Raw genomic sequence first — 115343 nt, forward strand, 5'->3', positions numbered from 1 at the left:
CGCAACCTCCAGCGGCACGAAATCCACATTGGCGCGCGCATCTTCGCCGTGGCGGACACGCTGGACGCGATGACGAGCGACCGGCCCTACCGCAAGGGCACGACGTTCACCAACGCCATCCAGGAGATCAAACGCTGCGCCAACACGCAGTTCGATCCGGAGGTCGTGCGGGCGTTCCTCGACATTGGCGAGGAGGGGCTGATCCGCATCAAGCAGGAGATGGCGACGAAGAAACTCCAGCTCCCGCAGGCCGAGCAGGACGCCCATGACGCCGAGGCGGAGCTGGCCCGGCTCACGGATCTGGACGACGACGTGGACGCCGCAGTGCCGGGCCACTCCGCCAGCGACGAGGACGAGCCCAAGTCCGCCGTCGTTCGTTCGGCGGCTGGCAACAAGGGGTGAGCCTGGCTGGAAGAGATGACCGCACGGGGGGCGGCTGTTATGAGGACAGGTCCGCCGTGACGACACCTGCCCTCCAGCCCCCGCCTTCCGCGCTGGCGCCGCCCCTGCTGGACGCGCAGGGGCGGCGGATGACGTACCTGAGGCTGAGCATCACCGACCGGTGCAACTTCCGGTGCAGCTACTGCTCGCCCGCTTCGTGGGGTGGCAAGCGGGACCTGCTGGGCCCCGAGGAGCTGGAGCGAATCACCTCCGTCTTCGCCCGCATGGGGATCCGCCGCGTGCGGCTCACCGGCGGCGAGCCGTTGATCCGCCCGGACATCCTCGACATCGCCCGGCGAATCGCCGCGGTCCCCGGCATCCAGCACCTGGCCATCACCAGCAATGCCAGCCACCTGGAGCGGCTCGCCCGCCCCCTGCGCGAGGCGGGCGTCACCCAGCTCAACCTGAGCCTGGACACCCTCTTGGCGGAGACGTTCCGCCGCATCTCCAAGCAGGGGGACTTCGACGCGGTGCTGCGAGGCGTGGACGCGGCGGCGGGCGCCGGCTACGCGTCTCTCAAGCTCAACGTCGTCGTCATGCGGGGCGTGAACGACGAGGAAGCCTCCGCCCTCGTCGCCTATGCGCACGCGCGCGGCTTCACGCCCCGCTTCATCGAGCTGATGCCCTTCGGTCAGGGCACGCCGGTGCCCACCGCGGAGCTGGTAGAGCGGCTCCAGGCGTCAGGGCTGCCGCTGGAACCCGAGCCTGATGACACGGGCGACGCCGCCGGACCGGCGCGCTACTGGCGTGCGCCCGGAGGCCGCGTGGGCTTCATCTCCCCGCTCACCCAGAACTTCTGCGGCACCTGCAACCGCGTGCGCGTGGCGTCCAATGGCGACTTGCGCAGCTGCCTCGGCGGCCGGGCGCAGGCGCCGCTGCACCAGCTCATCCGCGGCGGCGCCAGCGACGTGGAGCTGGCCGTGGCCATCCGCCGGGCGCTGGGCGACAAGCCAGAAGGGCACCGCTTCACCGAGCCCGGCAACGGCGCCACGTTGCTGTCCATGATGGGCATTGGCGGTTGAAAACACGACGGGCGGGCCCGCGCCTTCGCGCCTGGCCCGCCCGAGTGTTCCTGGACCGTTTCCGCCGGCCCCGCGTGGCGCGCTACTTCACCAGTCGAATGTTGACCGGGTACTTGTAGAGCTGGCCCTCGTTCGCCTTCAGGCCCGCGATGATGGCGAAGACGATGGCGACGATGCCGACGATGGGCAGCAGGACGGCGCCAATGCCGATGCACACGGTGATGGCGCTGACGAAGGCCGCGATGAACATCGTGATCTGGAAGTTCAGCGACTCCACGGCGTGGGCGCGGACGAAGGAGGACTCCTTGCCCTTCGTCAGCATCAGCACCAGCGGCACGGCGAAGCCCAGGCCCACGAAGTTGGCCAGGATGGTGCCCATGTGAGCGAGCAGCCCCATCGTCTTCTCATCCTGGGTCGGCATCGGCGTGCCACTGATGAACGAACCCATTTGCTCCTGCGGCGGAGTCTCCATTGAAAATCCCCTCCAAAGATGTCTCGGGCGCGTGCACCGCACCCAGCGGGGTCCACCATGACACGCACCCGCTCCGATTGTCACGTCCAGGACAGGTGAACTGAAGGGGCACCCGCCTAGCGGTACAACTGGCTCCCCGCCTTCTTGAATTCCTCGCTCTTCTCATCGAGCGCGGACTGAAGCGCGGCGTCGTCGCTCACGCCCTGCTTCGCCGCGAAGTCACGCACCTCTTGCGTGATCTTCATGGAGCAGAACTGCGGACCGCACATGGAGCAGAAGTGCGCCACCTTCGCGCCTTCCGCCGGGAGCGTCTCGTCGTGGAAGGCGCGGGCGCGCTCGGGGTCCAGCGACAGGTTGAACTGGTCCTCCCAGCGGAACTCGAAGCGGGCCTTGGACAGCGCGTTGTCCCGGGCTTGAGCCCCTGGATGCCCCTTGGCCAGGTCCGCGGCGTGGGCGGCAATCTTGTACGTGATGACGCCTTCCTTCACGTCGTCCCGGTCCGGCAGGCCCAGGTGCTCCTTGGGCGTCACGTAGCAGAGCATCGCCGTGCCGAACCAGCCGATCATCGCCGCGCCGATGCCGCTGGTGAAGTGGTCGTAGCCCGGCGCGATGTCCGTGGTGAGGGGCCCCAGCGTGTAGAACGGCGCCTCGCCGCACACGGCCAGCTGCTTCGTCATGTTCTCCTGGATGAGGTGCATGGGCACGTGGCCCGGGCCTTCAATCATCACCTGCACGTCGTGCTTCCAGGCAATCTGGGTCAGCTCGCCCAGCGTCTCCAGCTCACCGAACTGCGCCGCGTCGTTGGCATCCGCGATGGAGCCCGGCCGCAGCCCGTCTCCCAGGCTGAAGCTGACGTCGTACGCCTTCATGATTTCGCAGATTTCCTCGAAGTGCGTGTAGAGGAAGTTCTCCCGGTGGTGGGCAAGGCACCACTTGGCCATGATGGAGCCGCCACGGCTGACGATGCCGGTCAGGCGCTTCGCCGTCCACGGCACGTAGCGCAGCAGCACGCCCGCGTGGATGGTGAAGTAATCCACGCCCTGCTCGCACTGCTCGATGAGCGTGTCGCGGTACAGCTCCCAGGTGAGGTCCTCCGCCTTGCCGCCCACCTTCTCCAGCGCCTGGTAGATGGGCACGGTGCCGATGGGCACCGGCGCGTTGCGGAGGATCCACTCGCGCGTCTCGTGGATGTTGCGGCCGGTGGACAGGTCCATCACCGTGTCCGCGCCCCAGCGGATGGACCACACCATCTTCTCCACCTCTTCCTCGATGGAAGACGTGACGGCCGAGTTGCCGATGTTGGCGTTGATCTTCACCAGGAAGTTGCGACCGATGATCATCGGCTCCAGCTCCGGGTGGTTGATGTTGGCCGGGATGATGGCGCGGCCCCGTGCGATTTCGTCGCGCACGAACTCGGGCGTAATCACCCGCGGAATCGCCGCGCCCCACGACTGGCCCGGGTGCTGGGCCGCGAGCGACGCCTCCACCTGGAGGTTCTCCCGCAGCGCCACGTACTCCATCTCCGGGGTGATGATGCCCTTGCGCGCGTAGTGCAGCTGCGTGACGTTGGCGCCGGACTTCGCCACGCGCGGCGAGCGGCGGTGGGCGAAGCGCAGGCCCGCCAGACGCGGGTCCGCTTCACGGGCGCGGCCGTATTCGGAGCTCACGCCGGACAGCGCTTCGGTGTCATTGCGGCCCAGGATCCAGGACTCGCGCAGCGCGGGCAGCCCCTGCCGCAGGTCGAGCTCCGCGGCCGGATCCGTATACGGCCCACTGGAGTCGTAGACGTGCACGGGCGGGTTGGCCGTCTCCTTCGCGTCCGGGCCGTGGCCGAGGCGCGTGGGCGTCTGGCTGATTTCGCGCAGGGGCACGCGCAGGTCCGGGTGCAGCACGCCGGGCACGTACACCTTGCGCGAGGCTGGCAGCGGGCCCCGGCTGATTCCCTCCAGCACCTTCCCGTCGACCTTCAGGCTTCTGGACGCTCCGCTCATCACGCATCTCCTCTTGAGAGGGCGGACGGGCAGACGGTCGGGGGGCAGCAAGCCTCCCGGGCCGCTTCCCTCCGCCGGTACGAACCGGTTCAGGTTCCAAGGGTTGGCCGGGACCACGGCCGTCTCAGTCCCTTCCGGGACACCCCTAGCGACAGGGCGAGCATGTAGCGCACAGCGCGGCCGGCTTCAACCCGGCCGCGGGCGCAAGCGCTTGTCGACCGCGCAATGTCTGCGGAGCGACGGGCCTCCGCGCAAACCTTGCGCGCCCCAAGGCAGGGAAACACCGTTCCCTGGGGCAGACCTGTTGGCCCCGGAGATGCAACGATGAAGGGACAATCGTCGTCTTCCAACTGCCAGGAGTACCGCCATGCAGATTGTCGGAGAGCTGATGACCCGTGACGTCGTCACGCTCAAGGAAACGCAGAACCTGGCCAAGGCGGATGAGCTGCTCCGGCTGCACCGCATCCGTCACCTGCCGGTGGTGCGGCAAGAGAAGCTGGTGGGCCTCATCACCCACCGCGACCTGCTGCGCGCCGCCGCCACCCACGCCACGGATCCGGCCGCGCAGCCGCTCTGGGCCGCGGACATCATGACGCGCGACGTGCAGACGGTGCGCCCGGACACGCCGCTGCGCCGGGCGGTGACGCTGATGCTCGAGCACAAGTACGGCTGCCTGCCCGTGGTGGATGAGGGCGGCGTCCTCCAGGGCATCCTCACCGAGGCGGACCTGGTCCGCTACGCCCAGCACCTCATCGGCGAGCAGGACCGCCGGGAGCTCGCCGCCGAGTTCAATGCCTGACCCCGCCGCCAGCGCGTGAGGGGCGGGCCCGTGTCCCCTCTCCGCCTGGCGCGTGCTCCCCCGCCCCATGTCCCCCACTCCCCTGGCCGGAGCGGCCTCCCCCGAGGCCCCCCTCTCCGCGACTCCACCCGGCGTCTCCGCGCCCCGGCATGCGTTCGCGCTGGCCGGGCTCACGGGGGTCGCGCTGGTGGCGTTCCTCGGCGTCGAGGGACCGGTGGCCACGCACACGGTGCTCATCGGCGGCGCCTGTCTGGTGCTCTGGCTGACGGAGGTGGTGCCCTCGTTCGTGCCCACGCTGTTGCTGTTGGGCGCCACGCCCGTCCTCCTGGGGCCGCTGGACCGCGCCTATCAGCTGCCGTCGGTGCTCGCGTGGTGCGCGGACCCGGTGCTCATCCTGTTCCTGGGTGGCTTCACGCTGGAAGTGGCCGCCATGCGGCACGGCCTGGATGCCTCGGTGGCGCGGCACGTGATGCGGCTGTCGGGTGGACGGCCGCGGCGGCTGGTGTTGCTGGTGATGGCGGGCGTCGCCTTCCTCTCCATGTGGATGTCCAACGTGGCCGCGGCGGCGATGATGCTGGCCGCGCTGCGTCCCTTGCTCCACGCCATGCCCGCGGGCGCGCCGCTGCGGCCCGCGCTGCTGCTGGGCGTGGCCCTGGGCGCCAACGTCGGCGGCATCGCCACGCCCGTGGGCAGCGGTCCCAATGCGCTCGCCGTATCCGCCGCGTCCGAGCATGCGCAAGTCACCTTCGCGAAGTGGATGTCCTTCGCCCTGCCGCTCACGCTGCTCCTGCTGCTGGCGGGCTTCGGCCTGGTGCTGCTGCGCTTCCGCGTGGGCGGCAGGCTGACGCTGCCCACCGAAGCGCCCGTGTCCCTGGCGCGCTCGGGACGCCGCGTGCTCTGGGTGAGCGCGGCGTGCGTGGTGGCCTGGCTGGCGGAGCCGCTCCACGGTGTGCCCGCGCCCGTGGTGGCGCTGGCCGCCACCGCGCTGCTCTTCGGCAGCGGCCTGCTGAAGCGCGAGGACCTGGGCCGGTTGGACTGGGCCACGCTGCTGCTCATCGCCGGCGGCATCGCCCTGGGCCGGCTGCTGGAGCACTCCGGGCTCATCGCTCGCGCACTTGCCGGCGCGGACCTCGCGGGCTGGCCGGTGCCGGTGCAGATGGGGGTCTTGGTGGCCGTCGCGGCGGTGCTGTCCGCGCTGATGAGCAACACGGGGACGGCGGCGCTCCTCATCCCCCTGGCCACACAGTTGCATCCCGCCGCTTCGACGCCGATCCTCGTGGCCCTGGGATGCTCGCTGGGCATGCCCTTCGTCATCAGCACCCCGCCCAACGCGATGACGGTGGGCGAGGGGCTGGCCTCCTCCGAGCTGATGAAGTTGGGGGTTCCCCTGATGTTGGGCGGTTGTCTGCTGGTGAGCGTCTCGGGACCTGCCGTGCTGCGCCTCTTTGGGCTGCCATGAGTTTCTCTCCCCGCCTGCTCGGCACCACGGTACGAACGTGACGTCCCGGAAGAAGCAGTCGCGCGGCATGCGCGTTGAAGGGGCACTGCCTGCTCAGGCTTCGGCGGAGGTGAGCTCGTGACGAACGTGACCATCACTGAGTATGAAACGCGCCTCTATTGGCAGGGAGAGCGCGGCGCCGTGCTGACGAGCGACCGTGCGCCGCCCGTGCCCATTGGCCAGCCGCTGACCGGGCAGGACACCGTGGCCGTGGGCCCCTGGTCCCCGGAGGCCCTGCTCGTGGGCGCGGTGGAGGGACGCACCCTGCTGGCGTTCCTGGAGCAGGCGCGGGAAGCGGACGTGCGCGTGCTCTTCTACCAAAGCTCCGCGGTGGCCCGCGTGGTGTGTGGCGCGGACCAGCCGCCACACCTCACGGACCTCATCGTGCGCCCACACGTGGCCGTGGCCACCGAGGCCGACGCGGAGGCCGTCCGCCTCATCTTCACCGAGCTCCCCGCGCACTGCTTCCCCAGCTCCGTCGTCAACATCACTCCGCGCATCGAACCGGTGGTCGAGACGTGGCACGCTCGTAGCAGTGGACGAAGCGTACCCGCCGCGACCGCCCCCGTATCCTGACCTGACAGCAAAGGCTCCCCCTCCCCCATGTCCCCACAGCGCATCCTGGTCGTCGACGATGAGGACAATGCCCGCCGGGCGATTGCCACCATCCTGAATGAGGAAGGCTACGAAGTGGCCGAGGCCGCCAACGGCGCCGAGGCCCTGGCTCGCATCGGCGAGTTCTCCCCCGCGGTGGTGCTCACCGACGTGCGCATGCCGCAGATGGACGGCCTCACGCTGCTGAAGACGGCCCGCGAGCAAGGCAGCGACGCCACCTTCGTGATGATGACGGCGTTCGCCAGCGTGGAGACGGCCGTGGAGGCCATGAAGTCGGGCGCGGACAACTTCCTGCTCAAGCCGTTGGACGCGGACCAGGTGCTCGTCACCCTGGGCAAGGTGCTGGAGAAGCGCAGCCTGCGCCAGGAGGCCGAGGCGCTGCGGGACCAGGTGCGCTCGCGCGTCCGCCGCTTCCACGACATCATCGGCGAATCGCCCCAGCTCCAGGGCATCTACGACGTCATTCGGAGGGCGGCGGGCACGCGCGCCACGGTGCTCATCCTGGGTGAATCGGGCACGGGCAAGGAGTTGATTGCCCAGGCCCTGCACCAGGAGTCGCCACGCAAGGACAAGCCCTTCATCCGTGTGCACTGCGCTGCCCTGTCCGAGAACCTGCTGGAGAGCGAGCTGTTCGGCCACGAGAAGGGCTCATTCACGGGAGCGCTGGCCCGGAAGGAAGGCCGCTTCGAGCTGGCGGACGGAGGCACGCTGTTCCTGGACGAGATTGGCGAAATCTCTCCCGCCGTGCAGGTGAAGCTGCTGCGCGTCCTCCAGCAGCGTGAGTTCGAGCGCGTGGGTGGCACCCAGACGCTGAAGGTGGACGTGCGCATCGTCGCGGCCACGCACCGGGACCTGGTGGCCGAGGTGAAGGCGGGGCGGTTCCGCGAGGACCTCTACTACCGGCTCAACGTGGTGAGCGTGACGCTGCCGCCGCTGAGGGACCGCAAGAGCGACGTCCCCGCGCTGGTGAACCACTTCCTGGAGAAGTACAGCGATTCATACGGCAAGCAGGTGCGGGGTCTTGCGCCCGGGACGCTCCAGGCGCTGCTGTCCCATGACTGGCCGGGCAACATCCGCGAGTTGGAGAACGCCATCGAGCGCGCGGTGGTGCTGGCGCAGGGACAGGAGCTGACCACCGATGACCTGCCGCCCGTGCTGCGTGGGCCCCGGCCGCACGGGACATCCACGGGCGCGCTCATCCCGGGCGCCACGCTGGCGGCCATTGAGCGTGAGGCCATCCTGCGCACGCTGGAGATGGTGCAGGGCTCCACGTCCCGGGCCGCCGAGGTGCTGGGCATCAGCGTGCGGAAGATTCAGTACCGGCTCAAGGAGTACAGCACGCCGGATGGCGCGCCGCTGAAGGTCGTGGCCGATGAGGCGGAGGACCTGGCCGCCGAGTCGTAGCGGTTTGATGGGGGGCTGGGGCACTGCTACCGTGCCCTGGATGGGATGGCGTTCGAGGCGAGCCTCGATTCACCGGGGTAACGTGCTGCTGCGGGTCCTGGTATGGGGTGTCAGCGGAATCCTGCTGCTCGCCATGTTGGCCCTCGCGGCCTTCCACGTCTGGTCTCAGCGCCAATATGGCCCCGCCATCGGGCAGTTCCGAGCCGACGTCACGGCGCAGGTGGAGTTCTTCTGCGAACAACAGGCGCTGGTGGGCGCGGAGCCGTGGTTTCACGAACCGCGGGGCGCGGGCGATGCGGGCCCGCTGCTCAACGAATGGCTCCGCGTGGCTTCCGGCCCGCCCGGTCTTGAAGAGTCACCCCTTCGGCTCCCGGCACACCTTCTGTTGCTCCAGAAGGCCGAGCGCATGGAGGACTGGATAACGTCGGACCTGGACCTCTCCAGCCTGGACTTCGGCTGGATGCGCCAGATGCATGCGTTCGACCACTGGAATGCCATTCCCCGTGCGTCCATCGCACCGGGCAAGCCTTTCGACCTGATGTCCGCGTCCTTTCCGGAGTTCTCGCTCCTGGTGCTCTGGTCGAAGTTGCGGCTCCGGCATGCGATTGAACAGGGGACGCCGCTGGAAGCCGTGCGCGACGTGAGGCAGCTCGCGTGGCTGGCTTACCGCACGGACACGCTGGTGGGCGGCATGGTCGCCCTCTCATTGCTCACCGCCGAACACAGGCTCCACGCCACCTTGGAGAATCCCCCGCCTGACTGGCGGCCCATGAGCCTCGAACAACAGAGGCGCTTCAAGGCCGTGCTGTGGTCCGCCTCTGCCTTTTCGAGCATCGCTTCTCCCGTGGAGGTCGGCGAGAAGGCACGCGCGTGTGAGCCGGCGATTGGCCGCTGTATTGGCCTGGTGGAAGCCGCCCTTCGAGGCCGTTACCTGGAACCCTATGCGAAAGGCACGCACCAGCAGGCGTACCTGAAACTCAAGACAGCCAGCGCGGCGGGCCACTGCCACACGCAGCTGCTGGCGCCCATCTGGGAGCAAGGGCTCACGGTGACGGATGACGATACAATGCGGGGTGCAGGGGACGAGCGACCCCTGGCGGCGCGGCTGATTCCCACGAGCGCCCTCAGGGGCCCCTTCGCACTCCAAATCCTGGCATCCTCGCTGACCACCCTCGACCCGCTCCGCGAGCTCAAAGCCCTGGCTCCCCCTAGCAAGGGCAATGCCCCTGGATCGGACATCTACGACGGGCGTCGTTGACTCTTACGACGGCCGTCGTAATACTCCACGAGATGACCACCCACGCCTTCCCGCAGCCGACGCGGGCCGAGCTGGCCATCCTCCGCGTGCTCTGGAAGCAGGGCCCCAGCACCGTCCGACAGGTGCACGAGCTGCTCCGGGGCACCCAGGACAAGGACACCGGCTACACCACCGTCCTCAAGCTCCTGCAGAACATGACGGAGAAGGGCATCGTCCAACGTGACGAGAGCGAACGGACCCATGTCTATGAAGCCGCCATCAGCGAGACGCGCACCCAGCGCGACCTCCTGCGCGACTTGATGGACCGGGCCTTCGGAGGGTCCGCCACGTCGGTCGTGGCCCAGGCGTTGTCCATGAAGCGCGCGTCCGCCGAGGAGCTGGCGGAGATTCGCAGGCTGCTCGACGCACACGAAAAGCGGGGGAAGTGATGGACGCGCGTTATCTCCACGCCCTGGAGCAGGCGCTGCTCGGCTTCCTGTGGCAGGGCGCGGTGGTGGCCCTGGCGGTCGCGGGTATCCTGTCCCTGACGCCGCAGCGCGCCGCGCGGGCGCGTTACGCCGCCGCGTGTCTGGGGATGGTGGCCATGGCCGTGCTGCCCGTGGTGACGTTCCTGACCGCGCTGGCGGAGGCCTCGCGCGCCGTGACGTTCGGCGCCTTCGAGTCCCTGACCCAGTCCCGCATGCTGGCCGTGGTCACGACGGAGACCGCGTCCCTGGCGGCTCCGCACTGGACGGAGGTGCTCCGTCCCTGGCTGCTGCCGGCGTGGTGCTGCGGCGTGCTCCTCCTGTCGGCCCGGACCGTGGCCGCCTGGCTCATCACCCACCGGATGGCCCGGCAGGAGACGCAAGCCCCCTCGGCCCACTGGAGTGAGGCGCTGACCCGTGCGTTGCGCCACGTGCGCCTGTCCCGGCCCGTGCGCCTGCTGGCCTCCGCCCGCGTGGACGTGCCCATGGTCATTGGCCTGTGGCGCCCCCTCATCCTGGTGCCGGCGGGTGCCATCACCGGGCTGTCCGCCGCGCAGCTGGAGGCCATCCTCGCCCACGAGCTGGGCCACATCCGGCGCCACGACTACGTGGTCAACCTCCTCCAGTCCTTCGTGGAGACCCTCCTGTTCTACCACCCGGCCGTCTGGTGGCTGTCCCACCGCATCCGCGAGGAGCGTGAGCACTGCGCGGATGACCTGGCCGTCCAGTGCTGCGGGGATGCGCTGCTCTACGCCCGCGCCCTGGCCCACATCGAGGAGCTGCGCCTGGCTCCATCACCCCACCCCGCCCTGGGCGTCAGCGATGGCTCGCTCCTGATGCGCGTGCGCCGGCTGCTGTCCGCGTCCGAGGACATGACGCCGCGCAGGTCCTGGCGGCTCGCCAGCGGACTGGGCAGCGCCGTGCTCGCCGTGGCCCTGGGGTCGTCGCAGCTGCCGGAGACGGCCCACGCCACGGAGCCGGTGAGTGCGCCGCACCTCCACGTGGAGGCAACCCCCAGCACGGTGCAGCGACTGTCCAGCACCATGCCCATGCACCATCTGCTCGTGGCCCCGGCGACCTTCGCCGCCCAGGCCCCGCGGGCCCCCGCGCCCAGCGAGCGCCCGAAGGCGGCGGCGAAGGCAGAGCGAGCACCCGCGGCGAAGGCCCGTCCCACGCGGCCCGCCCCCCTCCTCATCCCGGACACGGGGACGATTGCCCGCACGGAGCTGTCGCGCGTGCCCTACTCGCTCGACGGTGAGCCCACCGCGCCCGTCCTGCTCGAGGACACCGCCCAGGAGCCGCCCGACGCCACCCTGGCCGAGGCGGCCTCCGCGCACGCCGACGAGCACGCCACCGAGCTGCCCCGGGTGGTCGTCTCCGCGCCGGCGCCCTCGCGCGCCTCCGCGTTCGACGCCGTCTACAAGGCCATGAAGGCGTCGGCCCCCGTCAAGACGCTCCGGCCCGGAATCACCCCGCCCCGGTTCCTCTCGGGCGAGCGCATCCACCTTCCCAGTATCGCCTACGGGATTCAGTCCCACTTCGGAGGCTTCCCCAAGGGCGCGGTGGTGGCCCGCTGCATCATCACCACGCAGGGCTCCGTCACCGACTGCCAGCCCATCCAGGGCCTGCGGGGCCTGGAGGAAGGCGTCATCCGCACGCTCTCCACCTGGCGCTACGAGCCCGCCACGCTCAACGGAAAACCCGTGGCCGTGCGCTACGTCTTCGACATCTGGTTCACGAAGGAGCCGGGTGGTGGAATGCACGAGTCCCGGCACTTCGCGGGCCTCGACCTCTCCGATGTGGTGGGCGCCGCGGCCCCAGGGACGTGCGACGATTGCGACGCCTTCGAGTTCCACAGCCCGACGGCGCAGCGGTAGCGCATCCCGCCCTCCGCTGACGGGCCCTACCCCGCCAGCGGCATCCGGAGGATGAAACGAGCGCCCCCACCGGGCGCCGAGTCCACCTCCAGCGAACCGCCATGCTGCGTGACGATGGCATGGACGATGGACAGCCCCAGCCCGGAGCCCTGAGCCTTCGTGGTGAAGAAGGGCTCGAAGATGCGGTCCCGGACCTCCTGGGGAACACCCGGGCCGCTGTCGTCCACGGTGAGCCACACCCGCCCGCCCTCGTGACCCGCGGACACCGTCACGGTGCCTCCCGCTGGCGTGGCCTCCAGCGCGTTGAGGCACAGGTTGATGAGCACCTGACGCAGCCGCTCCTCCTCGCCCGCCACCGACGGCACCGGCAACTCGCGTGGCGAGACTTCCAGCGACACCTTGCGGGACGCGGCCTGTCCGCTCAGCAGGTCCACCACCCGCCGCAGCAGCTCGTTCACATCCACGGAGGCGGGACGGAACTCGCGAGGCCGCGCGAACTGGAGGAAGTCCTCCAGGATGTGGTCCAGGCGGCGAATCTCATCGCGCACCAACAGCAGCGGCTCCAGCAAGGGCGCCTGCTGCCCATCCGGAAGACGCCGTAGACGCCGCTCGAGGACGGAGAGCTGGAGCGCCGCCGCGTTCAGCGGGTTGCGGATTTCGTGGGACAGGCCCGCCGTCATCGTCCCCACCGCCGCCAGCTTCTCCGTCACCTGGGCGCGCCGTGCCAGCTCGCGCTTCTCCGCGTGCAGGCGCACCTGCCGCATCGCCTGCTCCAGCGTCAGCAGCAGCTCCTGCGGCGCGCAAGGCTTCATCAGGTACGCACACGCGCCCGCCCGCACCGCGGCCACCGCCGTCTCCAACGTGGCGAAGCCCGTGAGCAGCACCACCTCCGAGTCCGGCGACGCGGCCTTCAGCTCGGCGGCCAGCGCCGTCCCATCTCCGTCTGGCAGGCGCAGATCCACCAGCGCCACGTCGAAGCCCTCCCGGACCCGCTCGCGCGCCGCCTTGCAACTGGACGCGCCGCGGACGGCGTAGCCCGCGTCCCCGAGCAACTCCTCCAAGTTGTCCAGGAAGGCCGCGTTGTCATCCACCACCAGGACGGACGGACGGGACGGAGAGGAGGGCTCGCTCATGAGGTGTGGGTGGGGCGTGCCGCGTGCGCCGTTTCCAGCACCTCCATCAGCGCGCCTGGGTCGAAGGGTTTGGAGAAGACGCCCGTGGTCCCGTCAAGCGGGGCCGCGTCGGGATAGGCCGTCATGACGAACGTGGGCAGGTGCGGATAGCGCGCGCGCAGCCGTCGCAGGGCCTCACCATCCGGCCCCCCGGGGACGCGCAGGTCCACCAGCGCGGCGAAGGGCTGCACGCAGAGGATTCGGTCCGCGTCCAGCACCGAGGCCGCCGTCACACAGGAGAAGCCGCGCCCACGCAGCAGCTCCGCGATGTTGTCGCTCAGCGCCGGGTCGTCCTCCACCAGCACCACCAGCCCATCCCGGCGAGCACCGGACAGCAGCTCCACCAACGTGGGGATGGGCACGGGCTTGGGCAGCACCGCGAGCAGACCTTCGCGCCGGGCCGTCTCCAAGTCATTCTGGCGTGGGTGCGCGGTGATGACCACCGCGGCCAGGCCCGGATCCACGCGGCGAAGGTGGTGCACGGCATCCGCGCCGCTCATGCCGGGCATGCGCATGTCGGTCAGCAGGACGTCGAAGCGCGTGGTGCGCGCCAACCGCACGGCCTCGTCACCGCTCGTGACGACAGTGGCCGCGTCCCCGCCGTCGCGCAGAATCTCCGCGAGGTTCTCCGCGAACGCCAGGTTGTCATCCAGCAGGAGGTACTGGCGCATGCGTCTCCTCCGAAGCGACGAGGGAAAGCCGAATCACGAAGCGCGCACCCGCTCCAGGACGGGGGACATACGCGATGCTCCCCCCATGCCGCTCCACGATGCGCTTGACCAGCGCGAGCCCGAGCCCGATGCCGCGCGCCTTCGTCGTCATCAGCGGCTCGAAGAGGCGGCGGCGGATGACGTCGCTGACACCCGGCCCGGAATCCTCCAGCACCAACTCCACCATCCCCGGCTCGGGCGTGGCGGCGGACAGTGACACCGTCCCGCCCGTCTCCTCCAGGGCCTGGACGGCGTTGTCGAGCAGGTTCACGAACACCTGGCGCAGCTGCCCCGCGTCTCCTTGAACCGCGGGCAATGAGGTCAGTCCCTCCGCGCTCACGACGACGGTGTCGGGCCGCTGCACGGCCTTGAGCGCTTCCTGCCAGACCTCGTCCAACCAGACCTCCTGCCGGTGCAGGGGCCGGTCCCGAATCATGTCCAGCAGGTCGGAGACGATGCGGTTGGCGATGCCCACCTGGTCACCAATGCGGTCCAGGTGCTTCATCGTGCGCTCGTCCACGGCCCCCGGGCGCCCCCGGAGGATGTAGAGCGACGTCTCGATGACGCCCAGCGGATTGCGCAGCTCGTGGCCGATGGAACCCACCAGTTGGCCAAAGGTGGACAGCCGCTCGCTGCGCGCCTGCTGCGCCAGCAGATCTTCCCGGTACGTGTGGAGCATGATGGCCAGCTCCAGGTCGAGCATCTTCCCCACCGCGGAGCGGGCCGCGCGGAGCGCCGCGGGCTGCTCCAGGTAGGTGGCGTCGATGTGGCTGTTGAACTCCTGCCGCAGGATGTTCATCGCGCCGAACATGTAGTGCTGCGGCAGTGCGATGCGCACGTGCATGCGGCCAATGCGGCAGCGCAGCGCGTAGTAGGCCTCGTCCCAAGGGCCGCGGAGGAGCTGGTCCATCCACACCTGCAGGGTGCCGCGCAGGTGGCCCACCTGGCTCTCGCCCCCTTCGAGCGCCTGCCGAGCCCCTTCATGCTCCAGGATGCGGTCGTAGAAGACGCGAGCGAAGCGCGCGAAGTGGGGCTTCGCGGTGGCGTGCAAGGTCACGAGAGCCTGCTCGTCCGCCGAGCTGAACCCCACGTACCGCTTCAATTCCTCGAACAAGGTTTCCGCCATGAGTCCTGGGGTAAGAGCCTATCCGCGCTGAACGCCTGAGCGCAGGAACTTCCTCCCCCGCTTCGCGCTGGCTCGGCGCGCCGCCCAGGGGCCACGCCCCCCGAGTCCAAGGACTCCGCCGGGGACATGACATGGACCGCCGGTGGCGCACCGCGAATGGCCATGAAGTCTCCTGGAGCCAGGTCATTCCGGCCCGGCTAGAGCGCTTCAGCAAGGCCCAGGCCAGCGACTGAGCACGGAGGAAGCCCGAGGACACGCGCAAGATGTGCGCACGTCCGACATCGAGACCCGCTGTGCGCAAGGTTTGCGCGCGTGGGCTCGAGGAAAATCCCAACAACCGAGAACGCTTGTCCGCGCCGCTCCGTTCTGCGGGGTTGAGACACGCGACACACTTCCGGAGCGAGACGCCCTGCTCGCGTTCCTCCAGACGCTCTGAACCCCGCTTCGGAGTCCCGCCGTCCCGCCTGCTCAGGGCTGGACGGCGGGATGCTCGCATGCGGAACCTCGGGTGAAGATCCGGCGCCAGACACGGCGCTCCCACAGGCCCCCCGCGAGCAACACCACCACCCCGCTCCACGTCAGCACCGGGTCCTCTTCCAATGCATGCCCCAGCACCAGGAGCGCGCACCCCGCGGCCGTCACCAGCAGTGGGCCCACCCGCCGCAGACGCCGCAACCGCCAGCCACTCACGGCCAATGACACGGTGACGGCTACGGCGAGCAACACCTGGTGCGCGGACTCCGTCAGCGACAGTCCCACGCCCAGGAACGACAGTACCTGTGCATAGGTCGCCAGGCAGGTGGGGCATACCGCGCACGCCAGCAACGGCACCAGCATCGACCAGCGGCCTCCCGGCACCTTCACGGGCTCGTTCGGGTCGGTGGCGGCTTGAGCCCGGTGATGGGCGCAATCGCAGGCTGCATCAGGAACAGAGGAAGAGGAGGAGCGCATCACAGTCATTCCAGGGGGAAGCCGGCCCCGGCAGATTCCGGAGCCGCGTTGTTCGACAATCCAGAGACGCACGTGCCCGTGCGCGGCGTGACGTGACGCGCGCCCACACACGGGAGGTACGAGCCAGCCACGTCACACAGGCGCTACGAGCGCCGCTCCGCGCTGAAGCTCGCGCACCGCGCATGCCAGCACCGTTGAGGCACAGCGCAACGGCCCGCGAGGATTCCCTCCTCGCGGGCCGCGAACCGCGACGACGACGACGGCCACACGCTCAAGCGATGCGGGGCCGTCCCAACCATGCCAGGCCCAGCCCCAACGCCAGCAGCGTCGGCAGTACGAGCGCGAGAAGCCCCAGCGCCACCTGGGGCACGATGTCGGTGCCCGGCTGCTCGACATAGGCGAATCGAGGCAGCCGCGCGTGCTCCGCGGCCCCCAAGGTGGCTCCCGAGAAGACGCGAGGAAGCAGTGCCTCACGCCACGTGGTGTGGAAGTGGTCGACCTGGCGCAAGAAGTGCTCGTGCCGTGAGCCTCCCGTGCCCGCCACGTCCTGGAGCGCCTGCTGGAAAGCCAGCGCGGGAGACAGGAAGCGCAGCACCCCCAGCGCATCCTGCTGCCGCTCCAACTGCGACTGGAAGGCCGCCACCACGGGCGCGGTCGCCCGGGCCGCCTCGTCCTGCACGGCCAGCGCCGTGGGCCAGTACCCCTCCGCCTTGGCCCCCTTGGGCGCCAGCTCCGGATGGTCCTCGAAGTAGGCGGACAGCACCTCGCTGCCGCGCTTCTGCGCCTCCAGCGACGCCTCGCGCGTGGCCCCAACCAGGGCCACGCGGGACGGAACCGGATACAGGCCACTCACGCCCAGCTGCGCCACCGCGGGCACCACGACCACCAACACCAGCCACGCCCCCACGAGCACCAGCGCATTGGTGGCGGAGCTCAGGGACCGCGCATTCACAGCCAGCGCCAGCGCGAACCAGAAGGCACCGTACCCGACCACCAACGTCAGCCAGCCCGCCAACCGCCCCAGCCCCCCTGCCCCGCCCGTCAGCGCGTAGCCTGCGACGCCCGCCAGCACGCACAGGCCCAGCAGGACACCCGCGCGGACCGCGAGCCTTCGCAGCGCCCAGCCGCGAAGGCCCGTGGCCTGCACGAGCACCAGCCGAAGCGTTCCGTCCTCGCGTTCGCGCGACACCAGGTCAAAGGAGAACGCGAGCGCGAACAGGGGCAGCAGGTAGAGCAGCACGAACGACAGGTCCAACGTTCCTGTCGCCAGGTGCACCGGGTGCTCCAGCGTGTCACGCGCGAAGTCCGTGAGGCGCCCCTGGAGCGATACCTGATAGGCGGACGGCAACAGGTCCATCTGCCCCACGGTGAATGCGCCCAGCGGCCCCGGAGGGAGCAGGGCTTCGGGCTGGACGAGCGTGTTGCCCACTGGCACCGGCATCGCCGGGCTCTTCCAGGGCGGCAGCTCCGGCCCTCGCCCCTGGCGCAAGGCTTCCGCCTGCTCCGCCAGACGGGCCCGCCGCTCCGTCTCCTGGGTAACGAGGCGCTGCTGGTAGGTCCGCAGGTCCCGGGTGAAACGCCAACCGTTGTAGAGGCCCAACGCCATCAAGCCGAGCAGAAGCGCGGCTGAGAAGGCGAGCATCCGGTCCTTCCGGAGCAGGAACCACTCGTGTCGAAGCAATGACATGTTCATGGTCTCGTCGTGCCTCAGACGGCGCTCAGGCGTTCGCAAGCGCGCAACGCGAAGAGGGTGGTCCACGCCAGCCAGAGGCCCAGCAGGAGAAGCTCCGGCACCTGCGCGCCCAGCGCATCCGAGAGCCGCTCCTCGTCCACGCTCAGCTCCGGCACCTCACGCCACAGCGACGCGTCTGCCTTGTAGTTCACGTCGCCGTATTTCGAGCGGAACGTGACGGCGTCATTCATCTGCTTCACCAGCCCCTGCCGGTACTGCTCCGCCTGCTTCGTGAAGCGAAGGTGCGCGGACATGTCCGTCCGTGCGAGCGACGCCGACAGGTGCCGCAGCGCCAGCATGGGCGACAGCGGCGCGAAGAAGCGGTGCAGTCGCTCCTGTTCACCGTAGCGGGTCTCCAACTCGCCGAAGCGCTGCGCTCCCACGCGGTTGCTGTACTCCTCCCCTGCTTGGAGCGCGATGCCCCGGAAGTTGACGGGGAGCGCCTCCAGGGACGCCGCGCCGTAGCGCGCCAGCGTCTCGCGCTCGAGCGCCGCCTGTCGCTGGTCCGCAGGGTCATGACCGCTCAGGCCCTTCTCGTAGTCCTCCGCCAGCTGCCGCGCGAAGTCCTGCGCCGTGGGCACCGGCGCCCACGCCCGGGCCGCGTCCACCGCGAGCCGGGGCACCAGCAGCGCGTTGACCATCCACGCGCCCAACAGCACCACCAAGGCCCCCCGCGACGTCCGCGCCCGCGCGCTGACCGCCAGCCCCAGGAACACGAAGCCCGACAGGTACAGCCCATACCCCAGTGCCAGCCCCGACAGACGCCCCAGCAGCTCGCCCGGCGAGACGCCCGCTCCGCCGCCCAGGCCCACCACCAACACCACGGCCACCACGAAGAGGGGCACCAGCAGCGCCGCGAGCGCCAGCCCTACGCCCAGGGCCTTGCCCAGCACGAGCTGATGCCGACGCACGCCGGAGCTCAACAGCAAGCGCAGCGTTCCCTGCTCCCGCTCGGTGGTGAACGCGGAGTAGGTCAGCAGGATGATCAGCAGGGGCAGCAGGAGCTGGAGGACCCCGGCCCCCGTGAGCTCTCCGAAGCGCGCCGCCGCCGTGGCGTCCGCCGCGGGCCGGTACTGGGTGGCATTCCGTTTGTGCGCCTCCAGGTAGACGGCGACGCCCAGATACGGTTCCACGCCGCGGTCAAACGTGGCCAGGACGGACTCCGGCTTGAACGCCCAGACACCGTAGTGCGCGGCCGAATGCGGGTTCTTCTCTCCCTGCTCCAACCAATGCTGGCGCGTCAGGCGAGCACCCGCTTCGCGCTCGGCCCGGGAGTCCCGGACATGGAGCGCGCCGACCGCGATGCCTACGGTGGCCAGCAAGAACACCAGGGCTCCCGCGCCCAGGAAGCGCCCGTCGCGAGACAGCTCCATCCACTCTTTTCGGGCGATGGCTCGAATCATTCGTCGGTCCTCAGCCACGCATGTGCGCCAGGTAGAGCTGCTCCAGCTCCGCGTGCCCCAGGTCCCGCGTGGCGCGCGTCTCCACCAGCCGGCCCGACTTCATGATGCCCACCCGCGTGCCTGACTCCTTCGCGCGGAACAGGTCATGCGTCGCCATGAGCACCGCCATGCCTTCACCACTCAGGCGAAGGAGCAGCTCGGAGAGTTCGTTGGACGCCAGCGGGTCCAACCCCGACGTGGGCTCATCCAACAGCAAGGCCCGCGCGCCTTTCGCCAGCGCGATGGCGATGCCGACCTTCTGCCGCATGCCCTTCGAATAGCGGCCAACGGGGACGTCCATCGCCCCCGGTTGCAGCCCCGCGCGCGCCAACCACCCGCTGGACTCCTGGGTGGACAGCGCCTGCCGGCCCGCAAGGGTGTTGAAGTAGGCCAGGTTCTCCCGGCCCGTCAGCCGAGGGTAGAGCATCACCAGCTCGGGCACGTACGCCAGGAGCCCGCGCACGTGGGCCTCGTGTTGCTGAACCTCCAACCCGGCGACGCGGGCCTCGCCTTGCGTGGGGGTGATGAAGCCCAGGAAGAGGTTCAGCGTGGTGGTCTTCCCCGCCCCGTTCGCCCCCAGCAGACAGAACACCTCACCCGCCCCGATGGACAGGTCCAGGCACTCCAGGGCCAGGTGCTCGCCATAACGTTTGGACAGCTTCTTCGCTTCAAGCATGGGCAATCCCCATAACGGACACCTGAGCACAAACGCAACTTGATTGCATCAACACTCTCGCCCTGGCAGCATTCCTGGCATGCGACAGGGCTCGGGGATTCCCGGGCCCGGGAGGTCGAACGTGCTGACGGTGATGGTGCTCTTGAACCTGGTGTTGGCCGCGCAGGCGGCTCCGGACGCCACTGCGGCGACATGGGGAAGCGCGGTGGCGGCACCAGGCCAGCGTGCCCACGGCTACCTCCCCATTCCAGGTGGCACTGGAGACGTGCCGCCGTTGCCAGTCACGGTGATACGGGGCGCGAAGCCGGGGCACGGTGGTCATCGTCCACATCGCCAACGTGCCGTCCTTCCAGCGACGCACCGTGTATTACGGCCCGGATGACTGAAAGAACCTCAACCGTGTCTTTCCTGGCAACGCCTCTGGCACGCCCACGGAGCGCATCGCGCATGTGCTCACCCACGAGGTGTTCGACCGGGGCGACGCGGTGGTGGACGTCCACTGCGGTGATGGAAACGAGGCGCTTTCACCCTACGTCGCGTTCATCGCCAACGCGCCAGACCCGAGCGTGACCGCGCGCTCGCGCGCCATGGCGATGGCCGCGCTGGGTGCTCGCAAGACCGGGGAGCGCTCCGCAGCAAAACACCGGGCGCCCATGACACGCGCGCGCCGTCATTCTCCCCCACCGAGCAGGTACTCCAGCAACGCACGAACAGGAGATGACAGGCCGTCCCAGTCCTGGAAACAGGCACAGAGCCGGCGCTGGGCCCAGGCCTCCGAAAGGGGCACCTTCCGATAGGTGCCCTCCCGCTGGTGCCGATTGGCAACGCGCTCCGGGACGATGCCCAGGCCCACGCCGTGAGACACCATCTCGCACAGCCCCCGGAAGCCCTTCATCCGGACGCGGAAGGACACCTCGAAGCCCGCGCGACGTGCGTGCCCGTCAATGTGCTCTTGCAAGGCGCTCTCGGCCGCCAGACCGACGAAGGGCTCCCGATACACATCGCGGAGCGCGAGGCTCTTGGATACAGCCAGCGGGTGCCCTGCGGGGATGATGAGCACCAGGGGGGCGGGCTCCAGCGCGCGGACTTGAAGCGTGCCCGTCTCCACGGCGTCCGAAATCAGTCCGGCCTCCGCCAGGCCTGCCTCGATCGCCTTGACGATATCCGCGCTGGTTCGCTCTCTCAGGTCGATGTTCAGCCTCGGGTGCCTGGCAAGCCATGGCGCCAGCTTCTCGGGCAGGTACTCGGTCAGCGCCGCGGTGTTGGCATAGAGGCGAATGGTGCCGCGCCGGCCTGAAACAAACGCATTCAACTCATCCTTCAACAACTCCTGTTGATGCAGGATCAACCGAGCGTGGTGCACGAGTGCATCACCGGCCTCGGTCGTCACCACGCCCCGAGGCCGCCTCTCGAGCAGCTTGACGCCCACCGCATCCTCGATGCTGCGCAGACGCTCGCTCGCGGATGCCAGCGTCAGGTTCGCGCGTTGGGCACCTTGCGTGATGCTCCCCGCATCCACGATGCAGAGGAACAAGCGAAGATCCGCGAGGTCGAGCCGCATCGCGCCCCCTGCGCACGCTGCCTCCGGTGCGTCCGAAGGGAGTCACGAGACATTCCGCATTGTGCCAGAGCACGCCGAGGGGTCCAGTCAGCGCACGTCGCGCGCCTGGACCGCGCCCACTGGAATCGCCAAGCGGCCGGACAGCTGGAACGTGGCAGATGAAGGCCCGCAGCGGGGCTTCAGGTGTCTTGGCCCGCAGAATGGGCGCCTCGAACAGCGCCGCCTGACGAGCCCCAGTCGGGAAACGAAGCCCCAGCGACTCAGCGATGGATTGAAGCGCCGGGGCCGGCACCGCCTAGTGAGTGAGGGGGCCCCGGGGCGCCATACGCCGGGGCGCGACCTGCTCCCGCGTCACCGTCTCACGGCCGGTGGCCCTCCCCCGCTCCAGCAGCGACTTGAAGCGCAGCAGGTCGTCATCCATCTGCTTCTTCGGGTCCGCGCCCAGCAGCTTCGCGAAGGCATGGCCAATGGCCCCCGCTGGCGGGTTGTAGGACAGCCGGATGTCCACCCGAGTGCCGCCGCGCGGCGTGGGCTCGAAGTGGATGACGCCCAGGTTCTCCACCGCCGTGCCCTCCACGCTCTTCCAGGCCAGCACCTTGTTGGGCACGAACTTCGTGACGACGGCGTCCCATTCGAAGTGCAGCCCCGCGGGCCCGCGCACCTTCCAGTGCGAGCGGCCCTCGACGCCCGGAATCACTTCATCCACGTGTGTCATGAACCGCGGGAAGTTCTGCATCTCCCTCCAGAAGGCGAACACCTCCTCCACCGGCGCGTTCACGTTGATGTCCTTGTGAAGGGTGATGGCCCGCCGTCCCGCGCCCATCCCCGTGAGCCGCCGCAGCCCCAGGTTCGTGAAGGCCCGCGTGCCCAGCATCACGCCGCCCAGGGCCGCCAGGGTTCCCGTCACGCCCCGGCGCCCCAGCCCCCAGGCCGTCAGCGTCAGGCCGCCCAGCGCCCCGAAGAGTCGTTCGGACGGCGACCAGTGCTCCTGAAAGAAGGGCCTCGACTCACCCGAGCGCATGCTGCCTCCTTGCAGCGCCGGGTGCGCTGAGCCCTCCGCATACGGAACAAGCTGGTTGTCCAGCCCATGCACCCCCTGCACCTTGCCGATGCGGGGCAGCACGCGCCGGAGTTCCTCGCGAAGGATGGGGCCTTCCAACCGAACCACGCCATCCCGAGCCATCACGCGAATCGCTCCGGGATGCGAGCACACCCGGCCCAGGGCCGAGCGCACCCGTTCCTCCAGGACGAGGTCCTCCACCGGTTCCCGGTGCAGCTTGCGCATCGATTCGAAAAAGACACCGCGCGAGCGCTGCGAGAGGTCCCGAGCGACGACGCCCACCGCGCCTCCCGCCTCATGCGCCGCGTGGACGGCCTTCCCCTGCAGATGGGACCTGCGCCAGCGGCCACTGCGTGGGTCCGTCCAGTACATCAGCCCCAGGCCCAGCCCCGCGCCACCGATTCCCCATAGGGCAGCTTTCATCGTCCGCCTCCTTCTGGCTCGTGTCCTTCGCTCCACGGAACGTGACGGCGGCGATGGCGCGGTGCAGCAGACGGGAAGGGGCTGCCTCGCTCGCGTCCGCGGGGGATGGCTGACCACCAACCGGACGGCCCGGGGCCCGGAGGTCCTCGCGTTGACTGGGCAACGAGGACGGTGCCCGCAGGCTCGGGCGTGCCCACTGTCTTTCGTGCTGGTCAACCCGAGAGGAGCAACACGGCATGCCCGAGGTACCGACGACACCTGACTCGCCCGTGAAGGACCCCGACCCCGACAAGAAGCCCGGGCGTGAGCCTCCCGGGCCACAGGCGCCGCCGAAGAAGGACCCACCTACGCGACAGCCGCCGGAAATCGAGCCGCCGCAGCCGCCCGAAATCAAGCCACCCGGCATTCATGACCCGCCGGTACCCCATCAGCCTGGGCGGCCAGAAATCATCGCGTGAGCAACACCGGGAGCGCGGCGGACGAGCACGCCGCACCGCTCGGTGGGAAGACGGGAGCCCAGGCGAGCGGCGGGTGCCAGCGCGAACGCCCGTCCCGTTCCACGAGGCGACCGGCGTGGCCACTTTTTCCCTGACGAGCGCCCGCTCCATTCCAGGCAGCGGCGAGGAGTGGCGGAATGCGAGAGCCCGAATTCCAGGACCGCTATGAGGGAGGCCGCGTGCTCGCGGACCACCTGCGGCGCCATGCGCGGCAACCCGGCACCCTGGTGCTGGCGCTGCCACGGGGCGGCGTGCCCGTGGGCGCCGAAGTCGCGCGGAAGCTCGGAGTGCCGCTCGATGTCTTCCTGGTCCGCAAGCTGGGCACGCCCGGCCACGAGGAGCTGGCGATGGGCGCCATCGCCTCCGGGGGCGTGCGGGTGCTCAACCGCGAGGTCGTGGACGAGCTGAACATCGGTCGCGAACAGATTGAAGCCGCGGCGCGCCGCGAGGCCGTGGAGCTCCAGCGGCGGGAAGAGCGCTACCGGGAAGGCCGGCCGCTCCCCGACGTGCGTGGGCGCACCGTCCTCCTGGTGGATGACGGGCTGGCCACGGGAACGACGATGCGGGCGGCCGTGGCGGCGCTGCGGCTCCTGGAGCCCGCGGCCATCATCGTGGCCGTGCCCGTGGCCGCCGCCGAGTCCTGCGAAAGCCTGGCCCAGGTGGCGGACGAGGTCGTCTGCGTCCGCATGCCCGAGCCCTTCTACTCCGTGGGCCTGTGGTACCGCGACTTCGCGCAGACGGAGGACGACGAGGTGCGCGCCCTGCTCGCCGAGTCAACCCGGGAAGGGGCTGCCAGCGAAACACAGCCCTCCGCCTGAGCCCGGCGCCTCGCGGACCTCAGCCGCGCGGAGCCGGCCCCCATGCGCGCATGGACGTCCGCCCCACCATGATGTCCACCAACCGCTTCACGCGGCGGAAGACGCCCTCCTGCACGTAAGGCACGCCGTGCTTCTCGCACAGCGCCTTCACCTTCGGCTGCGCCTGCCGGTAGCGCGTCATGGGCAGGCTGGGCCAGAGATGGTGCTCGATCTGGTAGTTCAGCCAGCCGTGGAGGAAGTCCACCACGTCGTTGCCGGTGGCGTAGTTCACCGAGCCCACCACCTGCCGCACGGAGAACTCCGCGCTGCTGCGCGCCCGGCCCTCGAAGCGGTAGAGGTCGTCCCCCGCGTGGTTGGGCGCGATCAGCACGAAGCTCTGGATGTTGGTGAGCACTTCCGCGAAGACGCTGTTGGCGAAGACGCTGAGGACGGCCCACGCGCCCAGTGGCGCGAAGAGCGCGGGCAGCAGCACGAAGCGCAGGCCCGCGTAGGGCAGCAGACACGTCCACCAGAAGGCACGGCCTTCGACGGTGAACGGGTTGAAGGCGGTGATGAGGGGCAACGTGCCTGATTCGTCCGCGCCTCCCGCGCGCTTGCGTTCGAAGCGCCGCCACTCCAGGAACGTGTTGGGCGCGTAGTACGTCACCTTCCACGTGCAGGCGAAGAACGCGACCAGCGCGTACTTGGCCAGCATGGGCATGCGCGACTGGCGCAGCCACTCCGTGTTCATCTCCACCAGATCCGGGTCCGCCGTCTCCCCCGTGTGTCCGTGGTGCAGCACGTTGTGTTCATGCCGCCACGCCTGGGGATGAATCCAATCCGGCCAGTCCAGGAAGCGGCGCCACCCGGTGGCGAAGCGCTTGCCCGTGTAGTGCGCCGGCACGCCCGGCACCTTGTCGTAGCCCCGGTGCGTGATGTGATGGGCCATCATCGTCCAGCGCGCCGTGTTGCCTTGCGCGATGAGCAGCGCCGACACGGGATTGGGCATCAGCCACGCCGTCGCGTAGCCCAGCGCGGAACAGGCCCGGCCCCAGCGTTCAATCTTCCGCGCGTGTGCCAGGTCCGCCTCGCCGAGCGATGACTCCAGCTCCTGCTTGAGCGCCTGAAGGTCCTGGGCGAAGGCTTCCGGCTCGGCGAGTACGTGGGGGTGGGGGGTGGGAAGGGATGTCCGCGGCACTTCGTCGACGAGCAGGGGGACTGCCAGGGTCATGATGGAGTCGGCATCTCGGTGAGGGCATCCAGGTTGGCGGCCACCAATCTAGTCCCAGGCCCGAATATTCCGGATGTAGACATCCATGGGCCCGTTCCCTCGTCGGCGACGCCATCAGGGCGGCACGCCAATGCCCGACGAGCCACCGTCCGACCGGGGATTGCGGTTAAACTCCGGCGCTCGCCGCCCACCGCATGCACGAGTTTCCTTCCCGCCGACAGTTGCTGCTGGCCGTCCTCGTGGCCACGACTCTCTCCGCGGCCGTCGAGGGAGTCTGGAGCTACTCCGGGGCGGTGAGCCCCCCTGCCCGCGTCCTCCTCACCGCCGCCGTGGGGCTGCTCATCAGCGGCACCCTGGCGCTGTTGCTCCTGCGAACCCGGGAGCGCGCGCACCGCGCACGGGACGCTGCCCTGCGCAGCGCGGATGACGCCAGCGCGCTTCGCGCAGCCGTCATGGACGTGACGCCCGTGGGCTTCGCCTTCTTCGACCGCGAGCTGCGTTACGTCCACATCAACACGGCCCTGGCGGCGATGCATGGCCTGCCCGCGGAGCGGCATCTGGGCCGGCACGTCACCGAGGTGATGCCCGACCTGGGCAAGCGCATCGCTCCGCGCCTCCAACTGGCGCTCAGCACGGGGGCCTCCATCCAGGACACCCTGCTCCAGGTGGAGACGCCCGCCGCTCCGGGCGAGAGCCGCTTCTGGTTCGGCAGCTACCTGCGCGTGTGCGGCGCGAACGGCGAGGTGCTGGGTGTCATCGCCGCGATGTCCGAGCTCACCGAGCGCATGCGCGCGGAGAAGAGCCTCCAGGAGCACGAGGGCCGGCTGGACGTGTTGACGCGCTCGCTGCCGGACTACCTGTGGGGCGGCAAGCTGCGCGGCGGGAGGCTGCGCGACTTCTACTGCACGCCCGTCATCGAGCGCACCACCGGCTATGCCGCCTCCGCGTTCGTCCAGCCCGCGCCGGATGGCGGACCGCCGCCGCTGTGGGCGGAGATGATCCACCCCGAGGACCGCGCCCGCTACCGGGCCAGCATCGAGGGCCTGGCCCCCGGCGCCGAGGCGGAGCTGGAGCACCGGATCATCTGCGCCGACGGCCGCGTGCGCTGGGTGCGCAGCCGCGCCGCCGCTTCCGCGTTGGATGCGCAGGCGGAGCTGCATGTCGGCTGCGTCGTCACCGACATCACCGACCGGCGGCTCGCGGATGACCTGCGCCAGCGCCTGCATGACAGCTTCCGCCGCTCCGCCCAGGAATGGCGCCGCACCTTCGACGCGGTGGCCTCGCCGCTGATGGTGTTGGGGTCGGATGGCACCGTCCAGCGTCTCAACGCCGCCGCCATCGCGCTCTTTGGAGGCATGGACCCGTCCGGTCAGCCGCTGTTCACCGCGGCCAGTGCCCCACCCTGGTCACACGCACTGCCGTTGGTGGAGGAGCTGCGCCGCACCCGCGCCAGCGCCACGCGCGAGCTGGGCGACCCGGTGTCGCGCCGCACGTGGGAGGTATCCGCCACGTGGGTGGAGGAAGCGGGCGGCGAGGACTCGCGCGTCATCCTGGTGGCCACGGAGGTGACGCGTCTCCTGGAGCTCCAGGCCAGCCTGCGGCGCAGTGAGACGATGGCCGCCATGGGCGCCATCGTCGCGGGCGTGGCCCACGAGGTCCGCAATCCCCTCTTCTCCATCTCCGCGGTGGTCGACGCGGTGGAGGCGACCTTCGGCGCACGCGCGGAGCTCAAGCCCTACGTCGACGTGCTGCGCGGTGAGGTGAAGCGCCTCAACCACCTCACACAAGAGCTCTTCGAGTACGGCCGCCCCACCCGCGGTGAATGGGTGGAAGGCCCCGTGCTCCCGGTGGTGGTGGATGCGCTCTCCGCGTGCGCGCTGGCCAGTGAGCGCGCCGGTGTGAATGTGAATCGCGAGTTGGCGGCGGAGCTGCCCCGTGTTCGCATGGATGCCCGGCGTTTGTTTCACGTGTTTCGCAACGTGGTGGAGAACGCGGTGCAGCATTCACCGGCGGGCAGCGCGGTGCGGGTGGCGACGGAAGAAGTGGAAGAGGCGGGCCGGGCCTGGGTGCGGTGCACCGTGCGCGACGGTGGGCCGGGCTTCCGCGCGGAGGACCTGTCCCATGTCTTCGAGCCCTTCTTCAGCAAGCGGCGCGGCGGCACGGGGCTGGGCCTGTCCATCGTCCAACGCATCCTGGAGGAGCATCAGGGTATCATCCGCTTGCGCAATCACCCGGAGGGCGGCGCGGAAGTCACACTGCTGCTTCCTGCTGTTTCTTCGCGTGTATCAACCCAGCGCGTAGACTCCCTGACTTCATGACGCGCACCCGAATCCTTCTCGTGGACGACGAGCCCGGCATCCGACTGGGCATGAGAGGCTTTCTCACCGCCCATGGGTTCGATGTGGACGAGGCCACCAGCCTCGCGGAGGCGCAGGAGGCGTTCCGCACCTCGCGTCCGGACGTGGCCGTGGTGGATTACCGGCTCACGGACGGCACCGCGCTGGAGTTGCTGCCGCGCCTCAAGGACATCGACGCCTCGGTGCCCCTGGTGGTGCTCACCGGCCATGGTTCCATCGAGCTGGCCGTCCAGGCCGTGAAGGAAGGCGCCGAGCAGTTCCTCACCAAGCCGGTGGAGCTGGCCGTCCTCAAGGTGGTGCTGGACCGGCTGGTGTCGCAGCGCCGCGAGCGGCAGCGGCTGCTGGCGGAGCGTTCGCGCATCATCCGTGGGACGGTGAACCCCTTCATGGGTGGCAGCGCCGCCATCCGCGCGCTCCAGGCGCAGGCCGAACGCATCATCGAAAGTGACAGTCCGGTGCTCATCACCGGCGAGACGGGCAGCGGCAAGAGCGTGCTCGCGCGGTGGCTGCATGAAGGCGGCCCGCGCAAGGACGCGCCCTTCGTGGACCTCAACTGCGCGGCGCTCTCCAAGGACTTGCTCGACTCGGAGCTGTTCGGCCACGAGAAGGGCGCCTTCACCGGCGCGGTGGCCGCCAAGCAGGGCCTGCTGGAGGTCGCCGACCGAGGCACCCTCTTCCTGGACGAGATTGGCGACATGGACTCGGCCGTCCAGCCCAAGCTCTTGAAGGTGCTGGAGGAGAAGCGCTTCCGGCGGCTGGGCGACGTGAGGGACCGCCGCGTGGATGTGCGCCTCATCGCGGCCACGCACCAAGACCTGGCCGTGGCCGCCCGGGACAAGCGGTTCCGCAGCGACCTCTACTTCCGCGTCAGCACGCTCATCCTCCATGTCCCCCCGCTGCGTGAGCGGCCCGAGGACATCGTCGGGATGGCGCACCACTTCCTGGCGGAGCTGGGCGCGGCGCGAGGCCGCGGCGGCGTGGGGCTGCAACCCGACGCGGAGACGGCCCTCACCCGCTACGCCTGGCCTGGCAACATCCGCGAGCTGCGCAACGTGCTGGAGCGCGCGGTGCTGCTGTCCGGCGGCGGGCCCCTGTCCCGGGGAGACTTGCGCTTCGAGGCCACCGCCGGCGAGCCCGCCTCCGACGCCGACGACCACCTCACCCTCGAGGAGTTGGAGCGCCGCCACATCGAGCGCATCCTCCGGCGCGAGCACGGCCACGTGGAGCGCGCCGCCGCGCGGCTCGGCATTCCTCGGTCGTCCCTCTACGAACGGCTGAAGCGCCTGGGCATCAACCGGTCCGGATTCCAGAAACCGGATCCGTAACCTGGACACAGCAAGCAGTCGCGAGCCGGGGCGCGGGAGCAAGCACCGGAATTTACTTGGAACCGAGACAAGCCCGTCTCTGGCCCTGAGCTTGCTTGAGGGCCCGCTCCGTGGCGCAGAACATCCTGATCGTCGACGACGAGTCCTCCCTCTGCTGGGTGTTGGGCCAGTTCTTCTCCGGGGCCGGCTACCGCGTGGACTCGGCCGGCGCGCTGAATGAGGCCCTGGACCTGATGACGACGGGCCGCTACGACCTGGTCATCAGCGACCTGCGCCTGAGCGGAACGCTCTCCGAAGAAGGGCTGATGCTGGCGGACTTCGTGCGCCGCTACACGCCCCAGACGCGGGTGGTGCTGCTGACGGCGTTCGCCACCCAGGAGCTCACCGACCGCGCGCAGGCGCTGGGCGTGGACCTGGTGCTTTCCAAGCCGCAGCCGCTGCCCGCGCTGGCTGAGCACGTCTCACGCCTGCTCGCCGCCGCCGCCGTGTAGTTCGCGCCCCTGCCGCCGCGTACGCGCCGCCCAGGCTCCGCGCGACGACGCGCCATTGCGTTGCATGTCGCCGGGGCGGCTCCGAACAACTGAGACACCGACGGCTCATCGTTTCTTGAGTCAGTCATCCGCCGGTGACAACCTTCGCGGCTCCTCGGCGGGGCTCGTCCCAGCCTCGACCTTCCATGCGCGTTCCTCACATCACCCCGTCCTCACCGCGCAGCTTCCTTCGCCGCGTGACACGGCTCGCCGCCCCGTTGTTGCTGGTGGCTTCGGCCACCGCCAGCGCCCAACCCGCGGCGTCGCAGGCCATCGACGTGCAGCAGTACAAGCCGGCCCCGGGTGCCCATGACGTGCTCGGCATGCATGGCGCGCGCATCGCGCCGCACCTTTCCTGGAACCTGGGCGCGTCGCTCAACGACGCGAATGATCCGCTCAACCTCGTGGACCCGCGAGCGGACCGGTTCCTCTACCGCATCGTCGACAGCCAGCTCACGCTGGACCTGATGGGCGCCATCTCGCTGTTCGACCGGGTGGAGCTTGGCGTCGCGCTGCCCATCTCCCACACGACGTCGGAGCCCGCCGCCGCGGTGGCGCCGGACCTGTCGAACGGCGTGGGGACCACGGGCGTGGGTGACCTGCGGCTGATGCCGAAGGTCCGCCTGCTCTCCACCGACAGCGGCATCCACCTGGCGGTGACGGCGCCGCTGACGTTGCCCACGGGCGGCGGCTCGAAGTTCCTGGGCTCGGACACGGTGACGTTCCAGCCGCGCTTCGTGGCGGAGTGGGCCACCACCGCCGTCCGCTTGCTGGCCAACGTGGGCTTCAACGTCCGCCGCGAGGAGCGACTGCGCAACCTCCGCGTGGGCAACGAGTTCGCCTACGCGGTGGGCGCCGAGGTGCCCCTCACGCAGGCCCTCACGGCGCAGGCCACCCTGGCGGGCGCGCTGGGCCTGAAGGAGACGAGCGCCGAGGAGCGGCCCATGGAAGCCCTGGCCGCGCTGAAGTACCGCTTCACCCCTGGGTTGGCCGCGCATGTGGGCGCGGGCCCGGGCCTGTCGCGGGGCTATGGCACTCCATCCTTCCGCGTGCTCGCGGGTGTGGCCTGGACGCCGTTCGAATCCAAGGGCGGCCCCGCCTCCGCCGCGCCGGTCTGCGACCTGGGGCCCGAGGACTTCGACGGATTCCAGGACGACGACAACTGCCTGGACCCCGACGATGACGGTGACGGCATCCCCGACGTCACCGACGTGTGCCCCACCGAGCCGGAGAGCTTCAACGGCTTCCAGGACGAGGACGGCTGCCCGGATGACCCGAACGCCCACCAACCTCCCACCGAGGCGGGCCAGCCCGCACCGGCCCCGGCGCCCCTGGCGCTGCCGCCCGCGCCGGTGGATACCGACAAGGATGGCGTCGTCGACGCGGAGGACCTGTGCCCGACCGAGCCGGAGGACCTGGACGGCTTCGAGGACGAGGACGGTTGCCCCGACCCCGACAACGACCAGGATGGCATCCCGGACGCCGTGGACCCGTGCCCGCTGGAGGCGGAGACCATCAACGGCGTGAAGGATGACGACGGCTGCCCGGACCAGGGCAAGGCGCAGGTGCGCGTGGAGGGAGCGCGCATCGTCATCCTGGACAAGGTGTACTTCGGCACGGGCCAGGACGTGATTCTGGCCAGGTCCCACGGCCTGCTGCGGCAGGTGGCCGCCACGCTCAAGGCGAACCCGCAGCTCCTGAGGGTCCGTGTGGAAGGCCACACGGATGACCAGGGCAACGACGCGAAGAACCTGGACCTGTCCCAGCGGCGGGCGAGGAATGTGGTGGCCTTCCTGGTGAAGGAAGGCATCGCGGCGCAGCGGCTGGACGCAGTGGGCTATGGTGAGGCGAAGCCGGTCGACACCAACGAGACGGCCAAGGGGCGCGAGAACAACCGGCGCGTCGAGTTCAACATCATGAAGGTCGCCGAGCCTTCGACGGGAGGAGGCACGCGTTGATGCGGACAGCCCCTTGGATGATGGCGGTGATGCTGGCGGGTCCACCCGCGCTCGCCGCGCAGACGCAGGCGCCGTGCGGCGGGCTGCGCTTCGACAGCGGCCGAATCGTGTTCGGCCGGCCGCTGGCGCCCCAGGGCGCGGAGACGGACGCGTGCCTGGCGCACGTGGCCCAAGCGCTCCTGGCGCGCCCCGCCATCCGTTCCGTGACGGTGGCGGCGAAGCTTCCGAACGCGGACCGGCTGGACGGCCGGGGCCTGGCCGCGGCGAAACGGGCCGCGGATGTGCTGGTGGCGGCGGGCGTGCCCCGCACGCGTGTGTCCGCCATGGCGCCGCCGTCCGTGGAGGGCGAGCCCGCGCAGCTCCAGTTCGCCTACGTGGAGCGGCCCGCCCAGCCCGCGGTGGCCCGGCTGCGCGCGGCCAGCGGCGCGGTGGAGGCCGGCGCGACGGAAGCCCAGCTCCTCGCGCGGACGGTGGGTGACTCGCTCTACCCGGGCGAGCTGCTGCGCACCGGCGCGAACGCCCGGGCAGAGCTGGCCCTGGCGGACGGCAGCATGGTGCGCGTGGTGGAGAACAGTCTCATCAAGGTGGGCGCCATCGAGCTGATGGCGAACCTTCAGCGCAAGGTGCAGTTGGACTTGCTGCGAGGCACCGTGGAGACGGACGTGGCGCCGGGTGGCGCGGGCTCCATCTTCGAGGTCCGCACGCGCGGCGCGGTGGCCGGAGTGCGGGGCACCCGGTTCCGCGTGTCGGCCCAGGACGACGGCACCAGCCGGCTGGAAACACTGGAAGGCAAGGTGGCCCTCAGCACGGAGCAAGCCCAGGTCGAGGTGTCGGGCGGACATGGCTCGCGCGCGAAGCCGGGCTCGCCACCGGAGCCGCCTCGCCCACTGCTGCCGGCGCCCACGCTGGTGGGCCCTCGAGGAGGCGCGTTCGCCACGGCCCCAAAGATGTCCTGGCGAACGCTGGAGGGCGCCGCGACATACCGCGTGGAGGTGGCCCGCACGGCGGACTTCGCCGCGAGCGTCCAGACGTATGACAGCGCCAGCCCGGAGCTGGCGATTCCCGGGCCCCGTCAGGGCAAGTGGTTCTGGCGGGTGATGGCCGTGGACGGAGACGGCTTCGTGGGCTTCCCCTCGAAGATCTACGCCTTCGACGTCCAGCCCTGAGGCTGTTGCGTTGCGTGCACCCACCCGCGCACGCATGATGGCCGGGCCCTGCCTGCCAGCAGGCCCCCGCCCATGGACTCCAGTCCCGCCGAGCCCCACCGCCGCGACGGTTTCCGTCGGCCCTCACCCGCCGTATTGCGGGTGCTGGGTGCGTGCGTGGGCATCGCGCTGGCGGGGGTGACGGCGGCCACCGGTGGCGCACCGGGCTTCCTGGAGCGCTCGCTCTACGATCAGGCGGTGAGCCGGCTCCTGCCCGCCGTGCCGCCGAGCGCGGACCTGGTGCTGGTGGAAGTGGATGACCGCGCCCTCGCGACGCTGAGCGAGCGTTGGCCGCTGTCACGCACCACGTGGGCCCGCGCCTTCCATGCGCTCGCCGCCCAGCGCCCCTCCGCGGTGGCGGTGGACGTCGTCTTCGACCAGCCCGGGCCGCGTGATGCGCTGGAGCTGGGTGAAGACATTCTGGAGGCGCTCCGCCGCTCCGGACTGACGGAGCAGCCCGCGGGTGAAGCCTTGGCGGCGGACCTGGAGGCACGGCTCCTCGCGCGCGACGGCGATGCCCGGCTGGCCGAAGCGATTTCGGAAGGGAACGGTGTCGTCCTGGGAGCCGCGGCACTCACGGACGATGTCCCGGTGATGGCGCCCCTCCAGGATGGCGCCCTGGGCACGCCGCTGGCCCTGCCCGCCCACGCGCTGCGGCTCCAGGCCCGGGAGGTGGCGGGGAGCATCGCGCCCCTGCGCATGGCGGCTCGAGGCAGTGGAACCCTCAACATGCTGGTGGACGGTGACGGCGTCATCCGTCGATATCCTTACGCCGTGGGCGTGCGCGGACAGGCCTGGCCTTCGCTGGCACTGGCCACCGCGCTGCACCTGACGCCCGAACGGGCGGAGCCGCTGCGTGAGCTGGCGACATGGGACCACGGCGCGCCGTTGATGCGGCTGCCCGCGCCCAACTGGCTGCCCCGGGTGAGTCTGGCGGACCTGCTCCACGCGGACCCGCGCTCGGTGGGCTTGGACCTGGCGCTGCGAGGCAAGACAGTGTTCGTGGGTGTCACCGCCACGGGGCTGCATGGCCAGAGCACCCTGCCCGGCCAGGTGGCGGTGCCCGGCGTGGAGATTCACGCCTTCGCCCTGGACAACCTGCGGTCGGGCCGGCTGATGCGCTCGTCGGGGCTGGTGGCGCTGCTGGGCGTTCTGGAGACCGCGGCGGTGCTCGCGGCCTTCGTCTGGCTTTGCCGCCGCGCGCGCACGTCCGGCGCGGTCCTCCGATGGGCGGTGACGCTGGCGGTCCTGCACACGGCGCTGGTGGCGTGGCTGGCGTCGGACCCGGGCTGGGTCATTCCGCTGGTCCCCTCGTGGGTGGGCCTCATGCTGATGCTGGTGGTGGACGCGGCGTCGCGCGCGCAGGAGATGGGCCGGCAGCGAGGCGCCCTCCGCCGGCTCTTCATCCGCTACCCCCAGGCATCCGTGGAGCCGGCGGCGCCGCAGCGAGACGCCTAGCGCGCCCGCGCCGACGCAATGCACCAGGGCTCGCGGATAGCCAAACAGACGCTCCGGGCGAACCCGCGCCACACGAGGCCTTGAGCCAGGCAGCAGCCGTGGCAGCATCCTCGCTCCTGCATGCGCCGCTACGCCCTCATCGCCGAGCCCGATCCACAGCGAGCCGCTGGCCTCTTGTCCCTGATGACGGAGGAAGGCCTGGAAGGCGTCGTCGCCAAGGATGGAGCGGAAGCCCAAGATGTCGTGCGCCAGCGAGGTGCGCCCCTGCTGCTCGTCACGGACCTGGCGCTGCCCCGGCTGGATGGCTTCGCGTTGCTGACGTGGCTTCGGGAACAGGAGGACTCCGCCGCAACGCAGGTCGTGGTGGTCACTGCCTTCGACGAGCTGCGCGTCCGCGCATGGCAGCTCAAGGAGGCGCTGGGCATCCATGCGTTGCTCAGTCGCCGAGCCTCCTCGGAGGTGATGCGGGACACGCTGCGTCGCGTACTCGCAGGGCAGCTCGCGCCACAGCCGCCTCCGGCGGAGGGGGCCGCGGAGCAGGAGCGGCAACGGCTGGCGAGCATCACGGCCATGCACCTGGTCGACAACGGACCGCCCGAGGCGGAGCTCCAGCAACTCGTGAAGGAGGTCGCCCAGGCCTTCGGTGTACCCGTGGCGCTGCTGACGCTGGTGCTGGGCGAGCGCCAGTGGTTCAAGGCCCACGTCGGCCTGCCCCCCACCCTCGCGAAGGACCGGGGCACGCCGCGCGACTGGGCGTTCTGTCACCACGTGGTGCAGGGGCGCGAGCCGCTCGTCGTACCGGACGCCCGGCGCCATCCCTACTTCCGTGACAACCCGCTGGTGCGCAACGGCATCGTGGGCAGCTACGCGGGCGCACCGCTGCTGACGTCCACGGGGGAAGTCCTGGGCTCGCTGTGCGTCATCGACTCGCGCCCGCTCGTCCTGGGAGCCGAGGACCTGGCCGTGCTGCGGGAGCTCGCGAACCGTGTCGCGGAGGACCTGGAACAACGGGCCCGGGTGAAACCGGCCACCGGAAAGGCCCCGGCAGAGCCCGCGCTCACCGAAGCGTCGGCCCTGGGGCTCCTGCGCGATGCCGTGCAGGCCCTGGATGTCGCGGCCCTGCTGGTGGCGCCTGGACGCAAACCCCACGCGTGCAACACCGCGATGACGGACCTGCTGGGCCTGCCGCCGGAGCCCTTCCCGGCCATGACGTTCGATGCCTTCTGCCAGCACGTCGCGGGACTCACCGCGGACCCGGCGAGCACGCTGCGGCAGCTCGACCTGGCCTCCGAATCGTCCCGAGGCCTCCGCCTGACGCTGGTCCTGGAGCGGCCCCAGCCGCACCGGCTTCGCTGGGTGGCCCGGCCCTTCCCCATCCCGGGCGGCATGGCGCAGATGCTGACGCTCGCCGACATCGGACACACCCGGCCAGCCCGTGAGGAGTGGGAGCGGCAGCACCGGGTGGACGCGCTGACGGGACTGGTGTCGCGGCGCGCGGGCGAGGAACGGGTGCTGCGCGAGATTGGCCGCTGCCGCAGGGATGGCATGCCCTTCAGCGTGCTGCTCGCGGACCTGGTGGGACTGGGGCGCATCAACGCGACTCGAGGTTTCGACGCAGGGGACGCCACGCTGCGAGACGGAGCCCGCGTCACCGAAGCCCTGGGAGTCCCTGGAGGCTTCGCGGTGCGCTGGGAAGGCGGAGCGTTCCTCCTGGCCCTTCCTGGCGTGGACGCGGCGCGGGCCGAAGCATTGCGGCAGAAGCTGCGCGACACCCCTGACGCACCCGAGGTGGTGTCCGCCGCCGTCACCGTCGAGGGTGAGGAAGACCCTCAGGGAACGCTGGCCCGAGCCCAGGCAGCGCTCATCCGGGCCAAGACGGAGCACCGACCCTTGCGGCTGGCATGAGCCACGCTGGAACCCTTCACCGCGACGAGGAGCACCGCATGTCGACGCCCGTGCCCGACCGCCTCCGCCTGCCCTTCCACTTCGACGCCGCGCCGCTCCAGCAGGAGCTCGCGGCATTGCCCGCCGAGGCGTGGGTTCCCCACTTCAACAAGCGCGAATACGAAGGCGAGTGGAGCGGCGTTCCCCTGCGCTCCATTGGCGGCATGGAAGGCCGCATCTATCCGGACCCGACAGGGCGCGAGCGCTACGCCGACACGCCCCTGCTGGCGCGTTGCCCCGCGTTCCGCGCCGTGCTCGCCACGTTTCAGTGTCCCATCGGCGCCGCGCGGCTGCTGAAGCTCGCGGCGGGCGCGCGCATCCGAGAGCACACCGATTACAACCTGGGTTACGCGGACGGCGAGGTGCGCCTCCACGTCCCCATCACCACGCACCCCGACGTGGCCTTCTTCCTCGGCGGCGAGCGAGTCGTCCTCCAGCCCGGTGAGTGCTGGTACCTCGACTTCAACCGCCCCCACCGGGTGGACAACCCCAGCGACACCGACCGCGTCCACCTGGTGCTGGACTGCGACGTGAATGACTGGCTGCGAGACGTCTTCACGGGGGCCGTGAATGGGCGCTGAGGCCTTCGAACGCTTCCGTCTCCGCGTCCTGGAGGACGTCACGCTCCAGGATGCACTGCGCGAGACTCCGGACACCCCGGCCTTCGTGGCACGCGCCATCGAACTGGGCGCCGCGCACGACTGTCACTTCAACGCCGAGGACATCCACGAAGCCCTGCGCGCCGCCCGCCGGGTCTGGCGGGAGCGATGGATATGACACCGGACCTCGAGGGCTGGATGCCCGCGCGCATCCACGTGGACGGCGGACAACCGCGGGTGGACTGGTGCCACATGGGTGGCCAGCGATTCACGGACCCATTCTTCGACGAGACGATAGAGCGCAGGCTCCGCCACCCATTCGCCCTGCTCTTCCGGCATCAGACGTCCATGAACGCGCTGGTGGCACGACAGGCCAAGAAGCCCGGTCTCCCGGTGCGCGGGCTCGTCTTCCACATGTCCCGTTGTGGTTCCACGCTGGTGGCGCAGCTGCTGGCCGCGCTGCCGCGCCACATCGTGCTGTCCGAAGCCGGCCCCGTAGACACGGTGCTGCGCGCGCACCAGTACGTGCCAGGGGTCACCGACACGCAGCGCATCGAATGGCTGCGCGCGGTGGTGGGAGCCCTCGGACAGCAGCGGCATCCGGAGGAACACGCGGTGTTCCTCAAGCTGGACGCGTGGCACGTCCTGGAGCTCCCGCTGCTCCAGCGCGCCTTCCCCGGTGTGCCATGGATGTTCCTCTACCGGGACCCCGTCGAGGTCATGGCATCGCATCAAAATCACCGGGGCGCGCACATGCTTCCGGGACTGCTGAACCCCGCGCACCTGGGCCTGGAGCCCGGGCAAATCGAAGGCATGCCCCTGGACGAGTACGGCGCGCGCGTCCTCGCGGCCATTTGCGACGCGGGCCTCCAAGGCTATCGCGCGCGGACAGCCCCGGCGCGGCTGATGGACTACCGGCAGCTCCAGCCGGAAGGACTGCGGGTGCTCACGGAGCTGTTCGCTCTCGAGCTGACGGCCGAGGACACCCCGCGCTTGCGCGACGTCCTGGAGCGGAACGCGAAGAACCCCGTGCTGCCCTTCGAGGATGACACGGAGGAGAAGGCTCGCCGCGTCACATCGCATGGGCGGGCCCTGGCGGAGCAATGGGGCCGTCCCATCCACGATGCGCTGGAAACCGAACGCCTACGCGGGGATGTCGTGCCGTAGCAGGAGGCACCGACGCCTGCGTCACTGGGCCATGGCTGCCTGCTCAGCGCGGCCTGGCGCTGGCGGCACCCTCCTCCGCGCAATGCCACGCCATGCCCAGCTGAAGCCCCGCGTCGCTCCCGCAGCGATGGCTGGCTCGCGCAGTATCGCCGCCGCGCGCGACTACGTCCTGGCGCAGGCCCGCCCTACTCCCGCTGCCAGGCCAGCGCGATTAGTGCCGTCCCCGCGCCGCGACGGCGTCCTGGATGAGCCCGGCGAGCAGCATGAGGGACTTCGGATCCTTGCTCGCGCGCACGCGCCAAGAGCCGGCGCGGGTATGCAGCACCAGCCGGTACGACTCCTCGGCGAGGACGAGTCGCGCGATGCAGCCGAAGATGACCATGACGACGGCAATCAACGCCGCCTCGTAGACGCCCTTCGCCGTGCTGCTGGAGACGGACAGCGCGGACAGGGCCGGCAGCCCCACGCTCATGCACAGGCCCAGCGTGGCCAGCACGGGAACCATGCGAGGCGTGCGCCGCACCGTCTCCACCCGCTGGACGTCCGCGAGCAGCAGCGTCCTGCCGCGGGCGACGATCCGCTCGGTCGTCACCCGCAGGCCGGCGTCCTGGAAGAGCGGCACTTCGGAAGGAGCGGGCGGCGCCACGAGCGGGCGGTCCGGAAACGCGGGAGTGGCGGGCACCGCGGACACGGCGAGAGGCTCAATCATGGGGCGACTCGGTGGACGGCGGCACGGCCCCGCCGGGAGAGATGAATACGGAACTCGGATGACCTGGAACGTGGGCCAGCAAGACACGGCGCAGCTCACCGAGCGGCCCGCCCAGCGCAAAACAGTCGCGGGCGCCCAGCCGCAGGGCGAGTCCCATCAGCCGCTCATCGGCGAAGGGCACCAGCACGATGATGGGCCCCTGGGGCGAAAGCTCCCGGGCGCGCTGAAGCCGACGCTGGAGACTCTCACCGCGCTCGACGTGGACGAGCACGAGGTCCGGACACCCACCAGCCGGCGCGTCCGACTCCAGCGCGATGCCCAGCTCGGCCAGCACGTCCATCAGGAGCGAGCTGAGCGACGCATCCCCTCCGAGCAGGAGGGCACGGGCAATGGACGAGGACTTCACGTTGCAACATCAAGCAATGCCCATGCCCGCTGTCCCCGCCCTGAGAGCCCGGGCAACGTGCGGGCGAACCGTTGCATCACGCCAGACGTCCCTGGCGGATTACCACGGTGTCTCGCGCGCCCCTACCCGCGCTCCCGCTCGCGCCGATGGATGGTGGACACATCGATGCCGAGCACCTCCGCGGCGCGCGTCTTGTTCCCGCCGCAGCGTGTCACCATCCACGCGATGTACTCCGCCTCCAGCCGCCGCAGGGGCCACAGCGCGTGCTGCGCCATCACCAAGGGCTGCACCTCCGGCGCCTCGGGTGGCAGGTGTGGGCGCAACTCCTCCAGCCCCACGACTTCGCTCGCCACCATCACCGCCAGCCGCTCTATCAGGTTCTCCAGCTCACGCACGTTTCCCGGCCAAGGCAAGGTCGCGAGCGCGGCCACCGCCTCCGGAGACAGGGACTGCATGCGGGAGCGAGGGTTGCGCGCGCGGGCGCGAGCCGTGAAGTGCTCCACCAACAAGGGGATGTCCTCACGCCGCTCCGCCAGCGGAGGCAACAGCAGTGTCACGACATTGAGCCGGTAGAACAGGTCCGCGCGGAAGCGGCCCTCGCGCACGCGGGCGTCCAGGTCCTGGTGCGTGGCGGCGACGATGCGCACGTCCACGGTGCGGCTGCCGTCGGCGCCCACCGCGCGCACCTCGCCGTCCTCCAGGACGCGCAGCAGGCGGGCCTGGAGCTCCAATGGCATGTCGCCAATCTCGTCCAGGAACAGCGTGCCCCCATCCGCCTCCACGAAGAGGCCGCGGCGGGCGTGGGTCGCGCCGGTGAAGGCCCCCTTGAGGTGACCGAACAGCTCGCTCTCCAGCAAGTCATGTGGCAGCGCCGTGCAGTTGACCGCCACGAAGGGCCCGGAGGCACGAGGCCCCTGGAAGTGCAGCGCGCGCGCCACCAGCTCCTTGCCCGTGCCGCTCGGGCCTCGCAGCAGCACCGCCGCCTGGGCGTAGGCCACGCGGTCGATGAGCTCGTAGAGGTTCCGCATCGCCGCGCTTCGCCCCACCAGCGCCCCCAGCCCGCTGCGCTCGGCGGCGGCGCGCCGCAGGGCCCGGTTCTCCACCTGGAGCCTGCGCTCCTTCAAGGCGCGCTCGAGGAAGAGCAGCACCTCATCCAGGCGGAAGGGCTTGGTGAAGTAGTGGTACGCGCCGCGCTTCATCGCCTCCACCGCGCTCTCCACGCCGCCGAACGCCGTCATCATCAACACGGGGATGTCCGAGTCGAGCGCCCGCACGGCCTCCAGCACGTCCAGGCCGTCCACCCCTTCCATGCGCAAGTCACACAGCACCGCGTCGTAGGCCTGGGCGCGCGCCATCCGGATGGCCTCTTCGCCGCCCGTGGCCAGGTCCACGACGTAGCCCGCGTCCGTGAGGGGCTCCCGCAGCATGAGGCCCATGTCCACGTGGTCATCGACGACCAGGATGCGTCCTTCAACCGACATACCGCTCCTCCGCGCTGGGCTTCGCGATGGGCCAGAGCACGGTGACGCAGGTGCCCCGGCCCTCCTCGCTCTCCAGCTCCAGCCGGCCACCATGGTTGCGCACGACGTGAGCCACCATCGTCAGGCCCAGTCCCGTGCCCTGTCCCCGCTTCTTGGTGGTGAAGAAGGGGTCGAATACCTGATTGAGGTGCTCCCGGGGAATGCCGCAGCCGTCGTCGCGGAGGGTGAGCGCCACCAGGCCCCACGGCTCCGCCTCCGGCACCGCCGCGGACAGCGTCACCTGCCCGCCCTCGCCACACGCGTGGCAGGCGTTGAGCGCCAGATTCACCAGCACCTGCTGGAGCTGGTCCGGGTCCGCGGCCAGGGGAGGCAGCGTCTCTGGAACGGTCACCTCGAAGCGAACCCCGCGCCGCTCCACCTCCATGCGCAGCAGCTCCTGAACGTCCCGGAGCAGGGAGATGAGCGGCACCGGCCGCACCGCCGTGGGCTGGAGGCGCGAGAAGTCCAGGAGCTGCCGCAGCGTGCGGCTCACCCGGTCGATCTGCTCGATGATGACGGCGATGCCAGGCCCCTGCGGGTGTTCCTTGCCCAGCTTGCCCAGCACGTACTCCGCGCGCCCGCGCACCACGCCCAGCGGCGTGCCAATCTCATGCGCGATACCGGCGGCGAGCACCCCCACCGTGGCCAGCTTCTCCGCGCGCAGCAACTGCGTCTCCAGCGCGCGCACGTTGCTCAGGTCCTCCACCACCAGCAAGGTCTGGACCTCCGGGTGGCGCGCCTCCAGCGGCACCGCGTGGAGATTGAAACGGCCTTCCTCGCCGAAGAGCACCAGCGTCTCACCCAGGATGCCATGGGCGCGCGACTCGCTCGCGGCGGCCTCCACCAGGGCGCGAATCCGGGACACCACGGGTGCCGGTGCCTGGGGGAACGCCGTCTCCAACGGCGCGCCGATGGCGTCCGGAGGCATGCGCTCGCGGAGCACCTGGTTCACCGCGCTGATGCGCCCGTCCACGGTGAGCGCCAGCACCCCAGAAGGAATGTGGTCGAGAATCTTCTGCGTCTTGTCGTGCAGGTGCGCCAGTTGGTCCGCGTGCTGACGGCTCTCTCGCAAGGCGGCCGCGCGGCGCTGCGCCAGCACCACGTACACGGCGAACGTCACCAGGAAGAGCGCCACGAGCAGCGCCGCGGCCAGGAGCCGCCAGATGAGGGCCTGCTGATGCGATCGCAGCGTCGCGGTAGACACCAGCGTGGCCGCGGCCCAATGGCTGCCACCGCGGACGCGGATGGGCGTGAACACGGCGATGGCATCCGAGCGGCCCAGACCCAATCGCTCGGCCTCCTCCGCGCGCAGCGGCAACGCGCCGCGCTCCCCCTCGCGCATGCGGGCCGCCAGCGTCGTGAAGCCTGGCACCCAAGCGCCCTCCGTCTCCAGCCGCCGGAACCAGTCCGCCAGGGTGGCGTCGCTGGCGGAGGTCGGCTGGCCATAGGTGCCCAGAAGCAACAGCCGCGCGTCCGGGTCCGACGTCACGATGCGCAGCGGCGTGAAGAAGGATGTCGTGTCGACGAGCACCGCCACCGCGCCCTCGGGCCGGCCTTGCTCATCCACGGGCAGCGCCGTGGCCATGACCCGCAGCGAGTCCAAGCCGCCTTCCTCCATGGGAGGTGACAGCGTGACGTCCCCCGGCGGCCGCAGCAGGGCCCGCCGGGCCGCCTCCGCCATCTGCGCCAGCACGGGCGCTCGCGCCACCTGCTTGCCCATGCGCCGGTCCAACATGCGCAGCCATTCCTTGCCGCTGGCGTCGTAGGCGATGAGGACCTTGTACTGGCCCACCGCCTCCAACAGGGCCCGCATCTCCCGCCGGTGCTCCGCCAACGTGCCGGGCTGGGACATCAGCTCCCCGGCGAAGCGCAGGTCCTCCGCCACGTCCTCCAGCGTCTCCGCCACCCCGCGCGTGGCCTCATCCAACTGGGCCTGGCGCTCGACCGCGAACTGGTGCCACTGCGCCTCCCGGTTGCGCTCCAACAGGGTGAACACCCCCACGCCCACCGTCGTGAGGGCGACACAGAGCAACAGGATGGGGACGAGCGCGTACCGCATGGCCCGCGGAGTCTAACCGCCAGCCCCTCCCCAACCCCTTGAAATAGCAGGGAAATCAGGAGGCACGCCGGCCCGGGGGCCGACTTTGGCGATTGACACTCCGCGTCGGGCGCTGCTACCTACCGGTCGGTAGGTCTCCAGAAGGGAGCAGACGTGACGAACACCGGAGGACGGAAGCCGGACGAGGGCGAGCGCTACCGAGCCATCCTTGAAACGGCGGCGCGGCTCATCTGTGACCGGGGGTACGAGGGCACGTCGATGCAGGAGATCGCCGCCGCGTGCCGGATGACGAAGGCGGGCCTCTACCACCACATCCAGAACAAGGAGCAGCTGCTCTTCGCCATCATGAACTACGGGATGGACCTGTTCGAGGAGCAGGTCCTCTCGCGGGTGCAGGACATCGCGAATCCGGTGGAGCGGCTGCGCGCGTGCATGCGCCACAACATCCTGCTGGTGACGCGGGGGTGGAGCAAGGAGGTCATCATCATCCTCCACGAGCACGCCACGCTCACCGGCGAGACGCGCGCCTTCATCGACGCCCGGAAGAAGAAGTACGTGGACTTCCTGGAGGAGGCCTTTTCGCAGGCCTCGCAGCAGGGCCTCATCCGCCCCGTGGACCCGACGGTGGGCGCCTTCTCGTTCCTGGGAATGGTGCTGTGGATCTACAAGTGGTTCAAGCCGGACGGGCGCCTCACGGATGAGCAGATCGCCGACGGCATGGTGGGCATGTTGTTCCCGCCCTTCGCCGCCGCTGGGGACACCGCGGGACAGGCAGGGCCCGCCCCGTTGCGCATGGTGCCAAGCGCGTCGGCCACCGGCACGGATTCGGAGGGCGCATGAAGACGGCGCGCTGGTGCTCGCTGGAGGAGGCGGTGGCCTCCATTCCGGATGGCGCGTCGCTGGCCACCGGCGGCTTCATGCTGGGGCGCGCCCCCATGGCGCTGGTGATGGAGCTCATCGCGCAGGGCAAGCGCGACCTGGGCCTCATCTCCCTCCCCAACCCGCTGCCCGCGGAGTTCCTCGTGGCGGGCGGCTGTCTGGGAAGGTTGGAGATTGCCTTCGGCGCGCTGAGCCTCCAGGGCCGCGTGCGCCCCATGCCCTGCCTCAAGCGAGCCATGGAGCAAGGCACCCTCGCCTGGCGCGAACATGATGGCTACCGCGTCGTCCAGCGGCTGCGCGCCGCGTCCATGGGCCTGCCCTTCATCCCCGCGCCGGACGCGGACGTGTCCGGGCTGGCGCGGACGGAGCCGCCTCCCACGGTGGAGGACCCCTTCACCGGCCTGCGCGTGGCGGTGGAGCCTGCTTTCTATCCGGACGTGGCGCTGCTCCACGCGCGCGCCGCGGACGAGCGCGGCAACCTCTACATGGAAGACCCGACCACGGACCTGCTGGTGGCGGGCGCGGCGAAGCGGGTGATTGCCACGGTGGAGGAGCGGGTGGCGAAGCTGCCTCGCGCCACCCTGCCCGGCTTCCAGGTGGATCGCATCGTCCTGGCGCCCGGCGGCGCCCTGCCCACCGGCTGCGCCGGGCTCTACCCGCACGACGACGGGATGCTGGCCCGCTACCTGTCTCTGGCGGAGACGGGCCGTGAAGCGGATTTCCTGGAAACGGTGCTGACGCGGAGGGCGGCATGAGCGCGACGCTGGACATCACCCCAGCGGAGACCGTGGTCTCCCTGCTGGCGCGGCAGATTGATGACGGCGGCGTGGTGGCCACGGGCGTGGCGTCACCGCTGGCCATCCTGGCCATCGCCGTGGCGCGCGCGACGCACGCGCCGGACCTGACGTACCTGGCCTGCGTGGGCTCGTTGGACCCGGAGATTCCCACGCTGCTGCCCTCCTCCGAGGACCTGGGCTACCTGGATGGCCGGTCCGCGGAAATCACCATTCCGGACCTGTTCGACCACGCGCGGCGCGGCCGGGTGGACACCGTCTTCTTCGGCGCGGCCGAGGTGGATGCCGAGGGCCGCACCAACATGACGGCCAGCGGCAGCCTGGACAAGCCGCGGACGAAGTTCCCCGGCGTGGCGGGCGCCGCGACGCTGCGGCAGTGGGTGCGCCGGCCGGTGCTCCTGGTGCCGCGCCAGTCGCGCCGCAACCTGGTGCCGGAGGTGCAGGTCGCCACCACGAGAGATCCGCGCCGGCCGGTGACGCTCATCTCCGACCTGGGCGTGTTCGAGCTGGGCGCGTCCGGCGCTCGGCTGCTCGCGCGACACCCATGGGCCTCGGAAGAGCACATCGCGGAGCGCACGGGCTTCGCCTTCCAGGTCTCCGAAGCGCTGTCCGTCACTTCGCTGCCGGATGCCCGCACGGTGGCGGCCATTCGCGCCATCGACCCGCACGGCTACCGCGACGCGCTCGTCGGCGCCTGAGCCGGGCCCTTCCCCTTCCACGAATTCAGATGCACGGAGGCTCCCAGATGAAAGCCGTCGTACTGCGCAGCTTTGGTGAAGCGGGCAACCTGAAGATGGAGACCGTGCCCATGCCCCGTCCCGGGCGTGGCGAGGTCCTCCTGCGCGTGCATGCCTGTGGCGTCTGCTACCACGACGTCATCAACCGCCGAGGCAACCTGCCCCGCACCAGCGTGCCCGCGATTCTTGGCCACGAGGCCGCGGGTGAAGTCATTGAAGTCGGCCCGGACACGCCGGGATGGAAGACGGGCGACCGCGCCGCGACGCTCCAGCGCATGTCGTGTGGCGACTGTGCCCTGTGCCGCAGCGGCCGAAACAGCCTCTGCAAGACGGACAACCGCTTCTTCGGCGAGGAGCTGGCCGGCGGCTACGCCCAGTTCATGGTGGCCCCCATCGGCGGCCTGGGCCGGGTGCCCGCGTCGCTGCCCTGGAACGAGGCGGCCACGGTGTGCTGCACCACCGGCACGGCCGTCCACACGGTGCGCACGCGCGGCAAGGTGCGCGCGGGCGAGACGGTGCTCATCACCGGCGCCAGTGGCGGCGTGGGCCTGTCCTCCGTGCAGCTCGCGCGGCTGGACGGCGCGCGCGTCATCGCGGTGACGTCCAGCGAGGCGAAGGTGCAGGCGCTGAAGGAGGCGGGCGCGGACGAGGTCATCGTGTCGCGCGGGCTGGACTTCGCGTCGGACGTCCGCAAGCGCACCCAGGGCGCGGGCGTGGACGTGGCCGTCGAAATCGTCGGCAGCGCCACGTTCGACCAGACGCTGAAGTCCATGGCGCCCGGAGGCCGCGTGGTGGTGGTGGGCAACCTGGAGTCGGGGATGGTGCAGCTCAACCCGGGGCTCGTCATCGTCAAGGAGCTGGAGATCCTGGGGGCCTACGCCACCACGCAGGCGGAGCTGGATGAAGCCCTGCGCCTGACGGCCACCGGCGGCGTGCGGCAGTTCGTGACGGACGCGGTGCCCCTGGCCGAGGCCGCGAAGGCCCACTTCCGGCTGGAGAACCGCGAGGTGGCGGGCCGGCTGGTGCTGGTGCCCCCCGAGGCGTGAGCGAAGCGGCGGCTGGAATCCAGAGCACGACAAGGAATCGAGGAGTCCGATGAAGAAGCGCGTGGGAATCGAAGCGTTGGCGGTCGCGGTGCCGTCCCGGTACGTGGACATCGAAGACCTGGCCCGGGCACGGGGCGTGGACCCGGCCAAGTACACGGCGGGCCTGGGCGCCAGGGAGATGGCCGTCACCGACCCCGGCGAAGACACCGTGGCCCTGGCGGCCACCGCGGCGGCCCGCCTCATCCGTCAGCAGGACGTGGACCCGTCCCGCATCGGCATGCTGGTGGTGGGCACGGAGACGGGCATCGACCACTCGAAGCCCGTCGCCTCGCACGTGCAGGGCCTGCTGAAGCTGCCGCGCACCATGCGGACCTATGACACGCAGCACGCGTGTTACGGCGGCACCGCCGGGTTGATGGCGGCGGTGGAGTGGATTGCGTCCGGCGCGGGCGCGGGCAAGGTGGCCGTGGTGGTGTGTTCGGACATCGCGCGCTACGGCCTGCACACCGCGGGCGAGCCCACCCAGGGCGGCGGCGCGGTGGCGCTGCTGGTCTCCGAGCAACCCGACCTGCTCGCCATGGACGTGGGCCTCAACGGCGTGTGCACCATGGACGTGTATGACTTCTGGCGGCCCGTGGGCCGGCGAGAGGCGCTGGTGGACGGGCACTACTCCATCACCTGCTACCTGGAGGCCCTGTCCGGCGCCTACCGGGGCTGGCGCGAGAAGGCCCTGGCGGCGGGCCTGGTCCGCTGGTCGGACACACTGCCCGGCGAACAGCTGGCGCGCATCGCCTACCACGTGCCCTTCTGCAAGATGGCCCGGAAGGCGCACACCCAGCTGCGCCTGTGCGACCTGGAGGACGCGGCGGACGCGGCGGCTTCGACGCCGGAGTCGCGGGAGGCGCGGGCGAAGTCGGCCGCCAGCTATGACGCCCAGGTGGCGACTTCATTGGGACTCAACGCGCGCATCGGCAACGTGTACACCGCGTCCCTCTACCTGGCGCTGGCGGGCCTGCTGCACCGCGAGGCCGGCGTGCTGGCGGGACAGCGCCTGGGCCTGCTCTCCTACGGCAGCGGCTGCGCGGCCGAATTCTACTCCGGCACGGTGGGCGAGAAGGCGGCCGAGCGGATGGCGAAGGCGGACCTGGAGGCGGTGCTCGCCCGGCGCGAGCGCGTCTCCATCGAGGAATACGAGCGCCTGATGAAGCTGCCGGCGGATGCACCCGAGGCCGTGGCCCCGTCGCCCGGTGCCTTCCGGCTGACGGAGATTCGCGACCACCGCCGTCAGTACGCCGAAGGGAACTGACGCAGGGCGCCGGGCGCCCATCCCAGACGCGAGGCGAGGCACCGGCAGGCTCCCCGGTGCCTCCCCTTCTGCCGCCGTCTCCCTACCGTGAATCCCTGAACCCCTGCCTCGACGAACGAGGCACGGCTGAAAGGAGACGGAATCATGGCGGACCTACCTGCCCGCAGAGGCGGAGGCATGCTGGGAGCCCCACGCGGCTGGGACCCCTTCGAGCGCATGCAGGAGCTCCTGGGATTCGACCTCGGTCGGATGCTCGGCCCCCAGGGCACACGGGAAGGCGGCTTCGTGCCCGACTTCGAGGTGAAGGAGACCCAGGATGCCTTCATCTTCAAGGCCGATGTCCCCGGCGTGGAAGAGAAGGACCTGGAAATCACCCTCGCGGAGAACCGGCTCACCATCAGCGGCAAGCGAGAAGAAGAGCGCCGCGACGAAAGTGACCGCTACTACGCCTACGAGCGCAACTATGGCTCGTTCAGCCGAACCTTCACGCTCCCCCGAGGCGTGAATGCCGACGACGTCCAGGCGGACTTCAAGAGTGGCGTCCTCAACGTGCGCATCCCCAAGAAGTCCGAGGAACAGCCCAAGCGCATCAAGGTCGGCGGTGGCGAACGCAGTGACAAGGCGAAGGCCTGAGGCACCGGGAGGGGCGCACGGGAGAAGCCGACCGTGTTATGGGACTTGGCACGACAACCGGCTTTTCCCGAAAGAAGGCTCCCTAAATGATGCGCCGCGCCCTTCCCCTTTCCTCCCTGGCCACCCTCCTCCTGCTGGCGTCCGCGTGCGCGACCCCGGGCACGACGCCAGCGGAGGCGGACATCCTCCAGCTCGTGAATGATCAGACGGAGGCCTGGAACCGCCAGGACGCGGTGGCCTGGTCCAAGGACTTCGCCCCGGACGCAGCCTTCATCAACATCGTGGGCACCGTCTTCGAAGGCCGCGATGAAATCCAGGAGCGCCACGCGGGCATCTTCGCCACCATCTTCAAGGGCAGCCAGAGCCAGGTCACCGTGCGCAAGGTCCAGTTCATCCAGGATGACCTGGCCATTGTCGACACCATACACGAGGTGACGGGCCATCCCAGCCTGCCCCCCGGCGTCCAGGACACCGAGCCCGGCCTGCTGCGCACGCAGATGCGGTACGTGATGAAGCACGTGAACGGGCAGTGGCAGATCCTGGCCGGCCAGAACACGGACGTGAAGCCCAGGCCCCAGGCGGCCGCCCCCCAGATGCCCTGATGCTCAGTGGGTGGTGGAATCCTCGCGCTGGGCGGCGCGCGCCTGACGGAACAGCGGCGCCAGCGCGGCGAAGCCAGCCACCACCGTGGAGCCGTTGTTGATGACGGCGGCGGCGACAGGCGGCAGCCATCCCAGCGCCGCGAGCACCATGGCCACGGCATTGGGCACCAGCACCAGCCCGAGCCCCAGGTGCACGCGGGCCAGGGTGTCGCGGCCCGCGTCGAACGCCAGCAACAGGTCATCGAGGCTGCCTCGCAGCAGCACCACGTCCGCCGTCTCCAGCGCCACGTCCGTCGCCCCCCTCAAGGAGATGCCGACGTCAGCGAGCGCGAGCGCCGGGGCGTCATTGATGCCATCCCCCACCATGGCCACGATGCGTCCCTGGCGCCGGAGCGCGCGCACTTGCGTGGCCTTGTCCTCGGGAAGCAGCTCCGCGATGGCCTCGTCCACGCCCAACCGGCTCGCCACCTCCGCCACCCGCGACGGCGAGTCCCCGGACAGCAGCACGATGCGCCGGCGCCCGTTCTCCTTCAAGGCCTGCACCACGCCCGCGCTCTCCGGCCGCAGGGTCTCCACGTAGCTGATGCACCCGGCCAGCGCGCCATCCACGGTGACCCACAGGGTGGCCACATCGCGCGGCACGGACCAGGCCAGCGCCGAGCCCGCGTCCGTCAGGTCCACACCTTGCTGCTGCATCCAGCGCGCGCTGCCCACGCAGACGCGGCGCCCGTTCACCTGAGCGCAGACGCCCCGCCCCAGGACGAACTCCTCCAGTCCCGCCTCGGGCTGCGGCACCTCCACGCCTTGCGTCTGGGCATGCCGGCGCACCGCCTCCGCCACGGGATGAGACTGACGCAGCTCGGCGGCGGCGCTCAGCGACAGCACCTCGCGCGCGTCCCAGCCCCGCGTGGGAATGACGTCCACCACTTCCGGGACACCCAACGTCAGCGTGCCCGTCTTGTCGAAGACGATGGTGTCCGCCTGCGCCAGCCGCTCCAGGTACTGCGCCCCCTTGATGAGGATGCCCTGGCGCGCCGCGAGCGTCATCGCCACCAGCGCGCTCGCCGGCACGACGATGCGGACACCCGTCCCGAAATCCGTGATGAGGATGCTGATGGGCCGTGACGCCTCGCGCGTCCACAGCCCTGTCGCCGCGGCGAGCCCGAAGGTCGGCAGCACGACGCCGTTCGCCACCGAGTCCACCTTCGCCTGCAGCGTCATGGGCTTGGCGCCTGCGCCTTCGAGGATGTGGAGAATCTTCGCCGCCGTGGTCTCCACGCCCGCGCGCACCACCCGCACCCGCAGGCTGCCCTCGCCCACCACGGACGCGGCCAGCACGCGGTCTCCCGCCTCGCGGACCCGGGGCTCTGATTCACCCGTGAGCGCCTTCTCATCCACCCACGCAGTGCCGGCCACCACCGTCCCGTCGGCGGGTACGCTCTCCCCCGAGTGCACGACGATGAGGTCGCCCTCCTTGAGCCGGTCCGCCCGGACCTGCTCCACCTCCCCGTCCACCCGCAGCCGCCAGGCGTACAGCACCTCCAGCCGCATCAACCGGGAGATGGCGGACCGGGCGCGGTCCGCGCTGCGCTCAATCAACAAGTCGCCAATGCCCAGCAGGGAGGTGATGAGCGCCGCGGTCCGCACCTGCCCCGTGGCCAGGGACACCCCCACCGCCACCAGGTCCAGCAGGTCCACGGTGATGCGCCGCTCCGCGACGGACTGGAAGGCGCGCTGTGCCAGCGGCAGGCCCGTCAACGCGACCCCCGTGGCCAGCACGGGCATGGGCGCCGCATTCACGACGCAGGCGGCGAGCACCGCCGAATTGAAGACCGTGGCGGCCCATTCCCGCCGGGGCGGCTCGGGCGCGGCGGGCCATGTGGATGGGTCGCTCGTGCGCAGCGCCGCCATCAACTGGCTCGCGTTGAGCATCTCCGGGTCGAAGCTCACCACCAGCGAATGGATGGCCGGCGAGGCGCTCGCCTTGTGCACCCCCGCCAGCGTCGCGGCCCAGGCCGCCAGCTTGAGGATGTCGTCGTCCTCGAGCCCTCGGACGTGCAGGCGCACGCGCCCGGGCACTGCGTGAAGCAGCTCCACCTGGAATGGCTTGGGCGGAAGCTGGTGCAACGTGAAGGCGAAGTCCCGCACCCGCAGCGCGAACGCGCCAGGGAAGCGCGAGGACTCCTGGTAGTGAACCTTGACCAGGCCCGTGCTGCGCTGACACGTGGCCACCTGGACTTCGGGGCGGGACTCCAGCCAGCCGAGCAACTGGCGCAGCGTCTTGGAATCCTCCGCCGCGCCTCGGATGAGGAGCCGGCCCGGAGCCACGTCCGTGACGTGGACGGACACGGGCCGCTGATGCCCATCCAGGACATCGTGCGCGCGCCCCTTGAAGCCGCGCGCCATGCCACTCAGGAACTCCACCTCCGCCCGCATGAACGCCCCCCGAGCTGAACGCAGTGCAACCGCGGCCTCACGCGTGGGGCCGGGGCCGGAAGGCCACCGTCCCGCTGACGCGCGCGGCGTCTTCCAGCTCCTGCTCCCGCACACCGTCACGGAACACGCTGTAGGCCCAGTACAGCGCGTTGTCCCAGCGAGGCAGCCAGCCCTTCTGCGACGGGTTCGCCACCAGCGAGTAGATGCCCGTGGCCGTCAGCACCACGGGAATCAACTCGTAGAGGCCCGCCCCCGTCAGCTCACGCGCCAGTCCGTCCAGCCACCGGGCGCCGCTCACCACGTGCTCGGCCGGGGCCTTCCGCGACTTCGCCATGAACTTGGCATCGACGATGCCGTCCAGGCCCGCTGTGTCGATGATGGCCGCCAGGAGCGATTCCACATCAGCCTCGTCCGGGCTGTATTCGACGAGCAAGCTGCCCGTGAGTGGAGAATGGACGGTGCCGAACACGCCTTGCGTCTCCCCCAGCTCACCGCGCACGCGGTCCGCGAGGTCCGAGTCATCTCGGAAGCAGCTCGCGCGCACACGAAGCCGGCCCGGGGAGTGGTGCACGAGCAACAACCACTCCCCTTCGATGGCGCCCGAGTCCGGGTCGAGCCTCATGCGTGCCCCTCTCGGCTGTCCGCGACGGGCCGGGCGCCACTGTCCGCCGCACGCCGGCTGTGGGCCTGATGGAGGCTCGCCCGCGAGCGCGCCTCCGCCACCAGGTCGGAGAGGTACTCACGCTCGGTGGCGATGACCCGCCGCATCCACGCCACCAAATCAAACGCCGCCGTCGCCACGGAGACGACCGCGCCGCGTGAGTTGTCGACGGTGCTCCGGGCCATCCAGCCGCTGGCCACGCCCGCCAGGAATGCCACCGCTGTCTTCATAGCCCCCCCGGAGCGGCATGGGCGTCAGCGCCCAGCCCGGCGACGGGAGACGACGGCATCCGCCCTTCGCGCGGCTCGAACGCGTCGCCCTGCGGCGCACGAACGACGCCGTGGGTCCGGAACTGCTTCAGCAGGGCCTGCACCCGCTCCCGGCGCAACGGACGGTTGAGCGCGGCGGCGGCCTGCCGCAGCAGCAACCACTCCGCGTTCGACATGGACAGGTCCACCGCGGCAATCACCTCGAGCGCGTGCAGGAAGGCATCCCGCGCGGGCTCGGGTACCTCGTGGAGACGCTCGACCCACTGCGCCTCGTCTTCGCCCAGGCGCTCCAGCAGCCGCTTGCGCGCCGCGGAAGGGCTGTTGCGCAGCAGGTGCGCCAGCATGACCGTCGCCTCGGACCGCAGCACCCCATCCGTTCCGAACAGGCACCAGGCGCCTTCGATGAGCAGCTCCACGCACCGCGCGTCCACGGCGCGCACGGCGGAGAACGCATCGTCCAGGGCGCAGCGGTAGCGCGCATACGCCACCGAGGCCTCGCCCAGCCGGCGAGTGTGCCGCCAGCTGGTGACGGAGGAGGTCAGGACGCTGGCGAAGGGAAGGAGGTTTCGCAGCACGCCCTCTCCCATCAAGCGGTTGCCCAGCTTCCGCTCCGCAGCCTCCGTGTCCTCGGTCAGCATCCGGCCCACGAGCCCGGCACCGCCGTGGTCCGAGTCCTCCCACGTCTCCGAGCCCGACGTGAGGGCGTTCAGGTGGAGCAGGTCCCACGGGTCATCCGGGTCGATGCGCACGCCGAACGCGGACGCCACGTCGCACATCATCCGGGCCTGGATGAGCGAGCGCAGCATCGTGTCCAATCCCATGGCGGCTCCGGCCACGGGGACGGCCACGAGTGCCCCCACGAAGCCAGTGTCCAGGGTGAACATGGCCGCGCTGGTGGAGATACCCGCGGCGCTTGCCCCCACCAGCGCAGCCTCCTTGCTGGCACGCCGGATGAGGGCATCCGTCTCGGACGCACGGACGGCGGACGCGGTACCGGCGCGCCGCGCCTCGTAGTGGCGCACGTAGGCGGTCACCAGCCGGGCGTGCCACGCGCCCGAACGGATGTCCTCGAAGCGCAACTCACGCCCGAGCTTCTCGGCGAAGTCTCGCAACGGGTGCAGTGTGGCCGCCGACGTCGCGGCATCTTCCGGGTGGAATGGAGCGGTTCGTGTCATGGGCATGAGTGCGGAACAGCCGTGCGCGCCAGACCTGGAGGACGCGACACGGCTGGTGGGGGGTGCATCCGATGTGGGCTTCCAGGAATCGGCGCACTCAAGCTAGGGGGATTCGAGGACCGGGAGAACCGGTCCCGCGGGGCAACGCCTACGCCGCCGGGTTGACGGCTGCCTCAACGGACGGTGATGGCGGCCCGGGCAGTGCGCAGGAGCTCGGTGAGCTCGACACGCGCCTGCGCCTTCGCCGCCGGGTCTTTCTCGTCCTGACCTCGCTGCTCCACCAGGGCCGTCACCATGGCGCCCGCGGCGGCCTTGGCGCGGGCCCAGGGATTCGTCTCCGCGTCCGCTTCGTTCGTCGTCACCGCGGCCCAGACTTCACACAGGTGGCTGGCGGCGTCCGCGAACGCGGCGACGGCGGGCTTCTGTTCGAGGATGGACGCGTTGCGCAGATCCCCCAACGCCCCCGCGATGACATGCCCCTGGCGATAGGCCTCACCGCGGGCCTGGGCGAAGAGGTCCGCGGCGGCGGTGGCGCCCTCGACACGCGTCGCGGCCAGCCGCAGCCACTCCGCACAAATCTGGAAGGCTGTGGGCTCGGGGAACCGCGCCGTCAGCCAGCCCAGCAAGGGATAGAGGTACTCGGAGCGCTGCCAGGCCTCGTCCACGGAGCCACAGGCCAGGCCCGACTTCTGGAACATGCCGAGCAGGAACGCATCAGGAGATTCACTCATCGCTGCGCCCACTCTCTCCCCTCGGTGAGCGCGGAACAACCCCGCCCCCTCCGAACCACCGACACAAGATGAGGGACTTGACCGGAAGGTGCGACTGACGCGTCAAGCGCCTCCACTTGACGCGTCATGACACGAGCCGAGCCTGCTGTTGCGCGGACAAGGACGTGATTCGATTGGGAAGCAAACCGGCATGTGGATTGCTGACGGCCTCCGCACTTGAAACGGGAGGTTGCATTGCGATTCATGAGTGGAGTGGTCGTCGCGGTCGGTCTGCTGGGGTGCGGTGGTCCGGAGATGGAGCGAGACCCGGTCGATACGATCAGCCAGATGGACCAGGAGATTGTGGGAGGATTCGAGGCTCGGCCTCACTCCTTCCCCTGGATTGTCAGCTTGCAGCAGGGCACCAGCCACTTCTGTGGTGGCGCCCTCGTGCGGGTCAGCGCCAAGGAAGAGAGCGATATCGTTCTCACCGCGGCCCATTGTTTCTACCGCGGTAGGTCCGGCGTCACCGCGGCCGCAGGGGCTCATGACCTGCGCAGTCCCACCGCAGCACAAGCCACAGTCCGGGTGGTGAGGGCGGTCCTTCACCCGCAATTCAATCCGGACACGACGATGAACGACATCGCCGTTCTCAAGCTCGAACGCTCCATCAAGTTCGATCAGGCCGTTGCGGGTGCCTGCGGTCAGTCATCCACCGTGCGCCCCAATACGGCCCCGCAGTACGCATCTGGAGGCAAACGCTCACCTGTTTGCCTCCCTCCCAGCGGGGATCTTGTTCCAGACAACACAATGGCGACCGTCGCGGGCTGGGGCCGGACAGAGGAGGCAGAGAATACGTCCCCCATCTTGCTGCAGGTGGGGGTCCCCATCCTCAATCACGAATACGTGGCCAAGAGATACAGCTACGGCTCCCATGAAATCACCATCAACAGGCAGGCGATGTTCGGGGCCGGGTACGAGGTAGGAGGCAAGGACGCATGCCAGGGGGACAGCGGAGGACCTCTCATCGTACCGGGGCCCCACGGGTACGTGATCCAGGGAATCGTGAGCTTCGCCGAGGGCTGCGCGAGGGAGGGGAAACCCGGCATCTATACGCGGGTCTCCAACTACATCCCGTGGATCAACACGCAGATCAGGACCTACAGCAGCGTCAGGTAGGGGGCGCGTAAGGGGCTCCGACAGGCGCCGGTCCCCCGTGAGCTTGAATCCCGGACACGACATCGCCTCCGGTCGAATGCCCCGGAGGCGATGAGACGGCAGGTTCCACCGTGCGGCGGAACTAGATGATGGGCATGAAGACCTTGAACCCGGTGCGGCCGCTGTTGGTCGTGTTGCGCTCGATGAAGTCGCTGGCGGACGAGTGGCCGTCGCCGGTGGTGATGGCCGTGTGGCCGTAGATGCTGCCCAGTCGACTGGAGGTGCTCTCCCAGGTGAGGACGAGGCCCGGAATCTTCAGCGCCTGCTCGAGCGACATGTTGACCTGCTTGAACTTGTCGCGCGGCAGGTTGTTGTCAATCTGGTTGCCGTTGCCCCAGACCTTGAAGCCGAAGGCGTTCTGGATGGCCCGGCTCACACCCGTGGCGCACAGCCCCTGGCTGTTGTACCCGCCCATGCCCAGCGCGGCCTGGCGGCCCGCTTCGGCGAGCCTGCGCATCGCGGAGGTCGCCTGGCCCGGGGCCACACCGCCGCTCCCGCTGACCTCTCCGCCGCCCGACGCACCGCCGGAGCCCCGCGGACCGCTCTTGCCCGAGTCGAAGGAATCCTTGCCGCTGTGGCCCGTGGGGCGGCCGCCAGCGCTCCCGGGGAGGCGCAGCGTGGCCCCCGCGTAGATGAGGTCTGGATTGGCGATATTGTTGATGCGCGCCAACTCCTTCACCGACGTCTTGAAGCGAGCGGCGAGCTCAGAGAGGGTGTCCCCCTTGCAAATCAGGTAGGAGGAAGGTGCTCCCCTGCGGCTCGAATTGATGGACGTGGACATTCAGGTCTCCTGGATCCCATTGTCGTCTCGGCCCTCCCGGAGTTGCGTCCGGTTTCCCAAAATCTTGGAATCCGCAGGGAAACGAGGGACTGTAAATCGAGAAAACCCGAATAAAACCAGGAACCTGGAGGCGCTCGATTGCGATGCCACCTCCGTGCCGAATTGAGCATCACCCGTCTGGCAGCCGCGCCTTCGCCACTGGCCCCAGCTCCACGCGGAGCGCCTGCGCGAAGGCATCTGGCAGAGGCTTCAGGGGGTCATCCGCCAAGCCGTACTCCTCGATGCGGGGCGCCGCCCCCAGGAGGAACTCCAGCCAGCGCTCCCGCAGCCGAACCGTTCGCTCCAGGCGCTCGTCGATGGTGTTGGCAATCAACGGAAGTTGAACGTCCAGGGTGGTGTCCGGCTGTCGCGCGCGAAGCCGCTGGACGAGCGAGCCCAGCCGGTCGACGCGGCCCACGCGCTGCTCGAGCTGCGCGGGGTTCCACGCCAGGTCGTGATGAACCACCCGACGGCAGTGATGATGCAGGTCCAGCCCCTCCTGCATGACCTCATTGGCCACGAGGACCATCGGGTACAGTGGCGTGTTGAAGGCCTCGCGGAGCCGCTCCCGGCTCTCGCCCTCCACGGTGTGGCGGACGAGCGCACCCGCGCGAACCGCATCATCGAGCACTTCGCGCCGCCGCTCCTCGTCGAGCTTCCCCGCATAGGACAGGAAGCGCTTCAACAACTCGAACCAGGGCCGTCCCCGAGGCGTGGTCCAGAAGCGGTCCACCACCGACAACAGCGCCCGGGACTCCACCGCCTCCACGTCAACGCCCTGCTCCTTCGCGAATGTCAGCAGCTCCGGAAGGAAGGGGACATTGCGAGCGACGAGGTAGCTGGCGAGCCGCTCGACGGTGCGGATCCGCAGCTCGGGAGGTACCTCGAGCAGGGGCGCCTTGAGGTAGGACCAGAGATGCTCGCGGCGAAGCACGAGGGCCGCGGCCCCTGCGTCAATCGACCAGGAAGGCGTCCTGTCCCCCTCGGCGGAGTCCTCGACATCGTCGGCGACGAGGTCGAAGCCGAGCGCCACGAAGCGCGCGTCCGTCAGGCGCCTCAACACCTCCGGGTCGACATCCCCCGCCAATACTCCGTCTCGCACGAAGAGGGCCACGGCCTGCTCGACACAGCGTTTGACCAGGGACCAGTCCATCCTCTCCGCTTGCGTCTTCGAAACGCGTTGCTGGCGCAGGAGGCCGTTCGCCCGCTCGATGACGCGTTCAAGGTGGGCCCCTTCCACCACGACGCTCTCCAACAGCGTACCGGTATACCGCTCTCGCAGCGCGAGGTAGAGCGCATCCTGAGCGCGGCCGAACCGATCACGCAAGCGAGAGTGATGTCCATCCACCCGCTTGCCGTCCAGCTCGTGCTCGAAGATGTCGCCGTGGCTCGCGGCCGGAAACACCTTCCTCCATCGCTCCAGCAAGAGATTCTCCCACTCCGCCTCGATTCTCCGCTTCAGCTCACGGAGCGTCTCGATGCGGGCGCAGAAGATGAGCGTCTTCTCGTCGCGGGCGACAGCCTCCAGCGCGTCCCGCACGACGTGGTCCACCTTCGGGTGGCCCCCCTGCTCCACGCGCAGCTCCCCCACCACGCTCCGCAAGAGCCCGCGGTAGGCCTCGGCGTCGCCGTCGGGCAGGGCCTGCCGCTCACTGGAGAGCAGCGCCCCCTCGCGCGCGGCCCCGTAGGAGGAGACCATGTTGATCTGAACCGCTGCCTTATGCGTGCGGCTCTTCTCCCGGAAGAGCTCCGCGATGAACCGCTCGTAAAGCATGAAGGGAACGCCCTCTCCCCCCTGGGCGCGCAGCCGGGAGCGGTGGCTCCTGCGGTAGACACGCTTGTCCTCCCGGAGGCTCCGAATCATCCACCGCCGGAAGCCCGGCTCGATGCGCTCCGCCTTCAGGGACAGCAACCGGCGCGCGCACAGGACCACCGCCCGCAGGGACGCATCTGCCGGCTCCTCCATGAGCTGGGGGTCCCTGGAAAACAACGCGCCGAAGTCCGAGATGACGGCCTCGTCCGCTTGTGACCAGACGCGCTCAAGCTCGTTGTAGGCCTGCTTGTAGTCCCCCACGTCATCCAACAATCGCTGGGCCTGCTCCATCAGGTCATCGGGCGCGGACCGGGCCAGGGCGAAGAGCGAGAGCACCTGCTTCAGCTCGTCGACAGAGAGCTGAAAAGGCGTGGCCGTGAGGAACAGCGCCTTGTCGAAGCGCCCCTCGAAAACAGTGCGCACCCCGGTGGCCCGCACCGAGTCCACGTTCTTCAGCTTATGGGCCTCGTCAACGATGAGCAGGTCGAAGTCGGGGATGAGCTGCCCGACCAGGCGGAAGCGCAGGTCCATCAGCGCATCATCGACCCACCGCTGGTTCGCGAAGCCGTCGTACTCCTCGCTTTTCCAGAGCGCATCGAGTGAGCCCTCTCCCGCGCGCTGTTTGTGTCTTCTCAATGCCTCTCGGACATGGGGCCTGATGACCGACCACTCGAAGGTATCAAGGAACGCCTGCTGCTCGACGTCCACGCGCGCCACCGCGCCCTCCCGGTAGCGACGAAAGATGGCCGCCACCTGATTGCCGGCGAGCCCCTGTGCATCCGCCCACAACGAAAGCAGCCAGGCCTGATCCGCCAGGGAGCGACTTCCCGCGAAGATGTTCACGGGCGCGATGGCGATTCGCGTCTCGCGGGCGGCCACGACCAGCTCAGCCAGGGTGCTCGCGGCCTTGGACTGCCCCGCGAAGCCCCGGTACATGGGGTGGCTGGTGTCACAGAAGGCACGCAGCTCCTTGGACCACTTCGTATTGAGGTCGGGCCCCGGGGTGAGAATCAGCGCCCGGGCGTCCGGCAGCACATGCAACCGGGCCGCAAGGACGCCGAGCGCCTCATACGTCTTCCCCATTCCGACTTCATCCGCCAGCACGACTCCTGGCTGGTCATCGAACAGCTCCAGCGCGCGGAGGACAGTGTTCTCCTGTCGCTCGATGTCACGCAGGGGCACCGTCGAATCGGCCCGTGCATTCAGGTGCAGGAAGCTCCGCAACCAATTCCGCTCACGTCTTTCCATGGGTGCCCTCCAGCCCGTAGAAACGAACGACACCGTCCAGCCACCCGGCCCCTCGCGGTCGCAGCCGCGTCAAGTCCGCGCGCAGCAGGGTCCGCAGCTCCGCGAGCAGCGCCTGCTTCGCCTCCAGATCCGCGCTCTCGGGCAACACGAGCTGCTCCAGTTCGCGAAGCAGCTCGCAGCCGTAGACCCAGATTTCGTCATCGGACACGGAATCCCGAGGCAAGTCGCGCAGCCGCTCCCAGAGCGTCCGGGCCCCCATCGGCCCCAACAACCGATAACGAAACGCGGAGACCGTCGATGCGGCGAGCAGATCCTCCTTCAGTCCCCACCAGGCCTTGAAGACGTCCGTGGGGCCAAAGCCCTCGCCAAATACGGAGTCCAGGATGGCGTCGACCCCCGCCACGCCTCGCTGCTCGCGAAGGGTCGACAACCGCTCCGCGCCCACACGCCGCGCCAACAGCGCCAGCAACTCCCGGACTCCCAGGCCCGCAAGATGGGCACTCGTGGGCAGCATCGCGAGGTCCGCGACGCGGATGGGAACGAGCCACGACCGTCCCGCCGCGCGGAACTCCAACTCGGCTCCCGCCGCGGCCAACTCGAAGTCGGAGAGCACCACCGGACCCGAGCCCGGTCCCACGCCCTTCGCCAGCTCCCTGTCCAGGTACCACCAGGACCAGGCCTCCAGCCCCGCTGGCCCCTGCTGACTCCAAGTGACGGTCAATGTCCGATCGGCCGCATCATGGACGACGTCCTCGAGCCACGCCGAGAAGTCGACGTCGGCCCCGGGCGCCTCCCGCTCCTCGAAGCGCACCGACTCGAAGGGCGCGCACACCAGCGAGGGCAGCATTTCCGACAAGCGCACCTCTCCGTCCAGGCAGAGCAGGACGCCCGTCTCGACGTTCCCCCCCTGCTCCACCCCACGCGAAAGCGCGGCGGCGGAGGCGTTGGCGGACCCGACGAGCGCATAGGTCAGCGTCCTGCCAGCGCTCGTCACCGTCAGCAGGAAGAGCTTGGCATGCAGCGGGCGCCGGCTCGCGCGCCCGGCAGGTGTCAGCGTCGCCGTTGGATGGAGCCAGAGCTGGACCTCGTGATCGCGGACGATGCGCTCGAGGATTCGCCTCGGCGCATGGACCGTCGGCGGCTCCACGGGCCACATCCGTCCCTCCGCGATTTCATGCTCGAATGCCTCTCGCTCATACCGCCCAGGCCGCCCGGAGCCGAGCTGGAGCTCGACACGCTTCGCTGTGACGCGGTTGACCCCAAAGTACTCCAGGCGCTCGATGTCCTCGCCGTCGACCGATTCGCGATAACGCGAGGCCCACAGCCGCCCTTCGCCCTCCGCGAGCACGGGCGTTCCCCCGCCAGAGGGAGGGGCGAGTGGTGCGTCCTCCCACGGCACGCCGAGGTCCAACGGCGGCGGACTCCCGGGTCGAAGCGCGAGCAACTCGGAGAGCACCGACGCGAGCCCCGTCGTGTCATTCGCGATGTCGAGGTCATCCAGTTCGAAGAACGGGGACAGGATGCCCACGCGAGTGACTCGCGCGTCCTCGGGGAGCGCCTCTTTCAGATGATCGAGCATGGACGCGCTGAAGGTGTCCACGAAGAGCGCATCCGTCGGCGCGTGGCCGCTGGGAAACGGCGTGCCGGAGATTCTTGCCGCGAGCGCGGAGCGGACCAGCGTCAACTGGGTGCCCGGGTGGGTCGCGAGCGCCGCGCAGCTTCTGAGGAACCTGTCTACGTTCCGTAGGAACGCCGCGTCGGCGGGGACGTCGTAGCGCAACGTGCGCGTGAAGAAGAGTTCGGCGTTCTGCTCGTGGCCCGGCCTGGTGGCATTGCCCGAGCCCACGGCGACGCGCGCCTCGCCGTCGTACAGCACCAGGATGACCTTCGGGTGGAACGTCCGCTCCCGGATGAGCTGGAGGTCATACGGCAGGCGACGGCCTCCCCGGCGGACACGGGCGTCGACGAAGCAAGCCACCGGCGTCTCGCGGAGCGCCGCGCGGGCCTCCTCATGGTAGCGGACAGCCTCCTCCTCCGGGTCCCCCTGCAGACGCAGCAATGCGCGCAGGATGCGGTCCTCGAAATAGGAGGGGTCGAATGTATAGGAGCAAAAGACGGCTCCCAGGCAGGGTTGCTCGGAGACGAGGACCTGCTCGATGAGCCTCCGGGATTCGATCATCATGCGGCACCTTCCAGAACATCCAGCTCCCGGCTCATGGGCAGCCGTCCCAGGTCCGTCAGCAACGTGCGGACCACATCCAGCTTGAACGAGGGGAAGCGCGCCGACTCCGGACGCGCTGTGTAGGACGTGACGATGAGCACGAGCTTGCCGGCCTCATTGCGAATCCAGCCTTCGCCGCGTCGCCGCTCGCGCTGCACATTGGCGTGATAGAGCAGCAACAGGTCGAGCGCCGCGAGTGAATCCGCATCCACCAGCGCCTCGACCAAGCGAAGAAAGGCGGCGCCATGCATGGGCAGACGCCGGATCGCGCCGACCTTCGGCGAGGACAGCAACGCCGAGCATGCACCCTTCAGCGCCCCCAGCGTCTCCGCATCGAGGGCCTCGCGCCCGATGCGCTCGCGGGGAGCGACCCAACCGGCGCCATCCAGACAGGAATAGACCCGGTCGAAGGCCCCAACGAGTCCCTGCATCACCTCACCGAAGCGGCGCGCCGTCAGCAGGAGCGCCAGCAGCTCATCCGAGAGCCGTCCCAGCCGGCCCGCCAGCGCCGCGTCGAGGATGTCTCGCGGAGCAGAGACCCCGGCCTTCGCGGCCGACTCGACCAACTGGCTCATCGCGAACGAGTGCGGGTCCCGTGCGTGCACGAAGAGGGCCTCGAACAAGCGGTGCTGCTGGGCGGTGCGTCCGCGCTCGACCAGGGAGGTCAGACGGCTGAACCGCCCCACCTGAGCCAACGTCAACCGCCCGTGAACCCGCGCGATGCTCGTCGACTTCCTGTCCAGCGCCAGCAGCGCGTACTCCTCATATCGTCCCCGGTGTTTGTTCTCCGAGGGCTCGTCCCAGAATGCGTCGATGAGCGCCAGCGCGCCCGGGCCCGGCCGCAGGGAACCCTCGATGACGAGCCCGGAGCGCCGCAGCGGTGCCAGGTAGGCACCCAGGTTTCCCAGCTCCTGCTGACGGGAGATGAGCTGGAAGTCGAGCGGCAGGCTCGACGCACCTGAGCGCCACGCATTTCGCGCACCTCGCACGCCCCGCATGGAATCCCAATCACCCCGAGGAAGCTGGCCCTCACGGAACTCCAGCGTGGCCAGGGCCCAGAAGCGCTCCCAGCGCTCGAAGAGCTCTCGCCGAACCTCGTCCGTCGCGGGGTAGGAATGGTGCTCGATGGCCAGTTCCACGAGCTGCAATCCATAGAGCACCATCGCGTAGGCCTGGGCCCTGCTGGAGCGCGTCGTCAGCGTGGGCAACCCCCAGAGCCCCACCTGCTGCGCGACATAGTCGAGCGCGAGCGGGTCTTCGGAGGTCAGCTCGGGATTCTCCGCGGGCGGCGCCACCCAGCAGAGGGCATCGGCGGGACTCTTCAACGGCGTGAGCGTGGGCATGCACGCGCAGGCTCGCATCTCGGCGCCGTGCTGGAAAGACAGGGGACCTACCCCCCGGGGAGTATGGCCAGTGTGTCATTGGGGACCTCATCCATCCAATGTCACGCACCCCAACTTCGCGTTCCTGCGTGACCACGCCACCTTCGAGCAGACCAGGGCTGGCGGCGACTGGGCGTGGGCGATAATCCGCGGGAGTACCTGCTGGAGCCCACCCCGGTCGAAGTGGAGCACGCCAACGATAGCCATGCGTCCGTCTGGCATCAGGCATTCTGGGGTCATGACGCACGGCATTGCCTTGCAGTCCTTCGACGGAGTGGTCGCGACTGTCTGCTATCGTAGACGGCCATGAGCCTCGTTGAACGACTGCAGGACTCACGACGCCGTGAAGGACACCCGTCCCAAAAGGCTCCGCGAGTGGCCCGGACGTCGAGCGCCGCACCCCGCCCCACCGTCAATCGAGACCTCCGCACGCAACTGCTACGGCTGGACCGCATCGACAGCACCTTGCGTTCTGCGTGGGTGGCGACGGAATTCAAGGACCGTGCACTTGAACGCAAGCTCAATGCACTCACCGACGCGGGTATCGACTGGCTGCGCGAGACGATCAAGGTCCACGGCTGGCCGGGGCATCGCCTCGTGGGCCGCAGCGCAGCAGCGGCCGCGTGGCGGCTGATTCAACATGCCGACTGCTCGCTGGCCTTCCAGAAACGCTGCCTGAAGTTGCTGCGGGACGCGGCGGCACGAGGCGACGTTCCCATCCAGCAGGTGGCCTACCTCACGGACGTGGTGCGCATGCGGGAAGGGAAGAAGCAGCTTTATGGAACGAAGTTCCGCAAGGTGAAGGGAGCGCTCGTCCCCTACCCCATCGAGAAGGAAGCCGATGTCGACTTGCGCAGGAAGGCGATGAACCTGCCGTCGCTCGCCGCCTATGCGCGGAAGATTCGCCGCACATTCCAACCTTCGTGACGGGAGCCGCCATGCACCACGCCTTTGATTGGCAGCCTTTCGTGAAGCAACACTGGGAGAAGACGCCCGCGCGCCTGGCACTGCCCGGCCCCATCCTCCCCGTCGACCAGGTCTTCCAGGCCGCGATCTCCGCCTGTGCCCCCTTCCGCCACGGGACGCGCTTCCGCGCCCTTCCCGACGCGCGCTTCTTCGTGGAGGCCGCCAGGCTCGCCGCCCCGGGAACGCTCCTCCCGGGAGAAGACGACGCGTCCCTGGAGTCGTTCTCGCGCCGCGCCTCCAAGCACCTGGACGGCGCGTCCTTCCAGCTCCACGTCGAACAACCGTTCATGTTCGACTTCGCCCTCTGGAGCACCTTGAGAGACTTCCTCAGGGGGCTCCTGGAGCGCGTGGGCGTTCCGGTGCTGCCCATGGCCACCGACCTGTTGCTGGGCCGCTTCTCACGAGGCCCCTACGGCATCGCGAAGCGGCCCCACCATTCGCTGGTGACGCTGGTGCTCCAGGGCCGGCTGCGCGTCCGGCTCTGGAAGAAACTCTGGGGCTCGCCCCCCAACGAAACCGAGGACTTCGACCGCCACCTGGACAAGGCCACCACCCTGGAAGCCGGTCCCGGTGAGCTGCTCTACAGCCCCTCTCGCTACTGGCAGCTCGAAGAAGCCCAGGGGGACTGCATGGCCGTCCGGGTGTGGATTCCCGTCAAGGGGAGCCGGCCCACGGACGCGGTCAAGGACGTGCTCGTGGGGCTCCTCGAAGCGCGGCAGGCGCACGATGAGCGCGTGCCCTACCACCCCTACCCCTGGCGCCGGCCGCGCAAGGGCGCGCAGGCCACCATTCCATCCGTCGAGCAGACCGCGGATACGCTCCACGCGCTGACGCGAGAAGAAGACGTCCAGCAGGTCCTGCGCCTCATCTGGGCCCGGAGGGTCAGCGCTTGCGCGCTCGAGCCCGTGCCGCCGCCGGACCAGGCCCCACCCCTGTCAGACCTCGACCGGGTGCGGAAGACGCCGACCGTGGACATCATCCGGATGAAGGACCCTTCGGGGCTGTGGATCTGGGCCGTCAACGGACATGCCTTTCCTGGCCCCAACGAGGCCGTGGGACAGCGGCTCATCAACGCACTGTCCTCGGAAGCGCCGCCTTGCGTCGGTGAGCTGTGCAAACTGGCGCGCCCCGGTCCGCAGCGAGAGGCCATTCGCGCCACGCTGGCGGCGCTCCTCCGGCTGCGCGGGATTCACGTCATCACCGGAGCGGAGGCCTGACGAATGCCCGCCTTGGAAATCGCGACCCGCTTCGACTGGGACACCTTCGTCAGGCGCTACTGGAACCAGCGCCCCGTGCTCTTCAAGGGAACGCAGGCCTCGCCCTTCACCGTCGGCGACGTCTTCGACGCGTCGGCCGGCGCCACCCAGCGCTACCTGTCCCGCAGCTACGCGCCGACGTCACGGCCAGACGTCACTTTCACGGTGGACCGCCTGCGGAAGCTCCGCTCCCGGGAGTGGCTGCCCCGCGCGTCCGACGGTTCCCTGGACGGGTATGACGCCCGCATCGCCTCACAGCTGGGCGAGCGCCGGTACGCCCTCATCATCGCCACCCTGCACGCCTCCGGCTTCCGGCTCTGGTCACGGCAGCGAGCCTTCTTCTCCGGCCTGTGGCAGCGCGTGGGCATGCCCGTGACGGGCGCCATCACCACGCTGTTCCATGGGACGTACGAACACAGCCCCGTGGGGGTCCACCTGGACCGCTTCACCACGTTCCTGTTCGCGTTGCGCGGACGCAAGCGGATGCGCTTTTGGCGCAAGCGGCCGTGGCGCGAGGACGTCTCCACCATCCTGGACTACCAGCCCTACCTGGCGTCTTCCTTCGTCGCGGAGGTCGAACCCGGCGACATCCTCTACTGGCCTTCCACGTACTACCACGTGGGCGAGAGCGCCGACTCAGGCGTGGCCAGCAGCGTGAATGTCGGCATCCCCATCACCGAACACCGCGCCATCTATTCCGTGGACGACCTGCTGCGCGGGATGCTCGACGAGACGTCGCTCGCCGACCAGGAGTGGAAGCAGACGCGGCTCTCGCGGGTGTCGGCATCGCCCCTGGCTCGCGGAGCCCTGACGAAGAGCGGCGTACTGGCCACGGAGCTGCCCCGGGCGCTCACCGAAGCCGTGCGCGCGTTTCGCGACGTCAGCCACCCGAAAGAGGCGCGACGGCACATCCAAGCCACCTGGCTCAAGCGGTTGACCTCGGGAGGCTTCGAGCCCGTGCCGCCGCCCACCCGTGAAAGGCCGTTGCGTGACTCACACCACGTGCGGGTGGACCCAAGCTTCCCCGTCCTCTTCGAACGTGACGGCCCCACACGGTGGATTTGTTCCGCCAATGGACATGCCTTGCGCGGCGTGGGTGGCGGACGCGCCGTTGAAATATTCTTCCGAACGCTGAACTCCGGCGCGGATGTAAGCGTTGAAGAATTGCTGAGCCCGTTTCGGACACAACGCACTGCGAGGAATGACTCAGAAATCATTGCCGCGACGCATGAAGGAATGCGCAGCCTCCTGAAAAAACTTCACGCCTTTCACGCAATCACTCTCAGCACTTGACGCGTGTGCCGTCAGCGCCCAGGCTTGGCCAGCAGTCCACATCCGTCGACGGAGGAGTGTCATGACGAAGACGAAGGCGAAGGCCCCCCGGTCGTCCAAGCAGGCCAAGCAGAAGCTCGTGAAGCTGATGAACGTCATGGAGAAGGCCACGGTTCCCGCTGCCACGAAGGCCATGGCCGGAACCTGCATTCGCATCTACTGCTCCCCCTACTGATGGCCTCGGGCCGCTGGGCATTCGTCCCAGCGGCCCGCTTCCCAACCTGCGCAGTGTGCCTCGCAGAACCGATGTAAGGCATTCTGGAGCATGCAGCCCCCCTCACTATCCTGTCACCCTCCTGGATCTCCCGAGGAGCCGTGACATGAAAAACGCTGTCGACCTGCAGGGCAACCCACTGAGCGACATCTCCCTCGCCGCGATGCGGCGATGGCTCCTCGAAGCCGATGTGCTGGGCTACCTGCCACAGATTGCCGCCACGGAGTCTGAAGGCCGCCTCTGGACGTACTACGGGTTCGGCGTCCGGCGCATCGATGAGCTCGTCCGCGCGAACGGCTACGCGGCCCTCGACGACGCCTCCCTCCTCACCGATGACCTGGACGCCATCGTGGCGCTGCGGGAGTTCATGGCCGCCGCGCCCCCCCTCATGGACGGCCGCCGGAGGCTCGTGGAGCAGCTTCGCGCCTTCGCCGCGGAACGAGACGCGCTGGACCAGGGCCGTCCGCTCACCGCGCACGAGCTGTTCTCCCTCTGGTACCTGAAGGCCCTGCCGGGCGCCTACATGGCGCAGCGGCTCCAGCTCACGGACGTGGACGAAGCCACGGTGCGGCGCATCGCGAAGCTCTCCGCCGTGGGACTTCAGATGTTCGATGACGCAGTGGACCTCCAGGCGGATCTCGACCGGGGGCGCTTGTGGCTGAGCGCGGAGGAGCTCGAGCTGCTGGGGCTGTCCACGGCGCCGCCCGCGACGCTGGCCACCACCGCGGGGGAGCGCATCATCCGGCTGCGCAAGGCCATCTGCCTCGAGTACTTCCTCGCGGTGTATGACGAAGCCTCTCGCATCGCCTCGCCGGAGAGCCGCAAGCGCACCCAGGCCTTCGCGGAGGGCTGGCTGAGCTTCCTCCAGCAGGGCTACCTCAAGCTGTACACGCCCGGAGGCCCCAAGCCCTGGGACTCCGTGCAGCGCGTCCTCAAGGCGCTGCCGGGCTCGGAAACCGTGAAGCTGCCCGTGCTGCACTCGCTGTTCTCCCTCATCTCCGCCCTGCCGCTTCCGCCCGTGGACGTGGGGGCCTGCCGGCGGGAGCTGCAACAGCTCGGGGGCTGCCCTCGGGCGCTGGCGCCAGAAGTGGCCCTGGACGCCATGGGTGTCCGCGAGGCGGAGGGAGACGCGGCAAACTTCGACGCCCCCGGGCCGGAGGCCTCCGTGCTGGAGCGCGTGCTGCGGGCCTCGCCCTCCAAGCACACGGCGGCGGACTTCGCGCGGCGCTGCCGCGAATCGACCGAGGGCTCTCCGTCCAACCTGCGTGACCCCAACCTGTCGGAGGTGTTCGCCAGCGGGCTCAAGCTCGCGGAGCGCTCCGCGCGGAACTCCGTCACCGCCCGGGAGAACTTCCTCCAGCAGCTTCGCCCTGGCTCAAAGCGGGCCCCGGTGGTGGACGCAGAGCTGGCCGAGCGGTTCTCGCGCGACGGCGCGGACTGGCTCGCGTTGGGAATCGAGGCCCTCGCGGCGACGGCCCGCGGGGTCCGCGACGGCTGCCGGAAATAGAACCTCTGTCCATCACCTCATCCATCGTCAATGAATCCTGAATCCAGCATCGCGGCGGCCGAGTCCTCCTGGCTCGTCCGCCGCAAACCCCAGGCGTCGCCTCGTCTCCGGCTGTTCTGCTTCCCCTACGCGGGAGCCGGCAGCCTCCCCTACTTCCGTTGGCCGGACCTGCTTCCCGAAACGGACATCGAGGTGTGCGCCGTGCAGCCTCCCGGCCGGGAGAACCGCCTGCATGAGCCGTCCGTGGAGGAACTCCCTCAACTGCTGGACGCGCTCGTGCGGGAGCTGTCGCCCCTCTTCGATGGCCCCTTTGCCTTCTTCGGCCACAGCCTGGGCGCGCTCATCGCCTTCGAGCTGACGCGCGAGCTCCGCCGCCGGGGCCTTCCGCTGCCTGGCACCCTGGTCGTCTCCGGCTCCGAGGCGCCCTCCCGGCGCAGTGGACTTCCCCCACTGAGCGGCCTGCGGCGAGACGACTTCATCCGCGAGCTGTCCGCTCGCTACGACGGCATTCCGCAGCAGGTCCTGGCGCAGCCGGAGATCCTGGACCTCATCCTCCCCATCCTGCGCGCGGATCTGAAGATTTCAGAGCGCTACACCTATCAGGAGGAACCTCCGCTTCCGGTGCGGCTGTGTGCCTTGGGTGGCACTCGCGACCCTCGCGTCTCGGAAGCCGCGCTCGACGAGTGGCGACTGCAAACACAGCAGTCCTTCTCGGTGAAGATGTTTCCAGGCGGCCACTTCTTTCTCAACGAGCTGACGGCCCAGGTGGTCCAGGCCGTCCATGCCGAACTCGCAGTCGGAGCAACCCCAGCACCATGAACAGAGACGACCTGCTCGATGTCCTGACCCGCTATGTCGCGGATGAACTCCTGGACGGGGACGCGGAGGACCTCGATTCCTCCACGCCCCTCTTGGAGCTCGGCGTGCTGAACTCTTTGGAGACGGCCCGGATGATGGGCTTCGTCCAGAAGAAGTACGGCATCACCATCCCCTCGGAGTCGCTGAAGGTCGAAAACCTCCAGACGATCTCCGCCATCGCCGACCTCGTCTACGACGCGAGGCCCCGGCAGCCGTAGCCGCTCAGCGGCCCCGGCGCAGCATGGCCTGGACGGTGTCATCGTCCAGGCTGTCCACGTCCGCCAGGAGCGACTCCAGCTCCGCGTCCTCGGGCGCCTCCTCCACGGGCGCGGCTGCCTCTTCCTTCAGGCCCAGGACCTCGGCCGCCAGGTAGTCCACCAGCCCGTTGACGGTCGGGTTGTCGAAGGCCACCGTCGCGGGCAGTGAGGTACCCAGGCTCCGCTGCAGGACGTTGCGCAGCTCCACGGACATCAGCGAGTCCATGCCGAACTCGAAGAAGCCCTGGTTCGGGTCCAGTGGCTCCGTCGTGGGACGCCCCAACACGCCGTTGACCAGCTCGCCCACGTGCGCACGCAAGGCACCGCGCCGCTCCTTGGGCTCGAGCCGCTCCAGGCGCTGGCGAATCCCCTCGCTCGCCGCGGGGCTGGCCTTCTCGATGAAGGCCTCGAACAGCGGCGAACGCCCGCGCCGCCCGAGCACCGCCCAGTCCACGGGCAGGACACCGAGCTGACCGCTCAGCCCCAGGGACTGCTCGAACACCTGGAGGCCATCCTCCGGAGGAATCACGCCGAAGCCCAGCTGCTCCATGCGGCGTCGAATCTGCTCCTCCGCCGCGGCGCCCACCTCTGCCCAGGCTCCCCAGTTGAGGCTCAGGGCGGGCAATCCGTCGGCCTGGCGGGAGCGGGCCAGCGCATCCAGGAAGGCATTCGCGGCCACATAGTTGGCCTGTCCCGCCGATCCGATGAGCGACGCCGCCGAGGAGAACACGACGAAGAAGTCCAGCGCCGTGCCTTGCAACGCACGGTGGAGGTTCCACCCACCGGAGACCTTGGGCGCGAAGGCCTTGGCCAGCCGCTCCGGCGTCATCTGCACGAAGAGGCCGTCATCGATGACGCCCGCGGAGTGGATGACGCCACGCAGGGGCGGCACGCGTCCTGAGAGCCCGGCGAGGACGCGCTCCACGTCGGCGGCCACGGCCACGTCGCCCTGCACGCAGTGGATGGTGACGCCGCGCTGCTCCAACGCTTCCAGTCGAGTGCGCGCCTCGGGTCCCGGCTCACGCCGCCCCATCAGGACCAGGTGGCGCGCTCCGCGTTCCACCAGCCGCTCCGCGACGATGAGCCCCAGTCCGCCAAGGCCGCCCGTGACGAGGTAGCTCGCGTCCGGCTTCAGCGCGGGCTCGCCGCTCGCCCCACGGAGCTTCCGGCTGCGCACCAACCGGGGTACGCGACGCGTGGTTCCGCGAAACGCGAGTTCGTCCTCGGAACTTGCACCGAGCAGCTCCGCATGAAGCTGGGCGACTTCGTGCTCGGACGCACTGGCATCCAGGTCCACACGCCGACAATGGAGGTCCGGATGCTCGCGGGTGATGGACTTGCCCAGGCCCCAGAGGACCGAACTCCCCAGGTGGGTGATGCGCTCCTTCTCCGAGGTCGCCTGCGCACCGCGAGTCACCAACCAGAGCGAGGTGGTCTTGCCCTTGGCCTCGACGAGCGCCTGGGCGAGCGCGAGCACCCGCGTGCCGTGTCCAAGGGCCTTCGCGGGGACGTCGTCTCCCCCACCGTCCAGGCTCCACAGGTCGATGACATGCAGGGGCCCTTGCAGCGCCTCCGGGCGCAACTGGCCCAGGAGCGCGAGCGCCGAATCGCGGCCATCGACCGAGGCTCGCGCGCCAGCAGGGACCGTCACCACGTGCCAGCCTTGCTTCGTCAGTCGCTCGGCCAGGCGCGCGCCCAGCCCCGCCGCGTCGGCGAGGATGAGGCACTGTGTCCCGGCGTGCGCCGCCTCCGCCCCTGCCGCTGGAGCCTCCAGCGGCCGGGCCTGCCACTCCAGCTCATACAGCCAGCTCTGGTAGCGCTTGCTCTTCGCGCCCAGGAGTCCCTCCCGGGTGATGCGCCGCAGCAGCAGCTTCTCCACCGTGGCTACGCGCGCCCCATCCGCCGTGAGCAACTGGATGTCGCACACGTAGCCGGGGCCCTTCGGGTCATCGCTCCGCGCCAGGGTCGCATGGGCCCACACCTCCCCCAGCCCGCCGCGCTGCACCTGCACCTTGCCGACCCCCACGGGGAGGTAGGCGGCATCCCCTTCCTCGTCGAGCACCGCGCCCACCATCTGGAAGCACGCATCCAGGAGCGCGGGCTGAAGCTGGTACTGCCCCGCGTCCGCCGCAGCGCTGCCGGATAGGGCCAGGCGCCCCAGCACCGCGTTCTCACCCCGCCAGAGCGACTGGATGCCTCGGAAGCTGGGGCCATACGCGAGCCCCGCCTGCCCCAGCTTCGCGTAGTAGCCCTCCACCGGCACCTCGCGAGTCAGCGAGGCCCGCAGACGCTCCACGTCGACACGCTCGGCTGGCGCGGCCGTCATCGCGGAGAGCTTTCCGTGGGCATGGAGGATCCACGCGGGCTCACCCTCTCCCGTGCGCTCCTCCTGGCTGTGGATTTCAAAGCGCCCGGCGCGCTCGCCTTCCGGCGAGTAGAGCAGGTGCACCCGGCGCGTCCCTTCCTCCGGAAGGAAGAGGGCCTGCGAGAAGGTGATTTCGTCCACCGCCCCACCCGCCGCACCGAAGAGCGAAGCGCCCGCGGCGAGCCCCATCTCCACGTAGGCCGCGCCCGGCATCAGAATCTGTCCGTAGACGCCATGGTCCTTCAGGAAGGCGGGCTTCGCGGCGCCCACGGAGGACTCGAACTGCCGCACCTGTGAAGGCGACGCGTGCGGCTGGCCCAAGAGGGGATGTCCTCGCGTGGCCTCTGCCTCCGGCGCGGAGCTCACGCCCGGGATGTCCCAGGTGGACCCGTTGAGGTCCATCCAGTGATTGCGCCGCTGGAAGGGATAGACGGGCAACGCGACCTTGTGGCGCTCGCGCCCCTGGTCCACGCCCCGCCAGTCCACCGGCACGCCCGCGACGTGAAGGGCCGCGAGCCCCTCCAGCATCTGCTGCCAGTCCGAGCGCTCCGGCCTCAAGCTGCCCACCCAGAGCGTGTCCTCCTGCGTGATGCAGGACTGGCCCATGGTCACCAGCGTGGGCTTCGGGCCGACCTCCAGGAAGGCCTTCACGCCGGCCTGCTCCAGCGTCTGCATGCCTCGGGCGAACATCACCGGCTCACGAAGATGCTGCACCCAGTACCCGGGCGTCAGGATTTCCTTCCCCGCCTCGTGCCCGCTCAGGTTCGAGATCAGCGGGATGGCCGGAGGCTGGAGCTTCACCTTCGCCACGGCCTTGGAGAACGCGTCGAGGATGGGGTCCATCAACGCGGAGTGGAACGCGTGCGAGACACGCAGCATCGTGCCGCGCTTGCCCTTCCGCGTCAGCTCGGCCACGCATTCGTTGACGGCGGCCTCGCGCCCCGAAATCACCACGTTGCGGGGGCCGTTGAGGGCCGCGATGGAGACCTGCCCGTCGTACCGGGAGAGCAGCGCCTCCACCTCCGCGGCATCCGCGGACACGGCGGCCATCGTCCCGCCCGCGGGCAGGGACTGCATCAGCCGGGCGCGCGTGGCGATGAGCTCCAATCCTTCTTCCAGGGTGAAGACGCCGGCCACGCAGGCCGCCACGAACTCACCCACGGAGTGCCCCATCACGAAGTCCGGGCGGAGGCCCCACTGCATCCACACCTGCGCCAGGGCGTACTCGAGCGCGAACAACGCGGGTTGGGTGAAGCCCGTCTCATCCAGCCGGGCTCGCGCCTGCGCGTCCCGCTCGGCGGGGTGCAGCAGGTCGATGAGCGACGGGCCCATCAACGGCTTCAGCACCGCGTCGCAACGCAGGAGCGTCTCGCGGAAGGTGGGCTCGGTGCGGAAGAGCTCCTCCCCCATGCCCAGCCACTGCGCGCCCTGCCCGGTGAACAGGAAGGCCAGCCGGGGCTCCCCGTCCGCCTTCCCGCGCAGCACCGACGATGACGTCTGCCCGGACAGGAAGGACGTCAGCTGCGCCTGCATGGCCTCCTGTGAGCTTCCCAGCACCGCCAGCCGGTGCCGGAAGGCGTCCCGCCCGGTGTTCGCGGTGAAGCAGATGTCCTCCAGCGACTGTGACGCGAGCCCTGGGCCGCCGAGCGTCTGCGCATAGCGCTGCGCCAGCTCGTTCAGCGCCTGGGGGCTGCGCGCGGACAGCGTCAGGACGTGCATCGGCCGCGGCGTCGCGTCCGGCGTCCGGGCAGGCGCGGGCGGAGCTTCCTCGATGAGGACATGCGCGTTGACGCCGCTGAGCCCGAAGCCGCTGACACCGGCCACGCGGGGCTTGTCGCCCTTGGGCCACGGCGTCACCTGCGTGGGGATGGCGATCTGCAACTGCTGCCAGTCCACGGCCGGGTTGGGCGTACGGAAGTGCAGGTGCGGCGGAATCTCGTCCTGTCCCAGCGACAGCACGACCTTGATCATCCCCGCGGCACCAGCGGCGGACTCCAGGTGCCCGAGGTTCGTCTTCGCGGAGCCGACGAGCAACGGGGCGTCCGCGCCGCGCCCATGCCGGAGCACCGCGTCCAGCGCCCGCAGCTCAATCGGGTCGCCCAGCGGCGTCCCCGTGCCATGGGCTTCGATGTAGTTCACGTCCGCTGGAGCCAGGCTCGCCGACTCCAGCGCCTTGCGCAGCAGCTTCTCCTGCGCGGGGCCGTTGGGAACTGTCAAGCCGCCGCTGAGCCCGTCATGGTTCACCGCGGAGCCACGGATGACGGCGAGGATGCGGTCCTTGTCCCGCTGCGCATCCGAGAGCCGCTTGAGCACCAGGACGCCGCAGCCTTCGCCGCGCCCGTAGCCATTGGCGGACGCGTCGAATGTCTTCGAGCGCCCATCCGGCGCCAGCGCCCGCATCTTCGACAGGACGATGTTGTTGTCCGGCCGGAGAATCACGTTCACCCCGCCCGCGAGCGCCAGCGAACACTCTCCCTGCCGCAGCGCCTGACAGGCCAGGTGGGCGGAGACGAGCGCCGAGGAGCACGCGGTCGCGACCACCATGGACGGCCCCTGGAGGCCCAGCACGTAGGACACACGGCCCGCGGAGAAGCTCAGCTCGTTCCCGGTCCCCATGTACGGCAGGTCCCGAGTCTGCACCGCGTTGAAGGGAACGCGCCCGTAGTCACTGCTCAGGAAGCCGACATAGACGCCCGTGTCGCTGCCCACCAGGGAGCCCGGGGCGATTCCGGCGTCCTCCAGGGCCTCCCACGACACCTCCAGCATCAAGCGCTGCTGCGGGTCGACGTAGTTCGCCTCGCGCGGCGACAGGCCGAAGAACTCGCTGTCGAATCCGGCGATGGGTTGGTTGAGGAACCCACCCTCACGGACCACCATCTTCCAGCCCGCGTCCGGGTCCGCGGCGTAGTACGCATCCACGTCCCAGCGGTCCGGCGGGACGGTGCTCACGGCATCGACGCCGCCGCGCAGCAGCTCCCAATAGGCGCGCGGGTCGTTCGCGCCGCCGGGGAACCTGCACCCCATGCCGATGACGGCGATGGGCTCCGAGCGCGCGCGCTCCAATCCATCCACGCGCGCCCGGAGGGTCTTGATGGCCAATGCCGCCCGTTGCAAGGGCGTCATCGACTCCATCGAGAGAGCATTCTCCTCGTTGGACATCCTCACTCGAATGGACTCATCCGACACTGCCCACCCCTTTCGCTTCGACTAGCTGATGGAGATCTTTTCCAGCGGTTCCGGTGCAGGGCTGGACGCAGCGGCCGGGCTGCTTGAATCCGGGGAGGTAGCGCTCTCCGGAGGCGCACGGCGGTCACTGGGCCGGGCGCCAGCCTCGGAACCCGTCGTCCCCTTCGGCCGCTTCGCGAGGATCAGGTCCCCCGCCTTCTGGAGCACGTCGCCAAACGACACGCCGGACCGGTGCGGCTGGCCCGCCGCCGGAGCCGTGTGCGCCTGCTTCGCCCGGTCCTCGATGGCCGCGTCGATGTGCTGCAGCTCGTGAATCTGCGCATCGAGGATGTGCGCGACGCCCTTGAGCGCCTCCTGCTTCGCGCGGAAGAGCTGCTGCACCAGGCCTCGCCCGCCCGGAATCAGGGCGTTGGTGAGCTCGGCGAACCGAGCGCCGTACTCCGGCGAAGCGCCAAAGGAACCCTGCGGATAACGATCATCTTGCGTGGACATCAAACACCTCTTTCTGTTTGGAAACTCACGATGAGCCGGTCACCCTCCATGCGGGCGCCCGACGTCGGGAGGAGTGCAATCATCCGAGGCAACACGACGTTGCGCCGGACGGCCCCGACCTGGATGACGAACTCCGCGCCGCGGCGGGAGAGCTCGACATCGCTCTTCGCCACGAAGGGGAGCCGCACCTCCAGCGAGTACGCATCCACTGCGTCCTTGCGGATGCCCAGGGCAGGCTGCGGGGCCGTGAGACGGACAGGGTCCTCTCCCTGGTAGAGCTGCTCCGCGAAGACCTCCAGCGGCTTCTCCCCCACCACCTCCGTGGACTGGTGCGGGACCTTCAACACCAGCAGCGACGAAAAGGCGCGCTGGAGCTTCTCGACGTGTGCCTGCTGCGTCCGCACCTGCTCGGAGCCGGCGTCGGCGGCTTCCGGTGCGAGTCGGTTGATGACGACGCAGTCCACCGCGAGGCCCAGCAGGCTGAAGTACGTGTACGCCCGCTGCGCCTCCTGTCCGGACACCGTGTCCGCGGTGGTCACCAGCCGGAGGGTCGTCACCTCCGGGTCGTGCAGCAGCGCGTCCACGGCGTTCAGCCGGTCGCGAACCTCCAGGCTCGCGTCCGCGCCGTGGAGGCTCGCCGCCAGCAGGCGTGCCTTGCGCCCCGGCTGCGTGGGGGTCTGCTGCTTGCGTGCGTACCAGCTCATCGCTGGCACGGTGTTGAGCAACTGCAGGGCGGTGCGGGTGGACGGGCAATCCACGATGACGAGGTCGTGCTGCTGCTCGCGGAGGTACTCGCCCAGCCGGAGGAGCATGACGACGTGGGCCGCCTCGGCCGTCATCGCCACCTCCTCCGCGTTCACGCGCTCCGGCCCGCCATCCACGAGTGCGGCCAGTCCGCCCTGGCCTCCGTTCCATCCCCGGCGGAGCTCTTCGCCAACGTCCACCTCGTGGAAGGACAGGTGGTCGTTGACGCCCACGGGAACGCCCCGGGGGCCAGCGAAGAGTGGACTCTCGACGCCCATGGCGGCGCTGAGGCCGCGAGACAGGTCGAACGAAAGCACGAGGGTCCGAAGCCCCCGGCGGGAAGCCGCGAGCCCCGTCGCTGCCGCCACCGTGGTCTTCCCGGAACCGCCGGTACCGGAGACAAGAATGATCCTGGCCATCTCAATCCACCTCTCGCGCTAGGCCGCCTTGGCCGCGTCAGACACCCAGCCCGACTTCCCGAGCCACGTCTGCGCACGGTTGAGCTGCGAGACGGTGGACTGGGTGCTCAGCAGGCTCTGGACGGTGGACTCCACCTGCTTGAGGTTCGCCGCGGAGAGCGTCTGGTCCACCACGGGATTCAGGCGGAAGTACTTCTTCCGAAGAATCATGCGGCACTGGTAGTCCGCCGCGTCCGAGCCGGCCTCCAGCATCATCTTCACGAGCACCATGGGGTCGTGGAAGTCCAGCAGCCACTTGGAGAAGCCCCAGTTGGCCACGCCCTTGCAGAAGTGCGGCGTGAGGTACGAAGACATGCAGCCGTTGCCCACCGACATCATCAGGATGTTCGTCAGGTCGGGCGGCTCCGTCTCCAGCGTCTCCACCTTCTCCGAGCGGCTCTTGCGGGTGATGTTGTTGATGATCTGCGCCAGCGCCACCAGCGACGGGTTGTTGGCGAAGATGCCGCCGTCGACGTAGCCGCTGCCCTGCTCCCGGATGCCCTGGTAGACGGGATAGGAGAGCGGAGGCGAACCGCTGCGCATCAGCACGTCCACCACCAGCTCGTTGTGGTCGGAGTCGTTGTCCGGACCGGTGTTGTGGAAGATCTTGGCCTTCCAGGTCCGCAGCGACTTGCGGTGGCCGTCGAGCTGGAAGGACGGCAGCGCCACCTTCCGCTTCAGGTCTCCCAGGCGCAACGTGGCGCCAAAGTAGCTGCAGAAGAAGTCGCGCATGTAGCTGGAGTCGAGCAGCGCGGCGTTGCCCGTCAGCGCCATGGCCGTCCGCCCCAGCGACACCGCCTTGCGGTTCATCTGGACGACCTCCCCCCAGAAGTCGAGGATCTTGGGGAAGGCGTCATCGGGGTTCTCATAGGTGGCGAAGAACGCTGCGTTGAAGGACCCCGCGGACGTGCCGGAGAACAGCTCCACGTCGTTCAGCAGGCTCTGCCCGCCTCCGCGGCTGGTCAGCGTCTCCTTCAACGACTTGAGCAAGCCCGCGGTGACATACCCCTCACCGCCGGAAATAGACGTACCATCCATTGCTAGGACTCGGTGCGGCATTACATGACCTCCATGGGGAGCTGCGCAGCCAGCCCCGTTGCTGGCATTTCCGCCCGAGACATTTCTGCGATTGGCGGGAGCGGCAAAACCCTATCCAGACATTTCTGTATTTCAATTGCAAGCACGGCGACATTCCGTTCATCCATGATGAGCGTCATGTGATTGCCTGGAACCGGTATCACTTCCGTCCCCGCGAGCGCGAATCTGCGCACACTGTCGACGAGCGGATCGCCTCCAATCGTCACCGGACCCGTCCTGAAAAGTGTGGCGGAGCCTCCATACGAAGAGAACGTATAGAGTTGCTCCGAACGGCGTGTTGCCAGGAAATTCCGGGCCGTCAGCGCGCTGTCTCGCAAGAAACGCCACAGGTATGAATACTGCCCATCTGTATCCCGACGAAGCAGGTCTGCCCATGACTCGGGCAGGCTGATTCCCATCCATTCGCCTATCAATCTCAGGCTGGCGTAGTCCCGCGGCATCTGGGCCTCCCCCAGCACCTTGATGAGCTGGGAGCCCGCGGGAATCTCCTGCGGGGTACCGTCGTGCCCGGCCAGCCGGTCCAGCGCCGCACCGTCAATCAAGCCGAGCAGCGCCACCTGTTCCCCGAGCGCTTCGAGCTGCCGCGCCATTTCACTGACGACGAGCCCTCCGTAGGACCAGCCCGCAATCCGGTACGGCCCGCGCGGCTGGACCTGCCGCAGGGCCGCCACATACAGCGCGGCGGTGTCCTCGATGGTCTCCGGTGGCAGCTGGTCGTCCATGACGCCAGGCATCTGGAAGCCGAACACGGGCTGCTCCGCGTCCAGGTGGCGGGCCAGGGCGACGTAGACGGCCGGGCTGCCAGCGGACGGCGGGGTGAGGAACAGCGGCGGTTTGTGTCCGAGGGGCTTCAGCGCCACCACACAGGCGGGCAGTTGGCGAATCAGCGCGGTGACCTTGCTGGAGTGTTCGTCAATCCAGTGCGCCAGGGCCTCCACGGAGGGCCGATCGAACACCTCGTTGAGGGGCACCTCGATGCCCAGCTTCGCGGAGATGCGCGAGATGAGCGTGACGGCGAGGAGCGAGTGGCCTCCCAGCTCGAAGAAGCTGTCGGTGGGGGCCACGGAGCTCAGGCCCAGGAGTTCGCCGAACAGCGCCTGGAGTTGCCGCTCCGTCTCGGTCCGCGCTTCCGTGCGGGCCAGCGCGCTGGCGACGGGGGCCTCGGATACCCCGGGCGGGAGCGCCTTGCGGTCAATCTTCCCGCTGGGCGTCAGCGGCAGCTCGGGGAGGACCGCGATGACCTCCGGCATCATGTACTCGGGCAACACCTCACGCAGGGACTTGCGCAGCTCCGCCCTCAGGTCACCGTTCTCCATCGACTGGGGCTGCACGTAGGCCACCAGGCGCGGTGCCCCGCTTGGAAGGCGTTGCAGGAGCACCGCGGCCTGGACGACGTCGGGATGGCGGCCCAGCGCGGCCTCCACCTCTCCCGCCTCGACGCGGTGACCGCGAATCTTGAGCTGGTCGTCCTGGCGGCCCAGGTATTCGATGCGGCCGTCGGAGAGGTACCGGGCGTGGTCCCCCGTGCGGTAGAGCCGCGAGCCCTCGAGCCCCCCGTCGAAGGGGTTGGGGACGAAGCGCTCCGCCGTCAGGTCCGGCCGGCGCAGATAGCCTCGGGCCAGCCCGACGCCGCCGATGTACAGCTCGCCGGGTACGCCAACGGGCACGGGCTGGAGGTACCGGTCCAGGATGTACAACCGCATGTGCGGGATGGGCCGGCCAATGGGCACCCGCTCCGGAGGGGGTGTTCCATCCGGCAGCAGTGTCTCGAAGCAGCACGCCACCGCGGCCTCGGTGGGGCCATACTCGTTGATGACGCGCGTGGGGAGACCCTGCTCCCGCCACGGGGCCAGGTCCACGCCGTGCAGCCCTTCCCCGCCCAGCACCACCGCATGGGTGCGGCCGAGCACCTCGCGCGTGCGCCCCAGGCCGTTGAAGGCCCGCAGGTGCGACGGCGTCATCTTGATGAAGCTGAAGCCCTGCTCGGGGTAGTCCCGGGACGTCAGCTGGTCGATTTCATGACCGCGTGGCACGAGGAACAGCGCGCGGCCCGCCAGGAGCGGCGCGAAGAGGCTCGTCAGCGTGCCGTCGAAGCTGACGGAGCCAATCACCGGGCTCCCCGTCCCTTCGCGAAGCCGGTAGGCGTCCACGCTCCAGCGCAGGTAGTTGACGATGCTCCGGTGCGTGATTTCCGTGCCCTTGGGCCGGCCCGTCGAGCCTGACGTGTAGAGGATGTAGGCCAGTTGGTCGGGGAGGACGTCACGGCGGAGCTGCTGGCCTGGCGCGGCGGGCACGCCCCGAACGCCTTCGTCCACGTGGAGCGTGACGAAGCCCCCCATGCCCCAGAGGCGCTCGGACAGCTTCGTGGAAGAAATCACCACCCGGGGCCGGGCATCCGCGACGATGTGGCGGAGCCGGTCCACGGGCTCGTCTGCGTCGAGCGCGAGGAACGCGCCCCCTGCCTTCATCACCGCCAGCAGGCTCACGATGAACTCCGCCGAACGGTCCAGGTAGACCCCGACCGCCACCTCCGGTCCCACGTCCAAATCCTGGAGTGACGCCGCGACCCGGTCGCTGAGCTGGTCGAGCTCGCCGTAGGTCAGCTCCCAGTCGTCCACGACGACGGCCACCGCATCCGGCGTGCGCAGCGCCTGAGCTTCGATGAGCGCATGGAGGCACGCGCCTTCCGCCTCCGGCGTCCCCGTGTCGTTCCACTGCCGGAGCACGCGCTCGCGGACATCCGCGGGGAGCACGGGCAGCTCGCCCACCGGCCGCTGGGGCTCGGCCACGAGCCCTTCGAGCAGCACCTGGAAGCAGTCCACGTAGTGCTGGATGGTGCCCTGCTCGAAGAGGTCGCGGTTGAACACCATCCGCGCCGACAACCGGTCGCCGTGGTCATCCACGAAGAGGTTGAGGTCGAAGCGCGATGATTCCGCCTCGAACTCGATCGGCCGCATGCGGAGGCCCGTCTCGTCCTGGGCCTCGCCGGAAGCGCGGACCCACGCAAAGACAACCTGGAACAACGGGTTGAAGCCCAGGCTGCGCGCGGGCCTCAGCTCCTCCACGAGCAGGTCGAAGGGCAGGTCCTGGTGAGCGAAGGCATCGAGCACCGTCTCACGCACGCGCTCCAGCACCGCGGCGAACCCCGGGTTGCCGCCGAGGTCCACCCGCATCACCAGGTTGTCCACGAAGAAGCCCACCAACGGCTCCAGCTCCGTGCGCGTCCGGTTGATGGAGTTCGCGCCCAGGACCAGGTCCTCACGCCCCGTGAGGCGGTGCAGGAGCACGAAGAACGCGCTCAGCATCCCCACGAAGGGCGTGGTGCGGGCCGTATGGCTCAGCGCCTTCAAGGCGGCGGTGAGCTGGGGGCCCACTTCAAAGCGCACCTCGCCGCCTCGGTTCGACTGCACCTTGGGGCGAGGATGGTCCGTGGGAAGCTCGAGCAGCGGAGGTGCCCCCTCCAGCTTCTTGCGCCAGTAGTCCACCAGCTTCTGGCGAACCTCGCCCTGGAGGTACTCCCGCTGCCAGACGGCGAAGTCGGAGTACTGGAGCGTCAGGGGCGGCAACGGCGAAGGTTGGCCACTGGCGAAGGCGCCATACAACGTCACGATTTCGCGGACGAGGATGGCCTGCGCCCATACGTCCGCCGCGATGTGGTGCAGGCAGAGCTGGAGGTACTGTCCCTGGGGTCCCCGCTCGATGATGAGCACACGCATCACGGGGCCCGTGGCCAGGTCGAAGGGCCGCTTGCCCTCACGCTGGAGGAAGGCCTCCACGCCCGCGGGCTCGGAGGCCAGCACCTCGCGCTCGTCGAGCACGCGGAAGTCGAACCGGGGCTCCGGGTCGACAATCTGGACCGGGACGCCCGCGTGCTCGGCATACCGCGTGCGCAGCACCTCATGGCGGCGGATGACCTCGGTGAAGCAGCGCTTCACGATGGCCACGTCGAGGTGCCCTTCGACCTGCAACGCCAGCATCAGGTTGTAGGCGGTGCTCCCAGGCTCCAAACGGTCGAGGAACCACAGCCGCGTCTGCCCATAGGAGAGCGGCGCGGGCCCGGTGCGTTGAACCGGGACGATGGGCGCCTCCTCCTGCCCCCGGTCATGGGCACGCAGGAGCTCGAGCAGCTCGGGTTTGTGTTCCGCCAGTGACTGCCGAAGCTCCGGGGTGGCGGCGCCTTTCGGTCCGCGCAGCCTCAGCGCGTCGCCCTCCACCCGGACTTCCAGGCCCCGCCGATTCAGCTCGGCGAGCAGTTCCCCCAGGTTCATACCGTCAACTCCTCGATGTCGGCTGCGGCCTCGGCCGCGGGAGCACGCGCGAGCAGCTCCTTGAGCTCGAGCTGGGTGCTCAGCGCATCCACAATCCCGTCGAGCGTGGTGCCGTCGATGAAACGCGCCATGAGCAGGTCCACTCCCAGCTCGCGGCCAATGCGGTTCTTCAGCTCGACCGCGCGCAGCGAATCGAGCCCCATCTCGTTCAAGGAAATCCTCTTCTGGAGGACCTCGTGGTCCGGGGCGAAGCCCAGCAAGGGCCCCAGCCGGCTCTGCACGTACCGTGTCAGCAGCGCGCGCCGACGCTCTCCGTCCGCCCGCTTCAGCTCGTCCATCAGCTCATGCATCCGCGAAGCCGCCGCGGACCGGGCCTGCTCACGGAGCATCAGCTCGGAGAACAAGGGGCCATGGCCGGGCGAAGGCCCCGCCTCCACCGAGGAGACGCTGAAGGGCACCACGCCCACCTGCACGGCTCCCTGCTCGAGCAGCTGTTCAAAGACCTGGAGCGCCACTTCGGGTGAGAGGCTGGCGGCATCCGACGCTTCCGGCCGGTCCGCGCTCTTGGCGGCCATGCCCGCGCCCGCCCACCGTCCCCAGTTGATGCTGAGGGCTGGCAGACCCTGGCGGTTCCGGTGGTGCGCCAGCGAGTCCAGGACACTGTTCGCCGCCACGTAGTTGGACTGCCCCGCCACGCCCACCAGCGAGGCCGCGGACGAGTACATGACGAAGAGGTCCAGCGGCATCCCGGCCGTGGCGAGGTGCAGGTTCAACGCGCCCTGCACCTTGGGCGCGAACACGCGCGAGAAGCGCTCCGCATCCTGGTGCAGGATGACGCCGTCCTCCAGCACGCCCGCCGTGTGGATGATGCCTCGCAGGGACTGGCCCCGCTCGGACACGCCCGCCACCAGCCGCTGCACGTCCTCCTGGCGAGAGACATCACCGCGTGCGACGGTGACGCCGACGCCCCGGGCGGTCAGCGCCGTGAGCCGAGCGTTCGCCGCGTCCGTGGGCTCGCTCCGTCCCACCAGCAGCAGGTGCCGCGCCCCGGCCCCCACCAGCCACTCCGCCGTCGCGAGCCCCAGCGCCCCCAGGCCTCCCGTGACGAGGTAGACGCCCTCCGGGTGGATACGCACGGGGGCCGCGCGTTCCGGTGGTTTGCCAGGACGCACGAGGCGCGCGCCCAGGAGCCGGCCGCCGCGCAGGGCCATGACGTTCTCCTGCGGCGGCTGCGCCATGAGGTGGAACAAGCGCTCCAGCGACTCGGAGCCCGGCTCCAGGTCGACCATGCGGCACATGAACTCCGTGTGCTCGATGGCCACCGCGCGGCCGAAGCCCCAGAGCGAGGCCTGAGCAAAGCCCTCCACCGCATCCGTGGACGTGGCGGCCACCGCGCTCTCCGTCACCATCCAGAAGGCAGGCGGCTGCGCCCAGCCGGCACGCGCCATCGCTTTCACGAGGTGAAGCGCGCCCACGGTGCTCGACGTCACCGCGCCGGAGAGGGCTTCGGGAGAACGGTCGCCGAGCCCCCACAGGTAGGCCACTGCCGCCGGAGCGGAGACGTCCTGGAGCAGCCGGTCAAAGCCCGCAGCGTCGTTGGGGTTCAGCCGGTAGTGGTTCGCGTCGACGCGCTCGTAGGACGCACCGGGCGTGGCCACCACGCAGGTCCACGCGCGTTGCCGCGCCAACGCCCTGACTTCGTCCGCGACGCGGTCCGAATCCACCAGCAACAGCCAGGGCCCGGACTGCGAAGCCACCTGGTCACGCGCGGAGGGCACGGGCTGCTCCCGCCACGCCAGCTCGAAGAGGAGCTCCTGCATCGCCCCCGAGAAGGCCGCCTGGAACGCACGGCGGTCGACCTGCTTCAGCAGCAGTCCTTCCACCTCGGCGACGACGGCGCCGTCCTCATCCAGGATGCGGAGGTCGGCGCTCACCAGTCCGTCAGAGAGCGACGTGCGCGCCCCGGTTCGGGCGTGCACCCAGATGCTGCTCCCGGGCCGCTTGAACCAACGCAACCGCTCGATGGCGACCGGAATGCGCCCCTGCCCTTCGCTTCCCACCTGCGCGCCGCCGTCCGTGAACGCCGCCGCCGCCGTCTGGAAGCATGCGTCGAGCAGCAACGGATGCAGCCAGTAGTCCCCCAAACCGATGACGAGCGCATCGGGCAGCCGCACGTGGGCGAGGCATCCCTCCCCGCCGAACCGCAGCGCATCGATGCCTCGGAACGAAGGGCCGTACTCCAACCCACCGCGCGCCATCATGTCGTAGTGCGCGCTGACGGAGCCCTGCCGGGGGAACGCCTGCAACAGCTCCGACTCCAGGGCCACGTTCTCCGGCTGCGTGCGGTTCTCGGTGATGCGGCCTTGCGCCAGCCGGGCCCAATTCCGGTCCGCCGTCCCCGTCGCCTGCCCGAAGATTTCAAAGCGGGAGCCCTGCTCCTCGGGCGTCAGCACCGTCTGGACGTCCTGTGACTGTCCCTCGGCGAAGACCAACGCTCGCTCCAGCTCGATGGCCGTGAGCTCCAGAGGTTTCCCGCCGGACGTCGCGTGGTGTGCGGCGCCGAGCGCCATCTCGACGTAGCAGGCGGCTGGCAGCACTGGGTTGCCCAGCACACGATGCTCCGCGATGAAGGCGGGCTCGTCCCTGCTCAGCCGGGCCGCGAAGCGCGTTTCCTTCGCTCCCGCGAGCGACAGCGGTGTCCCCGGCAGGGAGTGCGCCTCGCCTCGCGCGGCATCGTCACGCGCCGCAAAGCCCCGGCGATTCTCGGAGCTTTGCAAGTCCATCCAGTAGCGCTCGCGTTGGAAGGGATGCGTCGGCAAGCAGCGCGGGCGCCGCTCGAAAGGCGCATCGAACGCAGCCCAATCCACGTCGAAGCCACGCATGTACAGCTCCGCCACGCTGGAGAGCAGCTGCGCTGTCTCTCCGGTGGACGGACGCAGGCTGGGGAGCCAGCACAGGTCTTCCGACTGGAACGTCCTACGGCCAATGCCAGCCAGGATGGGCGCAGGTCCCAGCTCCAGGTAGGTCCGGTGCCCGTCCTCCCGCGACGCCTCCAGCGCCTTGGCGAAGGCGACGGGCTCTCGAATCTGGCGGCACCAGTAATCGGGCCGGGAGACTTCGTCGCCGACACGCCGGCCCTCCAGCGTGGACACCAGCGGGATGCGCGGCGCCGACAGCGTGAGCCCTTGGAAGGCCTCGGCGAATGGCTTCAGCACGGGCTCCATCTGCGTGGAGTGGAAGGCGTAGGACATCCGCAGACGCTTCGTCTGGATGCCCTGACTCGACAGCGCCTGCTCCACCTCCGTGATGGCTTCGGGCGTCCCGGAGATGACCACGTCATCAGGGCCGTTGACCGCCGCCAGGGAGGCCGCGCCGGCGTGCGGCGCGATGGCCCGGTTCACTGTGTCGAGCGAAGCAGAGACCGCCAGCATCGCGCCGGGGCCCAGCAGCTCGCCGATGAGCCGCGCGCGCGTCACGACCAGACGCAGCGCCTCCTCGATGCTGAACACCCCCGCGACAGCGGCCGCGGCATACTCTCCCAGGCTGTGCCCGATGAGGGCCGCTGGCGTGACGCCCCAAGCCCCCCACAGCTCCGCCAACGCATACTCCAGCGCAACCAGCGCGGGCTGCGCGTGGCGCGTGTCCTCCAGGAGCGTCGCCGAGGAGTCACCGAAGAGGAGCGCTTCGAGGCTGCAATCGAGCAGGCCCTCCAGCGCCTTCGAGCACCGCTCCACCGCTGCCCGGAACACCGGCTGCGTCTCGAAGAGTTCCCGTCCCACGCCAGGGCGAAGCGCGCCCTGCCCCGTGAAGAGGAAGACAGGCCGGGGGCTCTCCGTTCCGCGCAGGGGTTCGCGCGCCGGGCGCAGCTTCTCTTCGCGCAGCCGCGTCAGGTTCGCGCGCAGCTCCGCGGCCGTGGCGCCCGAAACAGCGGCGCGGTGCTCGAACTGGGAGCGGCCCGTGTTTGCCGTGTAGCACCAGTCTCCCAGCGTCAGCGGGTCCTCCGGCAGTGCGCGTTCCTGCGCTTCCATCAGCGCTTCGAGCGCGGCTTCACTCTTCGCCGACAGCGTCAGCACATGGGCCGGACGCTCCGCATCCACGCGGGGCCGCGCCAACACGGGGGCTTCTTCCACGACCATGTGCACGTTGGTGCCGCTGAAGCCGAAGCTGCTGACGCCCGCGATGCGGCGCTTGTCACCGCGCAGCCAGGGCCGCGTGGCCGTGGGGATGGTGACGGGCAGGTCGTCCCAGCGGATGTTCGGATTGGGCCGCTCGAAGTTCAGGTGGGCGGGGATGGCCTCGTTCTGCAACGCGAGCAGGACCTTGATGAGCCCCGCGATGCCGGCGGCGGCCTCCAGGTGCCCGATGTTCGTCTTCACCGAGCCGACGTACAGCGGCTCACCGCGAGCGCCCTTGCGCCCGAAGACGGACCGCAGCGCCTCCATCTCGATGGGGTCACCGAGCAGCGTCCCTGTCCCGTGGGCCTCGATGTAGCCCACCTGGTCCGGCTCCACGCCGCAGCTGTCCAGGGCCGCCCGGATGACGCGCTCCTGCGAGCGTCCGTTCGGCACCATCATCCCGCTGCTGCGGCCGTCATGTGTGACCGCCGAGCCCCGGATGACGCCGAGGATGGCATCGCCATTGGCCAGCGCGTCCGACAGGCGCTTGAGCACGACGACGCCGCAACCCTCGCCGCGCCCGAAGCCGTCCGCGGAGGCGTCGAACGTCTTGCAGCGGCCATCCGCCGCCAGCATGCGGTTCTGGCACTCCACCATCACCGTGACGGGAGAGAGGTTCAGGTTCGCGCCCGCGGCGAGCGCGAGGTCGCTCTCGTCGTTGCGGAGGCTCTGACAGGCCAGGTGGATGGCGACCGCGGACGACGAGCACGCCGTGTCCACGGAGACCGCGGGCCCCTGAAGGCCCAGCGTGTGGGAGATGCGCCCCGCGGCGACGGACGGGTAGTTGAGCGACGCCGAGTGGAACTCCATGTTCTCGGCGATGCCCAGCAGGTTGTAGTCGTTGTGCATCAGCCCCAGGAAGATGCCGGTGCGGCTCCCGGTGAGGCCGGCGGGCGGAATGCCGGCGCGCTCCAGGGCTCGCCAGCACTCCTCCAGCAACAAGCGCTGCTGTGGGTCCATGCCCTTGGCGTCACGCGGCGTGATGCCGAAGAAGCCAGGGTCGAACAGGTCGACGCCGTCGATGAAGGCGCCTCGGCGCGTGTACATCTTTCCCGGGACACCGGGCGTGGGGTCGTAGAACGCGTCGACGTCCCAGCGTGAGGCTGGCACCTCCCGTGTCGCGTCGCGGCCCTCGGCGAGCAGCTCCCAGAACGTCTCTGGCAGGTCACCTCCGCCGGGGAAGCGACAGGACATGCCCACCACGGCGATGGGCTCGGCCGCCAGCAGCTCCTTCTTCGAGCGCAGCTGGCTCGCGAGGTACGCGAGCTTGACGACAGGCAATTCGGAAATGCGTGTAGATAGTTTCGCCATCAGAGTCTCATCTGGTGAGCGCGCTCTCCAGCTCCTGGTCGATGAGGGACGTCAGCTCCTGCTCTGACAGCCCTTGAATCTCCGCGGAGAGCGCGCCCTGCGCCTCCCGCGATGCTTCCTGCTTCTTCTGAACCTCGGTCCCCAGCTCCAGCTCCTCGGCCAGATGCGCGACGAGTCCGTTCACGGTGGGGAAGTCGAAAATCAGCGTCGAACGCAGGCTTCGCCCGAGGCTGCTCGCGAGCCGGTTCTTGATTTCGATGGCCAGCAGCGAATCGACGCCCAGCTCGAACAGGCGCTCGTTTCCGGACAGCCGCTCCGACTCCGGCATGCCCAACGTCGCGGACACCTGCCCCGCGACGTGCTGACGCAGCAGCTCCGCCTTGCGATTCGGCGGCGCCGCGTCCAACTGCGCGCGGAAGGCCGGCGCTTGCACACGCTGTGGCACGCTCCCCAGCAAGCCCTGGACGAGCGCCTGCCGCGCGAGCCCTGGCAGCTGCTCCGCCAGCCGCGTCCAGTCCACGGGGAAGACGCCCCACTGGACTTGCGCGCTCCCGATGAGGCGCTCCAGCACGCTGAAGCCCTGCTGGACGGGGATGGCGCCGAAGCCCTGCGCCCCCGGCCGCGCGGAGGCTGCCCGCTCCAGCCGCGCCGCCATGCCCGTCTCCGCCCACGAGCCCCAGTTGAGCGTCAGCGCGGGCAGCCCCTCCGCGTGGCGCAGATGGACCAGCGCATCGAGGAAGGCATTCGCGGCGACGTAGTTCGACTGGCCCGGAGACCCGATGAGGGATGCGGCGGACGAGAAGCAGACGAAGAAGTCCAGCGCCATGCCCTGGCTGAGCGCATGGAGGTTCCACGCGCCCTGAAGCTTGGGGGCCAGCACCTCCCGGAACTGCTCGGGTGTCTGGTTGGCGAGCGTTCCGTCGCGGAGGACGCCCGCCGAATGGATGATGCCGCGCACGGGCGGGGCTTCGCGCAGGCTCGCGAAGAGGTCCGCCATGGCGTCGTGAGATGCGATGTCCACCCGTGCGACCCGCACCTTCACGCCCTGGGCCTCGAGCGCATCGAGCTGGGCGCGGGCTTCAGGCGCCGGAGCACTGCGCCCCATCAGGACCAGATGCCGTGCGCCCTGCGCCGCCAACCAGTTGGCGGCACGCAGACCGAGTCCCCCCAGGCCTCCCGCGACGAGATAGGTGGCCTCCGCGACGATGGACACCTTCTTCGCCGCGACCGACCGTGAACGGGCCCGCTCGAGCCGGGGGGTGTAGAGACCGCCGCCACGAATGGCAGCGCCGGACTCTCCATCCGGCAACGCGAGCGCCCGCACGAAGGTGCCCACGTCATCGGACCGGGGCTCCGCGGGCAGGTCGATGCGGAGGCACCGCAGTTCGGGCAACTCCGTCGCCACGGCCTGTCCGAAGCCCCACAGCGGCGCCTGCGCGACGCGGGCGCCGTGCGTATCGGAAGGCAGGCTTTGCGTGCCTCGCGTCACCAGCACCAGCCGGGGCAACGCGCCCTGCCCATGTGCCAGGGCCTGCGTCAACCGCAGCGCGCCCAGGCACCCCGACTCCTGAGCCGCGTCGAGCCTGGCGCCCGCGTCACCCGCCTGGCCCCCCTCATCGAGGCCCCAGAGGTACAACAGCCCCGTGGGAGGCTGATTCGCCCACGCCTCGACCAGCCGCGCAGGGTCCTCCGGGTTGGTGGGATTGATGCGGAAGCCCTCTGGCGTGCTGCTGAACGACGCCCCCTTGCGAACCAACGTGCAGCGCTCGCCACGCTGCGAGAGCACCTGCACCAGGTCCGAGGCGAAGTCGTCCTCGCTGGCGAAGACGGCCCAATGTTGCTTCGCGGAGTGGGCTTCCTCCGGGACGGCACGCGACACCCAGTTGAGGCGGTACAGCCAGTCCTGGAAGTCGTTGTCGAGCCCACGCAGCAACACGTCGCGTTCGGCCTTGCGCACCGAGAACCCGGACACGACGGCCACCACGGCGCCATCGTCGTCACACAGGGTCAGGTCCGACGCGGAGAAGCCCTCCTGTCCCTCCCGGGGAGGCTGCGCCGCATACGTCCAGACCCGCTCCGGAAGCGGCCGGTACAGGTCCAGCGTCTGCAAGGCCACGGGGAGGTGCAGCGCGTCTTCCGCTGTGAGCTGCGACACCGCCGCCGCCGTGCGCAAGCAGCCGTCGAAGAGCGCCGGGTGGACGCGGTAGTGCCCGCTCCGGTCTTCCACCTGGCCCAACGACAGCGCGGCCCCAGTCCCCCGATGCAGCGACGTCAGCACGCGCAGGGACGGCCCATAGTCGAGCCCGTGGTGCGTGAAGACGGCGGAGAGTTCATCGATGGAGACAGGCGTCGAGCAGTCACGGCCCCACGCCGCCCGATCCACCGATGGGGCCACGGCGCTCAGTGCCGACACCCGGCACGTCACATGGGTGACCCAGGCCGCGCGCGCGCCGCCCCCGCCCTCCTCCGAGCGCTCGTCCCCCCGGCTCACCACCTTGCACGCAAGGCCCGCCTCGCCCTGGTCTTCCAGCAACGTCTGGACGACCCGCGTCTGCTGTTCGGGGAGCACCAGCGGCTGGAGCAGGGAGATGTCCTCCAGCCGCAGCGACTCTGTTCCGAGCACCTGCGCCGCCGCCGAGGCCAGCATCTCCACGTAGGCCGCCGCGGGGACCACCGCCTTGCCGTACACCCGATGGTCCGCCACGAAAGGCAGGGTTCCCGCCGACAGCTCACTGGAGAAGACGGTCGTTCCCTCCTTCAGAGCGGCGGATTCCAGACGCGTCCCCAGCAACGGGTGAGTCGACGCACGGCGCGACGTGCGCGTCCACGGCGCGGGCACGTCCAGCCAGTACCGCTGCCGCTCGAAGGGATAGGTCGGCAGGGCCTTGCGGGTCCGCCCATAGCCCGCATCGAAGCGCTCCCAGTCCAGCCTGGCGCCGCGCACATACAGCTCGGACATCGCGCGGAGCAGGCCGGCCCAGTCGGAGCGACGCGGGTGAAGCGTCTCCAGCCACAGCGCTTCTTCACCCGCCACCACGTCCCGCGCGAGGTTGGACAGCGAGGGCTTGGGACCCACCTCCAGGAACACACGCACCCCGCGCTGGAGGAGCGTCCGGATGCCCTCCTCGAAGCGCACGGGCTGGAGGACATGCCGAGACCAGTAGGCCGGCTGGGTGATGGCCTCGCCTGCTTCGCGCCCGTCGAGGTTCGAGATGAGGGGAAGGCGCGGCTTCTGGAAGGTGGCGCGGCTCGCGGCCCGCTCGAACTCCGCCAGCATGGACTGCATCAGCGGGGAGTGGAACGCGTGTGACACCTTCAGTCGCCGGCTCTCGATGCCCGCCTCCACGAGCGCCTGGACCACGATTTCGATGGCCGTGCTGTCCCCCGAGATGACGGTGTTCCGCGGCCCGTTGATGGCCGCCAGCGTCACCCGGGGATGCCCGGCGATGAGCGGCAGCACGCGCGATGGCTCGGCGAACACGGCCAGCATCGCGCCGCGCTCGGGCAGCGCCTGCATCAGCCGAGCGCGCTCAGCCACCAGGGGCAAGCCGACCTCGGGCTCCAGGACACCCGCGAACATGGCCGCCGCGTACTCGCCCACGCTGTGGCCCAGGACCGCGTCGGCGCGCAGTCCCCACGCTCGCAGCAGGTGCGCCAACGCCAGCTCCAGCGCCACCAGCGCTGGCTGGGTGTATCGCGTCTCGTCCAGCGCCCCTTCCGTGTCCTGGAAGAGCACCTCGGTGAGCGGCCGTTCCAGGTGCGGCTTCAGGATGCCCTCGAAGCGCAGGAGTTCCCGGCGGAACTCGGGCTGCGTGTCGAACAGCTCCCGGCCCATGCCCGCGTACTGGGAGCCCTGGCCCGTGAAGAGGAACGCGACGCGCGGTGCCTCGGCGTCGCGGCGGCCTTCCACGCAGGTCCCGGGGACGGTGGGCGCTCCACGGCTGAACGCGCGCAGCGCCTCGGTCAGCGCCTCGGAGGTTGAAGCCGTGAAGGCCGCGCGCTCTTCCATGGCGCTCCGGCCGGTGTTCGCCGTGTGGCAGACATCCGCGAGCCCTTCCGCGGGGCCCAGCGACAGCTCCTCCGCGATGGACCCGGCCAGCCTGCGAAGACTGGCGTTCGAGCGTGCGGAGAGCGCCAGGACGTGCCGCGGGCGTTCCACATCCCGGACCGGAGACTTCGGCCGTGGCGCGGACTCCAGGACGACGTGCGCGTTCGTCCCCGAGAAGCCAAACGAGCTCACCGCCGCGAAGCGCGACTCCGTCCCCTGCCACGGACGGCGCGCGGTCGGCACTTCGATGGCCAGTTGCTTCCAATCCACATGCGGCGTGGGCGTGCGCAGGTGGAGATGCGGCGGGACCTCCTCGTTCGCCAGGCACAGCGCGGATTTGATCAACCCCGCGATACCGGACGCACCTTCGAGGTGCCCCATGTTCGTCTTCACCGAGCCGGCCATCAGCGGCTGCTGCCGTCCCGTCCTGTCGCAGTAGACAGACGCGAGGGCCTCCAGCTCGATGGGGTCGCCCAGCGACGTCCCCGTCCCGTGGGCCTCGACGTAGCCCACCTTCGCGGGCTCCACCTGTCCGTCCCGCAGGGCATCCCGGATGACGCGCTGCTGGGCAAGCCCGTTGGGTACCGTGAGCCCGCTGGTCCGCCCATCCTGGTTCACCGCCGAGCCGCGAATCACCGCGACGATGGGGTCCCCATCCGCGATCGCGTCCGACAGGCGCCGCAGGAAGACGAGCCCACAGCCCTCCCCTCGCCCGATGCCGTTCGCCGAGGCGTCGAAGGTCTTGCACCGGCCATCGGGCGACAGCATGTGCGTGCGCGACTCAATCAGCGTCGCGACGGGAGAGAGGACCAGGTTCACCCCGCCCGCCAGCGCGAAGTCGCTCTCCCGCTGACGCAGGCTGCGGATGGCCAGGTGCACCGCGACCAGTGACGAGGAGCACGCGGTATCGACCGTGAGGCTGGGCCCTTCGAGCCCGAAGGAATACGACAGACGTCCCGCGGCGACGCTCGCGCCATTTCCCGCGCCCGTGTGGGCGTCGATGAGCTCCGGGGACTGGGTGGCAATCTGCGTGTAGTCCTGCCCCATCAGCCCGACGAACACGCCAGTCCGCGTCCCGCTCAGGCTCGTCGGGTTCCGGCCGGCACGCTCCACGGCCTCCCAGGCGACCTCCAGCAACAGCCGGTGCTGCGGGTCCATCCGCGCCGCCTCACGCGGGGAGATGCCGAAGAAGCGCGGTTCGAACTGGTCGATGTCCCTCAGGAAGCTCCCGTGGCGCGTGTAGATGCCACCGGGATGGTCCGGGTCGGGGTGGAAGAAGCTGTCCGCGTTCCACCGGTCGGATGGAATCTCGGTGACGGCGTCCACGCCCTCGGAGAGCAGGCGCCAGTATTCGCCAGGGCTGCCAACGCCCCCCGGGAAACGGCAGCCGATGCCGACAATGGCAATGGCCCCGTGCTTTTCCTGCTCATGGGCATCGAGCTTCGACTGCGTCTCCTGCAACTTCAGGAGTGCGCGCTTCATCAGCTCGCCGTAGCTCGTATCGCTTCCTTGCGCTGACATCGATCCGTCCCTAGTTCATCTTCGACAGCTGCTCGGAGAGCAGGTGCGCGAGGTTCGCTTCAGCCAGCCCTTCCAACGGGCTCTCGACCGGGGCGTCTGACTTCGACGTGACGCGCGCTTCCTCCGTGAACTCCAGGGGGATGAACGCGTCCATGAGCTGCGTCGCGAGCTTCTCTGCCGTCGGGTAGTTGAAGACGAGCGTCGCCGGCAGCGACACGCCGAGCCCGCTCTGAAGCCGGTTCTTGAGCTGGAGCGCCGCCAGCGAGTCGATGCCCAGCTCGTGGAACCCACGCGCCGGGTCGATGGACTCGCTGGAGCCCGCGCCTCGCATCCACGCCACTTGCTCGCGCACGTAGTCCATCAGCAACTGCCGGCGCATCTCGGTGGGCGCCGCCGTGAGCGTGTCCAGGAACGACGCGCGCTCCTCCGTGCGCTCGCCCCCTGCCCGCTCGCGCAACTCCGCGACGTAGGGCGTGGACCGGCCACTTCCGAAGACAGCCCAGTCGATGGCGGCCACGCCGACCTGCGGAACGCGCGACGTGAGGAGCAGCTCCAGCGCGCGCAGACCCTGCGCCTTCGGAATGACGCCGAAGCCCGGCGTCCGAGCCTCCTCGCTCACCGACACCTGGGCGCCCGCGTCACCGGCCCAGATGCCCCAGTTGATGCTCAGGGCAGGCAGCCCCAGGGCACGGCGGTGGTGCGCCAGCGCATCCTCGAAGGCGTTCGCCGCGCAGTGATTCGACTGTCCCGCCGAGCCGACGAGCGAGGCGACGGAGGAGAACATCACGAAGTAGTCCAGCGGCAGGCCCGCGGTCAGACGATGCAGGTTCCAGGCGCCACGCAACTTCGGCCGCAGCACGGTCTCGAAGCGCTCCCAGCGCTGCTGCCGCAGCACGCCGTCATCCAGCACGCCGGCCGAGTGGAACACGCCGCCCAGAGGGGCCATGTCCCGCGCCACCTCGTTCAGCAGCGCGGCCAGCGGCTCCGCATCCGCGATGTCGACCTGCCGGTACTCGACACGGACACCCTGCTGGCGCAGGTGCTCCAGGCGTTCCACCGCCTGCGGCCCCGGAGCCCCCCGGCCTGTCAGCACCAGGTTGCGTGCCCCCCGGCTCGCCAGCAACTCCGCCGTCAGCAAGCCCAGACGTCCGAGCCCGCCCGCCACGAGGTAGGTGCGGTCCGCCCTGAAGGCTTCGACGCGCTCCGCGGACGCTTCGACGAGCTTCCGTGACTCGGCCCTCCGGAGTCGCGCGACGTAGCGGCCATCGCGATAGGCCACCTGGTCCTCCGCCACCTCCGCGCGGCGGCGAATCTCCTGCGCGAGCAGCTCCACCTGGGCGCTCGGTTCGCCCTGGGCATCGAGGTCGACACACCGGCAGTCCAGCTCCGACGCCTCGATGGCCAGAGGCCGCGCCATGCCCCACAGCAACGACTGGGCGAGCCCGGGCAACGGAACGCCCGGCTTCACGGGCTGCGCGCCGCGCGACACCAGCCACACGGTGCCGGAGTACCCACGGTCCAGCAGGAACTGGAGCACGCCCAGCGCGCCACCACCCGTCACCCGAGCCGCCTGCCCCAGCGCATCCGCATCCAGCGTCTCCGCGTCCTCGGTGTGGGAGCCCCACATCAGGATGACGTCGGACAGCGCCGCCGGAAGTGGCAGCTCTCGCAAGGCCTCCATGAGCGCGTCGGGCGCGTCGGGGACCTCGAAGGTGGTCTCATCGATACGGCGCGGCTCCGTGCCACGGATGGCGACGAAGCAAGCGCGGCCATCGCGCGTCAGCACCTGTGCGAGCTGCTGCCCCGTGCCGTCGCGCTCCGAGAGAATCAGGCACGCGCCGCTCGCGGGCACCAGCGTCTCCGGACGAGTCCCCTCCAATGCGAGCGGCTCCCACCGCCGCTCGTAGAGCCACTCATCCAGCGAGGTGGAGAGCGCGGCACGCAGCGCCTCCTGGCTCGTGCGCTGAAGCTCCAGGCCGCGCACCCAGGCGCGCAGCGCGCCATCTCTTCCGAAGATGCGGACATCCGCGCGCAACCGCTTCCCAGCCTCGTCCACCGGCCGCACCACGGCATGGCTCCACACGCCGTCTTCGATGCTGCCCAGCACGTGAAGGCGCTCGATGTGCACCGGCACGTACAGCTCGGTGCCATCCATGTCCGGATAGGCGCCGCCCACCACCTGAAGGCACGCATCCATCAGGGCGGGATGCGCGAGGTAGCCACCACCGCTCCCGAGGCCCGCCGGGCGCTCGATGCGCGCCAGGACCTGCTCGCCTTCCCGGCGCAGCTCGGTGATGCCCTGGAACTCCGGCCCGAAGTCGACGCCCGCGTTCCGTGCCCGCTGGTAGTAGTCCTCGACGGGAAGCGGGGTCTGCAGGTCCTTCAACACGCTGTCGAGGTCGTGCGCCTCGGTGGCCGATGCATCATCACCGAGGACGGCGAGCGTGCCCGTCGCATGAAGGCTCCACGCGCGCTCCGAGCCCTCACCCGTCCGGCTGAAGATGCGCACAGCGGCCCTGCCCTCTCCGTCGCGGCGCACGGCGCACTGCACCTTCCGCTCGGCATCCTTCGGGAAGGTCATCGCGTTGAGGATGGACAGGTCCGTCAACTCCAGCGCGGTCGTGCCCAACAGCCGGGTTCCGGCGGCCAATGCCATCTCGACGTAGCCCGTCGCAGGCAGTGTGGGCGTTCCGAAGACGCGGTGCTGGCCCAGGAACGCCTGCGAGGCAGGCCCCAGCGTGGCCTCGAACAGCAGCTCGCCGGCCTCCAGGACGGCCAGGGGCACGCGCTCGCCAATCAGTGGGTGCTCGGCGCGGGAAACGCTTCGCCCGTTGGGACGCTGGAGGCCCGCCCCCTCCTCCCAGTAGCGCTGACGCTGGAAGGCATACGTCGGGACTTCCACCTTGCGCCGTGGGTAGCCGGCATCCACGGCCGCCCAGTCCACCGGAACGCCGCGCACGTACAGCGCCGCCAGGCTCTCCAGCATCTGCCGCCAGCCGCCGTCATCGGCGCGCAGGCTCGGCAGCCAGGTGCCCGCGCCCTCGGGCACCGAGCGCGCCGCCATGCCGAGCAGGGTCGCCTTCGGGCCGACCTCGACGAAGACGCGCATGCCGTCGCGGTACAGCGCCTCCACGCCCCGGCCGAACTGCACCGGGTTGCGAAGCTGACTGCACCAGTAGTCCGGCGTGCAGAGCCCGTCCGTGATGAGCTCGCCGGTCATGCCGGAGACCATCGGAATCGACGGCGGCGAATAACGCAGCGACGCGGCGACGGCCCGGAACTCCGGGAGGATGGCCTCCATCATCACCGAGTGGGCCGCGCGCGGGATGTTCAGCCGCTTGACCTTGTAGCCCTTCGCGTCCAGCGCCCGGCCTATCTCCACAATCTCCGCGGGGATGCCGGAGATGACGACGTTGTCCGGCCCGTTGACGGCCGCGATGGAGCTGGCCCAACCGCCCTGGGCGAGGAACTGGCGCAGCTCCGGCTCCGCGGCGGAGACCGCGATGTTGCTGCCCTCCGGAAGCTGCTGAATCAACCGTCCGCGGTGAACGGCCAGCTTCAGGCCATCCTCCACGCTGAACACGCCCGCGATGCAGGCCGCCGCCAGCTCGCCCGTGCTGTGTCCCAGCAATACGTCCGGCTGGATGCCCCACGACATCCACAGCTCGGCCAGCGCGTACTCCAACACGAAGACCACCGGCTGGGCGTAGTCGAGCTGGTCGATGGGCGATGGCGTCCCCGGCTCCGCGTAGAGGACGGAGATCAGCGAACGGTCCCAATACTCACGGAGCATCTGGTCGAACGAGTCGATGCGCCGGCGGAAGCCCGGATGCGTCTGGTACAGCTCGCGCGCGGCTCCGACGTACTGCGAGCCCTGACCGGAGAATAGGAACGCGACCTTCACCGCCTGCTTCGTGTCGGCTTCTCCCTGGATGACTCCCGGGTGCTCGTCCTTCCGCTCCGCCGCGCCCAGGACGGCGGCCACCTGCGCGGCGTCCGCCCCCACCACCGCGAGCCGGTGGTCGAAGGCGACACGCCCGGTGTTCGCGGAGAAGCACACGTCCGCGAGCGATGCGCCCGGTGCTTCGAGCGCCACCCGGTAGCGGCCCGCGAGCTGCCGCAGCGCCTCCGGGCTCCGCGCCGAGAGCGCCAGGAGGTGCCGCGAGCGGTCCACCTGATGCACGTCCGGCGCTGGCGTCGCCTGCGGCGGCGCCTCTTCGACGACCACATGGACGTTGGTGCCGCCGATGCCGAACGAACTGAGCCCCGCCCGCAGGACACCCTGCGTCGCGGTCCACGGCCGGGCCTTGTCCACCACGTAGAAGGGCGTCTTGTGGAGCTCCAGCCGCGGGTTCGGCGACTGATAGTGGAGCGTGGGCGGCAAGGTGCGGTGCTGAAGCGCGAGCACGACCTTGATGAGCCCAGCGATGCCCGCCGCGCTGTCGAGGTGGCCGATGTTGCCCTTCACCGAGCCCAGGCCGCACGACTGCGTCTGGACCTGTCCCCCAAACGCCTCCGTCAGCGCGGAGACTTCGATGGGGTCGCCAATGGCCGTTCCGGTGCCATGGGCTTCGACATAGGAGATGGACCGCGGGTCCACCTTCGCGTGCTGATGCGCGCGGCGCACCACGTCCGTCTGGCCCTCGACACCGGGCGCCATGAAGCCCACCTTGCGGTGCCCGTCGTTGTTGATGGCGGAGCCCTTGATGACGGCGAGCACCCGGTCCCCATCCGCCAGTGCCTGGCTCAGGCGCTTGAGGACCACGATGCCAGCGCCGCTTCCCGGGATGGTTCCGTTGGCCCCGGCGTCGAAGGGACGGCAGTGGCCGTCGCGCGAGAAGACGCTGCCTTCCTCGTACAAGTAGCCCACCCGGTGGGGGACCTTGATGGCCACGCCGCCCGCGAGCGCCAGGTCGCAGCTGCCCTCGTTCAGCGCCGCGCATGCCTCGGACACCGCGACCAGGGACGTGGAGCACGCCGTCTGGACGTTGATGCTGGGCCCGCGCAGGTCGAGCTTGTAGGACACCTGCGTGGCCAGGAAGTCCTTGTCCTGGGCCATCAGGTCCTGGAAGAAGCCGATGGGGCGCGTCAGGTCCGGGTAGGGATAGCGATAGTGGCTGACGCTCTTCCCGGCATACACACCGACGAGCCCGTTGCGTCCCGACGGCGGATAGCCCGCGTGCTCCAGCGCCTCCCAGGCGCACTCCAGGAACACCCGCTGCTGCGGGTCCAACGCACGCGCCTCGCGGGGCGTCAGCGAGAAGAACTCCGCGTCGAAGGCGTCGAAGTCCTCCATCACCGCCGACGAGCGGACGTACCCGGGATTCCGGAACGCCTCCGGACTGACACCCGCGGCCAGCAGCTCGTCATCGGTGAAGGTGCCCACCGACTCCACGCCCTGCATCAGGTTCTGCCAGAACTGCTCGGGCGTCGACGCCCCGGGGAAGCGGCAGCTCATGCCGATGATGGCGATGTCCCGCGCATCCTGCGTCCGCGGCGTCTCCTCGCGCGGCGCGAGCGCCACCTCGGGCTTCGCCTCTCCTCCCGCCGCCGCGAGCCTGGCCGCGAGCACCTTGACGGTGGGCCTGCCGAACAGGTCCGTGACAGGAACCGACAGCCCCAGCTTCTCCTTGAGCTCGAGGTGGAGCTTGATGAGGTGCACCGAGTTGGCGCCCAGCTCGAAGAAGTTCCGGTCCGGGTGGACCTCTGGAACCCCCAGCACCTCCGCCACGGCCTTCGCGATGGACTGTTGAAGCGCCTGGGCCTCACGGCCTGGACGGGCGGCGACGGCGGGCTTGCTCTCCTCGCGCTGCGTGGGCCGGGCGACGTGGTCCGGATGCGGCAGCGCCTTGCGGTCCACCTTGGCGTTGCGGGTCAGCGGCAGCGCCTCCAGCACGACATAGGTCGCTGGGACCAGGTGCTCGGGCAGCTTGCGCGACAGGAACTCGCGGACGTGCCGGGTATCCACACCCCGCTTCGTGTCCGAGGCGACGACGTAGGCGACCAGGCGCTTCTCGTGGTGCTCGCCGACCGCCCCGACCACCGCCGCGCTGATGCTCGGCTCCTGGAGCAACGCGGCCTCGATTTCACCCGGCTCGATGCGCTGTCCACGGATGGAGAGCTGGAAGTCGACGCGGCCGAGGAACTCGATGGTGCCATCCGGCAGGTACCGCCCGAGGTCGCCGGTGCGGTAGAGGCGCTCGCCCGTCCGTGGGTGCACGGTGAACTTCTTCGAGCCCGCGCCCGCGCCCACGTAGCCCAGCGCCACCCCCACGCCCGCGCAGCACAGCTCGCCGGGCACCCAGATGGGGCGCTCGTCCAGGTGCTCGTCCAGCACGTAGTACTTCGTGTTCGAGATGGGCTTGCCGTACGGGATGCTGCGGCGCCGCTCATCGGCTTCGACGACCGGATGGGAGATGTTCCACAGGGACGTCTCCGTCGGGCCGCCGACGCTCATCAGCTTCACGTCGCCGAACTTCGCCCGCAGCCGTGCGGGCATGGTGACGGGGAGCCAATCTCCTCCGAGCATCACCAGACGCAGCGGGCAGGTCAGCCGGGCGTTGCTGCCTTCGAGATACGTCAGCAGCATCTCCATCATCGCCGGCACGGTGCTCCAGATGGAGACGCCATGACGGGACATCAGCTCGGCCCAGTGGGAAGGGTCCCGACGCGAGGAGGCGTCCGGCATGACCAGGGCCGCGCCCGCGCTCAGGGTGCCGAAGACGTCGTAGACGGAGAAGTCGTGGTGGAGCGCGCTGAGCGCGATGACGCGGTCATCCGGCCCGACGCCAAACTTCCGGTTCGTCCACTCCACGCCGTTGACCATCCCGGCGTGGGTGAGCATGGCCCCGTTGGGCTGGCCCGTGGAGCCGGAGGTGTAGAGGATGTGCGCCAGGTCCTCGGGCTTCTGCACGGGCGCCAGTGGCGCCTCGCTGTACTCACTGAAGGCGTCCGGCGTGACGACCAGCACCTGCACCCCTTCGGGCCAGGACTCCTGGGCGAACTTCGGCTGCGTCACCGCCAGCTCGGCCCCGCCATTCCGCATCATGTAGACGCGTCGCTCGTGCGGCAGCCCCGCGTCAATGGGCAGGTACGCCGCTCCCGAGCTGAGAACCCCCAGCGCGGCCACGACCTGCTCCCACCCCTTCTCCATGACAATCGCGACGATGCGGTTGGGCGCGGCGCCACGCTCGCGCAGCGCGTGTCCGAGCCGGCTGGAGCGCCGGGCGAGCTCGCCATAGCTCAGGCTGACGCTCGACGAGGCCAGCGCCAGGGCATCCGGGCGCGCCGCGGCGTGGCGGTAGAAGCCCGTGTGGAGCAGCTCCCCACTCCGCGGGCGCGCCGTGTCGTTGACGCGGGCCAGCAGCTCCACCTGCCGGACCGGACGGGTGTCCAGCCCCTGCTGGTCCCACGCCGCGTCGTCCTCCGCCAGGCGCCGCAGCAGCGCGCAGAAGCTGGAGAACATGTCTTCAATCATGCCGGGCGGGAACAGCTCCTCCGCCACGTCCCAGTTCAGGAAGACGCCGCCCCGCTGGTAGACAATCTGCAGGTCGATCCACACCTGGGGCGTCTGCGTCAGCGCTTCGATGAGCTCGCCGAACTCCTCCGCCAGGAAGTCGACCCAGTGCGAGTCCTTGCTCTTGGAGTGAGACGCGAAGCTCGTCATCACCACCGGCATGATGGCGCCCGCGATACGGCCCTGGGCCCTGAACAGTTCCCGCAGCAGCTCGACGCCGCTGACCTCACGGTGCTCCAGCGCCAGGAAGAGCTGGTCCCGGATGGCCAGAGCCCGCTCCGTGAACGTCCGCTCCGGCCGGTGGTCCACCTCGATCAGCGTGAAGCTGGCGAAGGTGCCGACAATCTCGTTGACCTGGGGATGAAGGGGCAGCCGGTTGAAGTGCGGGACGTTGAGCGTGAAGCGAGGGCTGCGGCTCCAGCGCGCCATGACCTCCGCGTACGCCGCCAGCAGCAGCTCCGGCTCGGTCAGCTTGCGCGCGCGGGCTCGCTGCTTGAGCGGCTGCCAGATATCTGGCCCCAACCGTTCGAACACGCGCCCGAAACGAGGGCGCCGGAGCGAACCCGGGTCCTTGTCGAGCGGGAGGTCCGGCGCGGGCGGGAGGTTCGGGAGGCGGGAGCGCCAGTACTCGAGCGAACGCGCATAACGAGCACCGCGCGCGTGCTGCACCGCCAGCGCGTAGTCCCGGAAGGACAGGTCCAGTTGGGGAAGCGCGGGCGCCCCGCCCAGGTGTTTGTAGAGGTGGACGAGTTCCCGGTAGAGAATCTGGAAGCTGTAACCATCGATGAAGGTCCCATCGATGCTCATGAAGAGGCGCGAGCGCCCCCCGTCGAGCTGGCACACGCGGAGCTCGAACAACGGCCACTGGTCGAGCGCCAGCACCTGCTGCGACAGCCGCTCGCGGATGGCCTGGAAGCGAGCCTCCGTCTCTTCCTGTTCGCGACCGCGCAGGTCCTCCACGGGCAGGACGTAGCGCGGCACGTCGGGGAGGATGCGCTGCTGGAAGCCCGGGAGCGCCACCACCCGAAGCATCTCGTGGCGGGCGATGAGCAGGTTCCAGGCGTCCTCGAAGCGGGCCAGGTCGAGCGCGTGGCAGTCAATCTCGTTGTACGCGTGCATCGCCGCGTTCATCTCGAGCTCGGCCTGCCGGCCCACGCTGTAGGCCTGCTGGATCTCCGTCATCGGGAACGGCGCGTGCCGCTCCTCGGGCCGGGGCGTGATTTGCGGCAGCGTCTCCGCCTGAGGCATGCGCTGCTCCGACAGCAGGGTCAGCAGCGCGGCCTTGTTCGCCACGAGCTGCTCGCGCAGCGCTCCCGGAATCTCGCCCGTGGGCGAATCGACCGCCAGGCGGTCCCCCTCCACCGACAGCTTGATGCCGTGCCCAGCGAGGGCCTGAAGAAGCTCATTCAATGTCATAGCAGGACCCGCTTCGAATCATTGCGCTCCGAGGAGGCAGCGCCGAGCACACTGGCCACAGCGAGCTTTTCGAGAAGCTCAGCCGTCACCTGCTCAATGGAACTTTCATCGACGAAACTCTTGAGGGGCAGGCTCACGTCGAGTTCACCCAGCACCATGTCCCGCAACTCGAGCGCCATGATGGAGTCGAACCCCAGCGCGTCGAACGAGTCCGTCGACGAGAGCTTCGCCGTCGGAATCTTGCCGACCTCGCTGATCATCTCCTTGAGACGCGCCTCCAGGACGCCGCGGCGCGCGGATCCTTCCAGCGCGAGCAACACCTCGCGCAGCTTGCGCGGCGCCTCCACGACGTCAGGTACGTCATCGGTGACGGACGCGGGCCGGAACAGCGACGAAGCCACGATGGAGGGATGGCTGGCAGTCCATCGCGCCACATCGAAGCGCGCGATGCCCCGGGTGACGCGGTTCTCCGCGAGCACCAGCGCCATGGCCGCCAGGGCTTCATCCACGGACATGGGCGACATGCCCCGCTCCGCCAGCCGGTCGCCACGCCGGGCATCCGCGACGGCCATGCCGACCTCGCCCCAGCTCCCCCAGTTGAGACTGATGGCCGGCAGGCCCCGTTCGCGACGGAAGTGCGCCAGCGCATCGAGGAACGCGTTGGATGCGGCGTAGCTGGCCTGTCCCGGCGAGCCCATCAGCGACGCCGTCGAGGAAAACAGGACGAAGTGCTCGAGGGTGGTGTCGGTGGCCAGCGCATGGAGGTTCCAGGCACCGTCGACCTTGGGGCCCATGACCGTCTCGAAGTCCTGGGGCTCCCACTGCAACAACGAGCTGTCCGCCAGCACACCCGCGCTGTGGAAGATGCCCCCCAGCGGCGCTCCGCCTCGGCGGACGGCAGCCAGCATCTCCGCCACCGACTCCGGGCGGCTCACATCGACGCGGAAGGTCTCCACCCGCGCGCCCGCCGCACGCAGCGGCGCCAGGGCCTGCCGGGCCTCGTCGGTCTCACCTTTTCTTCCACAGAGGGCAAGGTGCCGCGCGCCGCGCTCCACCAGCCAGGAGGCGAGCCGCAGTCCGATTCCGCCGAGCCCACCCGTAATCAGATACGTGCGGTCTTGCCGGGGACGAAACGCTCCCACGCCTTCCGGAATCGTCTGGGTCTGCGTGAGCGAGGGCACCCGCCGCTGCTCGCCGCGCAGCACGACCTCGTCGTCATCAGCGGCAGCAGGGACCTTGCGCGCCAGCTCCGTCACCAGCGTACCGAAGGCCGCGGGTTCGATGTCGATGCGCTTGCAGGCAAGCTCCGGGTGCTCGTAGGCGACAACCCGTCCCAGGCCCCACAGCGGCGCGCCAGCAATCGCCGTGGGTCCAGTTCCTCCGCCAGCGGCTTGCGAGCCCTGGGTGACGAGGAACAACCGAGGCAGCGTAGGCACCGACTGCCGCGCCAGGGTCTGCACGAGCGACGCCGCCGCGTGGACCTCTCGCTGAACCGATGTGTGCAGCCCTTCCAGTGATTCGGAGTGCTCCGAACCCGACAGGTAGATGACGCCTCGGGGCGCCGGGCTCTCGGACAGCCACTCCCGCAGCACCGACGCCAGCTCGGAGCCCACGATGGCCACGCGCGCCGTGCCTCCGGCGGTGGACAGGGCTTGCCGAAGCGACTCCGAGGTAGCCGGCTGCGTGCTCACGATGAGCCAGCGCCCCTCCGCGTCCACGCCCCCCTGCCCCACCGTGCGCGCATGCCACGTGAGTTCGCAGAAGAGGTCCCGGGGGGATGCGTCCCGGACGGTCTGCACGCTGCTCGGCGCTGGAGCGACCGCTCCGTCCCACCAGTAGCGCTCACGCTGCCACGGGTACGTCGGAACCACCGTCTTGCGCGCCCCCGTGCAGAGCCCCTCGAAACGAATGGAGCCTCCCGAGGAGTACCCACCCGCGATGACGCCCAGGACACCCGCCCAGGCATCCTCACCGGGCCTGCTGGCACGCAGGATGACGGCCTTGCTTCCCCGGCTTCGTGCAGCGGCCTCCAACGCCTCCCCAACGGAAGCCTCACAAGAGACCTGGATGAAAGCCGAGGCGTTCCGCGCCCCCAGGTGCGCCACGGACGACGTCAGGTCGCTCGCCGCAGCGCGCTGCCGCTCCCAGTACGCGCCCGGCACCGTGGCGCCCGCTTCGATCCAGGCGTCATCGACGGTGGAGAAGAACGGGCACTTCACAGGTTGAGGACGCACGGGCTGCGCTGGGGCCAACTGCAAGGCGAGCCGCACGGCGTCTTCCACGCTGAGTGCTCCCGCGACCACTCCCGCGGAGAGCGCTCCCACGCCGAAGCCGGAAACAGCGGCGGGGGTCAGACCGCACGCGCGCCAGAGCTCCGCCAACGCGAGCTGGAGCACGAGGAGCGCGCCCACCGGGTGTCCTTCGCCCGCCTGCGCTCCCGCCACCTGTTCGATGACGGACCCACCCGCCACCTGCCGGAGAACCGCATCCACCTTCTCCGCGTGGGCTCGGAAGACGTCCCGGCCCAGCAGCTCACGCAACAATCGGTTGGCCTCGGGCTCGGTGCCACCGAAGAGGAAGACGGGCTCACCCTCGCCTGAACCTCGAGTGACACCCGGCGCATCGCGTCCCTCCGTGACAGCGTGAAGGGCCGCTCGAAGCGCCTCGGGCGTCGGCGCCACGAGCGCCGCACGGTGCGCATGGTGTGAGCGTCCAGCGCCCGCCATGAAGCACGCATCCTGGAGCCGCGTTCCAGGACCGGCCTCCGACACGTACCGGAGCCATGATGCCGCCAGGGTGCGCAACGCGGGCTCCGAGCGCGCGGAGAGGGGCAACACATACGGCCCGGCGTCCGCGGCGGCATGGGCGGCCTCCGCGTACGCCTCGACGAGCGCGTGCGCGTTCACACCGCTCATCCCAAACGAGCTCACGGCGACGCGATGAGGGCCGTCCTTCTCCGCCAGGGCCGTGCGCGCTCGAGGCACCGCGAGCCCTGAGCCCTCCCACGTGAACTCCGGGGTCGGGTGCTCGAAGTTGATGGAGGGAGGCACCTCGCCCGCCTGGAGCACCAGGACGGCCTTGATGAGTCCCGCGATGCCGGCCGCGGCTTCCGTGTGACCGATGTTCGGCTTGACGGAGCCAATCCACAGCGGGCGCTCCGACGTCCGCGATGCGCCGTAGACGCGCGACACGCCGTCCAGCTCAATAGGATCTCCCAGCCGCGTTCCCGTCCCGTGCGCTTCCAGGTAGTCCACCTGGCCGGGCTCGATGCCCGCGCGCTGCAACACGCGCCGGTACAGCGCTTCCTGCGCCCCGACGTTCGGCACCGTGAGACCACCGCTCGCGCCGTCGTGGTTCATGCCCGTGCCGCGCAAGGTCGCGAGGATGCGGTCGCCATCCCGGACGGCGTCCCGCAGCCGCTTCAGGACGACCACGCCACAGCCTTCCCCCTGCACCATGCCGTCCGCGTCCCGGTCGAACGTGCGGCAATGGCCGCTGGGGGAGAGAGCTCCCGCCTTGGACAGGAACACGCTGAGCTGCGGCGCCAGGATGAGCTTCACGCCTCCGGCGATGGCGAGCGTCGACTCCTCCGTCCGCAGGCTCTGACACGCCAGGTGCACGGCGGACAAAGAGGACGAGCACGCGGTGTCCACCGCCATGCTCGGCCCTTCGAGCCCGAGGAGGTACGACAGCCGGCCCGGGACATAGCTGGCGTCCACACCCGTGGAGTAGTGGGCGCTCACCTTCTCCAGCCCGCCCCCCGTGACGAACGCGTAGTCCTTCGCGTGGACGCCCGCGAAGACACCGGTCCGCGTCCCCTTGAGCTGGTGCGGGGGAATGCCAGCGTCCTCCAGGGCCTCCCAGCTCACCTCCAGGAAGAAGCGCTGCTGCGGGTCCATGCCCTCGGCTTCACGCCGGGAGATGTGGAAGAACTCCGCGTCGAACCGGTCCACCTCGTCGACGAAGCCGGCGCGGCGCATGGACAACTTCCCGGGCCTGGAGGGGTCCGGGTCATAGAGCCCCTGGAGCGCCTGTCGGTCGCTGGGAATCGCCGTCAGCGCCTCTTGTGCCCCCCACAGCAGGTCACGGAACTTCGCGGGGCTGGTGGCGCCCCCTGGAAAGCGGCAGGCCATGCCGATGATGGCAATCGGCTCCCGCTCACCATTCGAGGCCGTGGCCAGCTTCTTCTGCAGCTTCTCGATGGTCAGCAACGCCTGCTGGAGTGGCGACAACTCCGCCATGAATCCGTCCTTGCGGTTCATCACGCGACCTCGAGGCTGAGTTCCGCCAGCGTCCGGGCGATCTGCTCGCGCGCTTCGTCCTCGGACAGCCCGGCAATGCGCTCCATCAGGCCCTGCTCCTCCTGCTCGGGCGTGCTCACGTCGCCCGGGTTCGACGGCAGGCGGCCACGCCGCGCCTCCAGCAGGGACAGCAGCCGCTTCGCCAGCGACTCCAGCCGGGGCAGCTCGAAGAAGAGCGTCGTCGACAGCGGGAGCTCGAGCGCCCGCGAGATGCGCTCCTTCAACAACGTGGCCCCAATGGAGTTCAGGCCCAGTTCGAAAAAGGTCCGCCCCTGCACATCGAGCGTCGCGGGCTCGACCTCCAGCACGTCCGCGAGGTGCCCACGCAGGAACGCCCGCATCTGGGCCTCGCCATGCACATCGGGAACGCGGGAAGCATCCCCGGCGGCCACCGCGGCGGCCTGAAGCAGGGTGGCGGCATCCGGCCGCGCGTCCTTGGGTGACCGGCAGACTTCATCAGGTGAAAGCCACTCGGGCCACAGGCGCTGACGCTGGAAGGGGTAGACCGGCAGGCTCACGCAGCGCCCTGCACGCACCGGGAACACCTCGGGCGGCACCACCCCATCCGCGACGAAGACACGCCCGGCCTCCACCTGCTCCAGCGGCATGCCCTCCTGAACCAGGAGCGTCGTCGCACTCGGCGTCGCAAGCGAATCGAGGAGCGCCACGAGCCCCGCCCGGTCGCCCGCAATCACCACGGCACGGTGCCGGTGGTGCTGACGCTTGAGCGCCGCCGTGAAGCAGACGTCCTCCAGCGTCGCCACCGAGTCCGGCGTCGCGGCGAGGAAGTCCCGAAGCTGGAGCGCCCGCTGACGGAGCGCGTCCTGAGAGAGCGCCGAGAGCGCCAGGAAATGGACTGGCGCTGGCGTCCGCTCCAGCACCGCGGCCGGAGCCGCCTCCAGCACCACGAAGCCGTTGGCCCCCCCCAGGGACGTGGACACGATGCCCGCTCGCAGAGGCACGCCCGGCTCCCGCGCGGCCCAGGGCTCCAGCTCCGTCTGGATGCTCAGCCCGAGCGCGTCGAACGAAACCAGCGGGTTGGGCGCATCCACGTGAATCGTCGGCGCCAGCGTGCGGTGGTGCAGCGACAGGCACACCTTGATGAACTGGGCGATGCCCGCCGCGGCACCCAGGTAACCTACGTTGTTGCTGATGGCGCCGAGCCTGCAGGGCAACGGCCGCTGCGTCCCGAGCGCCTCCCCGATGGCCTCCGCCTCGGCCGCGTCGCCCTTGAGGAACGACGAACCGTGCATCTCGATATAGTCGATGCTCGCCGGCGCCACCCCGCCCTGCGCGCACGCCTGCCGGATGACGTCCGCCTGCGCCGAGGCGCTGGGCGCCATGATCCACTCGTTCCGGCCGTTGTGATTGACGGCGCTGCCCCGAATCACCGCGTACACGCGGTCACCGGGCTCCACCTTGGACAGGCGCTTGAGGACGACGACGCCAGCGCCCTCCCCGCGCACGTAGCCGTCCGCCTGGGCATCCAGGGTCCGGCACTGCCCCCGGTCGGAGAACACGCCGGCCTGGGACAGCATGATGCTGCTGTCCGGCGACAGCATCAGCTCGACGCCCCCGGCGACGGCCATCTCCACCTCGCCCAGCGTCAAGCTGCGGCACGCCTCATGGAGGGCCACCGTCGAGGAGGCACACCCCACGCTCGACACGGTGCTGGGCCCCCGGAAATCAAACGCGTAGGAGAGCCGGTTGGCCGCGAAGGACGCCGTCGTTCCCAGGACGGAATAGCCATCCAGCGCGGACCAGTCCCGCGCCAGCATCCGCTGGAAGTCGCTGAAGTTGACGCCCATGAAGACGCCCGTGCGGCTCCCTCGCACGGCGTCGAAGGGCAGGCCCGCGTCCTCCAGCGCATGCCATGCACACTCGAAGAGGAGGCGGTGCTGCGGGTCCATCTGCCGCAGCTCCCGCTTCGACAGCCGGAACGCCGCGGGGTCGGCCAGCTCCACGCCTTCAATCAGCCCAGCCTTGCGGTTGCGAATCGTCCCGGGGCGATCAGGCGCCGCGTCGAAGAGCGCGGCCGAAGGCCAGCGCCCGGGCGGGATGTCCCCCGTTGCATCAATCCCATCACATAGCATTTGCCAGAGCGTACGCGGGCAGTCCGACATGGGGAAACGCAGCCCCAGTCCAATCACAGCAATGGGTTCACACCACATCAGGGCACGGCTCCGCTGGCGACCTGAAAGCCGCTCAGACTCATCACCTGTTTGAACTTCATTCTCGACCAACAAGAATCAATAAAGACATACATCCGGAACGTCTTTTGCCGCAGCCGGAGTGGAACCACGCGGCCCGAGCCCTCCGTCCTCCACCACGGAGAGGTCGCCAAAATCGAAGAGGGCGTGCTTGTACAGCTTGAGGCGCGGACTCAATCCTTCTGGGTCCACCCGAACCGCGACGAACTTCGCGCGATCGGTCTGCATCATCCGCTCGAAGTCCCGGACGGCTTGCTTCGAGGAGTTGGGATACCCGAAACGGGAGATGGCTTCCAGAACCGCAGAGGTCTGGATCCCGCAGTAGATGAGGTTGATGCGCTTGGGCTGGGATTGGGACTCGGAGGCCTCGATGGCGACCTGGGTCATCTTGTCCGCGGAGTGCTCCCAGAGCAGCGCGTTCAACTGTCGAACCCGCTCCAGCTCCGGGGCGGACACGCCCATGTCCTGGAGGAAGCGCCACAGCTCCGAGCCAGGCTGGAACGGAGGCTGCTTCTCGTCGAAGCGCACCAGGTACATCTTGGATTCGAGCGTTCCGTCCTCCTGGAAGCTCAGCCCCAGGAACAGCGGGTAGTACTCGGTCCGAAGCGCGGAAGCGTAGGTCTTCACCCGCTCCGCGAAGGGCCCTGCCCGGAAGCGCTCCGGCAGGCGGCTCATCGCCTCATCGAAGCCGGAGTGCCCGCGCAGGGGGTCGAAGTGCCAGCTGGCGGCAATGGAATACCGGGTAGGCCCCCCGGGCTTGAACTCCGCCCGCACCAGGCCCAGGTCCGATGACCGGAATGTCTCGCAGATGGCCACGGACCGCTCGACGCCCTCGTTGGAGATGCCGAGCTGACGCGTGTACTCCCGGAAGGCCTGCGTGACCGTCCCATTGTCGCTGTAGAGCATGAAGCCCAAGCCGGGCTCGTCCGCGTTGTAGGAGAACTCAATCAACGCCTTCTTCGCGATGCCCAGGCCCTGCACCGGGAGCCAATAGTCCAGGAACCGCCGCACCTCGGCGGCCTCGCTCAACAGACCTCGGGCGCGCAGGGCATCCCGGACGAACCACCCCAACGTCTTGTCCGGCTGCCACATCACTTCCGTGTCGAAGTGGCAGATGCGATCACGCGGGCCGACCCGTTGAGGCGCCACCAGGTTGGCCAGCACCCGTCCCGCGTAGCGCGCGCCCAGCGCCACCCGACTGGCGGGCCACAGTGCCTCGGTGCCCAAGCCCTTCACAGACTTCTGCTGCCAGGCGCGCTTCGCGAGCCGCAAGGCGATGTCCGGGCGCAGGAGGAACTCCGGCCCCGCCTGGACGTGCATCAGCTTGAGGAACTCCTGATAGATCTCCGGATGCTGGTGGTTCAGCGCGTAGAGTTCCTCCACGTACCACTGGGCCAGCTTGATGAGCCGCGTCCGCTCGCCGGGGACGTGGGGATGCCGCATGGCCTCCGCCGTCACGAAGAACCAGAGTCCCTGGAGCCACTGCGCGCCCGTGCGCAGGTAGGATGCCGTCCAGGCCTGGGTCACCGCCTCCAGGCTGTCGAGCTGGTGCAGCGCCTCGTTGAGGAGGTTCGCCTCCAGCATCGCCACCGACATGCCCTGGCCGAAGACAGGGTCGAAGTAGCACCACGCATCCCCCAGGACGAGCAACCCCGCGGGGAAGTCCCGGATGCGCTCGAAGTGGCGCCATTTCACGTCCGGCACCCGGTACACCCCGACGTCCGAGACGGGCTTCGCGTCCTTGATGGCTTCGTAGATGTCCGGCTCGCGGAGGCTGCGGGCGAACTCCACGAAGCCGTCCTCGCCGCGGGGCGGGTGGTGTCCTTCGTAGCCGAACAAGGACACAATCCAGCGATTGCCTTCCACGCCCAGCATGGCCCCACCGCGCGGTTTATCGGGCGGCAGCGGGGTGATCCACAGCCCGCGCCAGTCCCTGGCTGTCTCCGGCTGCTCGAAGAGGCGTGACACGTAGCAGAGGTTGATGGGCAGCCGGCTCTCCTCCGGCGGGCTGAACCCCAACTCTGACAGCCACTTGCCCAGCTGCGATCCACGCCCGCTCGCGTCGACCACGATGTTGGCGAGCCGGTTCGTCACCGCGCCGCCGTCCTCGTGGCGGTCATGCGTCTGGACACCGAGAATCCGCCGTCCATCCGGCGTGGCCAGCAGCGCCCGCACGGAGGTCGACTCCAGGATCTCCACGTTGGAATAGGCGCGAAGCCGCCCTCTCAGGTAGCGCTCCAGGGAGCAGCGCGTCTGCGGGTACAGGACGATGCCGCTGCGGTGGCGCGGCATCCAGTCACCAAACTGCAGCCACCGGAGGTCCTGGGTGAAGTCGAAGGGCTCGATGCCGTCCGCCTTCATCTGCTCGACGAGGCCGGGGAAGTACTGCTCCAACAGGTCCACGCCCTTTCGCAGCAGGACGTGGATGTGATTGGCCTGGGGCGCGCCCTGGCGCGGGCCATCCTGGAGCACGTCCCGTTCAATGACGGTGACGCGCTCGAAATGGTCCGCCAGCACGCGCGCGGCGCTGAGCCCACCGATGCTGGCGCCAATGACAATGGCGCTCCCTGGAAGTTTGTTCATGCCGTGTCCCGCCTCTTGCAGCGACAACGCTCAGGTTGCTCGCGGAAGCCGTTCAGGCCGCCGCCTGCTGTCTGGTCAGGTGCGCCAGGATGAGGTCGTGGACTTGCGTGGCGTGGAGTGTCTCTGCCTCGATCAGTTCACCATGTCGTGTCATCAGCACCGGCCCATCCTCCGGGCCGGTGGGCAGGCCATGCGCCCCTTTGAGGAGGGAGCCGTCCATCGAGACGACCTCCAGTCGGGAGCGCACGCCCAGCTTCTCCTTCACGACACTGCCCCCCAGTTCCAACATGCGCAGACCCAGCTTCGGGTCCACGAACATCTCCAGCGGGTCGTAGCCCGGCTTGCGGTAGATATCGACGGTGCGCGCGTAGTCCGGCGCACGCGCGTCATCGAGCCAGTAGAAGTACGTGAACCAGGCATCCGGTTCCGCCAGGGCCACCAGCTCGCCTGAGCGAGGGTGGTCCAGATGGTGGGCGCGCTTCCCCTCGGCATCGAGCACCTGGGCCACCCCGGGCTCCGCCTCGACCAGCGCCTTGACCTCGTCCAGGAGCGCCGGGTTCCGGACATAGATGTGCGCGACCTGCATGTCCGCGACGGCGAACGCCTCACTGCCGCTGGGATAGACGACGTCACGGCCGCCCTCGTCCCGGATCGCCAGCCACCCTCGGCGGCGGAAGAGGCGGTTCAGGTGGACGGCCCGAGACACGGGGACCGCGCCGAACTCCGAGAGGATGATGACGCGCACGCCGCGCGACTCGTAGAAGCCAATCAGCTTCCCGACGACGTCGTCGATCTCCCGGAGGCTCTTGTGGATCTCCTTCGCGCCCGGTCCAAACGTGTGCGGCGTGTAGTCCAGGTGCGGAAGGAAGACGAGTGAAAGCGTGGGGCCGTGCCGCTGCTCCAGCCACATGGCGACGTCGGCGATCCACTCCGAGGAGCGGATGCTGTAGCGGGGCCCCCAGTAGTCATACGCGGGGAAGTTCCCCAGCGCCTCGACGAGCGGCTTGCGCAGGTGGAGCGGCTCCGTGAACACGTCAGGCACGACCCGCCCGTCCGCGGTGAAGGACGGCTGCGGCGTGATGGCGTAGTCCGCCTTCGAATACATGTTCATGAACCAGCACACGCGGGCGCAGGTGAAGCTGGGGTCGAGCTTGCGGGCGGCGTCCCAGAGCTGCGGCGTCTGCACGAGCCCATCGGATTGGGGCCAGAAGCGGACCTCTCCCAGCTCCCGGTGGAGCCATCCATCGCCGACGATTCCGTGCTCGCTGGGGTATCTTCCGGTCAGGAACGTCGCCTGCATGGTGCAGTTCAGCGCCGGCAGGATGGGCTGGAGCGGCACCATGCGCCCCCGCTCCACGAATGCCTGCATGTTTGGCGTCGAGGGGCCGACATACCTCGCGCTCAACCCAGGCAAATCCAAAACGACGCAACGTTCCATGCCCGAAGCAAACTGCTCACGACCCAACCAGTCAATCACCGACCAGGTTGTCCCATACCCTGGTCTGAGATGAGCGTTCAGTCACTTCGACCAGGTCAGCCGCGTATAGAATTTTACCGCGGCCATAGGCTGGAATGCGCTGATGCGTGCGCTCGCAGCGGGAATGAGTGACACCGCACCCAGTGCAGTGGGTAGTGAAACGAAACGGAATACATGGTCTGGAGGGGCGGATCATCGGCCTCATTTCAGCCCGTTTCCCCGCTAACCGGGGGTGCGCGGCCGGCCCTCGAGATCAGGTCCGCCGCGGCAGCGGAAAATCGCGTCCCAGCCCATTTGTAACTCATTGAGTCCACCTCGGGCCAGACCCAGCAGATAGGTTTTACCGAACCCCGCACTTCAATCCCATCCAGCGCCACGTCAAAAGACACACTTTTCGACCACCATCCCCGAGGTTCTTGACGACGCGTTCCCGCGCACGCGAGACTTCGCCTGACTCCTGTCACGTCTCACCATCCATCTCCGAGGGCCATGCAGCGCGAGCGCAAGGCGTTCGAAGCGCGCCCCCTCGTTGCTGTCACCCGTTGGAACATCAGGAAAACATGGACTTCAGTTGGACTCACGAGCAGGTGGAGCTCTATGACCGTGCCCTCGCCTTCGCGCGAGCGCAGTTGCCCGAGGCCACAAAGCCCAGCAAGGAAGTCCTGCCACGCGATTTGTGGCAACGCTGCGGTGAGTTCGGCTTCCTGGGACTGCCCGTGCCCACGGCGCATGGCGGACTGGGGCTGGACACACTGACCACCGCGCGGGTGATGGAGGCGCTGGGGCGTGGCTGCGTGGACACCGGACTGGTGTTCTCCGTGGGCGCTCACCTCTTCGCCTGCGTGATGCCCATCCTGGAGAGCGGGGATGACACGCAGAAGTCCCGGTACCTGCCCCGCCTGTGCTCGGGGGAATGGGTGGGCGCCAACGCCATCTCCGAACCGGAGGCGGGCTCGGATGTGTTTGCCCTGAAGACGCGCGCGGTGCGGGACGGAGACAGCTACGTGCTCGATGGTGGCAAGAGCTACGTCACCAATGGCCCTTCCGCGGACGTCTTCCTCGTCTACGCCGCCACGCAACCGGCCCATGGGTACATGGGCCTGAGCGCCTTCCTGGTCGAGAAGGACACGCCGGGACTGTCCGTCGGGCGCGCCTTCGAGAAGATGGGGCTGTCCACGTCGCCCATCGCCCCCATCTATCTGGAGGGGTGCCGTGTCCCAGAGTTCGCGCGGCTGGGTGCGGAGGGCCAGGGCGCGGCGATGTTCAAGCGCTCCATGCAGTGGGAGCGCGCGTGCCTCTTCGCCGCCTACGTGGGCGTCATGGAGCGGGTGCTCGAACAGACGGCGGACTTCGCCCGGACCCGCAAGCAGTTCAAGAAGGCCCTGGGGAAGAACCAGGCCATCTCCCACAAGCTGGCGGACATGAAGCAGCGGCTGGAGGCGTCCCGGCTCCTGCTGTACCAGGCCTGCTGGAAGATGGACCGGGGCCAGGACGCCGTCATGGAGGTGTCCCTGGCCAAGCTGGCCATCAGCGAGGCCGCCATCCAGAGCGGCCTGGACGCCATCCAGATTCACGGCGGCATGGGCTACGTGGCCGAAACAGGCATCGAGCGCGTGCTGCGTGACGCCATTCCCAGCGCCATCTTCTCCGGCACCTCCGAAATCCAACGCGACATCATCGCCAACCAGCTCGGCCTATGACACTCGACCAAATCGTCATCCGTGCAGCGGCGAAGGCTCCCGAGTCCATCGCCATCAAGGGTCCCGACGGGACCCTCACCTACGGCCAGTTGGACGCGCTCGCCAACCGGATCGCCCGCGCGCTCCAGGAGCTGGGCGTGAAGCAGGGAGACCGCGTGGGGCTGTGGACGGAGAAGTCCGTGCGCGCCGTTGCCGCGATGCAGGGCATTGCCCGGCTGGGCGCCGCCTACGTCCCCCTGGACCCGCTGAACCCCGCGACGCGGACGCGGCTCATCCTCGACGACTGCGGCATTGACGTGATGGTGACCACCACCACGCGCGCGTCCGAGCTCCAGAACGCCGGCGTGAGCCGGCTGCGCTACCTGCTGGTGGACGACAAGGGGCCCGAGATCTGCTGGAACCGGCTGTGCGGTTTTTCGTCTGAGCCGCTGCCGCCGCACGGCTCGGGCGACCACGACCTCGCGTACATCCTCTACACGTCAGGCTCCACGGGGACGCCCAAGGGCGTGTGCGTCAGCCAGCGGAACGCGATGGCCTTCATCGAGTGGTGCCATGCGCTGCTGGGCACCACGCCGGAGGACCGCTTCAGCAACCACGCGCCGTTCTTCTTCGACCTCTCGGTGCTGGACCTGTACGCGGCCTTCATGGGTGGCGCGTCCGTCACGCTCATCCCGGAGGCGCTGGCCTTCGCGCCGGAGAAGCTGGTGGAGCTGGTCCTCCGCGAGCGGTTCACCTGTTGGTACTCGGTGCCGTCAGCGCTGATGCTGATGATGCAGGAAGGCGGTCTGCTGAAGCATGGGGCCCTGCCCTTCCGCGCCGTGCTCTTCGCGGGCGAGCCGTTCCCCATCCGGCACCTGCGCCCGCTTCGTGAGCACCTGCGGCAGGCGCGGTTCTTCAACCTCTATGGACCCACGGAGACCAACGTCTGCACCTTCCATGAGGTGACGGACATTTCGCCCCACCGCACCGAGCCGGTGCCCATTGGCCGAGCGAGCTGTGGCAACCGCGTGTGGCTGGCCCGGCCGCCGCCGGACTCAGAAGAAGCCCGGGAGGAAGGCGACGGCGTGGGCGAGCTGATGGTGGAAGGCCCCACGGTGATGCTGGGCTACTGGGGCCAGCCTCGCCACGGCAGCGGGCCGTATGCCACGGGGGACCGCTGCCGCGAGCTGCCGGACGGCACGTTCGAATACCTGGGCCGCCGCGACAACATGCTGAAGGTGCGCGGGCGCCGCATCGAAGCGGGTGAAATCGAAGCGGCGCTGCTCACGCACCCGGACATCCGCGAAGCAGGCGTGATTGCCACCGGCTCCGGCCTGGAAGCGCGGCTGGTGGCCTTCGTGGTCAGCGGCGCCAGCAAGCCCCCCTCCCTGCTCAAGGTGAAGAAGCACTGCGCGGAGCGGTTGCCCCGCTACATGATTGTCGACGAGGTCCGCGTGCTGCCCGAGCTGCCCCGGACTCCCAACGGCAAGCTCAACCGGCGCGCACTGAGGGAACTGACGCAGGCGCCTTGAGCCGGTGACGGGCCGCCAGGGAGCCTGGCGGCCCTCCCCACACCGTCCGTGCAGCCGCCCCGCGCCTGCCCGCCTGCTCACAACGTCTCCTCGACTTCGTACAGGCCCCCGACCATGATGGCCGCGCGCGTCAACCGGGCCACATGGATTCCACCACAGCTGAACGT

At 69.5% G+C, this 115343-nt stretch carries 76 protein-coding genes, 1 pseudogene and 1 riboswitch (2 of these 78 only partly in view); of the genes and pseudogenes, 40 read left to right on the forward strand and 37 right to left on the reverse strand.

What is annotated here, in order from left to right; all coding sequences use genetic code 11:
• Both BLU09_RS17390 and moaA read left to right on the forward strand, forming a co-directional pair.
• Nucleotides 1–402, forward strand: the 3' end of a protein-coding gene (locus tag BLU09_RS17390) for an HD-GYP domain-containing protein (protein WP_090490660.1). Its footprint begins 834 nt before the window's first position; 402 of the gene's 1236 nt are visible here — the last part of the coding sequence; the start codon falls outside the window, past its left edge; its stop codon occupies nt 400–402.
• A 56-nt stretch (nt 403–458) separates the two neighbouring features.
• Nucleotides 459–1463, forward strand: coding sequence for a GTP 3',8-cyclase MoaA (gene moaA, locus BLU09_RS17395; protein ID WP_090490661.1), 1005 nt, complete (start codon nt 459–461; stop codon nt 1461–1463).
• 82 nt (nt 1464–1545) lie between these two features.
• Here the strand turns inward: moaA and BLU09_RS17400 are convergent, their stop codons facing one another.
• Nucleotides 1546–1911, reverse strand: a complete 366-nt coding sequence (locus BLU09_RS17400) for a DUF4870 domain-containing protein (RefSeq protein ID WP_228557904.1) — start codon at nt 1909–1911, stop codon at nt 1546–1548.
• A 140-nt stretch (nt 1912–2051) separates the two neighbouring features.
• Nucleotides 2052–3926 carry a phosphomethylpyrimidine synthase ThiC gene (gene thiC / locus BLU09_RS17405; protein ID WP_090490663.1) on the reverse strand — a complete coding sequence of 625 codons (1875 nt, stop codon included), beginning with the start codon at nt 3924–3926 and terminating at the stop codon, nt 2052–2054.
• 49 nt (nt 3927–3975) lie between these two features.
• Nucleotides 3976–4083, reverse strand: a riboswitch (TPP riboswitch).
• A 210-nt stretch (nt 4084–4293) separates the two neighbouring features.
• On the opposite strand from thiC, the gene BLU09_RS17410 reads away from it, so the two are divergent.
• The 7 genes from BLU09_RS17410 (at nt 4294) to BLU09_RS17440 (ending at nt 11841) form a co-directional block, all read left to right on the forward strand.
• A complete protein-coding gene (locus tag BLU09_RS17410; RefSeq protein WP_011554239.1) occupies nt 4294–4725 on the forward strand; it encodes a CBS domain-containing protein in 432 nt (143 codons plus the stop codon).
• A 67-nt stretch (nt 4726–4792) separates the two neighbouring features.
• Nucleotides 4793–6184 (forward strand): SLC13 family permease, encoded by a 1392-nt coding sequence (locus BLU09_RS17415; RefSeq protein ID WP_090490884.1) that lies wholly within the window; start codon nt 4793–4795, stop codon nt 6182–6184.
• A 117-nt stretch (nt 6185–6301) separates the two neighbouring features.
• Nucleotides 6302–6799 (forward strand): OsmC family protein, encoded by a 498-nt coding sequence (locus BLU09_RS17420; RefSeq protein WP_090490664.1) that lies wholly within the window; start codon nt 6302–6304, stop codon nt 6797–6799.
• A 27-nt stretch (nt 6800–6826) separates the two neighbouring features.
• Nucleotides 6827–8242, forward strand: a complete 1416-nt coding sequence (locus tag BLU09_RS17425; RefSeq protein WP_090490665.1) for a sigma-54-dependent transcriptional regulator — start codon at nt 6827–6829, stop codon at nt 8240–8242.
• Nucleotides 8243–8324: 82 nt separating this feature from the next.
• Complete coding sequence (locus BLU09_RS17430; RefSeq protein ID WP_090490666.1) at nt 8325–9500, forward strand: hypothetical protein; 1176 nt, start codon at nt 8325–8327, stop codon at nt 9498–9500.
• A gap of 32 nt (nt 9501–9532) precedes the next feature.
• Entirely contained in the window at nt 9533–9928 is a 396-nt protein-coding gene (locus BLU09_RS17435; protein ID WP_090490667.1) for a BlaI/MecI/CopY family transcriptional regulator, read from the forward strand.
• Entirely contained in the window at nt 9928–11841 is a 1914-nt protein-coding gene (locus BLU09_RS17440; protein ID WP_244171801.1) for a M56 family metallopeptidase, read from the forward strand. Before BLU09_RS17435 ends, BLU09_RS17440 begins: the two co-directional genes overlap by 1 nt.
• A 26-nt stretch (nt 11842–11867) precedes the next feature.
• Here BLU09_RS17440 and BLU09_RS17445 read toward each other — a convergent pair whose 3' ends face one another.
• The 7 genes from BLU09_RS17445 to BLU09_RS17475 all read right to left on the reverse strand — a co-directional run bounded on the left by BLU09_RS17445 (nt 11868) and on the right by BLU09_RS17475 (nt 19650).
• Nucleotides 11868–12974, reverse strand: coding sequence for a sensor histidine kinase (locus tag BLU09_RS17445; RefSeq protein ID WP_090490669.1), 1107 nt, complete (start codon nt 12972–12974; stop codon nt 11868–11870).
• The gene (locus BLU09_RS17450; RefSeq protein WP_090490670.1) at nt 12971–13684 is read right to left on the reverse strand and encodes a response regulator; all 714 of its coding nucleotides are present in this window, start codon (nt 13682–13684) and stop codon (nt 12971–12973) included. Before BLU09_RS17450 ends, BLU09_RS17445 begins: the two co-directional genes overlap by 4 nt.
• On the reverse strand, nt 13659–14849 hold the full coding sequence (locus tag BLU09_RS17455) for a sensor histidine kinase (RefSeq protein WP_090490671.1): 1191 nt from the start codon (nt 14847–14849) through the stop codon (nt 13659–13661). The genes BLU09_RS17450 and BLU09_RS17455 overlap by 26 nt, the downstream gene beginning before the upstream one ends.
• A gap of 468 nt (nt 14850–15317) precedes the next feature.
• Complete coding sequence (locus tag BLU09_RS17460) at nt 15318–15800, reverse strand: MerC domain-containing protein (RefSeq protein ID WP_167371104.1); 483 nt, start codon at nt 15798–15800, stop codon at nt 15318–15320.
• Nucleotides 15801–16071: 271 nt separating this feature from the next.
• Complete coding sequence (locus tag BLU09_RS17465) at nt 16072–17487, reverse strand: DUF3526 domain-containing protein (RefSeq protein ID WP_167371105.1); 1416 nt, start codon at nt 17485–17487, stop codon at nt 16072–16074.
• 20 nt (nt 17488–17507) lie between these two features.
• On the reverse strand, nt 17508–18935 hold the full coding sequence (locus BLU09_RS17470; RefSeq protein ID WP_090490674.1) for a DUF3526 domain-containing protein: 1428 nt from the start codon (nt 18933–18935) through the stop codon (nt 17508–17510).
• Between the two features lie 10 nt (nt 18936–18945).
• Nucleotides 18946–19650 carry an ABC transporter ATP-binding protein gene (locus BLU09_RS17475; protein ID WP_090490675.1) on the reverse strand — a complete coding sequence of 235 codons (705 nt, stop codon included), beginning with the start codon at nt 19648–19650 and terminating at the stop codon, nt 18946–18948.
• 398 nt (nt 19651–20048) lie between these two features.
• Here BLU09_RS17475 and BLU09_RS40100 point away from each other — a divergent pair.
• Nucleotides 20049–20183 (forward strand): annotated as a pseudogene (locus BLU09_RS40100) (hypothetical protein); the annotation flags it as partial.
• 137 nt (nt 20184–20320) lie between these two features.
• Here the strand turns inward: BLU09_RS40100 and BLU09_RS17485 are convergent.
• Nucleotides 20321–21211 (reverse strand): LysR family transcriptional regulator, encoded by an 891-nt coding sequence (locus BLU09_RS17485; protein WP_090490677.1) that lies wholly within the window; start codon nt 21209–21211, stop codon nt 20321–20323.
• 295 nt (nt 21212–21506) lie between these two features.
• A complete protein-coding gene (locus BLU09_RS17490) occupies nt 21507–22694 on the reverse strand; it encodes an SRPBCC family protein (protein WP_244171802.1) in 1188 nt (395 codons plus the stop codon).
• Nucleotides 22695–22930: 236 nt separating this feature from the next.
• On the opposite strand from BLU09_RS17490, the gene BLU09_RS17495 reads away from it, so the two are divergent.
• Nucleotides 22931–23152, forward strand: coding sequence for a hypothetical protein (locus BLU09_RS17495; RefSeq protein ID WP_090490679.1), 222 nt, complete (start codon nt 22931–22933; stop codon nt 23150–23152).
• A 176-nt stretch (nt 23153–23328) separates the two neighbouring features.
• The gene (locus BLU09_RS17500; RefSeq protein ID WP_090490680.1) at nt 23329–24009 is read left to right on the forward strand and encodes a phosphoribosyltransferase; all 681 of its coding nucleotides are present in this window, start codon (nt 23329–23331) and stop codon (nt 24007–24009) included.
• 19 nt (nt 24010–24028) lie between these two features.
• Here the strand turns inward: BLU09_RS17500 and BLU09_RS17505 are convergent, their stop codons facing one another.
• A complete protein-coding gene (locus tag BLU09_RS17505; RefSeq protein ID WP_090490681.1) occupies nt 24029–25219 on the reverse strand; it encodes a fatty acid desaturase family protein in 1191 nt (396 codons plus the stop codon).
• Nucleotides 25220–25413: 194 nt separating this feature from the next.
• Here BLU09_RS17505 and BLU09_RS17510 point away from each other — a divergent pair, with 194 nt between their 5' ends.
• The 10 genes from BLU09_RS17510 to BLU09_RS17555 all read left to right on the forward strand — a co-directional run bounded on the left by BLU09_RS17510 (nt 25414) and on the right by BLU09_RS17555 (nt 37762).
• Nucleotides 25414–27537: a PAS domain-containing sensor histidine kinase gene (locus BLU09_RS17510; protein ID WP_090490682.1), complete on the forward strand. Its 2124-nt coding sequence runs from the start codon at nt 25414–25416 to the stop codon at nt 27535–27537.
• Nucleotides 27534–28901, forward strand: coding sequence for a sigma-54-dependent transcriptional regulator (locus tag BLU09_RS17515; protein WP_090490683.1), 1368 nt, complete (start codon nt 27534–27536; stop codon nt 28899–28901). The genes BLU09_RS17510 and BLU09_RS17515 overlap by 4 nt, the downstream gene beginning before the upstream one ends.
• Before the next feature lie 110 nt (nt 28902–29011).
• Nucleotides 29012–29392 carry a response regulator gene (locus tag BLU09_RS17520; RefSeq protein WP_244171803.1) on the forward strand — a complete coding sequence of 127 codons (381 nt, stop codon included), beginning with the start codon at nt 29012–29014 and terminating at the stop codon, nt 29390–29392.
• Nucleotides 29393–29577: 185 nt separating this feature from the next.
• On the forward strand, nt 29578–31389 hold the full coding sequence (locus tag BLU09_RS17525; RefSeq protein WP_244171804.1) for an OmpA family protein: 1812 nt from the start codon (nt 29578–29580) through the stop codon (nt 31387–31389).
• Entirely contained in the window at nt 31389–32555 is a 1167-nt protein-coding gene (locus BLU09_RS17530; protein WP_244171805.1) for a FecR family protein, read from the forward strand. Before BLU09_RS17525 ends, BLU09_RS17530 begins: the two co-directional genes overlap by 1 nt.
• A 72-nt stretch (nt 32556–32627) precedes the next feature.
• Nucleotides 32628–34052 carry a CHASE2 domain-containing protein gene (locus tag BLU09_RS17535; protein ID WP_090490687.1) on the forward strand — a complete coding sequence of 475 codons (1425 nt, stop codon included), beginning with the start codon at nt 32628–32630 and terminating at the stop codon, nt 34050–34052.
• A gap of 120 nt (nt 34053–34172) precedes the next feature.
• A complete protein-coding gene (locus BLU09_RS17540) occupies nt 34173–35957 on the forward strand; it encodes a GGDEF domain-containing response regulator (RefSeq protein WP_090490688.1) in 1785 nt (594 codons plus the stop codon).
• A gap of 38 nt (nt 35958–35995) precedes the next feature.
• The gene (locus BLU09_RS17545) at nt 35996–36577 is read left to right on the forward strand and encodes an aspartyl/asparaginyl beta-hydroxylase domain-containing protein (protein WP_090490689.1); all 582 of its coding nucleotides are present in this window, start codon (nt 35996–35998) and stop codon (nt 36575–36577) included.
• Nucleotides 36567–36773, forward strand: coding sequence for a hypothetical protein (locus BLU09_RS17550; protein ID WP_090490690.1), 207 nt, complete (start codon nt 36567–36569; stop codon nt 36771–36773). The genes BLU09_RS17545 and BLU09_RS17550 overlap by 11 nt, the downstream gene beginning before the upstream one ends.
• Nucleotides 36770–37762: a sulfotransferase family protein gene (locus tag BLU09_RS17555; protein WP_090490691.1), complete on the forward strand. Its 993-nt coding sequence runs from the start codon at nt 36770–36772 to the stop codon at nt 37760–37762. Before BLU09_RS17550 ends, BLU09_RS17555 begins: the two co-directional genes overlap by 4 nt.
• A gap of 211 nt (nt 37763–37973) precedes the next feature.
• On the opposite strand, the gene BLU09_RS17560 is transcribed toward BLU09_RS17555, so the two are convergent.
• From BLU09_RS17560 to BLU09_RS17575, 4 genes are all read right to left on the reverse strand, one after another.
• Entirely contained in the window at nt 37974–38471 is a 498-nt protein-coding gene (locus BLU09_RS17560) for a DUF6232 family protein (protein ID WP_090490692.1), read from the reverse strand.
• Nucleotides 38464–38877: a DNA-binding transcriptional response regulator gene (locus BLU09_RS17565; RefSeq protein ID WP_090490693.1), complete on the reverse strand. Its 414-nt coding sequence runs from the start codon at nt 38875–38877 to the stop codon at nt 38464–38466. Before BLU09_RS17565 ends, BLU09_RS17560 begins: the two co-directional genes overlap by 8 nt.
• Nucleotides 38878–38999: 122 nt before the next feature.
• Entirely contained in the window at nt 39000–40358 is a 1359-nt protein-coding gene (locus BLU09_RS17570; protein ID WP_090490694.1) for a sigma-54-dependent transcriptional regulator, read from the reverse strand.
• On the reverse strand, nt 40348–42456 hold the full coding sequence (locus BLU09_RS17575; RefSeq protein WP_090490695.1) for a two-component system sensor histidine kinase NtrB: 2109 nt from the start codon (nt 42454–42456) through the stop codon (nt 40348–40350). Before BLU09_RS17575 ends, BLU09_RS17570 begins: the two co-directional genes overlap by 11 nt.
• A gap of 153 nt (nt 42457–42609) precedes the next feature.
• On the opposite strand from BLU09_RS17575, the gene BLU09_RS17580 reads away from it, so the two are divergent.
• The 7 genes from BLU09_RS17580 to BLU09_RS17610 all read left to right on the forward strand — a co-directional run bounded on the left by BLU09_RS17580 (nt 42610) and on the right by BLU09_RS17610 (nt 48453).
• Nucleotides 42610–43296: a TetR/AcrR family transcriptional regulator gene (locus BLU09_RS17580; RefSeq protein ID WP_090490696.1), complete on the forward strand. Its 687-nt coding sequence runs from the start codon at nt 42610–42612 to the stop codon at nt 43294–43296.
• Nucleotides 43293–44090 (forward strand): CoA transferase subunit A, encoded by a 798-nt coding sequence (locus BLU09_RS17585; RefSeq protein ID WP_090490697.1) that lies wholly within the window; start codon nt 43293–43295, stop codon nt 44088–44090. Before BLU09_RS17580 ends, BLU09_RS17585 begins: the two co-directional genes overlap by 4 nt.
• Nucleotides 44087–44827: a CoA-transferase subunit beta gene (locus BLU09_RS17590; RefSeq protein WP_011554268.1), complete on the forward strand. Its 741-nt coding sequence runs from the start codon at nt 44087–44089 to the stop codon at nt 44825–44827. The genes BLU09_RS17585 and BLU09_RS17590 overlap by 4 nt, the downstream gene beginning before the upstream one ends.
• Nucleotides 44828–44874: 47 nt before the next feature.
• Nucleotides 44875–45912, forward strand: coding sequence for an alcohol dehydrogenase catalytic domain-containing protein (locus tag BLU09_RS17595; protein ID WP_090490698.1), 1038 nt, complete (start codon nt 44875–44877; stop codon nt 45910–45912).
• 49 nt (nt 45913–45961) lie between these two features.
• Nucleotides 45962–47218 (forward strand): hydroxymethylglutaryl-CoA synthase family protein, encoded by a 1257-nt coding sequence (locus BLU09_RS17600; protein WP_090490699.1) that lies wholly within the window; start codon nt 45962–45964, stop codon nt 47216–47218.
• A 144-nt stretch (nt 47219–47362) separates the two neighbouring features.
• On the forward strand, nt 47363–47851 hold the full coding sequence (locus BLU09_RS17605) for an Hsp20/alpha crystallin family protein (RefSeq protein ID WP_090490700.1): 489 nt from the start codon (nt 47363–47365) through the stop codon (nt 47849–47851).
• Between the two features lie 86 nt (nt 47852–47937).
• Nucleotides 47938–48453, forward strand: a complete 516-nt coding sequence (locus tag BLU09_RS17610; protein WP_090490701.1) for an SgcJ/EcaC family oxidoreductase — start codon at nt 47938–47940, stop codon at nt 48451–48453.
• 3 nt (nt 48454–48456) lie between these two features.
• Here the strand turns inward: BLU09_RS17610 and BLU09_RS17615 are convergent, their stop codons facing one another.
• From BLU09_RS17615 to BLU09_RS17635, 5 genes are all read right to left on the reverse strand, one after another.
• A complete protein-coding gene (locus BLU09_RS17615; RefSeq protein ID WP_090490702.1) occupies nt 48457–50889 on the reverse strand; it encodes a heavy metal translocating P-type ATPase in 2433 nt (810 codons plus the stop codon).
• A gap of 37 nt (nt 50890–50926) precedes the next feature.
• Complete coding sequence (locus BLU09_RS17620) at nt 50927–51511, reverse strand: HMA2 domain-containing protein (RefSeq protein ID WP_090490703.1); 585 nt, start codon at nt 51509–51511, stop codon at nt 50927–50929.
• Nucleotides 51508–51780: a hypothetical protein gene (locus BLU09_RS17625; protein WP_090490704.1), complete on the reverse strand. Its 273-nt coding sequence runs from the start codon at nt 51778–51780 to the stop codon at nt 51508–51510. The genes BLU09_RS17620 and BLU09_RS17625 overlap by 4 nt, the downstream gene beginning before the upstream one ends.
• Nucleotides 51777–52994: a hypothetical protein gene (locus BLU09_RS17630; RefSeq protein WP_090490885.1), complete on the reverse strand. Its 1218-nt coding sequence runs from the start codon at nt 52992–52994 to the stop codon at nt 51777–51779. The genes BLU09_RS17625 and BLU09_RS17630 overlap by 4 nt, the downstream gene beginning before the upstream one ends.
• 173 nt (nt 52995–53167) lie before the next feature.
• Nucleotides 53168–53725 (reverse strand): hypothetical protein, encoded by a 558-nt coding sequence (locus BLU09_RS17635; protein WP_090490705.1) that lies wholly within the window; start codon nt 53723–53725, stop codon nt 53168–53170.
• Between the two features lie 243 nt (nt 53726–53968).
• Between BLU09_RS17635 and BLU09_RS17640 the strand changes: the two genes are divergently transcribed.
• Nucleotides 53969–54883 carry a serine protease gene (locus tag BLU09_RS17640; RefSeq protein WP_244171806.1) on the forward strand — a complete coding sequence of 305 codons (915 nt, stop codon included), beginning with the start codon at nt 53969–53971 and terminating at the stop codon, nt 54881–54883.
• Nucleotides 54884–55004: 121 nt separating this feature from the next.
• Here BLU09_RS17640 and BLU09_RS17645 read toward each other — a convergent pair whose 3' ends face one another.
• The 4 genes from BLU09_RS17645 to BLU09_RS17660 all read right to left on the reverse strand — a co-directional run bounded on the left by BLU09_RS17645 (nt 55005) and on the right by BLU09_RS17660 (nt 62367).
• Nucleotides 55005–55703 carry a LysM peptidoglycan-binding domain-containing protein gene (locus tag BLU09_RS17645; protein ID WP_090490707.1) on the reverse strand — a complete coding sequence of 233 codons (699 nt, stop codon included), beginning with the start codon at nt 55701–55703 and terminating at the stop codon, nt 55005–55007.
• A gap of 169 nt (nt 55704–55872) precedes the next feature.
• A complete protein-coding gene (locus BLU09_RS17650) occupies nt 55873–58803 on the reverse strand; it encodes a helicase-related protein (RefSeq protein WP_244171807.1) in 2931 nt (976 codons plus the stop codon).
• Nucleotides 58790–60985, reverse strand: coding sequence for a phospholipase D family protein (locus tag BLU09_RS17655; RefSeq protein WP_244171808.1), 2196 nt, complete (start codon nt 60983–60985; stop codon nt 58790–58792). The genes BLU09_RS17650 and BLU09_RS17655 overlap by 14 nt, the downstream gene beginning before the upstream one ends.
• Nucleotides 60982–62367: a hypothetical protein gene (locus BLU09_RS17660; RefSeq protein WP_244171809.1), complete on the reverse strand. Its 1386-nt coding sequence runs from the start codon at nt 62365–62367 to the stop codon at nt 60982–60984. Before BLU09_RS17660 ends, BLU09_RS17655 begins: the two co-directional genes overlap by 4 nt.
• Nucleotides 62368–62781: 414 nt before the next feature.
• On the opposite strand from BLU09_RS17660, the gene BLU09_RS17665 reads away from it, so the two are divergent.
• The 7 genes from BLU09_RS17665 to BLU09_RS17690 all read left to right on the forward strand — a co-directional run bounded on the left by BLU09_RS17665 (nt 62782) and on the right by BLU09_RS17690 (nt 68757).
• Entirely contained in the window at nt 62782–63333 is a 552-nt protein-coding gene (locus BLU09_RS17665; protein ID WP_244171810.1) for a DUF6624 domain-containing protein, read from the forward strand.
• Nucleotides 63334–63344: 11 nt separating this feature from the next.
• Nucleotides 63345–64589, forward strand: coding sequence for a hypothetical protein (locus BLU09_RS17670; protein ID WP_244171811.1), 1245 nt, complete (start codon nt 63345–63347; stop codon nt 64587–64589).
• A 3-nt stretch (nt 64590–64592) separates the two neighbouring features.
• A complete protein-coding gene (locus BLU09_RS17675; RefSeq protein WP_090490713.1) occupies nt 64593–65921 on the forward strand; it encodes a JmjC domain-containing protein in 1329 nt (442 codons plus the stop codon).
• A gap of 61 nt (nt 65922–65982) precedes the next feature.
• Nucleotides 65983–66135, forward strand: a complete 153-nt coding sequence (locus BLU09_RS38780; protein WP_167371106.1) for a hypothetical protein — start codon at nt 65983–65985, stop codon at nt 66133–66135.
• A 145-nt stretch (nt 66136–66280) separates the two neighbouring features.
• On the forward strand, nt 66281–67681 hold the full coding sequence (locus BLU09_RS17680) for a hypothetical protein (RefSeq protein WP_244171812.1): 1401 nt from the start codon (nt 66281–66283) through the stop codon (nt 67679–67681).
• A 30-nt stretch (nt 67682–67711) separates the two neighbouring features.
• On the forward strand, nt 67712–68500 hold the full coding sequence (locus BLU09_RS17685) for a thioesterase II family protein (protein WP_090490715.1): 789 nt from the start codon (nt 67712–67714) through the stop codon (nt 68498–68500).
• The gene (locus BLU09_RS17690) at nt 68497–68757 is read left to right on the forward strand and encodes an acyl carrier protein (protein ID WP_090490716.1); all 261 of its coding nucleotides are present in this window, start codon (nt 68497–68499) and stop codon (nt 68755–68757) included. The genes BLU09_RS17685 and BLU09_RS17690 overlap by 4 nt, the downstream gene beginning before the upstream one ends.
• Nucleotides 68758–68761: 4 nt before the next feature.
• Here the strand turns inward: BLU09_RS17690 and BLU09_RS17695 are convergent, their stop codons facing one another.
• The 12 genes from BLU09_RS17695 to BLU09_RS17750 all read right to left on the reverse strand — a co-directional run bounded on the left by BLU09_RS17695 (nt 68762) and on the right by BLU09_RS17750 (nt 111926).
• On the reverse strand, nt 68762–74293 hold the full coding sequence (locus tag BLU09_RS17695) for a type I polyketide synthase (protein ID WP_090490886.1): 5532 nt from the start codon (nt 74291–74293) through the stop codon (nt 68762–68764).
• Between the two features lie 75 nt (nt 74294–74368).
• Entirely contained in the window at nt 74369–74839 is a 471-nt protein-coding gene (locus BLU09_RS17700) for a hypothetical protein (protein WP_244171813.1), read from the reverse strand.
• Nucleotides 74839–76002: an ArsA family ATPase gene (locus BLU09_RS17705; protein ID WP_090490718.1), complete on the reverse strand. Its 1164-nt coding sequence runs from the start codon at nt 76000–76002 to the stop codon at nt 74839–74841. Before BLU09_RS17705 ends, BLU09_RS17700 begins: the two co-directional genes overlap by 1 nt.
• Before the next feature lie 18 nt (nt 76003–76020).
• Nucleotides 76021–77100: a patatin-like phospholipase family protein gene (locus BLU09_RS17710; protein WP_090490719.1), complete on the reverse strand. Its 1080-nt coding sequence runs from the start codon at nt 77098–77100 to the stop codon at nt 76021–76023.
• A complete protein-coding gene (locus tag BLU09_RS17715; protein ID WP_090490720.1) occupies nt 77100–81407 on the reverse strand; it encodes a non-ribosomal peptide synthetase in 4308 nt (1435 codons plus the stop codon). The genes BLU09_RS17710 and BLU09_RS17715 overlap by 1 nt, the downstream gene beginning before the upstream one ends.
• A complete protein-coding gene (locus tag BLU09_RS17720; protein WP_090490721.1) occupies nt 81404–86893 on the reverse strand; it encodes a type I polyketide synthase in 5490 nt (1829 codons plus the stop codon). The genes BLU09_RS17715 and BLU09_RS17720 overlap by 4 nt, the downstream gene beginning before the upstream one ends.
• Nucleotides 86894–86900: 7 nt before the next feature.
• Nucleotides 86901–92462, reverse strand: a complete 5562-nt coding sequence (locus tag BLU09_RS17725) for a type I polyketide synthase (RefSeq protein ID WP_090490722.1) — start codon at nt 92460–92462, stop codon at nt 86901–86903.
• Between the two features lie 10 nt (nt 92463–92472).
• The gene (locus tag BLU09_RS17730; protein ID WP_090490723.1) at nt 92473–101394 is read right to left on the reverse strand and encodes a hybrid non-ribosomal peptide synthetase/type I polyketide synthase; all 8922 of its coding nucleotides are present in this window, start codon (nt 101392–101394) and stop codon (nt 92473–92475) included.
• Nucleotides 101391–105656 (reverse strand): type I polyketide synthase, encoded by a 4266-nt coding sequence (locus BLU09_RS17735; RefSeq protein ID WP_186817641.1) that lies wholly within the window; start codon nt 105654–105656, stop codon nt 101391–101393. The genes BLU09_RS17730 and BLU09_RS17735 overlap by 4 nt, the downstream gene beginning before the upstream one ends.
• Complete coding sequence (locus tag BLU09_RS17740; protein ID WP_244171814.1) at nt 105656–107818, reverse strand: beta-ketoacyl synthase N-terminal-like domain-containing protein; 2163 nt, start codon at nt 107816–107818, stop codon at nt 105656–105658. Before BLU09_RS17740 ends, BLU09_RS17735 begins: the two co-directional genes overlap by 1 nt.
• Before the next feature lie 126 nt (nt 107819–107944).
• Complete coding sequence (locus tag BLU09_RS17745) at nt 107945–110488, reverse strand: NAD(P)/FAD-dependent oxidoreductase (RefSeq protein ID WP_090490726.1); 2544 nt, start codon at nt 110486–110488, stop codon at nt 107945–107947.
• 52 nt (nt 110489–110540) lie between these two features.
• Nucleotides 110541–111926, reverse strand: coding sequence for an alkaline phosphatase family protein (locus BLU09_RS17750; protein ID WP_090490727.1), 1386 nt, complete (start codon nt 111924–111926; stop codon nt 110541–110543).
• Nucleotides 111927–112525: 599 nt separating this feature from the next.
• Between BLU09_RS17750 and pigA the strand changes: the two genes are divergently transcribed.
• The 3 genes from pigA to BLU09_RS17765 all read left to right on the forward strand — a co-directional run.
• Nucleotides 112526–113665: a prodigiosin MBC biosynthesis dehydrogenase PigA gene (pigA, locus tag BLU09_RS17755; protein WP_090490728.1), complete on the forward strand. Its 1140-nt coding sequence runs from the start codon at nt 112526–112528 to the stop codon at nt 113663–113665.
• Nucleotides 113662–115176, forward strand: a complete 1515-nt coding sequence (locus BLU09_RS17760) for an amino acid adenylation domain-containing protein (RefSeq protein ID WP_090490729.1) — start codon at nt 113662–113664, stop codon at nt 115174–115176. The genes pigA and BLU09_RS17760 overlap by 4 nt, the downstream gene beginning before the upstream one ends.
• 143 nt (nt 115177–115319) lie before the next feature.
• A protein-coding gene (locus BLU09_RS17765; RefSeq protein WP_090490730.1) for a hypothetical protein crosses the window boundary here: on the forward strand, nt 115320–115343 show its start. The gene runs 3666 nt beyond the window's last position; 24 of the gene's 3690 nt are visible here — the first part of the coding sequence; its start codon is at nt 115320–115322; its stop codon lies off the right edge, out of view.

Source organism: Myxococcus virescens, from assembly GCF_900101905.1.
GTDB lineage: Bacteria > Myxococcota > Myxococcia > Myxococcales > Myxococcaceae > Myxococcus > Myxococcus virescens.

What these genes read in the sequence shown, in the direction of transcription:
- BLU09_RS17400 (WP_228557904.1), bottom strand. Translation starts at nt 1,911, where the DNA reads ATGGGTTCGTTCATCAGTGGCACGCCGATGCCGACCCAGGATGAGAAG.
- thiC (WP_090490663.1), bottom strand. Translation starts at nt 3,926, where the DNA reads ATGAGCGGAGCGTCCAGAAGCCTGAAGGTCGACGGGAAGGTGCTGGAG.
- BLU09_RS17410 (WP_011554239.1), top strand. Translation starts at nt 4,294, where the DNA reads ATGCAGATTGTCGGAGAGCTGATGACCCGTGACGTCGTCACGCTCAAG.
- BLU09_RS17415 (WP_090490884.1), top strand. Translation starts at nt 4,793, where the DNA reads ATGTCCCCCACTCCCCTGGCCGGAGCGGCCTCCCCCGAGGCCCCCCTC.
- BLU09_RS17425 (WP_090490665.1), top strand. Translation starts at nt 6,827, where the DNA reads ATGTCCCCACAGCGCATCCTGGTCGTCGACGATGAGGACAATGCCCGC.
- BLU09_RS17435 (WP_090490667.1), top strand. Translation starts at nt 9,533, where the DNA reads ATGACCACCCACGCCTTCCCGCAGCCGACGCGGGCCGAGCTGGCCATC.
- BLU09_RS17440 (WP_244171801.1), top strand. Translation starts at nt 9,928, where the DNA reads ATGGACGCGCGTTATCTCCACGCCCTGGAGCAGGCGCTGCTCGGCTTC.
- BLU09_RS17445 (WP_090490669.1), bottom strand. Translation starts at nt 12,974, where the DNA reads ATGAGCGAGCCCTCCTCTCCGTCCCGTCCGTCCGTCCTGGTGGTGGAT.
- BLU09_RS17450 (WP_090490670.1), bottom strand. Translation starts at nt 13,684, where the DNA reads ATGCGCCAGTACCTCCTGCTGGATGACAACCTGGCGTTCGCGGAGAAC.
- BLU09_RS17455 (WP_090490671.1), bottom strand. Translation starts at nt 14,849, where the DNA reads ATGGCGGAAACCTTGTTCGAGGAATTGAAGCGGTACGTGGGGTTCAGC.
- BLU09_RS17460 (WP_167371104.1), bottom strand. Translation starts at nt 15,800, where the DNA reads ATGCGCTCCTCCTCTTCCTCTGTTCCTGATGCAGCCTGCGATTGCGCC.
- BLU09_RS17465 (WP_167371105.1), bottom strand. Translation starts at nt 17,487, where the DNA reads ATGTCATTGCTTCGACACGAGTGGTTCCTGCTCCGGAAGGACCGGATG.
- BLU09_RS17470 (WP_090490674.1), bottom strand. Translation starts at nt 18,935, where the DNA reads ATGATTCGAGCCATCGCCCGAAAAGAGTGGATGGAGCTGTCTCGCGAC.
- BLU09_RS17475 (WP_090490675.1), bottom strand. Translation starts at nt 19,650, where the DNA reads ATGCTTGAAGCGAAGAAGCTGTCCAAACGTTATGGCGAGCACCTGGCC.
- BLU09_RS17485 (WP_090490677.1), bottom strand. Translation starts at nt 21,211, where the DNA reads ATGCGGCTCGACCTCGCGGATCTTCGCTTGTTCCTCTGCATCGTGGAT.
- BLU09_RS17490 (WP_244171802.1), bottom strand. Translation starts at nt 22,694, where the DNA reads ATGAAAGCTGCCCTATGGGGAATCGGTGGCGCGGGGCTGGGCCTGGGG.
- BLU09_RS17495 (WP_090490679.1), top strand. Translation starts at nt 22,931, where the DNA reads ATGCCCGAGGTACCGACGACACCTGACTCGCCCGTGAAGGACCCCGAC.
- BLU09_RS17500 (WP_090490680.1), top strand. Translation starts at nt 23,329, where the DNA reads ATGCGAGAGCCCGAATTCCAGGACCGCTATGAGGGAGGCCGCGTGCTC.
- BLU09_RS17505 (WP_090490681.1), bottom strand. Translation starts at nt 25,219, where the DNA reads ATGACCCTGGCAGTCCCCCTGCTCGTCGACGAAGTGCCGCGGACATCC.
- BLU09_RS17510 (WP_090490682.1), top strand. Translation starts at nt 25,414, where the DNA reads ATGCACGAGTTTCCTTCCCGCCGACAGTTGCTGCTGGCCGTCCTCGTG.
- BLU09_RS17515 (WP_090490683.1), top strand. Translation starts at nt 27,534, where the DNA reads ATGACGCGCACCCGAATCCTTCTCGTGGACGACGAGCCCGGCATCCGA.
- BLU09_RS17525 (WP_244171804.1), top strand. Translation starts at nt 29,578, where the DNA reads ATGCGCGTTCCTCACATCACCCCGTCCTCACCGCGCAGCTTCCTTCGC.
- BLU09_RS17530 (WP_244171805.1), top strand. Translation starts at nt 31,389, where the DNA reads ATGCGGACAGCCCCTTGGATGATGGCGGTGATGCTGGCGGGTCCACCC.
- BLU09_RS17535 (WP_090490687.1), top strand. Translation starts at nt 32,628, where the DNA reads ATGGACTCCAGTCCCGCCGAGCCCCACCGCCGCGACGGTTTCCGTCGG.
- BLU09_RS17540 (WP_090490688.1), top strand. Translation starts at nt 34,173, where the DNA reads ATGCGCCGCTACGCCCTCATCGCCGAGCCCGATCCACAGCGAGCCGCT.
- BLU09_RS17545 (WP_090490689.1), top strand. Translation starts at nt 35,996, where the DNA reads ATGTCGACGCCCGTGCCCGACCGCCTCCGCCTGCCCTTCCACTTCGAC.
- BLU09_RS17550 (WP_090490690.1), top strand. Translation starts at nt 36,567, where the DNA reads ATGGGCGCTGAGGCCTTCGAACGCTTCCGTCTCCGCGTCCTGGAGGAC.
- BLU09_RS17555 (WP_090490691.1), top strand. Translation starts at nt 36,770, where the DNA reads ATGACACCGGACCTCGAGGGCTGGATGCCCGCGCGCATCCACGTGGAC.
- BLU09_RS17560 (WP_090490692.1), bottom strand. Translation starts at nt 38,471, where the DNA reads ATGATTGAGCCTCTCGCCGTGTCCGCGGTGCCCGCCACTCCCGCGTTT.
- BLU09_RS17570 (WP_090490694.1), bottom strand. Translation starts at nt 40,358, where the DNA reads ATGTCGGTTGAAGGACGCATCCTGGTCGTCGATGACCACGTGGACATG.
- BLU09_RS17575 (WP_090490695.1), bottom strand. Translation starts at nt 42,456, where the DNA reads ATGCGGTACGCGCTCGTCCCCATCCTGTTGCTCTGTGTCGCCCTCACG.
- BLU09_RS17585 (WP_090490697.1), top strand. Translation starts at nt 43,293, where the DNA reads ATGAAGACGGCGCGCTGGTGCTCGCTGGAGGAGGCGGTGGCCTCCATT.
- BLU09_RS17590 (WP_011554268.1), top strand. Translation starts at nt 44,087, where the DNA reads ATGAGCGCGACGCTGGACATCACCCCAGCGGAGACCGTGGTCTCCCTG.
- BLU09_RS17595 (WP_090490698.1), top strand. Translation starts at nt 44,875, where the DNA reads ATGAAAGCCGTCGTACTGCGCAGCTTTGGTGAAGCGGGCAACCTGAAG.
- BLU09_RS17600 (WP_090490699.1), top strand. Translation starts at nt 45,962, where the DNA reads ATGAAGAAGCGCGTGGGAATCGAAGCGTTGGCGGTCGCGGTGCCGTCC.
- BLU09_RS17605 (WP_090490700.1), top strand. Translation starts at nt 47,363, where the DNA reads ATGGCGGACCTACCTGCCCGCAGAGGCGGAGGCATGCTGGGAGCCCCA.
- BLU09_RS17610 (WP_090490701.1), top strand. Translation starts at nt 47,938, where the DNA reads ATGATGCGCCGCGCCCTTCCCCTTTCCTCCCTGGCCACCCTCCTCCTG.
- BLU09_RS17615 (WP_090490702.1), bottom strand. Translation starts at nt 50,889, where the DNA reads ATGCGGGCGGAGGTGGAGTTCCTGAGTGGCATGGCGCGCGGCTTCAAG.
- BLU09_RS17620 (WP_090490703.1), bottom strand. Translation starts at nt 51,511, where the DNA reads ATGAGGCTCGACCCGGACTCGGGCGCCATCGAAGGGGAGTGGTTGTTG.
- BLU09_RS17625 (WP_090490704.1), bottom strand. Translation starts at nt 51,780, where the DNA reads ATGAAGACAGCGGTGGCATTCCTGGCGGGCGTGGCCAGCGGCTGGATG.
- BLU09_RS17630 (WP_090490885.1), bottom strand. Translation starts at nt 52,994, where the DNA reads ATGACACGAACCGCTCCATTCCACCCGGAAGATGCCGCGACGTCGGCG.
- BLU09_RS17635 (WP_090490705.1), bottom strand. Translation starts at nt 53,725, where the DNA reads ATGAGTGAATCTCCTGATGCGTTCCTGCTCGGCATGTTCCAGAAGTCG.
- BLU09_RS17640 (WP_244171806.1), top strand. Translation starts at nt 53,969, where the DNA reads ATGAGTGGAGTGGTCGTCGCGGTCGGTCTGCTGGGGTGCGGTGGTCCG.
- BLU09_RS17645 (WP_090490707.1), bottom strand. Translation starts at nt 55,703, where the DNA reads ATGTCCACGTCCATCAATTCGAGCCGCAGGGGAGCACCTTCCTCCTAC.
- BLU09_RS17650 (WP_244171807.1), bottom strand. Translation starts at nt 58,803, where the DNA reads ATGGAAAGACGTGAGCGGAATTGGTTGCGGAGCTTCCTGCACCTGAAT.
- BLU09_RS17655 (WP_244171808.1), bottom strand. Translation starts at nt 60,985, where the DNA reads ATGATGATCGAATCCCGGAGGCTCATCGAGCAGGTCCTCGTCTCCGAG.
- BLU09_RS17660 (WP_244171809.1), bottom strand. Translation starts at nt 62,367, where the DNA reads ATGCCCACGCTCACGCCGTTGAAGAGTCCCGCCGATGCCCTCTGCTGG.
- BLU09_RS17670 (WP_244171811.1), top strand. Translation starts at nt 63,345, where the DNA reads ATGCACCACGCCTTTGATTGGCAGCCTTTCGTGAAGCAACACTGGGAG.
- BLU09_RS17675 (WP_090490713.1), top strand. Translation starts at nt 64,593, where the DNA reads ATGCCCGCCTTGGAAATCGCGACCCGCTTCGACTGGGACACCTTCGTC.
- BLU09_RS38780 (WP_167371106.1), top strand. Translation starts at nt 65,983, where the DNA reads ATGACGAAGACGAAGGCGAAGGCCCCCCGGTCGTCCAAGCAGGCCAAG.
- BLU09_RS17680 (WP_244171812.1), top strand. Translation starts at nt 66,281, where the DNA reads ATGAAAAACGCTGTCGACCTGCAGGGCAACCCACTGAGCGACATCTCC.
- BLU09_RS17685 (WP_090490715.1), top strand. Translation starts at nt 67,712, where the DNA reads ATGAATCCTGAATCCAGCATCGCGGCGGCCGAGTCCTCCTGGCTCGTC.
- BLU09_RS17690 (WP_090490716.1), top strand. Translation starts at nt 68,497, where the DNA reads ATGAACAGAGACGACCTGCTCGATGTCCTGACCCGCTATGTCGCGGAT.
- BLU09_RS17695 (WP_090490886.1), bottom strand. Translation starts at nt 74,293, where the DNA reads ATGGAGTCGATGACGCCCTTGCAACGGGCGGCATTGGCCATCAAGACC.
- BLU09_RS17700 (WP_244171813.1), bottom strand. Translation starts at nt 74,839, where the DNA reads ATGTCCACGCAAGATGATCGTTATCCGCAGGGTTCCTTTGGCGCTTCG.
- BLU09_RS17705 (WP_090490718.1), bottom strand. Translation starts at nt 76,002, where the DNA reads ATGGCCAGGATCATTCTTGTCTCCGGTACCGGCGGTTCCGGGAAGACC.
- BLU09_RS17710 (WP_090490719.1), bottom strand. Translation starts at nt 77,100, where the DNA reads ATGCCGCACCGAGTCCTAGCAATGGATGGTACGTCTATTTCCGGCGGT.
- BLU09_RS17715 (WP_090490720.1), bottom strand. Translation starts at nt 81,407, where the DNA reads ATGAACCTGGGGGAACTGCTCGCCGAGCTGAATCGGCGGGGCCTGGAA.
- BLU09_RS17720 (WP_090490721.1), bottom strand. Translation starts at nt 86,893, where the DNA reads ATGGCGAAACTATCTACACGCATTTCCGAATTGCCTGTCGTCAAGCTC.
- BLU09_RS17725 (WP_090490722.1), bottom strand. Translation starts at nt 92,462, where the DNA reads ATGTCAGCGCAAGGAAGCGATACGAGCTACGGCGAGCTGATGAAGCGC.
- BLU09_RS17730 (WP_090490723.1), bottom strand. Translation starts at nt 101,394, where the DNA reads ATGACATTGAATGAGCTTCTTCAGGCCCTCGCTGGGCACGGCATCAAG.
- BLU09_RS17735 (WP_186817641.1), bottom strand. Translation starts at nt 105,656, where the DNA reads ATGAACCGCAAGGACGGATTCATGGCGGAGTTGTCGCCACTCCAGCAG.
- BLU09_RS17740 (WP_244171814.1), bottom strand. Translation starts at nt 107,818, where the DNA reads ATGTCGGACTGCCCGCGTACGCTCTGGCAAATGCTATGTGATGGGATT.
- BLU09_RS17745 (WP_090490726.1), bottom strand. Translation starts at nt 110,488, where the DNA reads ATGAACAAACTTCCAGGGAGCGCCATTGTCATTGGCGCCAGCATCGGT.
- BLU09_RS17750 (WP_090490727.1), bottom strand. Translation starts at nt 111,926, where the DNA reads ATGGAACGTTGCGTCGTTTTGGATTTGCCTGGGTTGAGCGCGAGGTAT.
- pigA (WP_090490728.1), top strand. Translation starts at nt 112,526, where the DNA reads ATGGACTTCAGTTGGACTCACGAGCAGGTGGAGCTCTATGACCGTGCC.
- BLU09_RS17760 (WP_090490729.1), top strand. Translation starts at nt 113,662, where the DNA reads ATGACACTCGACCAAATCGTCATCCGTGCAGCGGCGAAGGCTCCCGAG.